The sequence below is a fragment of the Aminobacter niigataensis genome, from assembly GCF_014200015.1.
GTDB classification, from domain to species: Bacteria; Pseudomonadota; Alphaproteobacteria; order Rhizobiales; family Rhizobiaceae; genus Aminobacter; species Aminobacter niigataensis.
In genome coordinates this window covers 335142-449739 of record NZ_JACHOT010000003.1, presented here as the reverse complement: position 1 = coordinate 449739, position 114598 = coordinate 335142, and the positions used below count along the sequence as shown (strand labels likewise).

98 protein-coding genes (1 of these 98 running past the window's edge) are annotated in these 114598 nt (G+C 64.3%); 54 read left to right on the top strand and 44 right to left on the bottom strand.

Annotation, left to right across the window (positions count from 1 at the left end):
• The 12 genes from GGQ99_RS15130 to GGQ99_RS15075 form a co-directional block, all read left to right on the top strand.
• Window positions 1-470, top strand: partial view of an ABC transporter permease gene (locus GGQ99_RS15130; protein WP_183263189.1) — the end only. Its footprint begins 490 nt before the window's first position; only the last 470 of its 960 coding nucleotides appear in the window; its start codon lies beyond the left edge, outside the window; it ends in the stop codon at window positions 468-470.
• On the top strand, window positions 467-1477 hold the full coding sequence (locus GGQ99_RS15125) for an ABC transporter ATP-binding protein (protein ID WP_108605888.1): 1011 nt from the start codon (window positions 467-469) through the stop codon (window positions 1475-1477). Before GGQ99_RS15130 ends, GGQ99_RS15125 begins: the two co-directional genes overlap by 4 nt.
• Window positions 1477-2469: an ABC transporter ATP-binding protein gene (locus GGQ99_RS15120; RefSeq protein ID WP_183263161.1), complete on the top strand. Its 993-nt coding sequence runs from the start codon at window positions 1477-1479 to the stop codon at window positions 2467-2469. Before GGQ99_RS15125 ends, GGQ99_RS15120 begins: the two co-directional genes overlap by 1 nt.
• The gene (locus GGQ99_RS15115; RefSeq protein WP_183263160.1) at window positions 2466-3542 is read left to right on the top strand and encodes a four-carbon acid sugar kinase family protein; all 1077 of its coding nucleotides are present in this window, start codon (window positions 2466-2468) and stop codon (window positions 3540-3542) included. The genes GGQ99_RS15120 and GGQ99_RS15115 overlap by 4 nt, the downstream gene beginning before the upstream one ends.
• Complete coding sequence (locus GGQ99_RS15110; RefSeq protein ID WP_108605885.1) at window positions 3539-4327, top strand: FadR/GntR family transcriptional regulator; 789 nt, start codon at window positions 3539-3541, stop codon at window positions 4325-4327. The genes GGQ99_RS15115 and GGQ99_RS15110 overlap by 4 nt, the downstream gene beginning before the upstream one ends.
• A 50-nt stretch (window positions 4328-4377) precedes the next feature.
• Window positions 4378-5340 (top strand): hydroxyacid dehydrogenase, encoded by a 963-nt coding sequence (locus GGQ99_RS15105; protein WP_183263159.1) that lies wholly within the window; start codon window positions 4378-4380, stop codon window positions 5338-5340.
• A gap of 2 nt (window positions 5341-5342) precedes the next feature.
• Window positions 5343-6389 (top strand): Ldh family oxidoreductase, encoded by a 1047-nt coding sequence (locus GGQ99_RS15100; RefSeq protein WP_183263158.1) that lies wholly within the window; start codon window positions 5343-5345, stop codon window positions 6387-6389.
• A gap of 216 nt (window positions 6390-6605) precedes the next feature.
• The gene (locus GGQ99_RS15095) at window positions 6606-19475 is read left to right on the top strand and encodes a DUF5801 repeats-in-toxin domain-containing protein (protein ID WP_183263157.1); all 12870 of its coding nucleotides are present in this window, start codon (window positions 6606-6608) and stop codon (window positions 19473-19475) included.
• Window positions 19476-19485: 10 nt separating this feature from the next.
• Window positions 19486-19893: a hypothetical protein gene (locus tag GGQ99_RS15090; protein WP_159091539.1), complete on the top strand. Its 408-nt coding sequence runs from the start codon at window positions 19486-19488 to the stop codon at window positions 19891-19893.
• A gap of 82 nt (window positions 19894-19975) precedes the next feature.
• On the top strand, window positions 19976-20350 hold the full coding sequence (locus GGQ99_RS15085) for a hypothetical protein (RefSeq protein ID WP_108605880.1): 375 nt from the start codon (window positions 19976-19978) through the stop codon (window positions 20348-20350).
• A gap of 25 nt (window positions 20351-20375) precedes the next feature.
• Entirely contained in the window at window positions 20376-21161 is a 786-nt protein-coding gene (locus GGQ99_RS15080) for a lytic transglycosylase domain-containing protein (protein WP_343061735.1), read from the top strand.
• A gap of 120 nt (window positions 21162-21281) precedes the next feature.
• Window positions 21282-22490: an ABC transporter substrate-binding protein gene (locus tag GGQ99_RS15075; protein ID WP_183263156.1), complete on the top strand. Its 1209-nt coding sequence runs from the start codon at window positions 21282-21284 to the stop codon at window positions 22488-22490.
• An 81-nt stretch (window positions 22491-22571) separates the two neighbouring features.
• Here GGQ99_RS15075 and GGQ99_RS15070 read toward each other — a convergent pair whose 3' ends face one another.
• Together GGQ99_RS15070 and alr are read right to left on the bottom strand one after the other, a co-directional pair.
• The gene (locus GGQ99_RS15070; protein WP_183263155.1) at window positions 22572-23825 is read right to left on the bottom strand and encodes a D-amino acid dehydrogenase; all 1254 of its coding nucleotides are present in this window, start codon (window positions 23823-23825) and stop codon (window positions 22572-22574) included.
• Window positions 23826-23840: 15 nt separating this feature from the next.
• Complete coding sequence (alr, locus tag GGQ99_RS15065; protein ID WP_183263154.1) at window positions 23841-24974, bottom strand: alanine racemase; 1134 nt, start codon at window positions 24972-24974, stop codon at window positions 23841-23843.
• Window positions 24975-25104: 130 nt separating this feature from the next.
• On the opposite strand from alr, the gene GGQ99_RS15060 reads away from it, so the two are divergent.
• The gene (locus GGQ99_RS15060) at window positions 25105-25569 is read left to right on the top strand and encodes an Lrp/AsnC family transcriptional regulator (RefSeq protein ID WP_108605877.1); all 465 of its coding nucleotides are present in this window, start codon (window positions 25105-25107) and stop codon (window positions 25567-25569) included.
• Between the two features lie 42 nt (window positions 25570-25611).
• Here the strand turns inward: GGQ99_RS15060 and GGQ99_RS15055 are convergent, their stop codons facing one another.
• From GGQ99_RS15055 to GGQ99_RS15045, 3 genes are all read right to left on the bottom strand, one after another.
• Window positions 25612-27045, bottom strand: coding sequence for an NAD-dependent succinate-semialdehyde dehydrogenase (locus tag GGQ99_RS15055; RefSeq protein ID WP_183263153.1), 1434 nt, complete (start codon window positions 27043-27045; stop codon window positions 25612-25614).
• Between the two features lie 82 nt (window positions 27046-27127).
• Complete coding sequence (locus GGQ99_RS15050; protein WP_183263152.1) at window positions 27128-28249, bottom strand: NAD(P)/FAD-dependent oxidoreductase; 1122 nt, start codon at window positions 28247-28249, stop codon at window positions 27128-27130.
• A 1-nt stretch (window position 28250) separates the two neighbouring features.
• Complete coding sequence (locus GGQ99_RS15045; RefSeq protein WP_183263151.1) at window positions 28251-28937, bottom strand: GntR family transcriptional regulator; 687 nt, start codon at window positions 28935-28937, stop codon at window positions 28251-28253.
• A gap of 192 nt (window positions 28938-29129) precedes the next feature.
• On the opposite strand from GGQ99_RS15045, the gene GGQ99_RS15040 reads away from it, so the two are divergent.
• Entirely contained in the window at window positions 29130-30500 is a 1371-nt protein-coding gene (locus tag GGQ99_RS15040; protein ID WP_183263150.1) for an aspartate aminotransferase family protein, read from the top strand.
• A gap of 104 nt (window positions 30501-30604) precedes the next feature.
• On the opposite strand, the gene GGQ99_RS15035 is transcribed toward GGQ99_RS15040, so the two are convergent.
• Together GGQ99_RS15035 and pcaQ are read right to left on the bottom strand one after the other, a co-directional pair.
• The gene (locus GGQ99_RS15035; protein WP_115729846.1) at window positions 30605-31357 is read right to left on the bottom strand and encodes an SDR family NAD(P)-dependent oxidoreductase; all 753 of its coding nucleotides are present in this window, start codon (window positions 31355-31357) and stop codon (window positions 30605-30607) included.
• A gap of 68 nt (window positions 31358-31425) precedes the next feature.
• Window positions 31426-32343, bottom strand: coding sequence for a pca operon transcription factor PcaQ (gene pcaQ, locus GGQ99_RS15030; protein ID WP_108605872.1), 918 nt, complete (start codon window positions 32341-32343; stop codon window positions 31426-31428).
• Window positions 32344-32437: 94 nt separating this feature from the next.
• Between pcaQ and pcaD the strand changes: the two genes are divergently transcribed.
• From pcaD to GGQ99_RS14975, 11 genes are all read left to right on the top strand, one after another.
• On the top strand, window positions 32438-33235 hold the full coding sequence (gene pcaD / locus GGQ99_RS15025) for a 3-oxoadipate enol-lactonase (RefSeq protein ID WP_183263149.1): 798 nt from the start codon (window positions 32438-32440) through the stop codon (window positions 33233-33235).
• Between the two features lie 7 nt (window positions 33236-33242).
• A complete protein-coding gene (gene pcaC / locus GGQ99_RS15020; RefSeq protein ID WP_183263148.1) occupies window positions 33243-33641 on the top strand; it encodes a 4-carboxymuconolactone decarboxylase in 399 nt (132 codons plus the stop codon).
• Window positions 33638-34393 (top strand): protocatechuate 3,4-dioxygenase subunit beta, encoded by a 756-nt coding sequence (gene pcaH, locus GGQ99_RS15015; protein WP_183263147.1) that lies wholly within the window; start codon window positions 33638-33640, stop codon window positions 34391-34393. The genes pcaC and pcaH overlap by 4 nt, the downstream gene beginning before the upstream one ends.
• The gene (pcaG, locus tag GGQ99_RS15010; protein ID WP_108605868.1) at window positions 34393-35007 is read left to right on the top strand and encodes a protocatechuate 3,4-dioxygenase subunit alpha; all 615 of its coding nucleotides are present in this window, start codon (window positions 34393-34395) and stop codon (window positions 35005-35007) included. Before pcaH ends, pcaG begins: the two co-directional genes overlap by 1 nt.
• Window positions 35008-35011: 4 nt before the next feature.
• The gene (locus GGQ99_RS15005) at window positions 35012-36076 is read left to right on the top strand and encodes a 3-carboxy-cis,cis-muconate cycloisomerase (protein WP_183263146.1); all 1065 of its coding nucleotides are present in this window, start codon (window positions 35012-35014) and stop codon (window positions 36074-36076) included.
• Between the two features lie 89 nt (window positions 36077-36165).
• A complete protein-coding gene (gene pobA / locus GGQ99_RS15000) occupies window positions 36166-37338 on the top strand; it encodes a 4-hydroxybenzoate 3-monooxygenase (RefSeq protein ID WP_183263145.1) in 1173 nt (390 codons plus the stop codon).
• A gap of 151 nt (window positions 37339-37489) precedes the next feature.
• On the top strand, window positions 37490-38662 hold the full coding sequence (locus GGQ99_RS14995; RefSeq protein WP_183263144.1) for an ABC transporter substrate-binding protein: 1173 nt from the start codon (window positions 37490-37492) through the stop codon (window positions 38660-38662).
• 63 nt (window positions 38663-38725) lie between these two features.
• A complete protein-coding gene (locus GGQ99_RS14990; protein WP_108609594.1) occupies window positions 38726-39589 on the top strand; it encodes a branched-chain amino acid ABC transporter permease in 864 nt (287 codons plus the stop codon).
• Window positions 39590-40600, top strand: coding sequence for a branched-chain amino acid ABC transporter permease (locus GGQ99_RS14985; RefSeq protein ID WP_183263143.1), 1011 nt, complete (start codon window positions 39590-39592; stop codon window positions 40598-40600).
• Window positions 40597-41361: an ABC transporter ATP-binding protein gene (locus GGQ99_RS14980; protein WP_183263142.1), complete on the top strand. Its 765-nt coding sequence runs from the start codon at window positions 40597-40599 to the stop codon at window positions 41359-41361. Before GGQ99_RS14985 ends, GGQ99_RS14980 begins: the two co-directional genes overlap by 4 nt.
• Window positions 41342-42058: an ABC transporter ATP-binding protein gene (locus tag GGQ99_RS14975; RefSeq protein WP_183263141.1), complete on the top strand. Its 717-nt coding sequence runs from the start codon at window positions 41342-41344 to the stop codon at window positions 42056-42058. Before GGQ99_RS14980 ends, GGQ99_RS14975 begins: the two co-directional genes overlap by 20 nt.
• 18 nt (window positions 42059-42076) lie before the next feature.
• On the opposite strand, the gene GGQ99_RS14970 is transcribed toward GGQ99_RS14975, so the two are convergent.
• The 3 genes from GGQ99_RS14970 to GGQ99_RS14960 are packed head-to-tail and all read right to left on the bottom strand — an operon-like array spanning window position 42077 to window position 47353.
• Entirely contained in the window at window positions 42077-45160 is a 3084-nt protein-coding gene (locus tag GGQ99_RS14970; protein ID WP_183263140.1) for an efflux RND transporter permease subunit, read from the bottom strand.
• Window position 45161: 1 nt separating this feature from the next.
• Complete coding sequence (locus tag GGQ99_RS14965) at window positions 45162-46226, bottom strand: efflux RND transporter periplasmic adaptor subunit (protein ID WP_183263139.1); 1065 nt, start codon at window positions 46224-46226, stop codon at window positions 45162-45164.
• On the bottom strand, window positions 46223-47353 hold the full coding sequence (locus GGQ99_RS14960) for an efflux RND transporter periplasmic adaptor subunit (protein WP_425486808.1): 1131 nt from the start codon (window positions 47351-47353) through the stop codon (window positions 46223-46225). Before GGQ99_RS14960 ends, GGQ99_RS14965 begins: the two co-directional genes overlap by 4 nt.
• A gap of 255 nt (window positions 47354-47608) precedes the next feature.
• On the opposite strand from GGQ99_RS14960, the gene GGQ99_RS14955 reads away from it, so the two are divergent.
• From GGQ99_RS14955 to tauC, 4 genes are all read left to right on the top strand, one after another.
• Window positions 47609-47854 (top strand): DUF982 domain-containing protein, encoded by a 246-nt coding sequence (locus GGQ99_RS14955; RefSeq protein WP_183263137.1) that lies wholly within the window; start codon window positions 47609-47611, stop codon window positions 47852-47854.
• A 185-nt stretch (window positions 47855-48039) separates the two neighbouring features.
• Window positions 48040-49053: a taurine ABC transporter substrate-binding protein gene (tauA, locus tag GGQ99_RS14950; RefSeq protein ID WP_183263136.1), complete on the top strand. Its 1014-nt coding sequence runs from the start codon at window positions 48040-48042 to the stop codon at window positions 49051-49053.
• Between the two features lie 90 nt (window positions 49054-49143).
• Window positions 49144-49917 (top strand): taurine ABC transporter ATP-binding protein, encoded by a 774-nt coding sequence (locus GGQ99_RS14945; protein ID WP_183263135.1) that lies wholly within the window; start codon window positions 49144-49146, stop codon window positions 49915-49917.
• A complete protein-coding gene (gene tauC, locus GGQ99_RS14940; RefSeq protein ID WP_210307886.1) occupies window positions 49914-50771 on the top strand; it encodes a taurine ABC transporter permease TauC in 858 nt (285 codons plus the stop codon). Before GGQ99_RS14945 ends, tauC begins: the two co-directional genes overlap by 4 nt.
• Here tauC and GGQ99_RS14935 read toward each other — a convergent pair.
• A complete protein-coding gene (locus GGQ99_RS14935; RefSeq protein WP_246389598.1) occupies window positions 50689-51654 on the bottom strand; it encodes an EamA family transporter in 966 nt (321 codons plus the stop codon). The genes tauC and GGQ99_RS14935 overlap by 83 nt on opposite strands.
• A gap of 88 nt (window positions 51655-51742) precedes the next feature.
• Between GGQ99_RS14935 and GGQ99_RS14930 the strand changes: the two genes are divergently transcribed.
• Window positions 51743-52231 (top strand): MarR family winged helix-turn-helix transcriptional regulator, encoded by a 489-nt coding sequence (locus GGQ99_RS14930; protein WP_183263134.1) that lies wholly within the window; start codon window positions 51743-51745, stop codon window positions 52229-52231.
• A 230-nt stretch (window positions 52232-52461) separates the two neighbouring features.
• On the opposite strand, the gene GGQ99_RS14925 is transcribed toward GGQ99_RS14930, so the two are convergent.
• The 5 genes from GGQ99_RS14925 to GGQ99_RS14900 all read right to left on the bottom strand — a co-directional run bounded on the left by GGQ99_RS14925 (window position 52462) and on the right by GGQ99_RS14900 (window position 59237).
• On the bottom strand, window positions 52462-53628 hold the full coding sequence (locus GGQ99_RS14925; protein ID WP_183263133.1) for a trans-sulfuration enzyme family protein: 1167 nt from the start codon (window positions 53626-53628) through the stop codon (window positions 52462-52464).
• The gene (locus GGQ99_RS14920; RefSeq protein ID WP_183263132.1) at window positions 53625-55013 is read right to left on the bottom strand and encodes a pyridoxal-phosphate dependent enzyme; all 1389 of its coding nucleotides are present in this window, start codon (window positions 55011-55013) and stop codon (window positions 53625-53627) included. Before GGQ99_RS14920 ends, GGQ99_RS14925 begins: the two co-directional genes overlap by 4 nt.
• 646 nt (window positions 55014-55659) lie before the next feature.
• Window positions 55660-56127, bottom strand: a complete 468-nt coding sequence (locus GGQ99_RS14910) for a hypothetical protein (protein ID WP_183263131.1) — start codon at window positions 56125-56127, stop codon at window positions 55660-55662.
• A 249-nt stretch (window positions 56128-56376) separates the two neighbouring features.
• Window positions 56377-58218: a dihydroxy-acid dehydratase gene (gene ilvD / locus GGQ99_RS14905; protein ID WP_108605853.1), complete on the bottom strand. Its 1842-nt coding sequence runs from the start codon at window positions 58216-58218 to the stop codon at window positions 56377-56379.
• Window positions 58219-58358: 140 nt separating this feature from the next.
• Window positions 58359-59237: a MurR/RpiR family transcriptional regulator gene (locus GGQ99_RS14900; protein ID WP_183263130.1), complete on the bottom strand. Its 879-nt coding sequence runs from the start codon at window positions 59235-59237 to the stop codon at window positions 58359-58361.
• A 140-nt stretch (window positions 59238-59377) separates the two neighbouring features.
• Here GGQ99_RS14900 and GGQ99_RS14895 point away from each other — a divergent pair, with 140 nt between their 5' ends.
• A complete protein-coding gene (locus tag GGQ99_RS14895) occupies window positions 59378-60487 on the top strand; it encodes a Gfo/Idh/MocA family oxidoreductase (protein ID WP_183263129.1) in 1110 nt (369 codons plus the stop codon).
• An 80-nt stretch (window positions 60488-60567) separates the two neighbouring features.
• Here the strand turns inward: GGQ99_RS14895 and GGQ99_RS14890 are convergent, their stop codons facing one another.
• Complete coding sequence (locus GGQ99_RS14890) at window positions 60568-61296, bottom strand: hypothetical protein (protein WP_183263128.1); 729 nt, start codon at window positions 61294-61296, stop codon at window positions 60568-60570.
• Window positions 61297-61575: 279 nt separating this feature from the next.
• On the opposite strand from GGQ99_RS14890, the gene GGQ99_RS14885 reads away from it, so the two are divergent.
• The 6 genes from GGQ99_RS14885 (at window position 61576) to GGQ99_RS14860 (ending at window position 67697) form a co-directional block, all read left to right on the top strand.
• Entirely contained in the window at window positions 61576-61788 is a 213-nt protein-coding gene (locus GGQ99_RS14885) for a hypothetical protein (protein WP_108605849.1), read from the top strand.
• 151 nt (window positions 61789-61939) lie between these two features.
• The gene (locus tag GGQ99_RS14880; protein ID WP_108605848.1) at window positions 61940-62149 is read left to right on the top strand and encodes a hypothetical protein; all 210 of its coding nucleotides are present in this window, start codon (window positions 61940-61942) and stop codon (window positions 62147-62149) included.
• Between the two features lie 179 nt (window positions 62150-62328).
• Window positions 62329-62973 (top strand): outer membrane protein, encoded by a 645-nt coding sequence (locus GGQ99_RS14875; protein ID WP_183263127.1) that lies wholly within the window; start codon window positions 62329-62331, stop codon window positions 62971-62973.
• Between the two features lie 160 nt (window positions 62974-63133).
• Window positions 63134-65593 carry an ATP-dependent helicase HrpB gene (gene hrpB / locus GGQ99_RS14870; protein ID WP_183263126.1) on the top strand — a complete coding sequence of 820 codons (2460 nt, stop codon included), beginning with the start codon at window positions 63134-63136 and terminating at the stop codon, window positions 65591-65593.
• 104 nt (window positions 65594-65697) lie between these two features.
• Window positions 65698-67023 (top strand): ActS/PrrB/RegB family redox-sensitive histidine kinase, encoded by a 1326-nt coding sequence (locus GGQ99_RS14865; RefSeq protein WP_183263125.1) that lies wholly within the window; start codon window positions 65698-65700, stop codon window positions 67021-67023.
• A 113-nt stretch (window positions 67024-67136) separates the two neighbouring features.
• Window positions 67137-67697, top strand: coding sequence for an ActR/PrrA/RegA family redox response regulator transcription factor (locus tag GGQ99_RS14860; RefSeq protein WP_108605845.1), 561 nt, complete (start codon window positions 67137-67139; stop codon window positions 67695-67697).
• 90 nt (window positions 67698-67787) lie between these two features.
• Here GGQ99_RS14860 and GGQ99_RS14855 read toward each other — a convergent pair whose 3' ends face one another.
• Window positions 67788-68288: an MmcB family DNA repair protein gene (locus GGQ99_RS14855; RefSeq protein ID WP_183263124.1), complete on the bottom strand. Its 501-nt coding sequence runs from the start codon at window positions 68286-68288 to the stop codon at window positions 67788-67790.
• Window positions 68289-68584: 296 nt separating this feature from the next.
• Between GGQ99_RS14855 and GGQ99_RS14850 the strand changes: the two genes are divergently transcribed.
• Window positions 68585-69205 (top strand): L,D-transpeptidase, encoded by a 621-nt coding sequence (locus GGQ99_RS14850; protein WP_108605843.1) that lies wholly within the window; start codon window positions 68585-68587, stop codon window positions 69203-69205.
• A 232-nt stretch (window positions 69206-69437) separates the two neighbouring features.
• Here GGQ99_RS14850 and GGQ99_RS14845 read toward each other — a convergent pair whose 3' ends face one another.
• The 5 genes from GGQ99_RS14845 to GGQ99_RS14825 all read right to left on the bottom strand — a co-directional run bounded on the left by GGQ99_RS14845 (window position 69438) and on the right by GGQ99_RS14825 (window position 76361).
• Complete coding sequence (locus tag GGQ99_RS14845) at window positions 69438-70013, bottom strand: NifU family protein (RefSeq protein ID WP_108605842.1); 576 nt, start codon at window positions 70011-70013, stop codon at window positions 69438-69440.
• A 121-nt stretch (window positions 70014-70134) separates the two neighbouring features.
• Window positions 70135-70626, bottom strand: coding sequence for a universal stress protein (locus GGQ99_RS14840; RefSeq protein ID WP_108605841.1), 492 nt, complete (start codon window positions 70624-70626; stop codon window positions 70135-70137).
• Window positions 70627-70707: 81 nt separating this feature from the next.
• Window positions 70708-71778, bottom strand: coding sequence for a tryptophan--tRNA ligase (trpS, locus tag GGQ99_RS14835; RefSeq protein WP_183263123.1), 1071 nt, complete (start codon window positions 71776-71778; stop codon window positions 70708-70710).
• A gap of 142 nt (window positions 71779-71920) precedes the next feature.
• Window positions 71921-73519 carry a murein biosynthesis integral membrane protein MurJ gene (gene murJ / locus GGQ99_RS14830; RefSeq protein WP_183263122.1) on the bottom strand — a complete coding sequence of 533 codons (1599 nt, stop codon included), beginning with the start codon at window positions 73517-73519 and terminating at the stop codon, window positions 71921-71923.
• Between the two features lie 46 nt (window positions 73520-73565).
• Window positions 73566-76361 carry a [protein-PII] uridylyltransferase gene (locus tag GGQ99_RS14825; RefSeq protein WP_183263121.1) on the bottom strand — a complete coding sequence of 932 codons (2796 nt, stop codon included), beginning with the start codon at window positions 76359-76361 and terminating at the stop codon, window positions 73566-73568.
• 303 nt (window positions 76362-76664) lie between these two features.
• Between GGQ99_RS14825 and GGQ99_RS14820 the strand changes: the two genes are divergently transcribed.
• The 3 genes from GGQ99_RS14820 to GGQ99_RS14810 all read left to right on the top strand — a co-directional run bounded on the left by GGQ99_RS14820 (window position 76665) and on the right by GGQ99_RS14810 (window position 80502).
• A complete protein-coding gene (locus tag GGQ99_RS14820) occupies window positions 76665-79160 on the top strand; it encodes a heavy metal translocating P-type ATPase (RefSeq protein ID WP_183263120.1) in 2496 nt (831 codons plus the stop codon).
• Between the two features lie 28 nt (window positions 79161-79188).
• Window positions 79189-79581 (top strand): CopM family metallochaperone, encoded by a 393-nt coding sequence (gene copM, locus GGQ99_RS14815; protein ID WP_183263119.1) that lies wholly within the window; start codon window positions 79189-79191, stop codon window positions 79579-79581.
• An 81-nt stretch (window positions 79582-79662) separates the two neighbouring features.
• Window positions 79663-80502, top strand: a complete 840-nt coding sequence (locus GGQ99_RS14810) for an aldo/keto reductase (RefSeq protein WP_183263118.1) — start codon at window positions 79663-79665, stop codon at window positions 80500-80502.
• A gap of 6 nt (window positions 80503-80508) precedes the next feature.
• Here the strand turns inward: GGQ99_RS14810 and GGQ99_RS14805 are convergent, their stop codons facing one another.
• Both GGQ99_RS14805 and GGQ99_RS14800 read right to left on the bottom strand, forming a co-directional pair.
• A complete protein-coding gene (locus GGQ99_RS14805) occupies window positions 80509-80814 on the bottom strand; it encodes a hypothetical protein (protein ID WP_183263117.1) in 306 nt (101 codons plus the stop codon).
• A gap of 71 nt (window positions 80815-80885) precedes the next feature.
• Window positions 80886-83354 carry an EAL domain-containing protein gene (locus tag GGQ99_RS14800; RefSeq protein WP_343061734.1) on the bottom strand — a complete coding sequence of 823 codons (2469 nt, stop codon included), beginning with the start codon at window positions 83352-83354 and terminating at the stop codon, window positions 80886-80888.
• Window positions 83355-83685: 331 nt separating this feature from the next.
• Here GGQ99_RS14800 and GGQ99_RS14795 point away from each other — a divergent pair, with 331 nt between their 5' ends.
• The gene (locus tag GGQ99_RS14795; protein ID WP_183263115.1) at window positions 83686-84285 is read left to right on the top strand and encodes a YdeI/OmpD-associated family protein; all 600 of its coding nucleotides are present in this window, start codon (window positions 83686-83688) and stop codon (window positions 84283-84285) included.
• Between the two features lie 42 nt (window positions 84286-84327).
• Here the strand turns inward: GGQ99_RS14795 and GGQ99_RS14790 are convergent, their stop codons facing one another.
• Together GGQ99_RS14790 and GGQ99_RS14785 are read right to left on the bottom strand one after the other, a co-directional pair.
• Complete coding sequence (locus GGQ99_RS14790) at window positions 84328-84627, bottom strand: DUF6958 family protein (protein ID WP_183263114.1); 300 nt, start codon at window positions 84625-84627, stop codon at window positions 84328-84330.
• Window positions 84611-85150 carry a GFA family protein gene (locus GGQ99_RS14785; protein ID WP_183263186.1) on the bottom strand — a complete coding sequence of 180 codons (540 nt, stop codon included), beginning with the start codon at window positions 85148-85150 and terminating at the stop codon, window positions 84611-84613. Before GGQ99_RS14785 ends, GGQ99_RS14790 begins: the two co-directional genes overlap by 17 nt.
• 132 nt (window positions 85151-85282) lie before the next feature.
• Here GGQ99_RS14785 and GGQ99_RS14780 point away from each other — a divergent pair, with 132 nt between their 5' ends.
• Window positions 85283-85909, top strand: coding sequence for a TetR/AcrR family transcriptional regulator (locus GGQ99_RS14780; RefSeq protein ID WP_183263113.1), 627 nt, complete (start codon window positions 85283-85285; stop codon window positions 85907-85909).
• Window positions 85910-85956: 47 nt separating this feature from the next.
• Here the strand turns inward: GGQ99_RS14780 and GGQ99_RS14775 are convergent, their stop codons facing one another.
• On the bottom strand, window positions 85957-86742 hold the full coding sequence (locus GGQ99_RS14775; protein ID WP_406873933.1) for an alpha/beta hydrolase family protein: 786 nt from the start codon (window positions 86740-86742) through the stop codon (window positions 85957-85959).
• Between the two features lie 425 nt (window positions 86743-87167).
• Here GGQ99_RS14775 and GGQ99_RS14770 point away from each other — a divergent pair, with 425 nt between their 5' ends.
• On the top strand, window positions 87168-88184 hold the full coding sequence (locus GGQ99_RS14770) for a helix-turn-helix domain-containing protein (RefSeq protein WP_343061737.1): 1017 nt from the start codon (window positions 87168-87170) through the stop codon (window positions 88182-88184).
• A 27-nt stretch (window positions 88185-88211) separates the two neighbouring features.
• On the opposite strand, the gene GGQ99_RS14765 is transcribed toward GGQ99_RS14770, so the two are convergent.
• The 4 genes from GGQ99_RS14765 to GGQ99_RS14750 form a co-directional block, all read right to left on the bottom strand.
• The gene (locus GGQ99_RS14765) at window positions 88212-89336 is read right to left on the bottom strand and encodes an epoxide hydrolase family protein (RefSeq protein WP_183263110.1); all 1125 of its coding nucleotides are present in this window, start codon (window positions 89334-89336) and stop codon (window positions 88212-88214) included.
• Window positions 89337-89472: 136 nt separating this feature from the next.
• Window positions 89473-90138, bottom strand: a complete 666-nt coding sequence (locus GGQ99_RS14760) for a helix-turn-helix transcriptional regulator (protein ID WP_183263109.1) — start codon at window positions 90136-90138, stop codon at window positions 89473-89475.
• Window positions 90139-90218: 80 nt separating this feature from the next.
• Window positions 90219-91205, bottom strand: a complete 987-nt coding sequence (locus tag GGQ99_RS14755) for a methyltransferase (protein ID WP_183263108.1) — start codon at window positions 91203-91205, stop codon at window positions 90219-90221.
• Window positions 91206-91288: 83 nt separating this feature from the next.
• The gene (locus GGQ99_RS14750) at window positions 91289-91444 is read right to left on the bottom strand and encodes a hypothetical protein (protein ID WP_183263107.1); all 156 of its coding nucleotides are present in this window, start codon (window positions 91442-91444) and stop codon (window positions 91289-91291) included.
• 214 nt (window positions 91445-91658) lie between these two features.
• Between GGQ99_RS14750 and GGQ99_RS14745 the strand changes: the two genes are divergently transcribed.
• Both GGQ99_RS14745 and GGQ99_RS14740 read left to right on the top strand, forming a co-directional pair.
• On the top strand, window positions 91659-92012 hold the full coding sequence (locus tag GGQ99_RS14745; RefSeq protein WP_183263106.1) for an ArsR/SmtB family transcription factor: 354 nt from the start codon (window positions 91659-91661) through the stop codon (window positions 92010-92012).
• On the top strand, window positions 91987-92475 hold the full coding sequence (locus GGQ99_RS14740) for an SRPBCC family protein (protein ID WP_183263105.1): 489 nt from the start codon (window positions 91987-91989) through the stop codon (window positions 92473-92475). Before GGQ99_RS14745 ends, GGQ99_RS14740 begins: the two co-directional genes overlap by 26 nt.
• A 22-nt stretch (window positions 92476-92497) precedes the next feature.
• On the opposite strand, the gene GGQ99_RS14735 is transcribed toward GGQ99_RS14740, so the two are convergent.
• The 4 genes from GGQ99_RS14735 to mutS form a co-directional block, all read right to left on the bottom strand.
• Entirely contained in the window at window positions 92498-92659 is a 162-nt protein-coding gene (locus tag GGQ99_RS14735; protein WP_183263104.1) for a hypothetical protein, read from the bottom strand.
• 41 nt (window positions 92660-92700) lie between these two features.
• Complete coding sequence (locus GGQ99_RS14730; protein WP_183263103.1) at window positions 92701-93693, bottom strand: hypothetical protein; 993 nt, start codon at window positions 93691-93693, stop codon at window positions 92701-92703.
• On the bottom strand, window positions 93680-96169 hold the full coding sequence (locus GGQ99_RS14725; protein ID WP_183263102.1) for a hypothetical protein: 2490 nt from the start codon (window positions 96167-96169) through the stop codon (window positions 93680-93682). Before GGQ99_RS14725 ends, GGQ99_RS14730 begins: the two co-directional genes overlap by 14 nt.
• Window positions 96170-96503: 334 nt before the next feature.
• Window positions 96504-99230, bottom strand: a complete 2727-nt coding sequence (gene mutS, locus GGQ99_RS14720; protein WP_425486815.1) for a DNA mismatch repair protein MutS — start codon at window positions 99228-99230, stop codon at window positions 96504-96506.
• A 141-nt stretch (window positions 99231-99371) separates the two neighbouring features.
• Here mutS and GGQ99_RS14715 point away from each other — a divergent pair, with 141 nt between their 5' ends.
• Window positions 99372-101660: an NADP-dependent malic enzyme gene (locus GGQ99_RS14715; RefSeq protein ID WP_183263100.1), complete on the top strand. Its 2289-nt coding sequence runs from the start codon at window positions 99372-99374 to the stop codon at window positions 101658-101660.
• A gap of 267 nt (window positions 101661-101927) precedes the next feature.
• Here the strand turns inward: GGQ99_RS14715 and GGQ99_RS14710 are convergent, their stop codons facing one another.
• From GGQ99_RS14710 to GGQ99_RS14695, 4 genes are all read right to left on the bottom strand, one after another.
• On the bottom strand, window positions 101928-102464 hold the full coding sequence (locus tag GGQ99_RS14710; protein WP_108605817.1) for an ATP-binding protein: 537 nt from the start codon (window positions 102462-102464) through the stop codon (window positions 101928-101930).
• The gene (locus tag GGQ99_RS14705) at window positions 102461-103996 is read right to left on the bottom strand and encodes a PIN domain-containing protein (protein ID WP_108605816.1); all 1536 of its coding nucleotides are present in this window, start codon (window positions 103994-103996) and stop codon (window positions 102461-102463) included. Before GGQ99_RS14705 ends, GGQ99_RS14710 begins: the two co-directional genes overlap by 4 nt.
• Window positions 103971-104759: a helix-turn-helix domain-containing protein gene (locus GGQ99_RS14700; RefSeq protein ID WP_108605815.1), complete on the bottom strand. Its 789-nt coding sequence runs from the start codon at window positions 104757-104759 to the stop codon at window positions 103971-103973. The genes GGQ99_RS14705 and GGQ99_RS14700 overlap by 26 nt, the downstream gene beginning before the upstream one ends.
• Before the next feature lie 754 nt (window positions 104760-105513).
• Window positions 105514-106506 carry an adenosine kinase gene (locus GGQ99_RS14695; RefSeq protein ID WP_183263099.1) on the bottom strand — a complete coding sequence of 331 codons (993 nt, stop codon included), beginning with the start codon at window positions 106504-106506 and terminating at the stop codon, window positions 105514-105516.
• 170 nt (window positions 106507-106676) lie between these two features.
• Here GGQ99_RS14695 and GGQ99_RS14690 point away from each other — a divergent pair, with 170 nt between their 5' ends.
• Complete coding sequence (locus tag GGQ99_RS14690; protein ID WP_183263098.1) at window positions 106677-107399, top strand: sulfate transporter family protein; 723 nt, start codon at window positions 106677-106679, stop codon at window positions 107397-107399.
• Window positions 107400-107451: 52 nt separating this feature from the next.
• On the opposite strand, the gene GGQ99_RS14685 is transcribed toward GGQ99_RS14690, so the two are convergent.
• The 3 genes from GGQ99_RS14685 to dut form a co-directional block, all read right to left on the bottom strand.
• Complete coding sequence (locus tag GGQ99_RS14685; protein WP_183263097.1) at window positions 107452-108258, bottom strand: isocitrate lyase/PEP mutase family protein; 807 nt, start codon at window positions 108256-108258, stop codon at window positions 107452-107454.
• 68 nt (window positions 108259-108326) lie between these two features.
• Window positions 108327-108983 carry an HAD family hydrolase gene (locus GGQ99_RS14680; protein WP_183263096.1) on the bottom strand — a complete coding sequence of 219 codons (657 nt, stop codon included), beginning with the start codon at window positions 108981-108983 and terminating at the stop codon, window positions 108327-108329.
• Complete coding sequence (gene dut, locus GGQ99_RS14675) at window positions 108980-109459, bottom strand: dUTP diphosphatase (protein WP_183263095.1); 480 nt, start codon at window positions 109457-109459, stop codon at window positions 108980-108982. The genes GGQ99_RS14680 and dut overlap by 4 nt, the downstream gene beginning before the upstream one ends.
• 250 nt (window positions 109460-109709) lie before the next feature.
• Here dut and GGQ99_RS14670 point away from each other — a divergent pair, with 250 nt between their 5' ends.
• From GGQ99_RS14670 to GGQ99_RS14650, 5 genes are all read left to right on the top strand, one after another.
• On the top strand, window positions 109710-110504 hold the full coding sequence (locus GGQ99_RS14670) for a class II glutamine amidotransferase (protein ID WP_183263094.1): 795 nt from the start codon (window positions 109710-109712) through the stop codon (window positions 110502-110504).
• An 87-nt stretch (window positions 110505-110591) separates the two neighbouring features.
• On the top strand, window positions 110592-111371 hold the full coding sequence (locus GGQ99_RS14665) for a helix-turn-helix domain-containing protein (protein WP_183263093.1): 780 nt from the start codon (window positions 110592-110594) through the stop codon (window positions 111369-111371).
• Window positions 111372-111486: 115 nt separating this feature from the next.
• Window positions 111487-111882, top strand: a complete 396-nt coding sequence (locus GGQ99_RS14660) for a VOC family protein (RefSeq protein WP_108605807.1) — start codon at window positions 111487-111489, stop codon at window positions 111880-111882.
• 42 nt (window positions 111883-111924) lie between these two features.
• Window positions 111925-112335, top strand: coding sequence for a VOC family protein (locus GGQ99_RS14655; protein ID WP_183263092.1), 411 nt, complete (start codon window positions 111925-111927; stop codon window positions 112333-112335).
• The gene (locus tag GGQ99_RS14650; protein WP_183263091.1) at window positions 112325-112681 is read left to right on the top strand and encodes a DUF1801 domain-containing protein; all 357 of its coding nucleotides are present in this window, start codon (window positions 112325-112327) and stop codon (window positions 112679-112681) included. Before GGQ99_RS14655 ends, GGQ99_RS14650 begins: the two co-directional genes overlap by 11 nt.
• A 53-nt stretch (window positions 112682-112734) precedes the next feature.
• Here the strand turns inward: GGQ99_RS14650 and GGQ99_RS14645 are convergent, their stop codons facing one another.
• The gene (locus tag GGQ99_RS14645) at window positions 112735-113124 is read right to left on the bottom strand and encodes an SRPBCC domain-containing protein (protein WP_183263090.1); all 390 of its coding nucleotides are present in this window, start codon (window positions 113122-113124) and stop codon (window positions 112735-112737) included.
• 249 nt (window positions 113125-113373) lie between these two features.
• On the opposite strand from GGQ99_RS14645, the gene GGQ99_RS14640 reads away from it, so the two are divergent.
• Window positions 113374-114480 carry a DNA alkylation repair protein gene (locus tag GGQ99_RS14640; RefSeq protein ID WP_183263089.1) on the top strand — a complete coding sequence of 369 codons (1107 nt, stop codon included), beginning with the start codon at window positions 113374-113376 and terminating at the stop codon, window positions 114478-114480.
• The last annotated feature ends 118 nt before the right edge of the window (window positions 114481-114598 follow it).

Sequence of the window (114598 nt, the reverse complement as noted above, 5' to 3'; positions counted from 1 at the left end):
ACCAGGCGACGCTCAACCCGTTCTACCGCGAGACCATCTGGGTCGATTTCCTGCTGGTGTTCGGCTCGATGGCCCTGATCAGCTGGCCGCCCTATGCCCGCCTCGTCCGTGCCCAGGTACTGTCGATCCGCGGCCGGCCCTATGTCACGGCGGCGCGCGCGCTTGGCCTGACCAACCGCCTGATCCTGATACGCTACATCGTTCCCAACGCCATCGGCCCGCTGATCGTCTCGGTCAGCGCCGGCCTCGGAACGGCGATGGTTCTGGAAAGCGCATTCTCCTTCCTCGGCGTCGGCGTCAATCCACCCACGCCCAGCTGGGGCAACATGATTTCCGACGGCCTGCGCGTCTGGCAGCACTATCCGCATCTGCTCGCCGCACCCGCAGCCGTGCTCGGCCTCGCCACCGTCGCCTTCTCCTTCCTCGGCGACGGCCTCAATGACGCTCTCAACCCGAGGGGCAGCAAATGACCGCTCCCGCAGACAACAAGCCGCTGCTCGACGTGCGCGGCCTCACCATCGAGATCGAAACCCGCCGTGGCCCGGCCATCATCGTCGACGGCATCAATTTGACCGTCGGCAAGGGCGAGACCGTCGGCGTCGTCGGCGAGTCCGGCTGCGGCAAGAGCCTGACCATGCTCTCCCTGGTGCGGCTGCTACCCAACAAGATCAAGGTCAAGGGCGGCACCGCCGAGTTCGCCGGCCGCGATCTCCTCAAGATGTCGAAGTCGGAGCTGCGCCAGGTGCGCGGTGGCAAGATCGGCTTTGTCTTCCAGGATCCGATGACCTCGCTCAACCCGGTGATGCGCATCGGCGACCAGCTCTGCGAGCCGCTCATCTATCATCGCAACATGAGCAAGGCCGACGCCCGCAAGCGCGCCATTGAATTGCTGAGACTGGTCGGTATCCCAGGCCCCGAGCAGCGCATCACCGCCTATCCGCACGAACTGTCCGGCGGTATGCGCCAGCGCGTGATGATCGCCATGGGCCTTGCCTGCGATCCGGAACTTTTGATCGCCGACGAGCCGACGACCGCACTCGACGTCACCATCCAGGCACAGATCGTTGACCTGGTGAAGGACCTGCGCAAGAAGCTCAACATGTCGGTGGTGTGGATCACCCACGACCTCGCGCTGATCGCCGGCCTCGTCGACCGCGTCGCCGTGCTTTATGCCGGAACCGTGGTCGAGGACGCGCCGGTCGGCGAACTCTTCGCGCGCCCGACCCATCCCTACACACGCGGCTTGCTCGCCTCGATCCCGAAACTCTCCGACGAGCAGGCGAGCCGCCTGTCGTCGATCGGCGGCACGCCGCCCGAGCCGGGCCGTCGCCCCAAGGGCTGCCCATTCGCGCCGCGATGCGCCCTGGCAGAAAGCGTCTGTCATGAGAGCGTGCCGGTGCTCGAGTCGGTCGCAGGCACCAGCGGCCACCGCGTCGCCTGCTTTGTCGCCCAGCGCCAGATGAAGGAGGCCGCGTGATGGCTGCCGAACCGCTGATCAAGGTCGAGAACCTCGTCAAGCATTTCGTCGTCCGCCTCGGCGCCTTCGGCGAGCGCGGCGCCACCGTGCACGCAGTCGACGACGTCAACTTCGACATCTTCGCCGGCGAAACGCTTTCCTTGGTCGGCGAATCCGGCTGTGGCAAGTCGACCACCGGCTTCACCTTGCTTAACCTGCAGAAGGCCACATCAGGTAAAGTCATCTTCCAGGGCGAGAACATCGTCTCGCTCGACGAGAAGCGCATGCGGCCCTATCGCCGCGAACTGCAGATCGTCTTCCAGGACCCCTATTCGACACTCAACCCGCGCATGACAATCGGCGAAGTCGTCGGTGAGCCGATCCTGTTCCACAAGCTCGCCACCAAGGCCGAATTGCCGGAAAAGGTGACACGTCTGCTGGCCGATGTCGGGCTGCCCGCACGCTTTGCCTCGCGCTATCCGCATGAGCTGTCCGGCGGCCAGCGCCAGCGCGTGGCGATTGCCCGCGCGCTCGCCTGCCAGCCGAAATTCATCGTCTGTGACGAGGCGATTTCGGCCCTCGACGTCTCGGTCCAGGCGCAGATCATCAACCTTTTGCTCGACCTGCAGGAAAAATACGGGCTGACCTATCTGTTCATCGCCCACGACCTTGCTGTCGTGCGCCATATCAGCGACCGCGTCGGGGTCATGTATCTCGGCCGTCTTGCGGAACTCGCGACGCGCGAACAGCTCTTTTCCAACCCGCTCCACCCATACACCAGGGCGCTGCTTTCGGCAGTGCCGGAGGCCGACCCGGAACTCGAAAAGACGCGTCAGCGGCAGATCCTCGTCGGCGACGTGCCGAGCCCGCTGGCGCCGCCGGCCGGCTGCCGCTTCCACACGCGCTGCCCGATCGCCATGGACAAGTGCCGCGCGGTGGTTCCCGAATGGCGCGAGGTTGTTCCCGGCCACCACGTCGCCTGCCATGCCGTCGAAGTGGGGGCGGCGGGATGACGCTGATGCTCGCCATCGTCGCCGACGACCTGACCGGAGCGCTCGACACGTCGGCGCCCTTCGTTGCGTCGGGCCTCGAGGTGGCGGTGGCGATGATACCGGAGGCGACCGCCAAGGCGCTTGCCAGCGAGCCTGACATCTTTGCCGTCAGCACCGCCTCGCGGGCGCTGTCGGCCGACGTCGCCTCGGCCCGGGTACGCGACATGGCCAAGCGGTTGATGCCGCATGCCCCTGGTATCGTGATGAAGAAGATCGACTCGCGCCTGAAGGGCAATGTCGGCGCGGAAGCCGACGCGCTGGCCGAAGCATCGGGTCGCAACGCGCTGGTGGTGGCACCTGCGGTTCCAGACCAGGATCGCACGACGCGCGATGGCGCCGTCGTCGGCCGCGGCGTCGAAACGCCTCTGCCGATCCTGCCGGCATTTGCCGGCTCCACCAGACGCGTTTCCGTCCGCAATGCGGCGACAGACGCCGAACTCGACCGGGTGGTTGCCGAGACCGATTGGAGCGACGCCGTTGCCGTTGGGGCGAGGGGGCTGGGCCTCGCCTTCGCCCGCCGTCTCCACGCCAACTTCAGGCCCACCGCCGCGCCGACAAGCGATCGGAACGTGCTGTTTGCCTTCGGCTCGCGCGATCCCATCACCGACCAGCAAGTGGCCCGACTGCTTCAGGACAACCCCGATTCCGGCGTCGCGGACGCCCTCGATGGCCTCTTCGCGCTTCCCTATGACACGATCTTGCCAATGGTCGTGCGCTGCACCGGCGAGATGGTCGAGGAGCCGGGTCGCATCGCCGCCCGTTTCGCCGAGCAGGTCGCCGACGCCGTCGAGCGCCTTCGCCCGTCGACGCTGGTCATGGGCGGCGGCGATACGGCGCTGGCCATACTTGGCGCGCTTGGCGCCGACGTGCTATTTCCGCAAGGCGAGGTGGCGCCGGGCCTGCCCTGGTTCACCATCGCGACACGCCATGGCGAGGGGCTGCGCTGTGTCGTAAAATCCGGTGGATTCGGGACGGTCGCGGTTCTTTCCGATCTCTTGCGACCGCCGAGCCGGGAACAGGCGGAACACACATGACGACCGAATTGCAGCAGGACGGAACAGAGCCGGACGCGACCGAGGCAGGCGAAAAGCCGGGCAACGGTAGCGCCAAGGGGGCCTCCAAGGCACCCAAGCTGGTCGACAAGGTGTTCGACCAGCTGCAGGAGCGCATCGTCTCGGGCGAATTTCCGTCGGGCTCCAAGCTTCCGGGCGAGCATGATCTGGCGACGCTGCTTGGCGTTTCCCGGCCGGTGGTGCGCGATGCGCTTGGCCGCCTGCGCGACGTCGGCCTCGTCTATTCCCGCCAGGGCTCGGGCACCTATGTCCGCGTCTTCGACACCCAGAAGACCAACCTCGGCTTCTCCCCGGTCAAGACCATCGCCGACATCCAGCGCTGCTACGAGTTCCGCCTGACCATCGAGCCCGAGGCCGCTTATTTCGCAGCACTTCGCCACGACGACGCCGCGATGCAGAAGATGCGCGCAGCGCTTTCCGAGCTGCGCGACGCGACGCGCGACCAGACCCACCGCTCCGATGTCGATTTCCTGTTTCATCGTTCGGTGGCGGAAGCCGCCAACAATCACTATTACACCGCTTGCCTCGACGCCCTGCGCCAGCACATCGCCGTCGGCATGAACCTGCACGGCCTGTCCCTGATGGGACCGCTGACCAAGCTCGAACAGGTCTATGACGAGCATCGCGGCATCTGCGATGCCATCGCCGCAGGCGAGGCGGAGCTGGCGCGCGACCGCATGCGCGAGCATCTCGAAGGCTCGCGCAACCGCCTGTTCGAGAACAAGGTGCTCGACCTCTCGCGTTGACCCCGGTCGACTGAACTTCAGCCGCGTTTGCGGCACGACAGGAAAGAACGATGACAACGACGATCGTTACGGTCGGCGGCCGCATGGCTGCCGAGGGCCTTGCCATGCTCGAAAATGCCGGGGTCGAGTGCATCTCGACCGAGGCTTATCCCCGGAAATCCGAGGTGCTGGAGCTGATCGAACGGCACCAGCCTGCGGCGCTGGTGATACGGCTGGTCGAGATGGTCGATGCCGACATGCTCGCCGCATCGCGCAATCTGAAAATCGTCGCCAAGCATGGCGTCGGCACCAATGACATCGACGTCGCGGCGGCAAAGGTGCTTGGCATCCCTGTCATCATGGCGACAGGCGCCAACGCCCACTCGGTCGCGGAGCACGCCCTCGGGCTGATCCTGGCGCTGGCCAAGGATTTCCTGCGCCAGGACAGCCATATCCGCAACGGCCTGTGGGACAAGAAGCTCTATGCCGGGCGCGAGCTGCGTGGCCAGAAGATCGGTCTCGTCGGCTTTGGCCTGATCGGCCAGATACTCGCCCGCATGGCCGCTCCGATCGGCATGCAGGTTTCGGCCTACGATCCGTTTGCGCCGGATGAGGCCTTTGCGGATGGCGTCAGCCGCACGACCTCGCTCGACGCCCTGCTTGGCGAAAGTGACGTCGTCAGCCTGCACTGTCCGTTGACCGACGCCACGCGCGGACTGATCGGCGCGCGCGAGATCGCGCTGATGAAACCCACGGCCTACCTCGTCAACACCGCGCGCGGCGAGGTCGTCGACGAGCCGGCCCTTATCGCTGCACTCCAAGGCGGCCGCATCGCCGGCGCCGGGCTCGACAGCTTCGCCGAGGAGCCGCCGGTCAAGAGCCCGCTGTGGCAGTTGCCCAACCTCATTCTGACGCCGCATGTCGCCGGCGTCACCGAAGATGCGCGCCGGGCCGTCTCGATCATGACCGCCGGCAACGTGCTTGCCTTCCTTCGTGGCGAGCAGCTCGCCAAGAACCTCCATGCAAGGGTTTGACCATGGCCTCCGATGACAGGCGCCACGACGTCGATACGCTGACCGATCTCGCCTTTGCCCTCTTCAAGGCAGCGGGCCTCGAGCCTGGCAAGGCCCATGCGGTGGCCGAGATCCTGGTCGAGGCCGACCTGATGGGCCACACGACGCACGGGCTGGCGCTCGCCCCTTGGTATCTCGAAAGCATCCGCAACGGCGTCATGACCAGATCAGGCGCGCCCCGGGTGATTTCCGACCGCGGCGCCTGCGTTGCCTGGGACGGACTGCGCCTGCCCGGCGCCTGGCTGACGGCCACCGCCATGGACCTCGCCGTCGAGCGTGCTGCCACCTATGGCACCGTCACCGTGACCATTGGCAACAGCCATCATATCGGCTGCCTCGCCGCCTATCTCACCCGCGCCACCGATCGCGGCTATGTGGCTCTGCTCGCAAGCTCCAGCCCTTCGGGCGCCTCGGTTGCCCCCTTCGGCGGCACGCGCGGCGTTTTCACGCCCAATCCCATCGCCGCCGGCATCCCCACCGACGGCGACCCGATCCTGATCGACGTCAGCGCCTCCATCACCACCAACAACATGAGCTCGCGACTGATCGCCGAGGGCAGGAAATTCGATCACCAGTGGCTGCTCGACCGCGACGGCAATCCGACCGACGATCCTAATGTGTTGAACGACGGCGGCACCATCCTGCCCGCCGGCGGCCTCGACCACGGCCAGAAGGGCTACGCGCTGGCGATCCTGGTCGAAGCCCTCACCCAGGGGCTCGCCGGCTTCGGCCGCGCCGACAAGCCGGAAGGCACCAATGCCTCGGTGTTCCTGCAGGTCATCGACCCCAGCGCCTTTGCCGGCGAGGCGGCCTTCGTGCATCAGACCGGATGGCTGGCCGATGCCTGCCGCGACAACCCGCCCCGGCCAGGCGTCGGGCGCGTTCGTTTGCCGGGCGAAAGTGCCGTCAGCCGCAAGCGCCAGGCACTGGTCCAGGGTGTCGCACTTCATCAAGGCGTATTCGACAAACTGCGTGCCGAGGCTGCCCGGCTCGGCGTCGATTTCATCTAGTTCGGGCGCTGCCGGGTGCCCGGCGCCGCAACCGTTCGTTGATCAATTGAGTCTTCGGATGCTAAAATTTTACATACTGTGGTATGCACCGCCAGTTTACCAAAAGAAAAAAAGAGAAAAGATCACATATCAAGATATATATTAGTGGATCGCATTAGGTTGCAATGACGATTGGCGCCTTGTTCTGTCGAGCCAATTAGGCAGGGGGATATGGCGATGGCGACCAGTATTGAGTTTGAGAACGTCTCGGGTGCACTCGAAGGTGCTTCGGCAGCAGGCACGGTCCAGTTGGCGCAGGCCGAAGGCGTCTCGCTACTGCAGCCGGCAGCTCAAGCCGATCCCGTTCCCGTCGACGCAGGTTCCGGCCAGCCGGTCCAGGCCCAGCCGAGCGCAGCCGCTCCGGCGCAGGCCGAATATGTCGCTGACGCTTCCAATGTCGTGCACCTGCCGGCCAGCGTCTCGATCGACAACATCAAGGTCGACGGCGACAACCTTGTTCTCGAACAGGCCGACGGCAGCGTCATCGTCATCAAGGACGCCGCTGCCAACGTTCCGACCTTCCTGATCGGCGATGTCGAAGTTCCGCGCGTCGCGCTGATTGCGGCGCTCGAAGCCGGCGGCATCAACGTCGCCTTCGGCGCCGATGGCTCGATTTCGGCTGCTGGTGGCTCGGCCTCGAGCTCGGGCGGCAACTTCGAACTGCCTGCCGGCGGCATCGGCGACGGTTTCGACCTGTCGGCCCTTCTGCCGCCGACCGCGCTGGCCTTCCCCGAATACGATGGCCGCGAACTGACCCTCGGCGAGAACGCTGATCCGGAATTCGCCGGCTTCTCGGTTCGTCTCTCGGAAGAGGGACTCGGGGGCGGAATCCAGGATGATCTGGGTGATCCGGACGACAAGTCCAACAGCGCCAGCTACTCGGGCTTCTTCGGCGCGACCGATCCCAACGGCGATGCGCTGACCTACAGCCTCGGCCTGCCCACTACGCCCGGCCTCACCTCCGGCGGCCAGCCGATTACCTGGGAACTCGTCGGCCCCAACCTGCTGGTCGGCAAGATCGATGGCGGCGAAGGTCCGGAGATCATCCGCCTGGAGATCACCAATCCCGGCACCGGTGCGTTCCAGGTCACGATCATGGGGCCGATCGACCACCCCGTGAACAGCGTGGAGGATGTCATCGGTTTCGACGTGCCGGTGACCGTCAAGGACCCCAACGGCGGTTCGGCGACGGCCAATGTCACGATCGAGGTTGAGGACGACAGCCCGGAAATCAGCCTGGCTGATGCCGGCGAGCCGGAGCTTGTCGTCGACGAATCTAACTTCGCCGACGACGCAACGACGTCGTTTGCGTCGAGCTTTGTCACGGCATTTGGCGCCGACGGCGCAGGAACGGTCACCTACGCCTTGAGTGTGGTTGCTGGCGAGTCCGGTCTCCTGGATACCGCTACCGGCGAGCAGGTTCTGCTCAGCATGAACAACGGCGTCGTCGAGGGCAGGACCGCTGTCGGCAATGCCCTGGTGTTTACCGTCAAGGTTGACGCTAACGGCAACGTCACGCTCGACCAGTCCCGCGCAGTCAAGCATGCCGATCAGGACAATCATGACGACAGCCAGAGCCTCCTCGACAATCTGGTCAAGCTGACCGCGACCATCACCGACGGAGACGGAGACTCCAAGTCCGCCTCGCTGGATATCGGTGCGAACCTTGTGTTTAGGGACGACGGTCCCAGCGTGTCCGAGAACAAGGTTGTGCTTCTCGACGACGACGCGCTGGGCGGCAATCCCAGCGGTACCGGCGACGACGCCGACAGCGCCAACGTCTCCGACAATCTCGGCCTCGATTTCGGTGCCGACGGCGGCTCGGTCGCGTGGCTGATGACGGGTTTCCCGACGGGCTTCGAGTACAAGCCGGGCGCCGACGGTGCGCTGGAGGTCTACCAGAACGGCACCAAGGTGCTCACCGTCACGCTGGACAGCGCCACCGGCGCTTATACCGTGACCCAGAATGCGCCGATCAAGCACGCGACGGGCGATAACGAAAACAACCAGTTCTTCACCTTGACCTATCAGGTCACCGACAATGACGGCGACACCGCCAACGGCACGCTGCAGATCAATGTCGATGACGACACGCCTACGATCGTCAGCAACGGCGATGGGGCCGTGCTCACGGTCGACGAGTCCACCCTCGGCACCAATGCAACCGGGTCCTTTGCCGGCAATTTTGTTACGTCTCACGGCGCTGATGGTCCCGGATCCGTCACTTACGCCCTGAGCGTGGTCGCCGGCAATTCCGGCCTCGTCGACACCGCAACCGGACAGCAGGTCGTGCTGAGCATGAACAACGGCACGGTCGAGGGCAAGACCGCCGGTGGCCTCCTCGTGTTTACCGTCAAGGTCGACCCAAGCGGCACGGTTACGCTCGACCAGGTCCGCGCCGTCAGGCACGAAAATCCAGACAATAACGACGACTCCCGCAGCCTGACCGAAGATCTGGTCAAGCTGACCGCCACAGTCTCCGACGCCGACGGCGACAGCCAGTCGGCGACCCTGAACATCGGCGACAATCTGGTGTTCAAGGACGACGGCCCGTCGATCGAGCCGGGCAATGCGTCCGTCAAGGTTGACGAAGACGACATCTGGACTGCGCTTTCGCACGGTACATCGCCCGACGGCGACACCGAGTGGTTTACGGGCGCAGCAAAGGCGTCGGAATCGGTCGCAGGCTTGGTCAACTTCGGTGCCGATGGCGCCGCTGCCGGCGGTGGATTCGGGTTCACCGCGACGGCGGTCGACCAGATGGAAGCGCTTGGACTGCAGTCCAAGGGTTCGCCTTTGAGCTATGCCGTGGTCGGCAACACGCTTGTCGCCTTCGTCGACAACGTCAATGGCCCGGACCGCCCGGTCTTCACGATGACGCTCGACGGCGATGGCGACTTCACCTTCCGCCTGGTCGACCAGCTCGATCATGTTGCGCCGGCGTCCGGTGCCAATCAGAATGAGGACTTGCAGACCGACGGCGCGCCGATCTCGTCGATCGACTTCGGCTCGGTCATCCAGGCCACGGACCGGGACGGCGATTCCGTCACCTTGGCCGGCAAGGTCAACGTGTCAGTTGTCGACGACATCCCGCAGGTCCACATCAAGGCGACCGGCGCCGCGGTGACGCATGATGAAACGGCAGGTCTCCAGGGCGATGACATCGATGATGCGGACATTGCCGCCCAGTTCGCGTCGCTCGACCAGCCGGCGGCCCTTGGCTACGCACACCAGAGCGACGTGGTCAGATATGGCGCCGACCTTCTTGCGCCGGGTGCCGATGAGCCGATCACGATGTCGATCGCGCTTGCCCTCAACGGCCAGGTTAACGGCACGGGTGGCCTTGCTTCCAACCTGCAGACAACCTCCGGCAGCCAGATATCGCTCTACCTCGTGGACGGTTTGATCGTCGGCCGCGTGGACAATGCCGACGGCTCGGCGAATCCGAACGGCCAGATCGCCTTCGCGGTCGCCCTCGATCAGGACGGTGGCGTCAGCATCGCCCAATACCTGCCGCTGCAGCATCCGAAGCCGGGCAATGGCTTGAACGATTCGCACGACGAGCCGGTCAATCTAGGCAACCTTGTCAAAGTCGTTCTCACAGCGAGCGACAACGACGGCGATGCGGTCGAGAGGTCGGTCGTCATCGGCAACAAGATCGTGTTCGAGGACGACGGCCCCAAGATCACCGCGCCGGTCGCGAGTGCTGGCGTGGTTCACGACGAAACGCCTGGCAACGATCTCGACGCCAACGACACCGGCACGATTTCGCCGCTGAACGTTCTCAACCCCGGCAGCGACCCGCACGTTAACAACGGCGTCGGCCCCATTGGCGTCGCCCAGTCGCAGGGCGCCATCGTCACGGCAAACGTCGACTATGGTGCGGATGGCGCCGGCGGGCTGACCTACGCGCTCAACATCGGGTCCGCGAGCACGACCCTGCTCACCACCGAAGGTCGGGCGATCCAGCTGTTCAGCGAAGGGGGCATCATCGTCGGCCGCTTCGACGCTGCCGGTGGCCAGATCGACCAGGGCGACCCTGCGGCATTCGCAGTCGGCATCGACCCGGTGACCGGCGTGGTCACGCTTGTCCAGTATGTCTCGCTGCAGCATCCGAACCAGGGCGCCAGCCATGACGAGGAACTGTCGCTCGCAGCCAACAACATCAGGGTCGTCCTCACGGCCAAGGATGGCGACGGCGACACCACCAGCGCCACCGTCAATGTCGGCAACGTCATCAAGTTCCAGGATGACGGCCCGAAGCTGACCGTGACTGCGCCGCAGTCGGTTGCCAACGGCCTGTTTATAGATGGCTTCACAGGCAACAACGGCGCCTGGGGCACGGGCAGCGGCACCGCCGCCACGGGTCAGGCGGCCGGGTGGAAGATCGAAGCCTCCGAGACCGGAGGTGCGGGCACTGTGGTGCTGGAGAAGGTCGCCGATGGTTATCTCGGCGCCGACAGCCCGACCAACAGCGTCATGGTCGATCTCGAGGCCTCGCCGGGCAACATCCAGATCTCGCAGACCATCTCAGGCCTGACGACCGGCGAGAGCTATGGCCTGTCCTTCGAGATCGGCGCCGCAAACGGCACGGCTGCCGGCAGCGCCCAGCTCGAGGTGATCTGGAACGGCCAGGTTGTCGGCGTCTACCAGCCGACCCCGGGTCCGATGCAGACCATCGTCATCAACGTTCCGGCCATCGGCGGCAACAACGATACGCTCGAGTTCCGCGAAGTGGGCACGTCCGGCGACAACACCGGTACCTACCTCGCCAACGTCAAGTTGAACGACATCATCGTCATCGACGAGACCGCGACCATCGACCCTGCCTCGGACGAAGTGGCCGCAACCTTGGCCATTGAAAATCTGTTCGATGACGTCAACGCCGGCACCGATCTCGACATGTCGGTGCAGTATGCCCAAGGCACCGGCTCTATCGTCAATGCCGACATTGCCTTCGGCGCCGATGGTCCGGCTGCCAACAACTCTCGGGTCTTCGCACTTGAACTTGCCAACGACAATGGCGTGAATTCCGGCCTGGAGACCACCGAAGGCAAGCCGATCTTCCTCTACAAGGACGCCAGCGGCCGGGTCATCGGTGTCTACGACGCCGACGGCAACGGCGTCACCAGCACCGACAAGGTCGCCTTCGCGCTGCATGTCGATGCTGGCACGGGCGTCATCACGATCGCCCAGTATGTGTCGTTGCATCATCCCGACACCAACAGCCACGACGAAGGCATCACGCTTGCTGCCAACACGGTTTCGGTGAGCGTCACCGCGACCGACGGCGATGGCGACACCGCGACGGGCAGCGCCGACATTTCCGGCCGCGTCCTGTTTGAGGACGACGGTCCGAAGGTGACCTCCGTCGTTCCGACGGTGCCCGCGCTTGGCGAGGAGCTGATCCAGAATGGCAGCTTCGAAACTGGCCACGAGAACATCCTCGGCAACCAGGACTGGGAGATCTTCCACTCGCTTGACGGCTGGACGTCCGACGGCAACGTGCCGTTCGAGGTCCAGACGGGTGGTGCCGGCGGGGTAACCACGCCGTACGGCAATGCGCTGGTCGAGCTCGACTCCGACACGGTCGGCAATTCGTCCAACGGCAACGTCGGTGACATCAACGCCACCTCGTCCACGAACGCCACGATCCAGCAGACGATTGCTGGCACGGAGGCCGGCCAGACCTACCAACTCACCTTCGCCTATTCGCCGCGTGGCGGCGATGGCGCCGGTTCCAGCGGCATGCAGGTCTGGTTCGAAGGCAAGCTCGTCTACGAGATCCCGGCCAACAACAATGTTGCCCCCGGTCTGCAGCAGATCACGATCAACGTGACCGCCACCGGCCCCAACGCCGTGCTCGCCTTCAAGGGCACCGGCAGCGAAAACCAGCATGGCGCCCTGCTCGACAATGTCAGCCTGAAGGCGGTCTACACCACCACCATAGATGACGAGAATGTGCCGGGCGGTGCCACGGGCATTGCGGGCGGCCCCGGCGATGACGGCGCGGGCAATGTCGCGACCGGCAAGATCAATTTCGATGCCGGCAGCGACGGGCTCAAGTCGATCGTTGCAGAAGGCATTGACGGCCTCAAGGCGATCCATGTCGCCAATGGCATCGGGACGCAGTACGACGTTGCCCAGAATTGGGCGCAGAACGGTGCGGATGCTGGCGGCACGCTCACCGGCACGATCGACGTCAACGGTACCAGTGTCACCGTCTACACCCTGACCATCGACGCCTCCGGCAACTACACCTTGACCATGCTTCAGCCGCTGGTGCACTCGGTTACGGACAACCCTGACACGAGCGAGCAGGAGACCTCCTTCGAGGACAATCGTGCGCTCGACTTCGGCTTCACAATTACCGACGGCGACGGCGACACCGCGACGGGCAATATCGTCGTCAACGTCGACGACGACAGCCCTGAATTCGTCGATGGCGGCATCGAGGACGGCGCGGTTTCGGCCCTGAATGCGGCTGTCACCGGCGACCTGAACCTTGCCTTCGGCGAAGACGGCCAGCACGCCACGAACGGGCTGCGCATCACCGGTTGGCCCGAGCTCGAGGGCATCACCACCAGCCTCTCCCCCGATGGCAAGACCCTGACAGCCACGATTGGCGGCCAGAACGGCCCAACGCTCTATACGCTTCAGCTCAATGGCGACGGCACCTACACCTTCAACCAGGTGAATTCGCTGCCTGGCGGCGGCAACACGCTGCCGGAAGTCTCCGTTTCGGGTGGCTTTGGGCCGACCGCGACCAGGGACTACGAAGGCTTCACCCTCAAGGGCCTCGACGGCGGCCTGCTCAATGGCTCTGCAGACGGCATTGGCATTGGCAACAATGGCATGAATCCCGGCGAGAAGTTTGCCGTCGTTTATGATGTCGAGATGACGTCGGCCAAGCTTGGTGTCAACCATTTTGGCAATGGAACGGCTCGCCTCGACTGGGTCGCCAAAGATCAAGACGGCAACGTTGTCGCGAGCGGCAGTAGTTTGAACATCAGTTCGGACGGCTTCGTCACGATTCCGCCTGTCCTTGATCCGGGCTTGAAGTTCTTCAGCCTTGAATTCGAGACCGTCGCAGTCGAGGGCAATAGCCCGAAATTCAAGCTCATCAGCGTCGGTGGCGAAACGCACGCCGATGCACTCATCGACAAGTTGAATTTCGAGGTCACCGGCAAGGATGGCGACGGCGACACGGTGTCGGATGCCTTCGACATCAAGCTTGGCGGGTCGAAGCCTCAGGCAGGAAATGTCTGGGCTGCGGTCGATGAAGACGGCTTGCCAGGCGCCAATAACGCCCCTGGTTCAGTCGGAGATATCGACGCGAATGTGGGAGAAGTGGACCCGGGTGATCCGAGCGAGGCGATCTTCCTTGGCAAGCTTGAGGGCAGCGGCGGCGATGGCGCGCTGGTGTTCAGCTTTGCCGACCTGGATACCAAGTATGGTACAGTTGGTCAGGAGCAGGTCATTTATAGCTGGGATGACACGTCGAAGACGCTGACTGCTACTGGACCGCGCGGTGAACTGTTCACCATTCAGATCACCGACACGGCGACCGGCGCCTACAAGCTGACGCTGCTCGACAACGTCCTGCACGCCGCCGGCGGCGACGAAGCAAACGCCTTTACAGCGCTCGACTACACCGTGGGTGACTCCGACGCCAACACGTCGACCACCGACACCGACACCGGCACGTTGACGATCAAATTCAACGACGATGTTCCGACGGCTGCGGCTGATGTGCGTGCGATGGTTGAAGGTGCGGCCTCGGTCGCGGGGAGTGCGGTACTTGGCCAAGCTGGCGGAGACGTTGCCGACCCGCTCGGCGCTGACGGTGCGTCGATTGCCGGTCCGGTGACGGGTGTTGCGGCTGGCAACCAGACGGCTTCTGGCAACATCGCCAATGCCAATGTCGGCGGAGCTGGCGTAGCCGGCGCCTACGGCACGCTGGTGATGGGCGCTGACGGCGTCTACACCTACACGCCCGATTACACCAAGGCGGCGTTCGCGACATTGGCTCCTGGGCAGTTCCTGCAGGACGTTTTCACCTACGAGGTCACCGATGACGACGGCGACGTGTCGGTGACGACGCTGACGATTCAGGTGAACGCGGATGCGCATGTGCCGGTGATCACCGGAGATACTGGGACCGTCTATGAAGACGGTCTCGTCGGCGGCACGCAGGCTTCTACGGCCCGCGAGACGGATGCGACGGGCACCTTCACCGTCACTGCGAATGGCGAAGCCTTCACGCTGACGGTTGGCGGTGCGACGGGAACGACGGTAACGTCGGCGGTTATCGAGGCTGCTGCCGCTGCCAACAACTTCAGCGGCATCGCTCCAGTCAACACGGGCGAGGGCTCGCTGACGATCACCGGCTACAATGCCGCCACTGGGGTGGTGAGCTACAGCTATGCGCTGACGTCGCCGCAGACTCACACGGGTCAGGGTGCGGGCGCCCCGGTGACCGACACGATCCCGATCTCTGTGACGGACGCCACCGGCGACACAGTGACCGGCGAGATCAACATGTCCATCGTCGACGACGTGCCTATGGTGACGATCGGCGGCGACGACAATGGCAGCCCGACTTCGAGCACGGTCGACGAAGGGACGTCAGTCGGCGGCAATTGGACCATGCAGCCCGGTGCTGATGGCGTGGTGCCTGACAAGCTGACGATCAGCTACGATGACGGGACATCCCATACGGTCCAGGTCAGCTACGGACAGTCTATCGACACTGCCTATGGCAAGTTGTCGCTGCAGGCGCCGGTGAATGGCGTGGGTACGTGGACGTTCCTCGCCAACCAGGTGACCGGCAGCAAGGATGTGACCTTCACCATCAAGGTGGTCGATGGCGACGGGGATACGGATTCCGATGCGCACACCATCTCGGTCATAGACGTCAACAAGCCGCTGGTGATCAATCCTGACGGACTCTCCGGCGTCGTCGAGGAAGAGCATGGTCTGTCGGGCGGCATCGACGATTTTGCTGCTTTGGTCCCGGGACTTGACCTCGATGAGCCAGGAAACCTTGGCAATACGACCAATGTCGCTGGCGGCAACTTCAGCAGCCTCATTACCGGCGGCGACGAAGGAACCCTGACCTTCGCGTTCCAGGAGTTCGCGAACAATCCTGCGGTGCAAACCGTATCCAACGGTGCACTGAAGTCGGGCGGCGCGCCGGTGTTGTTTGCAATTGATGGCAACGGTGACCTCGTCGGCTACGTCAACAAAGGCGGCCTCGCCGGTTATGAAGCCGTCACCGACAGCAAGATCTTCACCATTACGCTCAATCCGACGTCAGGTGAGTACACCTTCACGCTCAACGGTCCCGTGGATCATCCGGTCCATGCGCCGTCCACCGAGGACGCGATAACAATCAACCTGAATGGTTATGTGACGGTCACCGACAGCGGCGGTCCGGCGGGCGATACCAAGGTACCGCTCAACGCCTCCATCGCCGTGATCGACGACGTACTGGTGGCGCAGAACGACACGGGCGCGCTCAACATCGTTATCGATCAGCTGGGTGTGCAGAACATCGTCGCCAGCTGGACCACAAGCGTGCTTACCAATGGCGGCGAGCCCACCCAGATCGACAGGGATGGTGATGTCGCGATCGATGAAATCCGCTGGGGCGGCACGGGCAGCAACGCCACCGACTCCGGCTACGGCTTTGTCGATGCGCCGCAGGCCAACCTCAACAATCTGGTCACCAACAATACCTTCTCGCTGGGCACGTTTACGCACTTCAACAATCCTATCGATGGTTCGACCCTGAGCACGACCAAGCTCAGCGTGTCGTTTACGGCGATCGTAAACGGTCAGCCAGTCAATGTCGGGCCGATCGTTGTCAGCTTCACTCATGACGAGACGCCGAACGACGGAAACGACAATCCAAATGACGGTGTCGATTCACGCGACGTCATCAAGATTACGTCGACGACGAGTACGGTGATAATCGCTGGTCAAAACTACACGCTCGACGTACTCGGCCTCGTCAAGGGATCGGGCAGTCCTGTCACTGAGATATTCACGAATGAAGGCGCCAGCAATCCGTTCGAGCTCATGGTTCGTTTCGTGTCGTCGAATTCGTCGGCCCTCACGACCAACGGCGCTGTACTGGCCAATGACGACGCTGGTGCTGATGGCGGCTTGACGGTTGTTGGACTCCAGGGAACGAACTCGGACACCGACCCAGCAGGCGGCGGCTTCGTGGTGAACGGCACCTACGGCAAGCTGGTCATGCAAGCTGGCGGCACATACGTATATTCGCTTACCGCCGACGGTAACGACGTTCCCCCCGGTTATGTGGAAAAGTTCAACTACACGGTTCGCGATGGCGACGGCGACACGTCGACCGCCAATCTTGACATCACGCTCAGCAAGACGGTGACGGATGTCAATCTGGCTCCGGATTTACAGCCCAACAGTCCGGCCGAGATCGCCTACGATGCCAGCGGTGCAGCGGTTAAGCTTCTTGCTGCCGGCACTGTCACCGATGCCGACAATCCAACCAACTTCGCCGGCGGCAAGATTACTGCCCAGATCACGTCGGGCATGGTTGCCGGCGATGGCCTGACCTTCTTCGTCGGCGGGCCGGTGTCGGAGTCGGCCGGCAACGTGATGATTGGCGGAACTGCCGTCGGCACCATCACTGGCTATGGTACGGCGAACGTGACGATCACGCTCAATAGCAGCGCGACCGATCCGCTGGCGGAGACGATCCTCCAGAACCTGTCATTCTCGTCGTCTTCGGCAAATCCGACTGCAGCCGATCGCACCGTCAAGATCACCTTCGATGACGGCGGCAACACCGGCATCGGCGGCGCCAAGCAGGATTCGGTCGATGTGACTGTCAATGTCGTTCCGCCGAACGCTGCTCCCGTTCTTGCGCTCAACGACTTTGGCCCAGGCGCGGCAGTCGAGGATTTCTCGTCCACCGGCTATGCTGGCGGATCGGGCTGGAAGGGCAGTTGGAGCGAAACTAACGATGGCGGCCTAGCATCTGAAGGCGATATCAGGATTGTGGCGGATAAGGGTGACAACAGGCTTTGGCTGACCGACGGGGATGACTCCGGCTCGGGTGGAACCGACTACATCGCGCGCAGTGTGGACCTTACGGGTGCCCAGTCGGCTACGCTGACATTCGACTACCGCCGCGTATCGCTCGATAACTCCAGCGACACCGTTCAGGTTCAGATCTCGACGAATGGCGGCAGTTTCCAGACGATCCATACGTTCGCACCGGGAACGGATGCGGACTACAAGTCCATCACATTTGATATTTCGTCCTACATGTCTGCCAACACAACCATCCGCTTGGTTGCAGACAACGACCTGGAAGAAGACGGTGAGGGTGTCTATTTCGACAACATCCGCGTCGACTATCAAGGGTTCCTGTCGTCCACCAACAACAGTACCGAATACACCGAGAACGGTGCACCAATCTCCATCGCAGCGGCCGGCCCGACTATTGCCGACGGCGACGACAGCTATATGGAGTCGGCCAGGATCGTACTTACCAACGCCAAGGCTGGTGATGTCATGGGCTGGAGCGGCATGCCTTCCGGCATCGCGGCCGCAGTCGATACCTCGGTTGCCGGCCAGATCACCGTGACGCTAAGCGGGCACGCCTCGCTGTCCGCCTATCAGGCGGCAATCAAGGCGGTCACGTTCCATAGCACGTCGGAGAATCCGTCCACCGAACCGCGCGAGATAGAAGTGACGGTGAATGACGGTCAGGCCGACAGCAACGTGGCGACGACGACAATCAGCGTGACTGCGGTTGCCGATGTTGCCAATGCGGTCAACGACGTCGTCCTGACAAATATCACCGACTATTCGGCGATCCATATTCCCAACGCGGCGTTGCTCTACAACGATGCGCCGGGAAACAACCCGCTGAGCGTTTCGTCGGTACAAAGCCCGGTCGGTGGCACGATCGTCAACGGGGCGGTCTTCGATCCGACCAATCCAGTGGCAATTGGCTTTTCGGCCAACTTCAGCGCAAATGGTTCCGACCTGGGAGGGTTTGTTTATTCTGACCAGGTCTTCGGCGGTACCGGAAATGATGCGAGCGGTGTCCGTGCCTCAACCGGCAATGGAAATGCGGGTGCTCTGCACATTGATCTCGGAGGAGGGACAAACGACAATCGCACGAATATGAACGGTGCATTCAGCAGGACGTTCAATCTCGTCCAGGCTGCCACCATCGTGCTGACCTTCGACTATCGTCTCCAGTTGAGCGGCCAGACCGACAACAACGACGACGCGCGCGTCCTTGCCCGGATCGACGGCACGGCCCTGGGCGTGGGCGGCATCATTCACGAGTTGGAAGGGGATAACGGGTCAACGGCCGGTGACACAGGCTGGCAGACATTCACCGCCACCATCAATCTGTCTGCCGGCAGCCATACGTTGGATCTCGGCGGCTTGATGACGTCAAAGAACAACGCCAACGAATTCGCTGACATCGATTTCGACAATGTCGTGATCAGCGGTACAGCTTCTCCATTCGCCTCGGGCTCGTTCACCTACACCGCGACCGACGGGGCCACGCCGGACACGGCATCGGTGACGGTTACCGGAGTGTCCGGTTCGACCATCACCGGCACGAACAGCGGAGAAATCCTGATCGGTGGCGATGGCGACGACATCTTGGTCGCGCTGGGTGGCAACGACGTACTCATTGGCGGGAAGGGGCTCAACACGCTGACCGGTGGCGATGGCGCCGATCTGTTTGTGATCGAACACCTCGACGCGCCCGACCTGATCACCGACTACGATGCTTCCGAGGGCGACAAGATCGACCTGTCGGCGCTGCTGGATAGCAATTTCGGACCGAACAGCAATGTTGCCGAATATGTCAGGGTTGTCGGTTCCGGATCGAACGCCGACCTGCAGGTCGACGTTGACGGCGGCGGCAACAACTTCGTGACCGTCGCGACGCTTCAGAACTATGATCCGGCGAGCAGTTCAATTAGGGTGCTGTTCGACGGTGAGGAGCATACACCTCCTGTGGTTCCTTGATTGAGTAGCAATGGTCAGATCGATTACTCCACGACTCAATCAGGACTCCGCCGATCTTCCGGCGGAGTCGAACCCGTTGCAGGCCGCTGTACACCTGGCGGTCGATTTGGGGTTGGCATCGCCTTGGGTTGCGGATGGGTCAGATTTGTTGCCCGACAGCGGCCCAACCCTCGCGCCGGCTCCGGTGCCGGCAACCGATCATGCAGCGCTCGGCGAGATCTTCGCCGACGCCCTGTTCGGCGAAGTCATCGAGATCTCCGACCTGATCCCGCATCTGCTGGCGCCCGCGGCCGATCTTGCGGGTTCGGCGCCGGTCGACGTTGTTGTTGCCGAGATGGCCGGGGACACCGCCGTCGCCATGGTGCCGTTCACCATCCTTTTTGAGGAAGATGGCTCGTCCGGGCACGGCACGCTTTGAGGTTTTGAATACGCCTGGTCTTTTCCGGGCGGGGACGTGAATGGGTGACAGCCGGCAACGCCGGCAGGAGAGGGGACTTCTCATGGCTTTCAACTGGAAGATTCGGTCGGCCTTTGCCGGCCTTTGCCTGGCAGCCTTCGCCGGCCAGGCGGCGGCAGCCGACCTGATCGACATGCCCACGGTCAGCTATTGCAGCATGGCCGGCACGTCCAGCCTCGCGCTGAACGAGAATGTCGGCGAGCTCCGCACTGAGGTCGTGCGCTTGATGGACGAAGCGGTTGCGGCGGCGAACAGCTCGCAGTGGATCGATTCCAAGCGCCCGGTCTTCGTCTGGGCCTCCGAAGCCAAGGTCGCCTGCGGCAAGGCCTACGGCTATCTCAAGACCAACTACCGCGACGAAGACTACCTCAACAAATGCGAGTGCTTCCACAGCCGCATGGTCGAGTACATGAACTAGCCGGGCAGAGGGTACGAGTTCTCCTGTGGCCTTCGCCGTGGCGATGCCGCCCGATGGGCCCCGGCCCAGCGCGATGGGACGGCGCTTCGCTGCCGCGGCTCTTGGCTGCCTGGCCTTGGCGGCGACCGCGGCTTCCGCCGCCGTTCCCGAGTTCAGGCTGCCGCAGGCCGATCATGTCGCGGCGCCGGCGCAATGCGCCGATCCGGGCGCCGATGCCGGCAGGGAAGCCTTCCGTGCATTTGCCGCCTGCGAAGCCACGGCCAGGGACCTGCCGGCCGAGTTCGCCCTTGCGGTAATGGAGATCGAGAGCTTTTTCGATCCCGAGGCGCGCGGCGGCGACGGCGAGATAGGGCTGATGCAGGTGATGCCGGCCACCGCCCGGCTGATGGGTTTTCGCGGCACGCTCGCCGAGCTGGCCGACCCGCGCACTAACATCGCCCTTGGCGTGCGCTACCTCGCCGCCGCGTTCCGGCTTGGCGGCGGCGACCTCTGCACGACTGTCATGAAATACCGCGCAGGCCATGCCGAGACGCGGTTTTCCGCGCTTTCGGTGCGCTATTGCCTGAGGGCGCGGGCGATCCTGCAACGCGATGGGCACACGGTGACCGGTACGGTGCCCGAGGCGACGTTCGGTTTCGCAGCCGTGGCCGGCCTTGGCGAAGTCACGGCCACCGGGTCGGCGGCACCCAAGGGCGTCTGCGTCAGGCGCTCCTTCGTACCGGGGCCGCGCTACATGCGCTGCGCCGAATACCGGCCGGCGGCTCAGGCGCGTCACATCCGCAGCTTGCGCGCCAAGCTGTTTGGCGGCTAGTTCTGCATGCGGGGGTGCCTTGCTGCGCCACGTGTCCCATTGGGCGCGCGGACGCTGCGGCGCCTTGAATCTGCGCACGGGGCCCTGCCGAAAATCGGGGTCATGCGCCAGGGAGGAATGATGACGGTATCCCGACAGCGCTTCTTGCGGCATGCCGCATTGCTGGCTCTCGCCTTGACGCTGCCGCTCGGTCTTAGCGCCTGCCAGTCTGGCACCGGCAGCGAGGACGTGCTGGGCACCGCTGCCGACGGCAGTGCCGCGTCCGCGCCTGCAGCTGCCGCGAAGGCAGGCCCGGCCAAGGCCGGAGAAACGCTGGGCAAGGGGCCGGTCAAGGTGGCGATGCTCTTGCCCCTCTCCGCCGGTGGAGCCGCCGGCGACCGCGGCCGCAAGATGCGCGACGCGGCAGCGCTGGCCATGGCCGACCTCGGCAACGATCTCATCACGCTCAATGTCGAGGACACCGGCGGCAATGACGGCCGGGCGCGCACGCTGACCACGGGTGCGTTGGCCTCGGGCGCCAAGCTGGTCATCGGCCCTTCCGAACAAGGCGCCGTGCGGCAACTGGCGGCGATCTCGGGTGCCAACCGGCCGCTGGTGCTGGCCCTTGCCGACAATTATGCCGGTGCGCCCGGTGTCTATTCGGTCAGGCTCAACGAAGCCGACAGTGCCGCCGCCGGCGCTGCCGCCATCGCCGCCAAGGGTCCGCGCAAGTTCGTGCTGTTCATGGCCGAGGGCGAGGCCGGCAAGGCGGTCGAAAAGCGCGTCGCCAACAGCCTCTCGATCTACGGCGCCTCGCTTGCCGTGGCGCTGCCTTTCGGCCCGGGCGGTTCGGAAAAGGCGGTGGCCGACATGATGGCGCTGGTCAGCGATCCGCAGGCGGTCGTCATCGCCAGTGGCGGCGCCAACCCGGCGCCGCTGGTCTCGGCGCTGAAGGCCAGGGGCGTGCTCGGCAAGAACGTCACGCTGGTCGGCTCCAATCGCTGGCTCGAGCACGGCATCGACGATCCGGTCTTGCAGGGCGCCTACATCGCCACGCTCGACAGCGCCGAGATTGGGCCGATCGCCGAGCGTTTCCGCAAGACCTACAACTACGAGCCCGACGTCAATGTCGCCTATGGCTACGACACGGTGGCGCTTGCCGCCGGCATCGCCAGTGCCATGGGGCCGAAGGGCTTCACCAGGAAGGTGATCGAAAACCCCACCGGCTTTCGCGGCTCGACCGGCGTCTTCCGCTTCCGCCAGGATGGTGCGGGCGAACGCGCCATGCCGTTCTTCCGCATCGACAAGGGCAAGCTCACGCAGATCGAAAAATCGACCTCGGGCTTCTAGGGCACACACGGCTCGCTGTTGCTGCGGCAACGAAAAAGGCGCTGGAGCGATCTCCAACGCCTTTTTTCGTAGTTACCGTGCTCAGGCGTAGCGCGACAGCGCCAGGTCCGAGACGTCGATGTCGGGGCGGGTGCCGCCGATCATGTCGGCCAGCACGCGGCCAGAGCCGCAGGCCATCGTCCAGCCCAGGGTGCCGTGCCCGGTGTTGAGGTAGAAATTGTCGAACCGGGTGCGGCCGATAACCGGAGTGCCATCCGGCGTCATCGGCCTGAGCCCGCTCCAGAAAGTGGCGCGGCTCTGGTCGGCAGCGCCGCCGAACAGGTCCTCGACCGAGAACTGCAGCGTCGCCTTGCGCGATGGCGACAGGTCGGTGTTGAAGCCGGCGATCTCGGCCATGCCGCCGACGCGGATGCGGTCGCCCAGGCGGGTGATGGCGATCTTGTAGGTGTCGTCCATGATGGTCGACACCGGCGCCTTGCTTTCGTCGACGATCGGCACGGTGATCGAGTAGCCCTTGACCGGGTAGACAGGCACCCTGAGCCCGAGCGGCTTGACGAAGGACGGCGTGAAGCTGCCCAGCGCCCCGACGAACGTGTCGGCCTCGAACTCGCCTTCGGAGGTGCGGACGGCAACGATGCGATTGCCTTCATGGCGGAGGCCTTCGAGCTTCACGCCGTAGCGGAACTCGACGCCGAGCCCTTCGGCGAGCTTCGCCAGCTCGTTGGTGAACTTGAAGCAGTCGCCGGTCTCGTCATTGGGCAGGCGCAGGCCGCCGGCGATCTTTTCGCGCACCGGCGCCAGGCCCGGCTCGGCGCCGACGCAGCCGGTGGCGTCGAGCACTTCATAAGGCACGCCGTCGCTCTGCAGCACCTCGATGTCTTTGGCCATGCCGTCGAGCTGCTTCTGGTAGCGGAACAGCTGCAGCGTGCCTTGCGTCCGATGGTCGTACTGGATGCCGGTGTCGTCGCGCAGGTTGATCAGGCAGTCGCGGCTGTATTCGGCGAGACGCACCATGCGGCTCTTGTTGAGCGCGTAGCGGGCCGAGGTGCAGTTGCGCAGCATCGCCGTCACCCAGCGCCAGGTCGACACATCGAGCATCGGCTGGATGATCAACGGCGCGTGCTTCATGAACAGCCACTTTATCGCCTTCTGCGGAATGCCGGGGGCGGCCCAGGGCGAGGCATAGCCGGGCGAAATCTCGCCGGCATTGGCGAAGCTGGTCTCCAGCGCCGGGCCCGGCTGGCGGTCCAGCACGGTGACCTTGTGGCCGGCTTTGGCCAGGTAGTAGGCGGAGGTGACGCCGATGACGCCGGCGCCGAGGATGACTATGCGCATGATTGCCCCTGTGAGTTAGCGCGCTGCCGGGCTGAGGTAGCGGCGCTCGTAGCGCCGGCCCAGGCTGGTCAGGATTTCGTAGGAAATGGTGCCGGCGTTCGCCGCGATCATTTCGAGCGTCTGATGCGGGCCGATCAGCTCGACCATGTCGCCGATCTTCAGCGTGCCGGGCTCCAGTGCGGTGATGTCGAGGATGATGCTGTCCATCGACACGCGCCCGACGATGGGCAGGCGCACGCCGCCGAACCAGGCAGCGCCCGTGTTGCTGAGATGGCGCGGCAGGCCATCGGCATAGCCGGCGGCGATAGTGGCAAGTCGCATCTCCGACTTGGCGACGAAGCTCGCGCCATAGCCGATTTCTGAGCCGGCCGGCACGGTGCGGGTCTGCACCACGCCGACCTCGAGCCGCACGACCTGATGCATCGGGTTTTCGGCTCCGGCCAGCGGCGCGCCGCCATAAAGCGCGATGCCAGGACGGGCGAGGTCGCCGCGATAGTCCTCGCCAAGGAAGATGCCGGCCGAATTGGCAAAGGACAGTTTTGCGTCGGGAAAGCGGCTGCGGACGGCGCCCATTCGCGCCAGCTGGCGGGCGTTGGCGGCGTGCGCCGGCTCGTCGCCGCAGGCGAGATGGCTCATGATGATGTCGACATGGATGCTGCCCAACCGCTCGGGCTCTGCCAGCAGGGCGTCGACCTCGGCGGGTTCCAGCCCTAGCCGTGACATGCCGGTGTCGACCTGGAGGGCTGCAGCAAGCACCGTGTTCCGCGCCTTGGCGGTCGCCGACCAGTTGGCGACCTGTTCCAGCGAGTTCAGCACGGGAACGACGCCGAGATCGGCGCAGTCGCCTTCGCTGCCGGGCATCAGGCCGTTCAGCACCAGGATGCGCGCGTCGGAAGCGAGATACGGCTTCAGCCTGACGGCTTCGATGAAATGCGCGACGAAGAAGTCGCGGCAGCCGGCCTCGTAGAGCGCCGGCGCGACATGGGCGACACCCAGGCCATAGGCATCGGCCTTGACGACGGCGGCGGCCTTCGCCGGTGCCGTTTGCCGGCAAAGAAAGTCGTAGTTGGAGACCAGCGCCTTCAGGTCGATGGTCAGGACCCCGCAGGCCGCACGGCTCTCGATGTCGCTACGCACGCTCATGGTCATGTCCGGGGTCTGTCCTCGCCTAGTCAAGACAATACCGCAACAATCGTCGAAAATCTTGCCAATGTGACGCAGCTTGTGCGAACAAGACGAGATTGCTGCAATTATTCTCGCCTGTTTGGGAGGAAATGCGATGCCGTCCCTGGATGCCATCGACCGCAACATCATCCGCGCCCTGCGTGCAAATGCGCGCATCAGCAATGCCAGGCTGGCGGAAGAGGTTGGCCTGTCGCCGTCCGCCTGTCTCAGGCGCGTGCAACTGCTGGAACAGGAAGGCGTGATCCGCGGCTACACCGCGATCATCGGCAATGCTGCCGCCGACGAGGGCATCGCCGTCATCGTCCAGATCACGCTTGAGCGGCAGACCGAGGACTATTTCAATCGCTTCGAGCTTGCGGTGCGGCGCTACCCCGAGATCAAGGAGTGCTACCTGATGACGGGCGACTCCGACTATTTCCTGCGCGTCGAGGTGGCCAGTGCCGGCGACTTCGAACGCGTGCACAAGGAAATCCTGTCGGCGTTGCCGGGGCTCGCCCGCATCCACTCCAGCTTTTCGATCCGCAACATCCTGCAGTCGAAACGGCCGAAGGCGTCGTAAGAAAACCCGGCGCCGCTTGCGACGCCGGGTTTGTTGTCAGTCTCAGACGGCTACCTGGGTCAGGAACTTGGTGACCAGGTAGGCCTCCAGCGCCTCCGAGCCGCCTTCCGAGCCGTAGCCGCTGTCCTTGATGCCGCCGAACGGCGTTTCGGGCAGGGCGAGGCCGAGATGGTTGATGGTCAGCATGCCGGTTTCGATCTCGGAGCCGAGGTCCGTCACCGTCTTGTTCGACTTGGTGAAGGCATAGGCCGCAAGCCCGTAGGGCAGGCGGTTGGCTTCGGCGACGACATCCTCGAACGTCTTGAACGGCATCACCAGCGCCACGGGGCCGAACGGTTCCTCGTTCATGATGCGCATGTCGGGGCGGACGGCCGAAAGCACGGTCGGCTCGAAATAGGAGCCCTTGTTTCCGATGCGCTTGCCGCCGGTCTCGATCCTGGCGCCGTCGCTGACCGCTTCGTTGATCAGCTTCTCGACCGCCTCGAGGCGGCGTTCGTTGACCAGCGGGCCCATGCGGGTGCCTTCGGCCAGGCCATCGCCGACCTTCACCGCGCGCACATGCTCGACGAACTTGCCGAGGAAGCGGTCATGCGAGCCTTCCTGGATCAGGAAGCGCGTCGGCGACACGCAGACCTGGCCGGCGTTGCGGAACTTCGAGCCCGCCAGGATCGCCGCTGCCGCGTCGATGTCGGCATCGTCGAACACCATCGCCGGGGCATGGCCGCCCAGTTCCATCGTCGCCCGCTTCATATGCGTGCCGGCAAGGGCTGCGAGATGCTTGCCGACCGGCACCGAGCCGGTGAACGACACCTTGCGGATGATCGGATGCGGCACGAGGTAGCTCGAGATCTCCGGCGGATTGCCGTAGACGAGGTTGAGGACGCCGTCGGGCAGGCCGGCGTCCTTGAACACGTCGGCCAGGCATGCCGGCGACGCCGGCGTCTCTTCCGGCGGCTTGACGATGATCGAACAGCCGGTGGCGAGTGCCGCGCCGATCTTGCGCACCGCCTGCGACACCGGGAAGTTCCACGGCGTGAACGCCGCCACCGGGCCCACCGGCTCCTTGACGACGAGCTGCTGGACACCGGGCGCGCGAGCCGGGATGACGCGGCCATAGGTGCGGCGGCCCTCTTCGGCGAACCAGTCGAACAGGTCGGCCGACGACAGGATTTCCATCCTGGCTTCGCCGATGGGCTTGCCCTGTTCCTGCGTCATCAGCGTGGCGATCTGGTCGACACGCTCGCGCATCAGTTCGGCGGCGCGGCGCAGCACCTTGGCGCGGTCGAACGGCGAGACCTTGCGCCACGCCTTGAAGCCGCGTTCGGCAGCAGCAAGCGCCCGGTCGAGGTCGCCCTTGCCGGCCGAAGCCACCTTGCCGATCACCTCGTTGGTAGCGGGATTGTAGACGTCGATGGTGTTGCCGCCTTCAGCGGCCGTCCATTTGCCGTCGATGAACAGTTTAACGTCAGGGTACATTGCGTGTCCTTGCTGGTCGTTCGTGAGGGGCGGGCTCAGGCTTGCGTCGACGCTGGCCTAAACGCGTAATCGGGTGGTTGCGCTAGACATAGGGTGGCATAATTCTTTGTGCCACCAGTTCGGCGATCGCCAATGACGAGGTCAGCCCCGGGCTTTCGATGCCGAACAGGTTGACGAGGTTCTTGACCCCATGGGTCTCGGGACCCTGGATGACGAAATCGGACGCCGGCTCGCCCGGCCCCGAGAGCTTGGGGCGGATGCCGCTATAGGTCGGGCTCAGGCTGCCGTCGGCCAGGTCCGGCCAGTACCGTCGGATCTCGCCATAGAAATGGTCGGCGCGGCGCGGGTCGACCGCATAATCTTTCGTATCGATCCACTCGACGTCGGGGCCGAAGCGCATGCCGCCATTGAGGTCGAGCGTCAGGTGCACGCCGAGCCCGCCCGGCTCGGGCACCGGGTAGATCAGTCGGGAGAAGGCCGGCTTTCCGGTAACCGAAAAATAGCTGCCGCGCGCCAGCTTGAGTTCCGGCACGAATTGCGGGTCGAGCCCTTCGAGCGAGGCCGCCAGGCTGTTGGCGCCGAGCCCGGCGGCATTGACGAAGTGCCGCGCCGCGATCTCGAAGCCGTTGCCGGTCGTGGCGTCGCGCGTTTGCAGCACGAACCGGTCCGCCTCGATCCGCCCCGACACGATTTCGGTGTTGAGGCTGAGATAGGCGCCATGTTCCTCGGCATCGCCGAGCAGCGACAGCATCAGCGCATGGCTGTCGACGATGCCTGTCGAGGGCGACAGCACCGCTGCCACGCAATTCAGCGAAGGTTCCAGCGCCTGCGCTTCGGCATCACTCAGCATGACCAGGTCGTCGACGCCGCAGGCCCGTGCCTTGTCGATGATCCCGGCAAGCGTCGCCTCCTGCCCGGGCAGCGTCGCAGCTATCAGCTTGCCGCAGCGTTTGTGCGGAATGTTGCGCTCGGCGGCATAGGCATAGAGCCTGTCGCGGCCGGCGACGCACAGCTTCGCCTTCAGGCTGCCTTGCGGATAGTAGATGCCGGCGTGGATCACCTCGGAGTTGCGCGAGCTGGTCTCGGTGCCGATGGCATTCGCCGCCTCGACAATGATCGTCTCCATGCCGCGGCGCGCCAGCTCGCGGGCAACAGCCAGGCCGATGACGCCGGCGCCGGCGACGATGCAGTCGACGCTGTCCATGTCAGGCAGCGTCCCCGGCCGGTTTCAGCGCGCTCAGTTGCTCGATGATGACCGAGCTTGCGCCCCTGATGTCGTCGACGATGGCGCGTTCGGCCCTGTCGGCATCGCGAGCTTCGATGGCGGCGAGGATGACATGGTGTTGGTCGATCATGGCCCGGCCGCCATGCTGGTAGGACGCCGCGATCATCGGCCCCATCTGCAGCCACAGCCGGCCCAGTATGCCGCGCAGCACCGTCATGTTGGCGATCTGGGCAAGGGCGAAATGAAAGGTCTGGTTGAGTTCGAGCGCGCCGGCCCAGTCCTCGTCCGCGATCGCCTGTTCATTGCGGTCGATGAGATCGCGCAGCCGCGCCATGTCCCTGGCCTCGGCCTTCAGCGCCGCCTCGCGGGCGGCCAGCCCTTCGAGATTCATCCTGATCTGGCGTATCTCGAGATAGCGCCCCAGTGTCATCACTGGCACGCGCACCTCGCGCGCCGATTTCTGCACCAGCGCCTCGTCCTGGATCAGTCTGAGGATCGCGTCGCGCACCGGTGTCACGCTGGTGCCGAGGGACTGCGCGAGATCGCGGATGGTCAGCCGCGCGTCAGGCGCGAAGCGTCCCTTGATCAGCGCGTCCGACAGCTGGCCGTAGACGATCTCGCCGAGATTGTCGTGTTCCACCGCCCGCAAGCCGAAACTCTCGTTCATCGATCCTTGATCCTGTCGACCTGTCTTGGCCTGCCTGCGGGCGCGTGCTGGCCCTTGACAGTCTGCGGTCGGAAAAACATGATGCATCAAACAGCAAAACACGGATTTTGCAAGTGCGGTCGCAGCTAGGCCGGATCGTTCTTGCATGCGGATCGCCGCCGGTGCGGCTCAGGACCGAACAAAGGAACCGTCATGGACACCCAGCCCAATTCGCCCGAGGCGCGCGACAAGAAATACCACATGCACGCCTACACCAATGCCCGCCGGCATCAGGAAGTCGGTCCGCTGATCATCGAAAAGGGTGACGGCATTTATGTCGAGGACATCTCGGGCAAGCGCTATATCGAAGCGATGTCCGGCCTGTGGAGTGTCGGCGTCGGCTTCTCCGAGCAGCGTCTGGTCGATGCCGCAACCAGGCAGATGTCCAAGCTGCCCTTCTACCACAACTTCACCCACAAGGGGCATTCGCCGCTGGTCGACCTCTCAGAGAAGCTGGTCAATATGGCGCCGGTGCCGATGAGCAAGGCGTTCTTCACCAATTCCGGATCCGAGGCCAATGACACGGCCATGAAGATGATCTGGTTCCGCTCGAATGCGCTCGGCCAGCCCCAGCGCAAGAAGATCATTAGCCGCAAGCGTGCCTATCATGGCGTCACCATCGCCTCGGCCAGCCTCACCGGCCTGCTCAACAACCACCTGTCCTTCGACCTGCCGATCGCCAATGTGCTGCATACCTCCTCGCCGCACCACTGGCGCGAAGCGCTGCCCGGCGAAACCGAACAGCAGTTCTCGACGCGCCTGGCCGATGATCTCGAAAAGCTGATCCTCGCCGAAGGCCCCGAGACCATCGCTGCCTTCTTCGGCGAGCCGGTCATGGGTGCTGGCGGCGTCGTCGTGCCGCCGGCCGGCTACTGGGAGAAGATCCAGGCCGTTCTGCAGAAATACGACATCCTGCTCGTTGCCGACGAGGTCATCTGCGGCTTCGGCCGTACGGGCAACATGTTCGGCACCGAGACTTATGCGATGAAGCCGGACATCATGGTCATGTCCAAGCAGATCTCGTCGTCTTACCTGCCGATCTCGGCGATGCTGATCAACGACAAGGTGTTCGAGCCGCTGGCCGACGAGAGCAACCGCATCGGCACCTTTGGCCACGGCTTCACCGCCGGCGGCCACCCGGTGGCGGCAGCCGTGGCACTCGAAAACATCGCCATCATCGAGGAGCGCAATCTTGTCGCCAACGCCCGCGAGGTCGGCGCCCACATGCAGAAGCGCCTGGCACGCATAGCCTCGCACGACCTCGTCGGCGAGGTGCGCGGCATCGCCCTCATTGGCGCCATGGAACTCGTTGCCGACAAGGCGACCAAGGCTCCCTGGGGCGCTGCCGGCGCGCTCGGCGGCCTGGTCAACGGCATTTTGCAGCAGAACGGCGTCATCTCCCGCAACATGGGCGACGCGCTGGCCTTCTGCCCGCCGCTGATCATCAACGACAAGCAGGTCGACGACATCTTCGACGCGGTCGAAAAGTCGCTCGACGAGGCGGCGAAACAGGTCAAGGCCTGACCGACGGTACCTCTGCCATCAGAAAAAAGCCCGCCAAATGGCGGGCTTTTTCGTTTGGCGATGGCGCCTTCCCTTCTCCCACAAGGGGAGAAGGACGAATCGCTTCACACGTGCTGGCCGCCGTTGATGTGGATCTCGGAGCCGGTGACGTAGGATGCCTGGCCCGAGCACAGGAAGTAGATGATGTCGGCGACTTCCGATGTCAGGCCGAGGCGCCGCATCGGGATCGTCTCGACGATCTTCTCCGTGCCCGGCGACAGGATCGCAGTGTCGATTTCGCCGGGCGCGATCGCATTGACGCGGATGCCGTGCGGGCCGAAGTCGGCGGCCATTTCGCGCGTCAGCGCGCCGAGGGCCGCCTTCGATGTTGCATAGGCGGTGCCGGCAAAGGGGTGGACGCGTGTTCCGGCGATCGAGGTCACGTTGACCACCGAACCCTTGGCAGCGGCCAGTTCCTTGAACAGGCCGCGCGCCAGCATGATCGGCGCCAGGAAATTGACCTGGAACACGTCGCGCCAGACATGCATTGGCGTATCGATCGAGTTCATGCGGCCGCCACCCTTGTGCTTGGGCGAGATGCCGGCATTGTTGACCAGCGCGTGCAGCAGGCCGCCTTCCTTTTCCAGCCGTTGGCGGATTTCCGAAACGGCGCTGCCGACGTCGCCCTGGTCGGCAAGGTCGACCTTGATGTGGTCGTCCGGACCGGCGGGCCATGGGCAGTCGTCGGAAAACGCCTGGCGCGAGCAGGTGATGACGCGCCAGCCTTCGCGCGAGAAGCGCTTCACAGTCGCATGGCCGATGCCGCGGCTGGCTCCGGTCAAAACGATCGTCTTTCGCCCTTCGGTCTTCTCGGCCATCGCATCCTCATTTCAAGCTTACAGCGTATGTAGCGAATGCATCTCGCCATTGCGAGGGGGCGCGGCTCTCAGCCGCGCTCGGCGGCGGCTTCGCGGATCGTCTTGAGCAGGATCGAAAATGCCGCCGAAGGCTGCGTGTCGGTGCGCATGGTCAGCCCCACCGGGCCGCGTGTCTCCGTGGTGTCCACCGGCAGCATCTTCAGCGTACCGGCCTTGATCTCGTCGCTGACCACGCCATGCGAGATGATCCAAACGGCATCGCTCTGGCGCACGAAGGCGCGGCCGAACGAGTCCGACACGGTCTCGATCTCGGTCGGGATCGAGGCGACGCCATTGGTGATGAAGAAGCGCTCGACGAAGGGCCGGATGATCGAGCCGCGCGTCGGCATCAGCAGCGGGAACTCGCCCAACCGCTCGAACACGTCGGTGTCGCCCTTGAGCAGCGGATGGCCGGCGCGCACCACGAATACCACCTGCTCGGAATAGAGGTGCTCGAAGAAGAAGCCGGTCATCTTCTCGGGCGCGGCCAGGCGGCCGACCACGAGGTCGAGCTCGCCGAGCCTGAGCTGCTCCAGCAGCACCGCGTTCTCGCCGGTCACGATCTTGATCGTGGCGCCCGTGTCCTCGCCGAGGAAAAGGCTCATCGCCCGCGGCATGATGTGCGCCGAAACGGTCGGCAGCGCGCCGATGCGGATCGGCGGCCCGCCCTCTGCCCGTGCATTGGCGACCGAATCGATGCCCTGGCGCAGCGCGGTGATCGCCATGCCGGCATGCTGCATGAACACTTCGCCCGAGCGCGTGATCTTGATGCCGCGGCCGTCGCGCTCGAACACGCTGACGCCGAGCGCTTCCTCCAGTTCGCGGATCGTCTTGGTCACCGCCGGTTGGCTGACGTTCAGCAGCCCGGCCGCCTTGACCACGCTTTTCTGGCGCGCGACTTCTAGGAATGTCTGGAGGTGGCGGAACCTGACACGGCTTTCGATCATGGGCTTTTCATAACCCAGGAGTTAAGAGAAGGCCACAAAATATCATTTTACCAAACCAAACATCTCATCCACTGTCTTCTAGAGGAGAAATCGAGTGCAATTCACAGACATCGGCGGCGTCACGCTGCACCACCAGCTCATCGGCGGGCCCGCGGACAAGCCGGTCCTGGTATTTGCCAATTCGCTGGGCACCGATTTCCGCATCTGGCGCGACGTTATCGTCCGGCTTGCCGGCGACTTTCCCATCGTCACCTACGACAAGCGCGGCCATGGTCTTTCGGACACGGGGACAGCTCCTTATTCGATGGACGACCATGTCGTTGATCTTGCCGGCCTGCTCGATCATCTCAACGTCAAGAACGCCATCGTTTGTGGCCTGTCGGTCGGCGGGCTGATCGCGCAGGGCCTCTATGCCAGGCGCCCCGATCTCGTCCGTGCGCTCGTCCTCTGCGACACCGCCCACAAGATCGGCACCAACGACAGCTGGAACACGCGCATCGCCGCCGTCGAAAAGGACGGCATCGCCTCGATCGCCGATGGCGTGATGAAGCTGTGGTTCACGCCCGAGTTTCATGAGCAGCGCCAGCCTGACCTCGTTGGCTACCGCAACATGCTGTCGCGCCAGCCGCTCGCCGGCTACACCGGCACCTGTGCCGCCCTGCGCGACGCCGACTACACCGAGGCGGCAAAGGCGATTGCCGTGCCCACGCTTTGCGTCGTCGGCGACCAGGACGGCTCGACGCCGCCTGCACTGGTGCGCTCGATGGCTGATCTCATTCCCGGCTCGCGCTTCAAGATCATCGACGGCGCCGGCCATATCCCTTGCGTCGAAAAGCCGGACGAACTCGTCGCCCTCATCAGGCGCTTCATCGCCCGCCTTCCACTGGAGTGATTTGACAATGAACGCATCGGCGCCAGCCTCGACCAGGTATCGCCAGGGTCTCGCCGTCCGACGCTCGGTACTCGGCGATGCCCATGTCGACCGCGCCGAAACGGCCTCGACCGATTTCGACCGGCCGTTCCAGGAACTGATCACCGAAGCCGCCTGGGGCACGGTCTGGGCGCGCCCGACCTGGAGCAAGCGCGAGCGCTCGATGGTGACGCTGGCATTGCTCGCAGCCCTGGGACATGACGAGGAGGTGGCGATGCATGTGCGCGCCACCGCCAACACCGGGGCATCGCGCGAGGACATCTGCGAAACCTTCCTCCATGTCGCGATCTATGCCGGCGTGCCGGCGGCCAACCGCGCCATCAAGATCGCCAAGCAGGTCTTTGCCGAAATGGATGCGGGCCGATGAGCATTGACCCCAAGCCGAACCGCCAGCCCGAGATCGGCGCCTTCTTCCAGCGCGACCGCTCCTGGCATCCGCCGGCCTACACGCCTGGCTACAAGACCTCGGTCCTGCGTTCTCCGCAGAAGGCGCTGCTGTCGCTCGACACCACCATTTCCGAGATCACCGGCCCGGTCTTCGGCCACGGCATGCTGGGCGAGCTCGACAACGACCTGATCCACAATTTCGCCCAGCCGGGCGAGAGCGCCATCGGCGAGCGCATCATCGTCTATGGCCGCGTGCTCGACGAGCGCGGCAAGGGCGTGCCGGGCGCACTGCTCGAGTTCTGGCAGGCTAATGCCGGCGGGCGCTACCGCCACAAGAAGGAGGGCTACATCGCCGCCCTCGACCCCAATTTCGGCGGCTGCGGCCGCACCATCACCGGCGAAGACGGTTCCTACGCCTTTCGTACGATCAAGCCCGGCCCCTATCCCTGGCCGAACGGCGTCAACGACTGGCGCCCCGCCCACATCCACTTCTCGGTCTTCGGCCATGGCTTCGCCCAGCGGCTGATCACCCAGATGTATTTCGAGGGCGACCCGCTGATCTGGCTCTGCCCGATCGTCAGGACCATCCCCGATAGGGCAGCCGTCGAGACTCTCATCGCGGCACTCGACATGCAGTCGACCATCCCGATGGATGCGCGCGCCTACAAGTTCGACATCGTGCTGCGCGGCCGCCGCTCGTCGGTGTTCGAAAACCGTCTGGAGGGCAACTGATGGTCCAGTCGCTGAACCGGCTTAGGGAAAGCCCCTCGCAGACCGCCGGGCCCTATGTCCATATCGGGCTCACCCCCAATTTCTGCGGCATCGCCGGCGTCTTCGAAAAGGACCTAGGCACGGAAATGGTCAACGACAAGACCAAGGGCGAGCGCATCACCGTGCGCGCCCGCGTGCTCGACGGCACCGGCACGCCCCTCAAGGATGCGCTGATCGAGATCTGGCAGGCCGATGCCGCCGGCCTCTACAACTCTCCGACCGAAATTCGCGGCGCCGCCGATCCCAATTTCACCGGCTGGGGCCGCATGCCGACCGACATGGTCTCGGGCGAATGCCTGTTCGAGACTATCAAGCCGGGCCGCGTGCCCTACAAGCCCGGCCTGCTCATGGCCCCGCACATCACCTTCTGGATCGTTGCCCGCGGCATCAATCTCGGCCTGCAGACACGGATGTATTTTGCCGACGAAGAACAGGCCAATGCCGAGGACCCGGTGCTGGCCCGCATCGAGCATCGCTCGCGTGTGCCGACGCTGATCGCCTCGCGCCAGGACGATGTCTATGTCTTCGACATCCACCTGCAGGGTGACAACGAAACCGTGTTCTTCGACGTCTGAGCACATGACCGTGTCTCCCTTCGATCACCCTTTGCTGTCCGGCCTTCTCGGTGACGAGGAGACTGCGCGCCAGTTCTCCGCCGACGCGGAACTGGCCGCCATGCTTGCCTTCGAGCGCGCACTGGCCGAGGCCGAGGCAGGCGAGGGCGTGATCGGCCGCGAGGCAGCCGATGCGATTGTCGCCGCACTCGCCTCGTTCGAGCCCGACGTTGCGGCTCTCAGGAATGCCGTCGCCCGCGATGGCGTGGTCGTGCCCGAACTGGTACGCCAGTTGCGTTCGGCAGTTGGCGCGCCGCATGGCGACAAGGTCCATTTCGGCGCCACCAGCCAGGATGTCGTCGACACGGCGCTGGTGCTCCGTCTCAAGCCGGTTGTCGAGCGCCTCGATGCGCTGCTCGCCGAGGCGGCCGCAAAGCTGGCGGCGGTGGAGAAGAGATTTGGTGCCCGTCCGCTGATGGGCCGCACGCGCATGCAGGCGGCGATCGAAATCACCGTCGCCGACCGTGTCCGCGCCTGGCGCGAACCGGTCGAACGCAACCGCGCGCGGCTGGCTGCGATCCGCCATGAACTTCTCGTCGTCCAGTTCGGCGGTGCCGCCGGTACGCTGGAAAAGCTTGGCGACAAGGCGCTCGCCGTGCGGAAATCGCTGGCCGAAAAGCTGGGCCTCCACGACGCTCCGCAATGGCACAGCCAGCGCGACCGGTTGGCCGATTTCGCGGGCCTGCTGTCGCTCATCACCGGCAGCCTTGGCAAGTTCGGCCAGGACGTTGCCCTGATGGCGCAGGACGGCTCAGAGATTGCGCTCGCCGGCGGCGGTGGCTCCTCGGCGATGCCGCACAAGCAGAACCCGGTGGCGGCCGAGGTGCTGGTGACGCTGGCCCGTTTCAACGCCACGCAACTGTCGGGCATGCACCACGCTTTGGTGCATGAGCAGGAACGCTCGGGATCGGCTTGGACGCTGGAATGGCTGCTCCTGCCGCAGATGGCCGTGTCGGCGGCGGCGGCGCTCAGGCAGGCGGCGGCACTCGCCGGCCAGATCGAAAGCATAGGTGCGCGGCCGGGCAACTAGCCCGCGGCACCCGTCAACAAAACGCCTGACACTTGGCGTGCCGAAGGCCCGCAGCTCGATGGCAGGCGGTGCGGGTAGAAGGAAAAAAGATGCGTACTCAGGTGGTCATCATCGGTTCCGGCCCGTCCGGGCTCCTGCTCGGGCAACTGCTCGCCAATAGCGGCATCGACAACGTCATCCTCGAGCGCGTCGATCGCGACTATGTGCTCGGTCGCGTCCGTGCCGGCGTGCTGGAACAGGGCATGGTCGACCTACTCGACGAAGCTGGCGCCGGCGCGCGCATGCATGCCGAAGGCCTGCCGCATGAGGGTATCTCGCTCGCCTTCGACAACCGGCTGCATCGCATCGACCTTGCCCAACTCACCGGCGGCAAGCGCGTCACGGTCTACGGCCAGACCGAGGTGACGCACGACCTGATGGACAAGCGCGAGGCGGCGGGACTGGCCGCGATATACGATGCCAAGAACGTGCTGCCGCAGGGGTTCGACAGCGACACGCCCTTCGTCACTTACGAGAAAGATGGCGCTACCCACCGCATCGATTGCGATTTCATCGCCGGCTGCGACGGCTTCCATGGCATCAGCCGCAAATCGGTGCCCGAAGGCGCCATCAGGACCTATGAGCGTGCATACCCGTTCGGCTGGCTCGGCATCCTGGCCGAGGTGCCGCCGGCCGACCACGAGCTGATCTACGCCAACCATCCCAGGGGCTTTGCGCTCTGTTCGATGCGCTCGACCCACCGCAGCCGCTACTATGTCCAGTGCCCGCTCGATGATCACGTCGAGGACTGGAGCGACGAGCGCTTCTGGGACGAGCTGCGCCGGCGCCTGCCACCCGAGGCTGCGGCGCGCGTCGTCACCGGCCCGTCCTTCGAGAAGTCGATCGCGCCGCTGCGCTCCTTCGTCGCCGAGCCGATGCGCTTCGGCCGTATGTTCCTCGTTGGCGACGCCGCCCACATCGTGCCGCCCACCGGCGCCAAGGGTCTCAACCTCGCCGCCAGCGACGTGCGTTACCTGTACTGGGGCCTGCGCGAATTCTATCAGGACAGGTCGCAGGCAGGCATCGACGCCTATTCGGCCCGCGCCCTGTCGCGCGTCTGGAAGGCGGTGCGGTTCTCCTGGTGGATGACCACCATGCTGCACCGTTTCCCCGACACCGACGACTTCGGCCAGCGCATCCAGGAGGCCGAACTCGACTATCTCGTCCACTCGCAGGCGGCATCCGCCTCGCTCGCCGAAAACTATGTCGGGCTGCCTTATTGATCCAAGGGAATCGCGCCAGTCACATATCTTTCAGGTTATGGATTGCGCGATTCTTTTCATTTTACATTACCGTTTCGAACATGACACTTGGCTACGGACATACCGAGACCGGCGCGCGCGACAGTGCCGGCTCGTCCAGATGGAGGAAAAATTGAAGAAGTCTGTTTTGGCCGCCCTGGCGGTACTTGCGCTTTCCGGCACCGCCTTCGCCGACACCATCAAGGTCGGCGTCGTCGGTCCGTTCTCCGGCCCGTTCGCCATCCAGGGCAAGAACTTCAAGGCCGGCATCGACGCCTGGATCGCGCTCAACGGCGCCAAGGTCGGCGACGACGACATCGAGATCGTCTACCGCGACCTGCCGGCTGCCGACCCGGCCCAGTCCAAGGCGCTGGCCCAGGAACTGGTCGTCAAGGAAGGTGTGCAGTATCTCGCAGGCTTCTATTTCACCCCTGACGCGATGGCGGTCACCCCGCTGCTCGAGCAGGCCAACGTGCCGCTGGTCGTCATGAACGCCGCCACCTCGGCGATCGTCACCAAGAGCCCGCTGGTCGTGCGCACCTCCTTCACCACCTGGCAGACCTCGGCGCCGATGGCCAAGGTCGCCAAGGAGCGAGGCGTCAAGAAGGTCATCACCGTGGTCTCCGACTACGGCCCGGGTGTCGATTCCGAGAACGCCTTCAAGACCACCTTCACCGCTGAAGGCGGCGAGGTTGTCGATTCCGTCCGCATGCCGCTGTCGACCAACGACTTCAGCCCGATCATGCAGCGCGTCAAGGATTCCGGCGCCGATGCGGTCTTCGCCTTCCTGCCGTCGGGCCCGACCACGCTCGGCTTCGTCAAGGCCTACAATGACAACGGCCTTGCCAAGGCAGGCGTGCAGTTCCTCGCACCCGGCGACCTGACGCAGGAGTCCGATCTGCCGGCGCTCGGCGAAGCCGCATCCGGATTGCTCACCACCTTCCACTACGCCGTCTCGCATGACTCGGCCGAGAACAAGAAGTTCGTCGAGGCCGCGCACAAGGCTATCGGCAATCCGGCCGAACTGTCCTTCCCCTCGGTCGGTGCCTATGACGGCATGCACGTCATCTACAAGATGATCGAGGCCACCGGCGGCGAGCAGGACGCCCAGAAGGCGGTCGACGCCGTCAAGGGCCTTGCCTGGGAAAGCCCGCGCGGACCGGTCTCCATCGATCCCGACAGCCGTCACATGACGCAGAACATCTATCTGCGCGAGGTCGCCAAGGCCGAGGACGGCACCTTCTACAACAAGGAAATCGCGACCTTCGAAAAGCAGGGCGACCCCGGCCTTGCGGCTCTGAAGTAACAGCGTTACGCCAACGACAGGGCCCGGATGCCTGACGCGTCCGGGCCGCTGCTGGATCAATCGATGCAAACCGTTCTCAGCGTTGGGATCGACGCCCTTGCCTATGGCATGGTGCTGTTCGTCATCTCGATAGGACTTTCGGTGACCATGGGCCTGATGCGCGTGGTCAACCTCGCCCATGGCGCATTCGCCATGATCGGCGGCTACATCGCTTCTTACGCCACCCAGACGCTCGGCTTCGGCTACGGCGTCGCCATCCTCGCCGCGGTGGTCGGCACCATTATCATCGCCATCCCGGTCGAGCGGTTCCTCTACCGCCGCATCTATGGCGCGCCCGAGCTTACCCAGGTGCTGATGACCATCGGCATCACCTTCTGCGTCATCGGCATCGCCAACTACGTCTTCGGCCCGACGCTGAAGACCATTCCTTTGCCCGAGACGCTGCGCGGTCCGGTCGATCTCGGCTTCCGCTCGATTGCCGCTCACAAGCTGTTCGCCATCGCCTGCGGCGTCGCCGTTGCCGGCGCGCTCTGGTACCTGATCGAAAGGACGTCCTTCGGCGTCAAGCTGCGCGCCTCGGTCGACAATGCCGCCATGGCTGCATCGCTGGGCGTGCGTACACGGATCGTCTATGCCGTCAGCTTCGCGGTTGCCGTCGGCCTCGCCGCCTTCGGTGGCATTGTCGGCGCCGAGCTACTTCCGATCGAGCCCTATTACGCGCTGCGCTACATGGTGACCTTCCTCGTCGTCGTGTCTGTCGGTGGTGCGGGCTCCATTCCCGGCGCGCTGCTTGCCTGCCTGCTGCTCGGCGCCATCGACACCACCGGCCGCTATCTCCTGCCGGAATATGGCGAGTTCTTCTTCTACCTCGCCGTCATCGCCATCGTCTGCGTCTTCCCGCGCGGCCTTTTGGGCAGGAGAAGCTAGATGGCTGCCATCGAAACCACCTCCGCCGCCAAGCCTGAGGCCGCCGCTCGCCCGAACTGGCTCAAGCGCGATCTCCTCGGCCTCGCAGTCATCCTGGCCGTGGCCGCCATCGGCTACTTCCTGTTCCCCAACAATCTGGCGCTGCTGACGCGTATCCTGGGTGTTGCACTGCTGGTGCTGTCGATCGATCTCGTCACCGGTTTCTGCGGTGTCGCCACGCTCGGCCATGCCGCACTCTTCGGCGCTGGTGCCTATGCCTCGGGCATCGCCGCGGTGCATTTCGGCATCACCGATCCGCTGCTGATGGTCGTGGTTGGTGCCATTGGTGGCGCTGTTGCCGGCATCGTCTCAGGCGCGGTCATCCTGCGCGGTCATGGGCTGGCGCAACTGGTACTGTCGATCGCCGTCGTCCACCTGTTCCACGAGGCTGCCAACAAGGCCTCCGTGTATACCGGTGGTAGCGACGGCCTGTCGGGCATTTCGCCCGACCCGATCTTCGGTATCTTCGCCTTCGACCTCTGGGGCCGCACGGCCTACGGCTTCGCCGTCGCGCTGGTGGTCATCGCCTTCATCGTGCTGCGGCTGATCACCCGTTCGCCCTTCGGCATGCTTTGCCGCGGCATCAAGGAAGACCCGATCCGCATCCGCGCCATGGGCGCATCGGTCCAGGGCACGCTGCTCAAGATGTATGTCATCTCGGGCGCGGTGGCGGGCACAGGCGGCGCGCTCAACGCCATCTCCACCCAGGTCGTCGGCCTCGACTCGCTCAGCTTCACGCTCTCCGCCGAAGCGCTGGTGATGCTCGTGCTTGGCGGCACCGGCTCGCTCTATGGCGCGCTGATCGGCACTGTCAGCTTCATGTGGTTCGAGGATTTCGTCTCGGCGGCCAATCCGTTCCACTGGCTCACCATCGTCGGTGCGCTTCTGATCGCCGTGGTGCTGTTCGCGCCGCGTGGGCTCTATGGCACGGCGCTCACGCTTGCCGATCGCTTCAGGGGGAACGGCAAATGAGCCCGGTCTTCCAGGTCCAGAACCTCAACAAGGCGTTCGGCGGACTGGCCGTCACGCAGGACGTGTCGATCACCATGAACCCCGGCGACCGCGTGGCCCTGATCGGCCCCAACGGCGCCGGCAAGACCACCTTCGTCAATCTCGTCACCGGCCATCTCGATCCCGATTCCGGCAAGGTTCTGCTCGGCGGCAACGATGTCACCTCACTGGGGCCGACGCCGCGTGTCCGCCAGGGCCTCGTCCGCTCGTTCCAGGTCACGCGCCTGTTTCCCGACATGACGCCGGAAGAACACCTGGCGCTCGCCGTGATGCAGCGCACCGGCCGCACCGGCGCGATCTTCGGCCACTACCAGGCCAAGGCGGACGTCATGGCCGAGGTCGCCGAACTGCTGCGCACGCTCGGCCTCGATCACATCGCCACCCGCAAGGTCGCCGAGATCGCCTATGGCCAGCAGCGCCTGCTCGAGATCGCGCTCGCCCTGGCGCTCAAGCCTAAGGTGCTGCTGCTCGATGAGCCGGCCGCCGGCGTGCCTCAGAGCGACACGCCGCGCATCGAGGCCGCCCTTGCCGGCCTGCCGTCCGACCTCGCCGTGCTGATGATCGAGCACGACATGGATCTCGTTTTTCGCTTCGCCAGGCGTGTCATCGTGCTCGCCGCCGGCGCCATCATCTTCGACGGTTCGCCGCAGGACGTCACCAGGGACGCCCGTGTGCGTGAAGCCTATCTCGGAAGCTACGCCAATGACCGCAGCGCCGCTTGAAGTCGCCGATCTGAGCGCCGGCTACGGCCCGACGCGCGTGCTGGAGAATGTCTCCTTCTCCGTGCCGGCGGGGGCGCGGCTTGCCGTGCTCGGCCGCAACGGCATGGGCAAGACGACGTTGCTCGCCACCATCGCCGGCCAGACCAGGCGCTATGGCGGTTCGATCCGCCTCGGCGGCACCGATCTCAGTAGCCAGGAAAGCTCGGCGCGTGCCCGCAGCGGTCTCGGCTACGTGCCGCAGGCGCGCTGCATCTTTCCCTCGCTCACCGTCGAGGAAAACCTCTTCGTCGGGCTCAAGGGTCGCGACCGCTCGGCGATCGAGGAAGCCTACCAGATGTTCCCGCGCCTCAAGGAGCGTCGCAGGAACCTCGGCTCCCAGCTTTCCGGCGGCGAACAGCAGATGTTGTCCACTGCCCGCACCATCCTCGGCAAGCCGACCGTGCTGTTGCTCGACGAACCTCTGGAGGGCCTGGCGCCCGTCATCTGCGAAGAGCTGATGGTGGCGTTCTCGCAACTGGCCTCGGGCGGCGAGATGACCGTCGTGCTGGTCGAGCAGCGCATTCAGAGCGCGCTTGATTTCGCCGACCGCGCCATCATCCTCGAGCGCGGCCGCATCGCCTGGTCGGGCACGCCTGCGGAGCTGTCCGCCCAGCCCGAAGTGGTGGAAAAGCTGCTCGGCGTTGGCGGCCTGCACTGAGCCGCCGAAAAACGCTCGCTACCCGACAGCTGCCTCGGCAGCCTCGGTCGTCGGTGTCGCCTCGCTCGGCTCCTTGATCCTGAACCAGGCGACATAGAGCGCGGGCAGGAACAGCAGCGTGATCGCGGTGCCGGCCAGGATGCCGCCCATCATCGCATAGGCCATCGGCGCCCAGAAAACCTCGCGCGCGATCGGGATCAGCGCCAGACTGGCTGCGGCAGCGGTCAGCGCAATCGGCCGCATGCGGTGCTCCGAGGCTTCGATCACGGCGTGCCATTTGTCTGTGCCTGTGGCGATCAGCTCCTCGATCTGCACGATCAGGATCACCGAGTTGCGGATCAGGATGCCGACCAGCGCCAGCACCCCGAGCAGCGCCACGAAGCCGAGCGGCTGTCCGGTCGGCACCAGCGCCGCCACCACGCCGATCAGCCCCAGCGGCGCCACAGCGACCACCAGGAACAACCGCTGGAAGCTTTGCAGCTGGATCATCAGCACCGTCGCCATAATGAACAGCATCAGCGGCACGACGGCAATGATCGGACCCTGGCTGTTCACGCTTTCCTCGACCGAGCCGCCGGTCACTACCGCGTAGCCTGCCGGCAGCTTGGCGGCGAAAGCCTCGACCGCGGGCTTGAGCTCTGCAACCACGGTGTCGGGCAAGGTGTCGCCGACCATGCCGGCCTTGACGGTGATGGTGGGCATCCGGCTGCGCCGCCAGATCGTCGGTTGTTCCAGTTCGTAGCGGAAATCGGCGACCGTCGCGAGTGGGATCGCCTCGCCGTTGCCGGTTGGGATCTGCAGGTTGCGCAGCGTCTCGATCGAGCCGCGCTCGACGTCCTGGGCCCGCACCACCACGTTGATCAGGTAGGTCGCGTCGCGCACCTGGGTGATCGCCACGCCGCCGACCACGCTGTTCATCGCGCTGGCGATATCTTCGGAGGTGATGCCGAGCTGGCGCGCCTTGTCCTGCAGCACCTCGACCTTGAGCACGCGCGACGGCTCGTTCCAGTCGAAGCTCGGCGCCTGAATCTTCGGATTGGCGGAGATGATGCCGGCCAGCTGCTGCGACAGGGTCCGTACCGTCTGCACGTCGGGACCGCTGACGCGATATTGCACCGGCCGGCCCACCGGGGGCCCGAGTTCCAGCGTCTTGACGAAGGCGTCGGTGCCGACGAACTGTTCCCGCAGGATCTTCTCGATCGCCGGCTGCACCCGATGCCGCGCTTCCAGATCCTTGGTGACGATGACCGTCTGGCCGAAATAGGGATTGGCCGGCTGCACGTCGTAGGCCAGCACGAAGCGCACCGCGCCCTGGCCGATATACGAGCTCCAGTGGTCGATATCGGCGTTGCCCTTCAGCGCGATCTCCTCGAAATGCTCGATCTCGGCGCGCGTCTCTGCGATCGAGCTGTTGTGCGGCAGGTTCCAGTCGACGATCAGTTCGGGCCGGTCGGAGGGCGGGAAGAACTGCTGCTGCACGAAGGTCAGCCCGACGACCGACAACGCGAACAGCACGACGGTGGCGATGATGGTGAACCAGTGGCGGCGCACGGCCCAATTGAGGATGCGGGAGAAGCCAGCGGCAACGCGGCCCGGCCGCTCGTCGTGCTTCTTCATCGTTGCCGGCAGGAGCGTGACGCCGAGCAGCGGCGCAAACAGCACCGCCACGATCCATGACAAGAGCAGCGACACCGCGATGACGACGAACAGCGTGTAGGTGTATTCGCCGGCCTGGCTGCTGTTCAGCCCGATCGGCACGAAACCGGCGACGGTGACCAGCGTGCCGGTCAGCATCGGAAACGCCGTCGAGGTGTAGACGTAGGTCGCCGCTTTCCTCAGCGAGTCGCCGACCTCCAGCCGCGCTACCATCATCTCCACCGCAATCATCGCATCGTCGACAAGAAGTCCCAGCGCGATGATCAGCGCGCCGAGCGAGATGCGCTGCAGCGAGATGCCCAGATAGGCCATGACCAGGAAGGTGATCGCCAGCACCAGCGGGATCGACAGCGCGACAACGAAGCCGGCGCGCATGCCCAGGCTGATGAAGGAAACGGCGAGCACGATCGCGACGGCCTCGAACAGCGCCCGCGTGAAGCCGGAGACGGCATGCTCGACAATGGCCGGCTGGTCGGCAACCTGGTGCACGCCGACGCCGATCGGCAGTTCGCCCGTCACCTCATGCATCAGCTCCTTCAGCGCTTCGCCGAATTCCAGCAGGTTGGCGTTGGGCTTCATGCCTATCGCCAGCCCGATCGCCGGCTCGCCATTGACCCGGAACAGCGCGGTCGGCGGATCGACATAGCCGCGGCTGATGGTGGCGACGTCGCTCAGCCGGAAGAAGCGGTCGTTGACCCTGAGGTTGATTGCCCTCAGGCTTTCCTCCGAGGTGAACTGGCCGCCGACGCGCACCGCAATGCGTTCCGACCCGGCCTGGATGACGCCCGACGGCGCAATCGCGTTCTGCGATTGCAGGCTGGCGATGACCGCCTGCTGGTTGAGGCCGAGCGCCGCGATCTGGCGTGTCGAGAATTCGAGATAGATGACCTCGTCCTGGGCGCCGATCAGCTCCACCTTGCCGGCATTCGGAATGGTCAGGATGCGGGTGCGCACCGTCTCGACATGGTCGCGCAGCTGGCGCATCGACAGCCCGTCCGATGTGAAGGCATAGACGTTGCCGAACACGTCGCCGAAGCGGTCGTTGAAGAACGGCCCCTGCACCCCTTGCGGGAAGTTGGGCCTCAGGTCGCCCACCATGTTGCGGACCTGAACCCAGGTCGGGGCGACGTCGCGCGCCTTGGTCGTCGGCTTGAGGTTGACGAAGATGATCGTCTGGCCGGCGGTGGTCACGCTGCGGCTGAAGTCGAGGCTTTCCAGCTCCTCGAGCTTCTTCTCGATCCGGTCGGTCACCTGCCTGGTCGTCTCGTCGACCGAGGCGCCCGGCCAGTTGGCCTGGATCAGCATGGTCTTGATGGTGAAGCTCGGGTCTTCCTCGCGGCCGAGGTTGAGATAGGCGAACACCCCGGCGATCGTGAAGATCAGCATGAAATACCAGACCATCGAGCGGTGGCTCAGTGCCCAGTCGGAAAGATTGAAACCCTTCACGCTACGCCCCCTCTGGAATGCGGACCTTCTGGCCTTCTGCGAGGCTGTTCACCCCGGCAGTCACCACCCGCGTCCCCGCCGTCAAGCCGTCCACGGTGAAGCTGGCGCCATCCTTTGCCTTGACCTCGATATCCTGCAGGCTGACCGTCGACGCAGCCTGGTCGACGACCCAGACGAAACTCTTGCCATCCTTCTCCAGAAGCGCCGACAGCGGCAGGTCGATCGCCTCGTCGGCCTTCAATACCGGCACGGCCGTCACCGTCGAACCCAGCCGGAAGGCGGTCGGCGGGTCGGTCAGCGCCAGCCGCACCCGCCGGGTCCGTGTCGACGCATCGGCCTGCGGCGCGATCTCGCGGACATGCGCCTTGGTGCGCAGCGACAGCGCCGATTGCAGCGACACTTCGAATTCGACGCCTTCCTTCAGTTCGCTCGCCATCTGGTCGGGAACGTCCACCACCGCCTCGCGGGCGTCGGAGCGCGCCACGGTCACCACCATCTGTCCGGGCGAAACGGTCTGGCCGACTTCGGCGCCGGTAGCGGTGACGATGCCGTCGAAATCGGAGAACAGCCGGGCATAGCCGAGTTGTTCCTGTGCCTTGGCAAGGGCAGCGCGCGCCCTTTCGACGTTGGCAGCAGCCGAATCAAGTGCCTGCTTGGCGGAATCGTAGACTGCCTGCGAGGTGTTGGATTCCTGGAGCAGGGTGCGCTGGCGTTCTTCGCTCGCCGAGGCGTTGGCGAACTGCGCCTCGGCGGTCGACAGGTCGGCGCGTGCCGACTGCATGGAAAGCTCCAGCGCCAGCGGGTCGATGGCCGCGAGCGTTGTGCCCTTGGCGACCTGGTCGCCGACGCCGACGTCGCGCGCCACCAGCCGCCCGAGCAGGCGGAAGGCGAGGTCTGCGGAAAATTCCGGCTGGATGGTGCCGGCGAAACCCTGCACCGTCCGTGCATGCGGTTCGACGACGATGGACAGCACCGGGCGGATCACCTCGGGAGGCGGGGTCTGTTCCTGGCTGCAGCCGGCCAGTGCCAGCACGGCCATCAGGCCGATCGGCGCGAGTGATCTCATGGTGCCACCTCCACCACCTGGCCGGGGCTCAGCAATTGGCCGCCTTGCGCGACGACGGTTTGCCCCGCCTCCAGTCCCTTCGACACGACCACGACGCCGGAAGCGAATGACAGCACCTCGATCGGCACCATCGCCACCGCCTTGCTGCCGGGGTCGACGGTCCACACGGCCGGCCGGCCATTCTCCGACATCAGCGCCTGCCACGGCAGCACGATGGCCTGTTGTGGCTTGGCGGTGATCGTGCCTGTAATCGCCGCGCCGAGCGGCATCTGTGCCGGCGTGTCGGGCACCGCCACCTTGACGCGGATCGAGCCGGAGGCCGGGTCGACGGCGGGCGAGACCTCGCGCACTTCGCCTGTCGCCTCGATCTTCGGGTCGGAGATCAATGATATCCTGACCACCGGCGCCACCGGGGTCCGGGCAACCATGGCCTCGTCGACGTTGAACACCGCGTCGCGGTCGCCGTCCTCGGCAACGGTGAACACCGTCTGTGCCGCCTGCACCACCTGGCCGACCTCGATCGTCCGTGCCGTCACCACGCCGGACGCACTGGCCTTCAATTCGGTATAGCCCAGCCTGTCCTTGGCATTGGCAAGCTGGCTCTGCGCGGCTTCGACCCCGTTTCGCGCCACGCGCAGGGACTGTTCGGCGAGGTCATATTCGCGCCGCGTCGTGAAGCCCTGGGCCAGCAGGGTCTTCTGGCGGTCGAAGGCGGCTGAGGCCTGCCGCAGCTGCGCGTCAGCAGAATCGAGGCTGGCTTGCGCCGCGCGCACGTCGGACTGCTGCTCCTGCGGATCGAGCCTGGCCAGCACCTCGCCCTTCTCGACGCGTTGGCCGACATCGACCGTGCGTTCCGAGACGCGCCCGCCGACCTGGAACGACAGGCTGTTGAGCGTGCGGGCGGCAATCACGCCGGTCAGCGACGTCGCCGGGGCGAAGTCGGACAGCTTCACCTCAATCGCGCGGACCACCACCGGCAGCCGTTCGGCCGCCTCCTGCTTCTGGCAGGCGGCCAGCGGCAATGAAAGGCAAAGGGCAAGCAAGGCGAGCGAGGATGTCGAATTGGCGCGGGCAGGCGTTCTGCCATGAGTGCCTGACGGGTTCGGGTTCGCGGAAGTCATGTACATCCCCCAAAATCGCTTCGCCTCAGGCTACGACGGAGAATTCCATCCGGCAACGGCTAGCCGAATTTCTTGTCAGGCCGGTGACGGGTGTTTTGGATCACGGTTTGCGGAGGGTAACACGGGTGTGATGTTTGCCGGATTTGGACACGGAACCCGAGCGATTCCGGTGCGTTGAAAGGGGTTGCAGAGCATCGGACCCGAAGTGGGGAGCCGGTTTGGGGAGATCGGATGCTCAAGGAATGGACGTCGGAGGCCCTTATGGATCGCATGCTCTTTGACAGTCCGGTTTCGATTCGCATCGGACCGGAAAGCACCCAACGCGAGGTCACGACCGTCAAGGGTGCCTACGAGGCGCTGGTTGATTGGCCGCACGCCAAGCGCAGCGGCCCGCTCTACCGCGAGGCGGTCGAGACGGTCTCGGCGGCGCTCGCCGGCACCCGCTCGCACAAGGCGGCGCGGCAGGCACTCGTCGCTGCTGCCGAGGAGATCGGCATCCTGGTCTGACCCACTTGCCATGTTTCCGGCGCCGCCCGTTCGCCGCACGGCGAACGGCACCGCCCCTGTATGCCGCAAAGACGGGCAGGACATTTCCTCGCCGGCCGGGTTTTGCAGTATAAATTAACTCTACAGAGTTTGTAGATTTTATCATTCTGAATGGGCATCGTCATTCAACCCCGAGGGGGAAGCCCATGTCAGATTTCACGCGCCGTGCCTTGCTCGCCACCGTTGCCGCTCTGTCTATTGCGCCGTCCGTCGGCTCTCTCCATGCCGAGGACCTCAAGATCACCATCGCCTACCAGACAGTGGTCGAGCCCTCGAAAGTGCCGCAAGCCGATGGCGCCTATGAGGCTGCCACCAAGGCCAGCATCGACTGGCGCAAGTTCGATTCCGGCGCCGATGTCATTGCCGCCATCGCATCCGGCGCGGTCGACATCGGCTATGTCGGCTCGAGCCCGCTGGCCGCTGCCGCCAGCCGCCAGCTGCCGATCGAGACCATCTTTGTCGTCGGCCTGATCGGCGAATCCGAAGCACTCGTCGCCCGCGACGGTGCAGGCATCGAGAAGGCCGCCGATCTCGCCGGCAGGAAGGTCGCCGTGCCCTTCGTCTCGACCACGCACTACAGCCTGCTTGCCGCCCTCAAACACGAGGGCGTCGATCCCAAGTCGGTCGAAATCCTCAATCTGCGCCCGCCGGAAATCGCCGCCGCCTGGCAGCGCGGCGACATCGACGCGGCTTACGTCTGGGATCCGGCGCTCGGCCAGATCAAGACCTCGGGCAAGGTCGTGCTCGACTCGGCGAAGGTCGCCGAATGGGGCGCGCCGACCTTCGACGCCTGGATCGTCCGCGCCGACTTCGCCGAGAAGAACCCGGCCGCCGTGCGCGACTTCGTCAAGGTGACCGGTGCGGCCTATGCCGAATTCCTCGCCAAGCCGGAAGCCTGGGATAAGGGCTCGCCGCAGGCCGAGAAGATCGCCCGCCTGACCGGTGCCAAGGTCGAGGAAGTGTCGGCTCTGCTCAAGGGCTACGTCTTCCCGACGCTGGAAGAACAGGCCTCGGTCAAGTTCCTCGGCGGCGACACGGTCAAGGCGGTCGCGGCGACCTCGGCTTTCCTCAAGGAGCAGGGCAAGATCGACGCCGTTCAGCCTGACTATTCGAAATACGTGACGTCGAAATACGTCACCGAGGCGCTCGCCTCCAACTGAGGCGCCAGCCGGCCCGCGTCCTCCCGCGTGGGCACAGACCCCGGCCGGCTCCTCCCGGCCGGGGCATCCCCTTTTCCAGGAGACCCAACGATGTCGACGCTTACGCTCAGCAACATCGCCGTGCGCTATTCCGGGCAGCCTCGGCCGGCGGTCGAGGGTGCATCGCTCTCCGTCGGCCAGGGCGAGTTCGTCGTGCTCACCGGACGTTCCGGCTGCGGCAAGTCGACCTTGCTTAACGCCGCCGCGGGCCTGGTTGTGCCCGAGCACGGCGAGGTCTCGGTCGACGGCCGGCCGATCGAGGGGCCAGGGGCCGACCGCGCCGTCGTCTTCCAGAGCGACGCGCTGTTTCCCTGGTTCTCGGCGCGCGACAACGTCGCTTTCGCGCTGAGAGTGCGCGGCATCGGTGAGCGGCAGCGCCACGCCCTCGCCAACGAACTGCTCAGGCGCGTCCGGCTCGACGGCCTCGGCGACAAGCCGGTTTGGGAGATGTCGGGCGGCATGCGCCAGCGCGTCGGCCTTGCCCGCGCGCTCGCCGCCGAGCCCGACTTCCTGCTGATGGACGAGCCGCTCGGCGCGCTTGATGCGCTGACGCGCGAGCGCATGCAGACGCTGCTGCTCGACATCTGGGCGCCGGGCAATCTCGGCGTGCTGATGGTCACGCACGGCATCGAGGAAGCGCTGCTGCTCGGCACCCGCGTCGTCGTCATGGCGCCTGATCCCGGCCGCATTGCGCTGAGCTTCGAGGCCGGCTTCAGCCGGCGCTATGCCGCCGGCGAGCCCGTCCGCTCGATCAAGGCCGATCCGGCCTTCACCACAGCCCGGGCCGAGCTTGCCGACGCGATTTTCGAGGGAGAGCCGGCATGACCCTGCTGCAGGCCGAACGCGGCCGGCGCGACCTGGCCGAACCTGAACGCGCGACGGTGCTCTGGCCGCGCAGCGATACACCCCGCCGCGAGCTGTCGTCGCGCACCATCAGCGCCATCACCATCCTGGCAGCCCTCCTGGCATGGACTCTTGTTACCAGGCTCGGGCTGGTCGCGCCGTTGTTCCTGCCGCCGCCGCAGGATGTGTTGGCCAAGTTCTGGACGGTGGCCTCCCAGGGGTTCATCGACGCGACGCTTGCCCAGCATCTGCTCGCTTCGCTGGGGCGCGTCTTGGCAGCACTGGTGGCGGCAACGTTAGTCGGCATTCCGATCGGGCTCGCCATCGGCGCGAGCCGCGTCGGCCGCGGCATCTTCGATCCCGTGCTCGAGTTCCTTCGGCCGATCCCGCCGCTCGCCTACCTGCCGCTGATCATCATCTGGTTCGGCATCGGCGAGTCCGCCAAGGTGCTGGTCATCGCTATTGCCATGGTGGCGCCGATTGCGCTGTCCACCGCCTCGGGCGTACGCAACGTCCAGCAGGATCGTCTCAGTGCGGCCCGCTCGCTCGGCGCGACGCGCCGGCAGGTCATCCGCTTCGTCGTGCTGCCCAGCGCGTTGCCGTCGATCCTCACCGGCCTGCGCATCGCGCTCGGCGCCGGCTGGACCACGCTGGTCGCCGCCGAACTGGTGGCGGCAACGCGCGGCCTCGGCTTCATGATCCAGTCGGCGGCGCAGTTCCTTGTCACCGACGTCGTCGTCATGGGCATCCTGGTCATCGCAGCGGTGGCCTTCGTGCTCGAACTTGGCCTGCGCTTTGTGGAGCGCAGGCTGGTGCCCTGGGCCGGGCGCGACTGACCGTCAGGCGGTGGCGAGTTTGGTCCGGGGCGGGCTTGGCCTGCTGGGCGCGCTGGCTGAGCCAGACGCTGCCGAGCACGACGATCATGCCGAGGATCTGCGCTGCGCTCAACGACTGGCCGAGCACCGACCAGCCGAGCATCACGGCGGTCATCGGGCTGAGGAAGCCGAGCGGCGACACCACTGACGGTTCCAGCTTGGCGATACCGCGGAACCACAGGATGTAGGTCAAGGCCGCACCGATCAGGCCGAGCCAGGCGAGGCCGAGCAGGTTGGCGGTCGTCAGCGGTGGCAGCGAAGGCTCCTGCAACAGCGCTATTGGTAGAAGCAACAGGCCGCCTGCCGTCAGCTGCCATGCGGTGAAGGTCAGCGGTGTGACAGGCGGCTGCCAGCGCCGGCTGAGCACGGTGCCAGCCGCCATCGACACGGCGCCGGCAAGTCCTGCCGCGATGCCGATCGGATCGAGCGCCGCATTCGGCGTCAGGATCAGCAGCGCCACGCCGGCCATGCCGGCAATGGCAGCGATGATCGCCAGCGGGCGGATCGGCGAGCCGAGCAGGGTGCGGGCGAGCAGGATGACAATCAGCGGCTGGATCGCGCCGACCGTTGCCGCCACGCCGCCGGGCAGGCGATAGGCGGCGACGAACAGCAGCCACCAGAAAACAGAGAAGTTGAGCGCGCCGAGCACCAGCACGCGCGCCCACCAGATGCCCTGTGGCAGCTGGCGCACCAGGAGCAACAACAGGAGACCCGCGGGCAGCGCGCGCAGCATCGCCACCGTCAGCGGATAGCCTGCCGGAAGGAACTCGGTCGTCACGATATAGGTGCTGCCCCAGATGGCGGGGGCGATGGCCGTCAGCAGCAGGTCGGAGTTGCGGGACATGGGTGGTTTATCTCCACATCAATAATCTTGACGTCAAGATAATATAAGTTCTCTTGACGTCAAGAGATTTTTTCCCGAAAGCTTGGCCATGGATCGCGTCGACGACATTCTTGCCCAGTGGAACCGCGAACGGCCCGACCTCGACGTCGCGCCCATGGGGCTGATCGGCCGCCTCAACCGGGTCTCCCAGCACCTCGGCCGCGAGATGGAAAAGACCTTCGCCGCCCACGGACTGAACTATGCCAGCTTCGACGTGCTGGCGACGCTGCGCCGCTCCGGCGCGCCCTATGCGCTGTCGCCGGGCGATCTCTCCGCAACGATGATGATCACCTCCGGCACCATGACCAACCGCGTCGACCAGCTGGAAAAGGCAGGGCTGGTCGAGCGCCGGCTCAACCCCGACGATCGCCGCAGCTTCATTGTCTCGCTGACTGAAAAGGGTTTCGCCACCATCGACGCGGCCGTCACCGACCACGTGGCGACGCAGTCGCGCATCGTCGAAATGCTTGCCCCCGAGGAGCGCGCCGTGCTCGGGGCACTGCTCAGCAAGTTTTTGGTGGGTTTCGAGAGCGCCTGAGGTCGGCTACGGCCAGTTTGAAGCTACCCCCACCCCTAACCCCTCCCCACAAGGGGGAGGGGACCAGGTTTGCCGCCGTCGGAGCGATCTCCTGCCGTCCGAGCCAGGAATTAGGTCGGCGCTTTGTTCGATGTGTCAAAGATCTGGTGGCTGCGGTGCCGCAGAATCCCCCTCCCCCTTGTGGGGAGGGTAAGGGGTGGGGGTACTTGCCGCCCAAGCGCCTTGCTGGCTCACCCCGCCAGCGCCTGCTCCAGGTCGGCGATCAGGTCGTCGCCGTCCTCGATGCCGGCCGACAGCCGCACCAGCGAATCCGAGATGCCGATCTCGGCGCGCTTTTCCGCCGGGATCGAGCCATGCGTCATCAGCGCCGGGTGCTCGATCAGGCTCTCCACCCCGCCGAGGCTTTCGGCCAGCGTGAACAGCTGGGTGCGTTCGAGGAAGCGCTTGGTGCCGGCGAGATCGCGGTCGAGTTCGGCCGTGATCATGCCGCCGAAATGAAACATCTGCGCCTTGGCGATGGCGTGCTGTGGGTGGCTTTCGAGACCGGGATAGATCACCCGGGGCACGTCCTTGCGACCCTCCAGCCAGCGAGCGATCTTGGCCCCGTTCTGCGAATGGCGCTCCATGCGCAGCGCCAGCGTCTTGATGCCGCGCAGGGCGAGGAAGCTGTCGAACGGCCCCGAGATCGCGCCGATGGCGTTCTGCAGGAACTTCAGCTGGTCGCGCAGGTCCTTGTTGTCGCCCACCACCACGCAGCCGCCGACCATGTCGGAATGGCCGTTGAGATATTTGGTCGTCGAGTGCACGACGATGTCGATGCCGAGCTCCAGCGGCCGCTGCAGATAGGGGCTGCAGAAGGTGTTGTCGGCGACCGAAAGCACGCCCTTGCGCTTGGCGAGAGCCGCCACACCTTCGAGGTCGACGACGCGCAGCAGCGGGTTGGTCGGTGTCTCGACCCACAGCATCTTGGTTTCCGGCCGGATCGCGGCCTCGACGGCGGCAAGGTCGGTGAAGTCGACGAACGTCACTTGCAGCCCGGCCGAGCGTTTGCGCACCCGTTCCAGCAGCCGGAACGTGCCGCCATAGATGTCGTCGGTGGCGACGATATGCGCGCCGCTATCCAGCAGTTCGAACACCGTGCCGATCGCCGCCAGCCCGGAGGCGAAAGCGAAGCCGGCGGAGCCGCTTTCAAGGTCGGCGATCGCTCGCTCGAAGGCAAAACGCGTCGGGTTCTGGCTGCGGGCGTACTCAAAACCCTTGTGCACGCCCGGGCTCTGCTGGCCGTAGGTCGACGTCGCGTAGATCGGCACCATGACGGCACCGGTCGTCGGGTCGTGGCTCTGGCCGCCATGGATGGTGCGCGTCGAAAATGCCAGCCGGTTCTTCTGTGTCGTCATTTTGTCCGCCTGAGGTGGTTGATGAGGTCGACCCGGGTGATCAGCCCGACGAATTCTTCGCCGTCGAACACGATCGCCACTTCGTTGCGGTCGAAGATCGGCAGCAGTGCATCGAGCGTCTGGTTGGCCTGCAGCGTGTGCAGGTCCTTCGCCATGGCGGTCGAGACGGGCGCGTTGAAACGGTTCCAGCGGCTGTCATAGGGACCATCGACCTTGGACAGGATGTCGCCCTCGTCGATGATGCCGACGAGCTTGCCGTCCTCCAGCACCGGCAGCTGAGACACGTCCCCGCGCCGCATCCGGCCATAGGCGGTGAGCAAATTGTCCTCGGGTCCGACGAACACCGTGCCGCCTTCGCGATGCGAGCGCGCCACGAGGTCGCTCAGGTCGCCATGCTGCTCCTTCTCGGCCAGCCCCTGTTCGGCCAGCCAGAAGTCGTCGAACACCTTGGAGAGATACTTGTTGCCGCTGTCGCAGACGAAGGTCACCACTCGCTTCGGCGTCCTCTGCTCGCGGCAGTAGCGCAGTGCTGCCGACAGCAGCGTGCCCGACGACGAGCCGGCCAGGATGCCTTCCTTGGCGAGCAGGTCGCGCACCGCCAGCATGCTTGCCTTGTCGTTGACCGAATAGGCCTTCTTCACCAGCGACAGGTCGGCATTCGGCGGCACGAAGTCCTCGCCGATGCCTTCGACGGTCCAGCTGCCAGCCTCTTCCATCTTGCCGGTCTTGATCAGCGGCGCCAGCACCGAGCCGACAGGATCGGCCAGCACCATCTCGGTCTTGGGCGACACCTTGGCGAAGAACCGGCCGAGCCCGGTCAGCGTGCCGCCGGAGCCGACGCCGACCACCACCGCGTCCACGTCGCCTTCGAGCTGGTCCCAGATCTCGGGTCCGGTCGTCGTCTCATGCGCCTCGGGGTTGGCCGGATTGGCGAACTGGTTGACGTAGAACGAGCCGGGAATCTCGGCGGCGATCTTCTCGGCCATGTCCTGGTAATATTCGGCATGTCCTTTGCCCACGTCCGAGCGCGTCAGCCGGACCTCGGCGCCGAGCGCGCGCAGGTGCTGGATCTTCTCGCGCGACATCTTGTCGGGCACCACGAGGATGATCCGGTAGCCCTTGGGGATGCCGACTTGCGCCAGCCCCAGCCCGGTATTGCCGGCGGTCGCCTCGACGATGGTGCCGCCGCGCTTCAGCTTGCCCTCGCGCTCGGCCGCCGCGATCATCGACAGCGCGATGCGGTCCTTGATCGAGCCGCCGGGGTTCTGGCTTTCGAGCTTGATGAACAGCCGGCAGGGCCCGGTGTCGAATTGCGTCAGCTCGACGACCGGCGTGTTGCCGATCAACTCGAGCACGGACCTGAAGGGCGGGTGCAGGCGGCTCATGGCGGCGTCTCCCTCGGCAGGGTGCTGAACATATCGCATCTCAGCCGGTCGGGACATCCGCCGGATCTGGCCGCATTTACCGGCGCAGGCCCCTGCGAACAAAGGCAAGCGATTTCGTTTCCGGGCGATGCTTGAGAAGGAAATTCCGCGACGCCAGGCGAAGTTCCCATTCGCAGGCAAAGTGAGTTCAGTGTCACGCGTTGTTGACTCTCCACCTAGTGGAGCACCTACAAGGGGTCGTCATGGACGACAGGATATACACAATCGGCGAGTGCAGGGCGTTGGGACCGAACTGCCGGACGAGTTCAAGCAGGGTGACGTCTAGCTGAAGCGCGTTACCCTCGGCACGTCGCACAACGAGTGGACGCCGGTGCCCGCGACGGTTGAAACGTGGCCACTGTCCGCCACCGTCAAACGGCTGCACCAGCGCTACTAGGGCGGCGTCCTGATCTTCGAGACCGGAGACATAGTGACGTTCGCACGTCCGCAGTAGAGCCGCAGTTGACCGACACGCCCGTAATCGACGGCGCCGAGCGCGTCACCACCAACCTGACGCCGATCCCGCCCACCGGAACTGTCATGGCGTGGAAGGCTTGGTGTGCTGCGTAGTTAGACGACGATGCAGTAGCTGATCAATCTTGAACGGCTACTTCCCAACGCGTTCACGCATGACAACGCCGTCGCAGCCAGGCTTTGGGTTCCTGAGGCACTTATCAATGAAGTCCTTGTCGCCCTTACTAAGATCCGCTGTGGCGAGGTTTTTGAATTTTACAACGATTACGTTACCCCGGTAGCCCTCGGCGACAAGCGTGTTGTCTGCTGATGCGCCAAGTATGCCACCCGAGACCGGGACATTGGCGACATTGAGGGCCAACTTGTTTGTGTTGGTGCCTTTTGAGTTGACGTTAAACGTGACCGTCACTTCGTCTACAAGCAGGCCAAACTTGTCTCTATTCGCAGTTCTGGTTCTTACGTCGTTGAGGCTGTCCGCGACGTCATTCAACGCCGCATTCAGCGTGATGGCTTGTGGATCTGCAACGTCTTTTGGTGTGTAGGCGCAAGCTGAAAGGATGAGCGGCGCAAGAATAGGCGCCGCGTAGACGCCGTACTTCATTTCCCCCTCCTGTGGCGATAACTTGGTTTGATCGCCTTGCGGATCAAATCACTACATTCCATTGGAGTCGAGAGGCCTGCGATGCCCAACGCCTATCACCTCGCGAGCGGCTAGAGCAGTTTGTTGCAGACCTCACGCCTATGCTGCGCGTCGCCTTCATGGAAGCGATGCTTAAGAAGGAAAATAGCCGCCACCAAAACGAAAAAGGGCCCGCGATGCGGGCCCTTTGCTTGATACTGCTTTCAGGACTTACTCGAAGTCGCCGAGGTCGCGCACGGCGCCGCGGTCGGCCGAGGTGGCGAAGGCGGCATAGGCCTTCAGCGCCTTGGTCACCTTGCGCTTGCGCAGTTCAACTGGCTTCCAGCCCTTGGCGTCCTGCTCGGCACGGCGTGTGGCCAGCTCGGCCTCGTCGACGCGCAGGCTGATGGTGCGGTTGGGGATGTCGATGTCGATGATGTCGCCCTCGCGCACCAGCCCGATCGTGCCGCCATTTGCCGCCTCAGGCGAGACGTGGCCGATCGACAGGCCCGAGGTGCCGCCCGAGAAGCGGCCGTCGGTCAGCAGCGCACAGGCTTTGCCCAGGCCCTTCGACTTGAGGTAGCTCGTCGGGTAGAGCATCTCCTGCATGCCGGGGCCGCCCTTCGGGCCTTCGTAGCGGATCACCACCACGTCGCCGGCCTTGACCTCGTTGGCGAGGATCGCCTTGACGGAAGCGTCCTGGCTCTCGAACACCCGTGCCGGGCCGGAGAATTTCAGGATCGACTCGTCGACGCCGGCGGTCTTCACCACGCAGCCGTCGCGCGCGATGTTGCCCTTGAGTATGGCCAGGCCGCCGTCCTTGGAGAAGGCATGTTCGGCCGAGCGGATGACGCCCTTTTCCCGGTCGAGGTCGAGGTCGTCCCAGCGCCGATCCTGGCTGAAGGCCGTCTGCGTCGGCACGCCGCCGGGAGCAGCGAGGTAGAAGTCGCGCACTGCCTGGCTCTTGGTCCGCGAGGTGTCCCAATGGTCGATGGCTTCGCCGATCGTTGCGGTGTGCACCGTCGGCAGGTCGCGGTTGAGCAGGCCGGCCTTGTCGAGCTGGCCGAGGATGGCAAAAATACCGCCGGCGCGGTGGACGTCTTCCATGTGCACGTCGGCCTTGGCCGGAGCCACCTTGCACAGCACCGGCACCTTGCGCGACAGCGCGTCGATGTCGTCCTGGTCGAAGTCGATCTCGCCTTCATGTGCCGTGGCCAGGATGTGCAGCACGGTGTTGGTCGACCCGCCCATGGCGATGTCTAGCGCCATGGCGTTTTCGAACGCGCCTTTCGAGGCAATATTGCGCGGCAAAACGCTTTCGTCGTCCTGCTCGTAATAACGCTGTGCGAGGTCGACGATCAGGTGGCCGGCTTCGACGAACAGGCGCTTGCGGTCGGCATGCGTCGCCAGCGTCGAGCCGTTGCCGGGCAGCGACAGGCCAAGCGCTTCGGTCAGGCAGTTCATCGAATTGGCGGTGAACATGCCCGAGCACGAGCCGCAGGTCGGGCATGCCGAGCGCTCGATGATCTTGACGTCCTCGTCCGAAACCTTGTCGTCGGCGGCCGCGACCATGGCGTCGACCAAGTCGAGCGCGACGTTCTTGCCACCGAGCACCACCTTGCCGGCTTCCATCGGGCCGCCGGAAACGAACACCGCCGGGATGTTGAGGCGCATGGCGGCCATCAGCATGCCGGGCGTGATCTTGTCGCAATTGGAGATGCAGACCATGGCGTCGGCGCAATGCGCGTTGACCATGTATTCGACGCTGTCGGCGATGATCTCGCGGCTCGGCAGCGAGTAGAGCATGCCGTCATGGCCCATGGCGATGCCGTCGTCGACGGCGATGGTGTTGAACTCCTTGGCCACGCCGCCGGCCGCCTCGATCTCGCGGGCGACGAGCTGGCCGAGGTCCTTGAGGTGGACGTGGCCCGGCACGAACTGGGTGAAGGAGTTGACCACGGCGATGATCGGCTTGCCGAAATCGGTGTCCTTCATGCCGGTGGCGCGCCATAGGCCACGCGCGCCCGCCATGTTGCGGCCGTGGGTGGTGGTGCGCGAACGATAAGCAGGCATGGGGGCTCTCTCATACAATAGATGGCTAACAGTGGGATTGAGCCACTATCGCCCCTGCGTCAACTATTTTCCACCTCAAGGGCATTCTGGCATGCCGACAGCGGGAAGCTGCCATGCGTCCAGCGCACCACGGCGGTGGTTCAACCCTTCGAATTGGCTGATTTCTTGCCTTTGCGGCCGCGCCTGAGCTCGGCCACGCCGACGGTCAGTCCCATCGCCAGAGCCATGGTCGCGGCCAGCGAGCGGAAGCCGCCGAAATCGGCCTCCGCCACCTCGAACCAGACCTTGGCGAACTGCGCCAGCGGCGAGAACGCGCTGTCGGTGATGGCGATGACGGGCACGTTGTTCGCCGAAAGTATCCGTGCCTCCTCCACCGTCGCCGAGGCGTAGGGTGAGAAGCTGATGGCGATCACCGCATCCCTGGAATTGGCAAACGAGATGATTTCGGGGCTCAGGCCCGAGGCGGATTCGATCAGCTGGCTGCGCACGCCGAGCTTGCCGAGCGCATAGGCGATGTAGCTGGCGACGGGGTAGGAGCGGCGGCGGGCGAGGATGTAGATGGTCTCGGCGCCGTTCAGCAGGTCGATGGCGCGGTCCAGCGTCTCGTCATCGAGATTGCGCGACATCACGTCGATCGATTTGCTCGCCGCGGCCAGGAAGCCGTCGACGATGCGGCGGTTGCTGGTGCCGTCGTCGGCCTCGCCGCGCACCACGGTCAGCCGCTCTTCATAGGAGGTCGTCCGCTCCCTCAATCGTTCGCGGAACACCTGCTGCAGGCTGGTGAATCCGTCATAGCCGAGATGCTGGGCGAAGCGGATCAGCGTCGAGGGCTGCACCCCGGCCGAATTCGCGATGCTGGCGGCGGTGCCGAAGGCGATCTCGTCGGGATTGTCGAGCGCATAGGCGGCCACCTGGGCGATGCGCTTGGGCAGGCCTTCGCGGCGGTCGAGGATCAGCGCCCTCAGCGCCTCGAAATCGCGCGGCAGTGCCTCCGAAACCGTGTCCGCCATGTCGTCCATTCCGCCTCCGCCTATTCCACCATAGCGCCGCCGCCACGGGCTGTCCAAATAAAATGAACCGTATGTTCCATTTTCGCCAAAATTCGACTATTCAATCCGTCAACGGCAAATGCCCATTCTATAAACCGGGAGAGCGTGAAGTGACAGGTGTAGGTCTTATCGGAACCGGCTTCATGGGCAAGTGCCATGCGCTGGCATGGAATTCGGTGCGCACGGTGTTCGGCGACGTGGAGAAGGTCAGGCTCGTCCATCTCGGCGAGGCCAATGCCGGCCTCGCCGCGATCCGCGCCACCGAGCTCGGTTTCGAGAAATCCTCGGGTGACTGGCGCGCTGTCGTCGCCGATCCCGAGGTCGAGATCGTCTCGCTGACCACGCCAAACCAGTTCCATCCCGAGATGGCCATCGCCATCCTCGAAGCCGGCAAGCACCTGTGGTGCGAAAAGCCGATGGCGCCGACGCTCGCCGAGGCCGAAGCCATGGCCGCCGCCGCCCGCAAGTCGGGCAAGACAGCGGTACTCGGCTACAACTACATCCAGAGCCCGGCCATCCGCCACATCCGCCAACTGCTCGGCGAGAAGGTCATCGGCGAGGTCAACCATCTCCGCGTCGAGATGGACGAGGACTTCATGGCCGATCCCGACGCTCCGTTCTTCTGGAAGCACGAGGCGACATCAGGCTACGGCGCGCTCGACGACTTTGCCGTCCATCCGCTGTCGTTGATTTCGGCACTCTTCGGCCGGGTCGAGCGCGTCATGTGCGACATGGCAAAACCCTATCCGGATCGGCAGGTAACGGGCGGCGGCCGCCGCGCGGTCGAGACCTACGACATCGCCTCGAGCCTGATCCATCTCGACAACGGCGTCTCCGGAACGCTTTTGGTCAACCGCTCGGCCTGGGGCCGCAAGGGCCGCATCCAGGTCCAGATCTTCGGCTCCAGGGGCTCGATCGTCTTCGACCAGGAGCGCTTCAACGAGATCCAGCTCTACGTCACCTCGGACCGTGCGACCGAGCAGGGTTATCGCACCATCCTCGCCGCCCCCGTCCACGAGCCCTACGGCAAGTTCATCCCCGCCCCCGGGCACGGCCTAGGCTTCAACGATCTCAAGACCATCGAATGCCGCGAACTCCTCGCCCGTATCGCCGGCCAGCCGGCGCGCGTTATCGACTTCGACGAGGGCCTGGAGATCGAGCGCACAGTGCATGCGATGGCGCAGTCGTTTGCCGAGCAGAAGTGGGTGAAGGTGAGGTAGAAAGACTCCAGCTTGGGTTCCTCGCCCCCACGCAGTGGGGGAGAGGTGTCACAGCAAAGCCGTGACGGAGAGGGGGCGCTTCAATGCGTCCCACTTGGCCGAATGTGTCGGGTGGACACCTCCCACCCCTGCTGTGCCACATAAAACGCCAGCAATATCGCCGCGTTGAGTTCGAGCACTTCCTCGACGGCGGCAAGCACGCGCGACGATGCAGCGATGTCGATGACCTGCGCCAACCCGATGAAGCTGACATGCAGGAAAAGCAGGGCGTGGCCCGAGAGCCATGTCGTCGCTCCGCCCATGTTGCGCGCGATCTGGCGCAGGGCGAACAACGAGAGCCCCACTGATACCGCGAGCATCAGCACGACCAGCAGCCAGGCGAGGTTGTGGCTGACCTGCTGCAACAGCCGGAACGCCAGGATCAACAGGTCGTGGAAACCGTCGAGATGCCCGCCGCCATAGAGCGTCAAGGGCTGGAACCCGAACAGCCGCGAGCCGAAGCTGGTTTCATCAAGAAGTTCGGCGAGGGCAATCAGGCCCGCCAGCACCAGCGGCACGCGCGGTCCCCGCAGCGCCGTTGGGGCACCCGCTCCGAGCACGGCTGCCCCGAGGAAAAGCACGGTGCCCATCTCGATGATGCCGTCCTCCTGCAGCAGCAGCGAGCGGATTCCGGGCGCAATGATCGCCGCGAGCGCCGAGGCGACGGTGACTGCGCCGACGAGCGCCAGCGCACAGGCCAGGAAGCGGAAATGGTCACGCCGTGGTCCCATGGCGACGTTGCCAACTGCTGGATGCATCATCTGCGCCACGGACCCTCTCCTGTCGCAAAACTGTCAGGGATCCGTCACATATTGTCCGTTTCGGGCAATGAAAGGGCCGCCGGATCACACTTGGCTAACGATTGTGACGCTTCGCGGTCGGCATTCACCGCGTCGCTCCTGGCAACCCGGTCCACCGTTCCCTGGACTTCGCTGGCAGGCGAGCTCGCTACAATTTTAATCTTATCCTGTTGTTAATACTTATCTTTCCTTCACCAGCGCCAGTCACACCGGTTCATGCCCGATCATTCATGATTCGCGAGGAGGCGCATGATGGACAAGCGTTACGAACTGGTCCTGGACCCGTCCGATCTCTGGACCGTCTGGGACACCATGACCGAGGAGCCCGCCATGCTCGGCTTTGCTCCGCTCATCGGCCTGACCAAGTCCGAGGCGTCGATCGCCTGCGCTCTGCTGAGCGACATCGATCAGAAAAACACGGCGGAAAAGACCAGGGAACGCCGTGGAAAGAGCGCGGCCTGAGCCCGGGATCGCAGCTGAAAGCAGCCCGCACCCAGGTGCGCAGGCCGCGAGACGAGCCAGCGGGCCTCGCACGCGATATTGCCTGATCCCCACATCCGCTGATATTGCGGCCGGGCCGCCTGCGCGGCGCAGATGGCCCGGAACGAACCTGATGACCAAGCTCCCCGACCTGCCGGTTTCGGCCGTCCTGCCGCAACTTGCCGAGGCCCTGGCGTCCGGCAATAGCGCCGTGCTTGTCGCCCCGCCCGGCGCCGGCAAGACCACGCTGGTGCCGCTGGCGCTTCTCGACGCTGCGCAGACGAGGGACGCGCAAAATTCTGCCACGGACCCCTCTGTCACCGTCAAGGATGCGTCACGTTAAGCTTCATTCCGGCAAAGGAACGGTCGCGATGAGCACTGCCTTGGCGACCGAATGTGACAGGAAGCTCCATTCAATTGCTGCAGGTACAATCTGAGCTGTACTACTTGTTGACACCTAAGATCGCGGCTGTATCCAGTCCAACCAGACAGATTCGACTTGCTGTCGTCTGAGGGGGAACCATGAAACGTCTTGCCGTTGCCTCGGCTTCCATGGTCGTGGCTGCCGGGTCGGCTTTTGCGCAGGACGCAAGGCAGGCCGCTGTCGACTGGTCTGGCGCCTATGTCGGCGCCTTTGCTGGTGGCGCCAATGGCGATGCGACTTATGCCAACGTTCCCGTTGGCGTTCCCGACATGGGAGCTATCGATGGCGGCCTTGCCGGCCTGAAAGCCGGCTATCGCTACCAGTACGGCGTGGCGGTCATGGGTGTGTCGGTGGACGGAGCCCTGGGCAACGTCAAGGGCATAGTGGGCAGCTTCAATCACGCCCGGTTCAACGTGGACTGGCTGGCAACAGCCAACGCCCAGTTCGGCCTGGCGTTTGGCCGTGCACTGGTCTACGGCACTGCCGGCGGGGCGCTGGTCGGCATCCAGCACGACTACGACTCCTTTGCGTCCATCGACGTCTCCTACCCCCGGCGCACGCACTCCGGCTATGCCGTCGGCGGCGGCGCGGAATATGCGTTTGCGGAAAAGGCCTCGATCAGCTTCGAGGTCCGTCATTTCGTCCTTGAGGCGCAAACCTTTCCGCAGGTGCTCAATGTGACGGGGCACACTGTCGACGCCGATTTCACGACAGGCACTATCGGCCTGAACGTCAGGTTCTAGATGCCCGCTGGCTTCGGCTGGTGCAACTGGCCTGATGCCAGCTCATCCCCGCGCGGCCTGCGCGCCAAAATTGGCCGGGATGCCGTTGTTGCGTGATCCCCGCATCCGCTGATATTGCGGCCGGGCCGCCTGCGCGGCGGATGGCCCGGAACGACTGCTGATGACCAAGCTCCCCGACCTGCCTGTAACGGCGGTCCTGCCGCAACTTGCCGCGGCCCTGTCTGCAGGCAACAACGCCGTGCTTGTCGCCCCGCCCGGCGCCGGCAAGACCACGCTGGTGCCCCTGGCGCTGCTCGATGCCGCCTGGCGGGGCGACGGCAGGATCATCCTGCTCGAGCCGCGCCGGCTCGCTGCCCGCGCCGCCGCCCGCCGCATGGCCTCGCTGCTCGACGAGGAGCCAGGCGGTATCGTCGGCTATGCCATGCGCATGGAAAGCAAAGTCGGCCCGAAGACGAAGATACTTGTCGTCACAGAGGGCGTGCTTGCCCGCATGATCCTCGACGATCCCGAACTGCCCGGTGTGTCGGCCGTCTTGTTCGACGAGTTCCACGAGCGCTCGCTCGACGGCGATTTCGGCCTCGCGCTGGCGCTCGACGTGCAGGGCGCGCTACGCCCCGACCTCCGGCTCATCGTTATGTCGGCGACGCTCGACGGCGCCCGCGTTTCAAGATTGCTCGACGGCGCCGAAATCATCGAGAGCCAGGGCCGCAGCTATCCGGTGGACATCCGCTACGACGAGCGTCCGGCAGGCACAGCCATCGAGGACGCCATGGCCAAGGCCATCCGGGACGCATTGGCAGACGAGCCGGGCAGCGTGCTCGCTTTCCTGCCCGGCCAGCGCGAGATCGAGCGCACCGCCGAGCGCCTAGATGGCCGCGTAGCTGCCGATGTCGACATCGTGCCGCTCTATGGCATGCTCGACGGCAAGGCACAGGACGCAGCGATCAGGCCGGCGCCCGCCGGTCGCCGCAAGGTCGTGCTCGCCACCGCCATTGCCGAGACCTCGATCACGATCGACGGCGTCCGCGTCGTCATCGATTCCGGCCTGTCGCGTCTGCCCAGATACGAGCCGGCGAGCGGGCTGACCCGGCTCGAGACCGTGCGCGCCTCGCGCGCCGCCGCCGACCAGCGCGCCGGCCGCGCCGGCCGCACCAGTCCCGGCATCGCCATTCGCCTCTGGCGCGCCGAGCAGACGGCAGCACTTCCGGCATTTTCGCCGCCCGAAATCCTCGAGGCCGACCTGTCCGGTTTCCTGCTCGATTGCGCTGCCTTTGGCGTCGCCGATCCGACCACGCTTTCTTTCCTCGACGCTCCACCGGCACCGGCGCTGGCCGAGGCGAGGGCGCTTCTGACCGAACTCGACGCCATCGACACTGACGGCCGCCTGACTGCATCAGGCCAGGCGATGCGCAGGCTGGCGCTGCCCGTCCGCCTCGCCCACATGGTCGCCGAAGCCGCGCGCCAAGGTGCCGGGTCGGAGGCCGCGCAGCTCGCCGTGCTGATGACCGAGCGCGGTCTCGGCGGCGACAGTGCCGACCTCGAACGCCGGCTGCAGCGTTTCCGCAACGAGCGCTCGCCCCGCGCCAACGCTGCCCGGCAACTGGCCGAGCGGTTGGCGCGGCAGGCTGGCAACGGTGCGCAGCCGTCAGGTGCACCCACCCCCGGCGCGCTTCTTCTCCTCGCCTGGCCTGACCGCGTCGCCAAAGCGCGTGGCGAGCGCGGCCGCTTTGTGCTCGCCAACGGCAGCGGTGCCGCCGTCGATGCCGCCGATCCGCTCGCCGGCGAACAGTATCTCGTCGTCGCCGATCTCCAGGGCAAGGCGCAGAACGCTCGCATCTCGTCCGCCGCCGCGGTTTCCGAGGCCGACATCCGCACCGTCCTTGCTTCACATCTGGAACGCAAAACCCAGTCCGCCTTCGACAAGGACAAGCGCTCGGTACGCGTGCGCGAAACCGTCCGCCTCGGCGCCGTCACCCTGTCCGAACGCATGCTGCCGGCGCCCAGGGGCGAAGAGGCCGATCGCGCCATTCTCGAAGCGCTCCGCGCCCACGGCCTCGACCTGCTCGACTGGGGCAAGGAGGTCGAGACGCTGCGCCAGCGCCTCACCTGGCTGCATCGCGGCCTCGGCGATCCCTGGCCCGACATGTCGGACGAAGCCCTGCTTGCCCGCCTCGAGGATTGGCTGCTGCCCTACCTGCGCGGCGAGGCGACCTTTGCCCGCATCGGCGCGGGCGTCCTGCACGATGGCCTGATGTCGCTCGTCCCGCACGACCTCCAGCGCAAGATCGCCTCGCTTGCCCCGACGCATTTCACAGCACCGTCCGGCAGCCATGTGCCGATCCGCTACGATGGCGAATGGCCGGTGCTGGCCGTGCGCGTGCAGGAGCTGTTCGGCATGGACAAGCATCCCTCGATCGCTGGCGGCACAGTGCCGCTCACCCTGGAACTGTTGTCGCCGGCCCATCGCCCGATCCAGACGACGCGCGACCTGCCCGGCTTCTGGCGCGGCTCCTGGGCCGATGTCCGCTCCGACATGCGCGGCCGCTACCCCCGGCATGTCTGGCCGGACAACCCGCTGGAGGCGCAGGCCACCGCCCGCGCCAAGCCGCGCGGCACGTGATGCCGACCCGAACCGAAGGTTTGCGGAGCCGTTGATACTGGTTTTCAGAAAAGACCGTGCACGGGCACTTGGCGCGGGCGCGCCTTGCAGCGCATATAGCTGGCATGAACTCGCTGACCCGCACCCCCGACCTCCAGCACAGCCACCGGCTGCGGCTCAACACGCTGATCCGCCTGCGCTGGCTGGCGATCGTCGGCCAGAGCTTCACCGTCGTGGTGGTCGCCTACTGGCTGGAGTTCCCCCTGCCGGTCAGCCTGTGTTTCGCGCTCATCGCCAGCTCCGCCTGGCTCAACCTGTTCCTCGCCTTCCGCTATCCGGCCACCCAGCGCCTCAACCCCTTCGCCGCCTTCGCAATCCTCACCTTCGACAGCTTGCAACTCGCCGGCCTGCTGTTCATCACCGGCGGCCTCACCAACCCGTTCTCGCTGTTGATGACGGTGCCCGTCGTCATCTCGGCGACGTCGCTGCCGCTGCGGCTGACCGCCATGCTGGCGGTGCTGGTCATCATCATGGTCAGCCTGCTTGCCTTCTTCCACCTGCCGTTGCCTTGGTACGAGGGCATCGTGCTGGCGATGCCGTTCATCTACACATCGGGCATCTGGATCGCGGTGTGCTGCTCGATTGCCTTCACCGCCATGTATGCCTTCCGCGTCGCCGACGAGGCCCGCCTGCTCGCCAACGCGCTCGCCGCCACCGAGTTGGTGCTGCAGCGCGAGCAGCATCTGTCGGCGCTCGACGGCCTCGCAGCCGCCGCCGCCCATGAGCTTGGCACGCCGCTCGCCACCATCACGCTGGTCGCCAAGGAGATGGAGCGCGCGCTCGGCAAGGATCCGAAATATGGCGAGGACGTCACCTTGTTGCGCAGCCAGAGCGAGCGCTGCCGCGAGATCCTCAAGCGCCTCACCAGCCTGTCCTCCGAGGGCGAGGAGCATCTCGCCCGCCTGCCGCTGACGTCGCTGGTCGAGGAGGTCATCGCCCCGCATCGCGACTTCGGCATCTCCATCAAGCTCGATCCCGGTGAGCGCATCGGGCCCGAGCCGGTCGGCCACCGCAACCCGGGTGTCATCTACGGTCTCGGCAACCTCGTCGAAAACGCCGTTGACTTCGCCCGCAGCCGCGTCACGGTGCGCTGGCGCTGGGACAGCGACGTCGTCGCCTTCAGCATCCTCGACGACGGCCCGGGTTTTCCTGCCGACATCATCGATCGCATCGGCGAGCCCTATATGTCGACCCGCCAGGGCGCCGAGCCGGGCGGCGGTCTCGGCCTCGGCCTGTTCATCGCCAAGACCCTGCTCGAGCGTTCCGGCGCCGACATCAGTTTCAGCAATTCGAACGGACCGGGAGAGGGGGCGGTTGTCGAGATCTCCTGGCCGCGCGCCATCTTCCTCAATCCCGCCCCTGCCGGCACGACGATGTTCGACACCGCATGAGGTCTTGAACGGGGTGTTCACCGCCCCGGCATTGGACATCGCGGCTTTGCACCTATATCTGCTTGAAAAACGATAAGAACGACTGGGATCAACGACAAAAAGGATCAAAGGCGATGACCACCCAGGACATTGCGGCCGCATTGCCGGGCGAAGACCATTCACTGCTGCTCGTCGATGACGACAAGCCCTTCCTGACACGCCTGGCCCGCGCCATGGAAAGCCGCGGCTTTACCGTCGATACCGCCGAAAGCGTCGAGGAAGCGGTCGCCAAGGTCCGCGCCAATCCACCGGCCTATGCCGTGGTCGACATGCGCCTCGGCGACGGCAACGGCCTTGATGTCGTCTCGGCCATCCGCGAGCGCCGCGAAGACACCCGCACCGTCATCCTGACCGGCTATGGCAACATCGCCACCGCTGTCACCGCGGTGAAGCTCGGTGCCATCGACTATCTCTCCAAGCCTGCCGACGCCGACGACGTCTATGCCGCGCTGACCAACGCCTCTGGCGAGCGTGCAGCCCCGCCGGAAAATCCGATGTCGGCCGACCGCGTCCGCTGGGAGCACATCCAGCGCGTCTACGAGATGTGCGAGCGCAACGTCTCCGAAACCGCACGCCGGCTCAACATGCACCGCCGCACCCTTCAGCGCATCCTCGCCAAGCGGGCGCCGAGATAAAGCGAATAGTGAGTAGCGAATAGTGGGCGGCGCTTGATCCTCGGGCGCCGTTTCTCGTTCTGCTATTCCCTATTCCCTATTCCCTATTCCCTACTCGCTCTCCCCCTCCAGCGCCGGCACCGAAACCCCGGCCAGTTCCGCTGCCAGCAGCCGGGCCGCGCCGGCGCGGGCGATGCGCAGCATGAGGGCTTTGCGCGTCGCCGCCGCGATCCGGTGCTCCGGGGCCTCGCGCATGATCTCGGCGCCATAGCCGTCGGAGAGGATGAAGCCACATTCCTCGGGGAAAATCCCGGCCGGCACCTCCGGATGCGTGGCGAAAAAGAAGCGGTCCGAATGCAGCCGGTATTCCGGCCATTTGCGGTCGACGCGGAAGTCCTCGATCGACGACTTGATCTCGATGATCCAGATGTCGCCCTGGCGCGTCAGCGCCACAAGGTCGGCGCGTCGCCCGGTCGCCAGCGACAGTTCGGGCAGCACATGCGCGCCCATCTGCATCAGCAGGCGCTGTACGCCGCGGCGCACCAGCATGGCTCGCTCGGACTGGCGGCCATCGACGAGAGGGTTGGAAGCGACAGGTGAAATGATCGGCATGGACCAATCATTGCATCATTTGTTCACGTTTTGAACCCGTCTGCTGGATTATTCCAGACCGTTTTCCGCCATCCGGCTCCGCGCGAACGCAAAATCCGCCATTGCCCCCTATCGTTGAATCTGTTGGCTTTTCCCGCGATGCGTGTTGCCGAAATGCCATAACCCGGACGTTACGTTAACGAGAGCGCGGCTTTGCTGGCCTCCGCCTCTTGGCAAGCAAAATGCCCGACCGGTAAGAATGGTGGCAAAAATGAGGCCGAATCGGCCCGGACACCGCTCTTGCTTGGGAACCCCACATGCGATTGAAGTCTCTTGCTATTGTCGCCGCCCTGGCGCTGACCACCGCACTCGCGGGCTGTTCGACCGACGGCGTCTCGCGCATGTTCTCCAACGACTATGGTGGCCGCGTCGACGCCGGTTACCAGCTGCCGACCATCCCGATCAGCAAGGTTCCGCGCCAGTTCCATCGCCAGATCGTGCGCTACGAAACCAATGAGAAGCCCGGCACCGTCGTCGTCGATACCGGCCAGAAGTTCCTCTACCTCGTCCAGCCCGATGGCAAGGCGATGCGCTACGGCATCGGCGTCGGCCGCGAGGGTTTCGAGTGGCAGGGCACCGCCCGCATCGCGGTGAAGCGCGAATGGCCGGTGTGGACGCCGCCGCCCGCAATGATCAAGCGCCAGCCCGAGCTCGCCAAGTGGTCGGGCGGCATGCCCGGCGGTCCGAAGAACGCGCTCGGCGCCCGGGCGCTCTACCTCTTCAACAAGGGTGGCGATTCCGGCTACCGCCTGCATGGCACGCCGGAATGGAACTCCATCGGCAAGGCCATGTCGTCGGGCTGCATCCGCCTGATGAACCAGGACATCATCGACCTCTACAATCGCGTCGAAGTCGGCGCCAAGGTCATCGTCCAATAACTGCGAACCGTCCAGGCAACACGGACGTCGCAAACGAAAAACCGGGCGCTTTGGCCCGGTTTTTTGTTTGAGCTGTCACTTGTGGACGGCGAGGGTCTTTCGAGAACTCGCTCCGGCGAGGCATATGGCGTGGATTTCGAGAACAGGAGCGCAGCGGACGTTCAGGTCCGTGAGCACCGGAAGCGCAGAAAGCCGCGTCAGATGGCCGTCGGAGTAGAGTTCGCGAAGATCCTCAGGAGATCTGTTCGACCTGCTGTACCTCAGGCACGAAGTGGCGAAGCAGGTTCTGGATGCCGTGCTTCAGCGTTGCCGTCGAAGACGGGCAGCCGGCGCAGGCGCCCTTCATGTGCAGGAACACGGTGCCGTTCTCGTAGCCGCGGAAGGTGATGTCGCCGCCGTCCTGGGCCACCGCCGGGCGCACGCGCGTGTCGAGCAGTTCCTTGATCGTCACTACGATCTCGGCGTCGGCCTGATCGAAGAATTCGTTCTGGTCGTCATGATGGCCGCCGCCGCCTGCGGCCTGGCCGGCCATCACGGGAGCGCCCGACATGAAGTGTTCCATGATCGAGCCGAGGATCGCCGGCTTTAGGTGCTGCCAGTCGGGGCCGTCCTTGCTGACGGTGATGAAATCGTAGCCGAAGAACACGCCGGTCACGCCCGGAATGTCGAACAGCCGGCCGGCAAGCGGCGAAGCCGCACGCGCGCTGTCGGCATCGCGGAAATCGGCCGTGCCTTCGAGCAGCACTTCCTTGCCCGGCAGGAACTTCAGCGTCGCCGGATTGGGGGTCGCTTCGGTCTGGATGAACATGGACGTGTCTCCGTGCCCGCGCGCGCGGGATTGTCAGTTTGGAATAGTTCTAATTAGGCTCAAGACGGCCGACATTCAAGCCGCTGGCGCGCCTCCGCGCCAATATGTTGCGCCCGACCTATTAGGCCAGGCTGTCGATGTCCTCGTCGGACAGGTTCTGCGGCACCACCGTCACCGGGATCGGGAAGGCCGCACCCTTGCCGGCGATCGAGGCGACAAGCGGCCCGGGGCCTTCCTTGCCGGCGCCTGCTGCCAGCACCAGGATAGCGATATCCTGGTCGTCTTCAATCAGCTTGTGGATCTCGTCGGCCGGCCGGCCCTCGCGCACCACCAGTTCGGGCTCGATCCCCAGCGTCTCGCGGACCCGCCCGGCTTGCGAATCGAGGGCGGCATTGGCTGCTGCGGTCGCCTCCTCGCGCATGATCTTCTCGACTCCCAGCCAGTGCTGGAAGTCGTCGGGCTCGATGACATAGAGCAGCACGAGGACGCCGTTCGTGCTCCGGGCCCGCTTGGAGGCATAGGCGACTGCGCGCTCGCATTCCGGCGTATCGTCGATGATAGCCAGGAACTTGCGCCGGTGGCCGGCTTCCTTGCTGAGGCGTTTGGAGACCATGTGCTACCCTGATGCGAGGTTTCGGTTGGCAATCTGCCACCGGCGCCGGCCGCCCGCAAGCAGCCGGCGACGATGTCGTATTCAGTCGCCCAGCAGGCCGATGATGTTGCGAACGTCCTTCATCGTCTTTTCGGCGATGACGCGGGCGCGGTCGCCGCCGTCACGCAGCACGGCGTCGATATGGCCGGGATCGGCCATCAGGCGGCGCATCTCGCCGGCGATCGGCGCCAGCTTCTCGACAGCGAGGTCGGCCAGCGCCGGCTTGAACACCGAGAACTGCTGGCCCGAAAACTGGCGCAGCACCTCTTCCTTGGTCATGTCGGCAAGGCCGGCATAGATGCCGACGAGGTTTTCCGCCTCGGGGCGTTCCTTGAGGCCTTCGAGCTCGCTCGGCAGCGGTGCCGGATCGGTCTTGGCCTTGCGGATCTTCTTCGAGATCGTATCGGCATCGTCGGTCAGGTTGATGCGCGACAGGTCGGAAGGGTCCGACTTCGACATCTTCTTCGAACCGTCGCGCAGGCTCATGATGCGCGCCGCCGGCCCGCCGATGATCGGCTCGGTGATCGGGAAATAGCCGTTCACCGTCTCTTCGCCCACCTGCATCTCGACGCCGATGCCAAGGTCGGCGATGCGGCTGGAGAAATCGTTGTTGAACTTCTGGGCGATGTCGCGCGTCAGCTCCAGATGCTGCTTCTGGTCGTCGCCGACCGGCACGTGGGTGGCGCGGTAGACGAGGATGTCGGCGGCCATCAGGCTCGGATAGGCGAGCAGGCCCAGCGAGGCGTTCTCGCGGTCCTTGCCGGCCTTGTCCTTGAACTGCGTCATCCGGTTCATCCAGCCGATGCGCGCCACGCAATTGAAGATCCAGGCAAGCTCTGCATGTTGCAGCACCCGCGCCTGGTTGAAGACGATATGCTTCTTGGGATCGATGCCCGAAGCCAGGAATGCGGCTGTGATCGAGCGCGTCTGGCCCTCTAGGTCGTCATGGACGAGCTGGGCCGTCAGCGAATGCAGGTCGACGACGCAATAGATGCACTCGTTGGTTTCCTGCAGGGCGACGAACTTGCGGATGGCGCCGAGGTAGTTGCCGAGATGGAGATTGCCGGTCGGCTGGACGCCGGAGAAGATGAGCGGTTTGAAGGCGGCGGTCATGATTGATCCCGTGGCTTGTGGAGGGCCGTTTCGCGCGCGGCGAAATTCGAGTGGCGCTTATGAACGAGCCGGAAGCGTCGATCAAGTCTCGACTGGTCTGGCACTATTGTCGCCGCGCTGTAGTACAGCGTCCATGCTGCGGTCAGTCGGGGTCGATGGCGGCAGGGGCTGCGTTGGCGCGATTGCGCCGGATGTTGCGCCTGATCATGCCGATATCCGCTCCGCCGATGCCGAAGGCGACGCCGAAATAGACGACCATCGCACCCGCCACCAGCACGGCGAGCGCCGCCGCCTGCGTGTAGAAGGGCGCCGCGGAGCCAAGCCACTGCTCGGCTTCGCCAGCGGCGAACCACAGTCCGGCCGCCATGATCGCCGAGGCGATGACGAGACGGGGGATGCGCTTCAGCAGTGCAGCATCTCGGTCCCAGTGGCCGCGCCAGATCAGGGTCCCCAGCAGCATCGCCGCATTGGCCCAGCCTGCCGCGGCAGCGGCCGCAGCAATGCCGGGTGCGCCCCAGGACGGAAACAGTGTCAGCGCCACCGAGATGTTGATCGCCACCGAAATGGCGGCGAAATACATCGGCGTCCGCGTGTCCTCGCGGGCAAAGAAGCCGGGCGTAAATGCCTTGATCAGCACGAAGGCCGGCAGGCCGAGGCCGAAGATGGCGAGGATCGCCGCCACCACCGGCGTGCTGTTGGTTGCGGCAAACGCGCCGCGCTCGTAGAGCACGCGCACGATCGGCTCCGAGATGACGAGCAGCGCTGCCGCCGCCGGCAGTGTCAGGAACAGCGTGAACTCGACCGAGCGGTTCTGCAGGTTGGCCGCCTCGATCAGGTTGCCCGACTTCAGCGCCCGCGACAATTCCGGCAGGAGAACGATGGCGACAGCCACGCCGACCACGCCGAGCGGCAGCTGGTAGACCCGGTCGGCAAGGTTGAGCGACGACACGGCACTGTCCTGTCCGGAGGCGATCGCCGTGCCGATCAGTGTGTTGATCTGGGTGATGCCGCCGGTGATCGCCGCCGGCAAGGCAAGCCACAACAGCCGCTTGACGTTGGGCGTCAGCTTCGGCCTGCGAAAGCCTATGGCGATGCCGGCGTGGCGCACCGCGATCCAGACGATGCCAAGTTGCACCAGGCCCGCCGCCAGCACGCCCCAGGCCAGCGCATAGCCCACCGTCAGCCCGTCATGACCGCGATACCAGGCATTGGCCAGCACGCCGACTAGGATGATGTTGAGGAACACCGGGGCGACGGCCGCAGCGAAGTAGCGTCTGAGCGAGTTCAGCATGCCGCTCATCATCGCCGCCAGCGACATGCAGATGAGATAAGGGAACATGATGGTGGCCAGCGCCACCGTCAGGTCGAACTTCTCCGGGTTGTCGGCGAAACCGGGCGCCACGACGAAGCGCACGATCAGCGGCATCGCCAGTTCCATGGCGATCGTCAGCGCCAGAAGTGCTGTGAACAGCACGCCGAACACCTCTTCGGAAAATCGCTTCGCACCCTCGACGCCGTTGGCTTCGATTTCCTTGGCAAACAGCGGCACGAAGGCGGCGTTGAATGCGCCCTCGGCAAACAGCCGGCGGAACGTGTTGGGAAACTGGAACGCGGCATAGAAGGCATCGGCTACCGGGCCGGTGCCGAGTGCTGCCGCCATCAGCATCTCGCGGGCAAAGCCCAGCGCCCGGCTCATCAGCGTGCCCGAGGCGACCGTCGCGAATTTCTTGATCAGTGACATGGGGCGCGACGATGCCTTGCGGATTTGGGCGGGATAATGGCTGCGCTCATTCCGCCGCCGCTTTGGCCTTGGCGCGATCGGCGTTCGGCCCTTCGAGCGTGGCGATCAGGCGGGCGCGGATGTTTTCGAGCCGTGTCGGGTTGTCGATCTTCTGGCCGGTCAGGTCGGTGACGTAGAAGGTGTCGATCACCTTTTCGCCGAAGGTGGTGATGTGCGCCGAGGCGATGTCGAGCGACAGGTCCGACAGCGCGCCTGTGATCTCCGACAGAAAGCCGGGGCGGTCGAGGCCTACCACTTCGACCACCGAGAAGCGGTTCGAAAGCGTGTTGCGGATTTCGGCGCGCGGCTGGATGCGGAATGTCTTTTGGCCGCGCTTGGGCTTGGCCCGCTTGGCGATCATCTCCGGCAGCCAGGACCGGCCCGAAAGCACGTCCTCGATCAGCTGGCCGACGCGCTCGGCGCGGCGGCGTTCGTCCTCGTCGCGGTCGAATTCGCGGGAAATCAGGATGATGTCCAGCGCCCGTCCGTCGGAGGTGGTGAAGATCTGCGCATCGACGATGTTGCCGCCGGCGGCGGCACAGGCGCCGGCAATCACCGACAGCAGGCGCGGGTGGTCCTGCGCCAGGATGGTGATTTCGGTGACGGCCTCGAACTCGTGCGTCCGCACCATCGTCGACAGCTGCTTGCCGGCCGCGTCGGCCCCGCGAATGAACTCGGCATGGCGCTTCTGGTCGTCGAGATCGACGGTCAGCAGGTAGTTCTCGTAATGCAGCTTGGCGTATTTCTTGCGGGCCTTCTCCGGCCAGTCGCCAAGTGCGGCGGCCAGCGTCTCGCGGGCGGCTGCCGTGCGCTCGGCCCGCGACAGCTCGGAAAAGCCACCGGTCAGCAAAAGCTCCGTTTCGAAGTACAGCGTGCGTAGCAGCTGGCCCTTCCAGCCGTTCCACACGCCGGGACCGACGCCGCGGATGTCGCACACGGTCAGGATCAGCAGCAGCTTCAGCCGCTCCACCGACTGCACCACGTCGGCGAAGTCGTCGATGGTCTTGCGGTCGTTGAGGTCGCGTGTCTGCGCCGTCATCGACATGACGAGATGGTTTTCCACCAGCCAGGCCACCGTCTCGGTGTCGGCGGGCGACAGCCCCATATGCGGGCCGATGCGGCGGGCGATCTTGCCGCCGGCTTCCGAATGGTCTTCCGGCCGGCCCTTGGCGATGTCGTGCAGCAGCACCGCCACATACAGCGCCTCGCGCTGTTTCTTGAGGCCGGGGATCAGCGTGTGCGACAGCGGGTGGATCTTCTCGCCGTCGCCATGCTCGATCTCGGACAGCACGCCGATGCAGCGCAACAGGTGCTCGTCGACCGTATAGTGGTGGTACATCGAGAACTGCATCATCGCGACGATCCTGCCGAAGTCGGGGATCAGCCGCCCGAGCAGTCCCGCCTCGTTCATGCGCCTGAGGTTGAGCTCGGGATTGCGGTCCGAGGTCAGGATATCGAGGAAGTAGCGGTTGGCCTCCTCGTTGCGGCGCAGCCCCTTGTCCACCAGCCCCAGCGAGCGGGTCAGCAGCTTCAGCGCGTTGGGATGCAGCTCCAGCCCGTGCCGGTCGGCGAACCAGAAGAAGCGCAGCATGTTGACCGGGTCGCGCCGGAACACCTGGTCGTCGGCGACGTTGATGCGCTGGTTGTCGATGATGAAGTCGCTGGTGCCGGCGAGCTTGCGCCGGCGCCGCGAAAAGCCCTGCAGCAGTCCGTGGAAACCGGGCGCGTCCTTGGCCTGCTCCTCCTCCAGCGCCGCACAGAAGATACGGGTCAGGTCGCCCACTTCCTTGGCCACCAGGAAGTAGTCCTTCATGAAGCGCTCGACGGCCGACAGCCCTGGCTGCACCGTATAGCCCAGCCGCTCGGCGATCTCGCGCTGGATGTCGAAATGCAGCCGTTCTTCCGGCTTGCCGGTCAGGAAATGCATGTGGCAGCGCACCGCCCAGAGGAAATCCTCCGCCTCGACGAACTGGCCGTATTCCCCTTGCGTGAACACGCCCTTGTTGATCAGTTCGGCGCCGGTGCGCACGCGGTAATAATATTTGGCGATCCAGAACAGCGTGTGCAGGTCGCGCAGCCCGCCCTTGCCGTCCTTGATGTTCGGTTCCACCAGATAGCGGCTCTCGCCCGATTTGGCATGGCGGGTGTCGCGCTCGGCAAGCTTTGCCTGCACGTATTCGGGCCCGGTGTCCTTCACCAGCTCCTTGTCGAAGCGCTCGATCAGCTCGTCGCAGAGCTTGCGTTCGCCCCACACGAAGCGGGCTTCCAGGATCGCCGTGCGGATGGTGATGTCGCTGCGCGAAAGCCTCAGGCACTCGTCGATGTTGCGGGTGGCGTGGCCGACTTTCAGCCCCATGTCCCACAGCATGTAGAGCATGTACTCGACGATCTGCTCGCCCCACGGTGTCTGCTTGTAGGGCAGCAGGAACAACAGGTCGATGTCGGAGCCCGGGGCGAGGGTGCCGCGGCCATAGCCGCCGACGGCGACCACCGCCATGCGCTCGGCCCGCGACGGGTTCTTGGCGCGGTAGACGTGGGTGACGGCGAAGTCGTAGAGGACGCGGATCACCTCGTCCATCAGGTGCGAGATGCGGATGGCGCAGGCGGTGCCGCCCTCGTCCTCCATCAGCATGTCCTCGGCGATCTTCTTGCCGGCGGCGACGCGCTCCTTGAACATCGCCAGCGCCGTTGCCCTGATTCCCGGGTCTGCCCCGTTGCCGTCCTCGCCGGTCAGCGCGCTCAGGTCGCGGCGCAAGGCGTCCGCGTCGATCAGAAGCTCCAGGTTGAGCGGAATGTCTGTCATGTGCCTCGGCTGGCCTTGCCCTTGAGGCCGCGTCTATAGCGCGATTTTTCCGCCATGGGTATGGCCGGGCGCTGTTGCAGTTCACGCTGATATAGGTTCGCCGGGGCGTCGACCAGGAGCAGTAGCACATCCCTGCCTGAGGCGTGGCCGGTCCTGTGCCCGCCCCACGAGGGCGAGGGAACGATTGCACCGGTGCTGCCGCTAGGCGGGAAGTACTTCGAAGACTATCCCCGGCGGGGTGTTGACCTTCCCCGTGCTGGAACCTTTAGGATCGCTGCCACGAGGAATGCGGAACCAGTACAGATGAACGACAAGCACGACCATCGCGGCCACGATCATGCGGCCAACAGCAAGGCCCCGGCCGAAGGCGAAACCGTGGTGCGCGATCCGGTCTGTGGCATGACCGTCGATCCGGCCGCCGGCAAGCCGACGCTCGAGCATGGCGGCCACCGCTACCATTTCTGCAGCGATTCCTGCCGCAACAAGTTCCAGGCGGCGCCCGACAAGTATGTCAGTGCCAAGGACCCCGTCTGCGGCATGGACGTCGCCCGCGACACCGCCAGGAACTTCGTCAAGCACGAGGGATCAGGCTACTATTTCTGCTCGTCCACCTGCGAAGGCAAGTTCACCGCCGAGCCGGCAAAGTACCTCTCCGGCAAGCCCGCGGCGGAGCCGATGCCCAAGGACACGCAATACACCTGCCCGATGCACCCCGAGATCATCCGGGACAAGCCCGGCTCATGCCCGATCTGCGGTATGGCGCTCGAGCCGATGATGCCGAGCGCCGACGACGGCCCTAACCCTGAACTGGTCGATTTCACCCGCCGCTTCTGGGTCAGCGCGGTCCTTTCCATCCCGCTCCTGGTCATCGCCATGGGGCCGATGGTCGGCCTGCCGGTGCGCGACTGGATCGGCGAGCCGTTGGCCGCCTGGCTCGAGCTCATACTGGCAACGCCCGTCGTGCTCTGGGCGGCACTGCCCTTCTTCCATCGTGGCTTGGATTCGTTCCGCAACCGCAGCCCCAACATGTGGACGCTGATCACGCTTGGCGTCGGCGCGGCCTATCTCTATTCGGTCGTCGCCACGCTGTTCCCCGACCTGTTCCCGCATCAGTTCCGCGGCCATGGCGGCGCGGTGCCGGTCTATTTCGAAGCGGCCGCAGTCATCGTCGCACTCGTCTTCCTCGGCCAGGTGCTGGAGCTCAGGGCCCGCGAGCGCACCGGCTCGGCCATCCGTGCTTTGCTCGACCTTGCGCCCAAGACCGCTCGCCGCATCGCCGAGGACGGCTCGGAAAGCGAAGTGCCGCTTGACGAGGTGGTCAGCGGCGACCGTCTGCGCATCCGGCCGGGCGATGCCGTTCCGGTGGACGGCATCGTGCTTGAAGGCCGTTCGTCGGTCGACGAATCGATGATCACGGGCGAGCCGGTCCCGGTCGAAAAGGTCGAGGGCGAAAGGGTGACTGGCGGCACGCTCAACAAGAACGGCTCGCTGATCATGCGCGCCGACAAGGTCGGCAGCGAGACGGTGCTGTCGCAGATCGTCGACATGGTCGCCAAGGCCCAGCGCAGCCGCGCGCCCATTCAGGGCCTCGCCGACCGCGTCTCTTTCTATTTCGTGCCCACGGTGGTGCTGATCGCCATCGTTGCCTTCGTCGTCTGGGCAATCTTCGGGCCCGAGCCCAGCATGGTCTTCGCCTTCGTCTCGGCCGTCTCGGTGCTCATCATCGCCTGTCCCTGCGCGCTTGGCCTTGCCACGCCGATGTCGGTCATGACGGCCACCGGCCGCGGCGCCCAGGCAGGCGTGCTCATCAAGGACGCCGAGGCGCTGGAGCGCTTCTCCAAGGTGAGCACGCTCATCGTCGATAAGACCGGCACGCTGACCGAAGGCCGGCCGCAGTTGACCGACGTGGTTGCTGCCGAGGGCATTGCCGACGACGAGTTGCTGTCGCTTGCCGCCGGCCTTGAAAAGGGCTCCGAGCACCCGCTCGCCGAAGCCATCGTCGAGGGTGCGGCCAAGCGTGGCGTCACCGTGCCCGACGCCCAGGACTTCGACTCCGTCACCGGCAAGGGTGTCACCGGGACCGTCTCCGGCCGCAAGGTCGCGCTCGGCAATGCCGCGATGATGGTCGATCTCGGTCTCGACACTGCAGAACTTGCGGCGCGCGCCGACGCCCTACGCGGCGAGGGCAAGACGGCGATGTTCGTCGCCGTCGACGGCAAGGCGGCGGGCATCGTCGCCGTCGCCGATCCGATCAAGGCCTCGGCCGCCGAAGCGATCCGCACCCTGCATGATCTAGGCCTGCGCATTATCATGGCGACCGGCGACAACGAGCGCACCGCCAAGGCGGTCGCCCAGAAGCTGGGCATCGACGAGGTCCGTGCCGACATGCTGCCCGAGAGCAAGAAGGCGCTGGTCGACGAGTTGCGCGCCAAGGGGCAGGGCGTCGCCATGGCTGGCGACGGCGTCAACGACGCGCCCGCCCTTGCCGCCGCAGATGTCGGCATCGCCATGGGCACCGGCGCCGACGTCGCCATGGAAAGTGCCGGCATCACCCTGGTCAAGGGCGATCTCGGCGGCATCGTCCGCGCCCGCAAGCTCGCCCAGGGCACCATCCGCAACATCAAGGAGAACCTGTTCTTCGCCTTCATCTACAACGTCCTGGGTGTTCCGGTGGCTGCGGGCGTCCTATATCCGGTCCTCGGCACGCTCCTGTCGCCGATGATTGCCGCCGCCGCGATGAGCCTGTCGTCGGTGTCGGTCATTGCCAATGCGCTGCGGCTCAGGGCCATCAAGCTTTGAACCCCGGCCACGAAAAAGGATCTTCCGGATGAACCTGATGAAAAAGATCGTGCTGGCCCTGATGGCCGCGGGCATGCTCGTTGCCGTCGTGCTCGAAACCGCCTCGGCGCAGACCGATCACGGCGGTCACGCCATGGGCATGACCGCTCCCGCCACCGACAGCGCCTCGGCGCAGGCCTACAAGGCGGCGATGGACAAGATGCACCAGGCCATGTCGGCGCTCGAATATTCCGGCGACGCCGACGTTGACTTCGCTCGCGGCATGATCCCGCATCACCAGGCCGCCATCGACATGGCCAAGGTCGTGCTCGAGCACGGCAAGAACCCCGAAATGCGCAAGCTCGCCGAAGAGGTCGTCGCCGCCCAGGAGGCCGAAATCAAGCAGATGGAAGCCTGGCTCGCCGCCAATCCGGCCAAGTAAGGGGAAAACTGCTGCAGCGTCATTGCGGTAGCCAACGGCAAATGGCGCTGTAAGCTGGCGGAAACCGCTGAGGAGACCGCCATGCCATCCACAACCGCGACGTTGCCTTCCGGCGAAGCCGTGCCGGTGCTCGGCCAGGGCACCTGGATGATGGGCGAGGATCGCGGCCGTGCCGCCGACGAGGTGGCAGCGCTGCGGCTCGGGCTCGATCTCGGCGTCACCTTGATCGACACCGCCGAGATGTATGGCAACGGCGGCGCCGAAAAGGTGGTCGGCGAAGCCATCGCCGGCCGCCGAGACGAGGTCTTCCTCGTCTCCAAGGTGCTGCCGTCCAATGCTTCCCGCAACGGCGTCGTCAGGGCTTGCGAGGCGAGCCTCAAGCGCATGCGCACCGATCGCATCGACCTCTATCTGCTGCACTGGCGTGGTGGCGTGCCCTTGGCGGAAACCATTGCCGTGTTCGAGGAGTTGCGCCGCTCGGGCAAGATCCGCCACTGGGGCGTCTCGAATTTCGACGCCGACGACATGGAAGAGATGGAGCGCCTGCCGGCAGGCAAGAACGCCCAGGCCAATCAGGTGCTCTACAATCTCGGCCGGCGCGGCATCGAATTCGACCTGGCACCCTGGTGCCGCGACCATGGTGTGCCGATCATGGCCTATTCACCGGTCGAGCAGGGCGCTCTGGCCGACGATGCGGGGCTTCAGGCCATCGCCGCCCGCCACGACGCAACCGCAGCGCAGCTGGCGCTCGCCTGGGTCATGGCCCGGCCCGGCGTCGTCGCCATCCCCAAGGCCACCCGGCTCGAACATGTCAGGCAGAACGCCGCCGCGCGTGACATTCGTCTCACCCCGCAGGATCTTGCCGAGCTGGACAAGCTCTTCCCGCCGCCGGCGCGCAAGCGACCGCTGGAGATGATCTGATCCCGATCAGCCCGCCTTGACCGTGCATATGCCGTTGGCGCCGCCCTTGCCGGTGTAGGAAACGCTTGGCGACCCGTCGGGATTGATGCTCAGAGAGATCGTCACTCCGTGGCCGGTGGCCTCGAAGTAGTTGTCGTTGAACTTCTTCAGCTTGGCTTCCGTGCCGTTGATGTAGATCAGCCCGCCTTCGTCGGCATGCACCTCGATGTTGCCGGGGCAGGTGGCGTTGACGAGCGGTATGTTGGCGCTGGCTACTGTGGCCATGGCCGAAGCGGCAGCAAGAAATACGACAGTGGCGAGTGGCTTGTTCATCTGCATGTCCCCTTAGTGGCGCTGTGCTGCCCGCTACTGTCGCTCCGCGCAATTCATCGCGCAAGCCGGGGTCAGCTCGCTAGCGGCAGGCCCGGGGTTGCGCCGCTTGCGGTGCCGAGGCGTCGCCGCTTGCCTGTCGCAAATCCGTCATCGAATGGCTGTGGCCGGGCGATGCCATAGCCCTGCGCATAGTCGACGCCGATGTCGCGCAGCGCGATGGCGATGTCGTCGTTCTCGACGAACTCGGCGATCGTGCGTTTGCCCGTCACCTCGCCGATGTGCTGGATCATCTCCACCATGGCGCGGTCGATGCGGTCGACGAGCATGTCCTTCACGAAGCCGCCGTCGATCTTGAGATAGTCGACCGGCAGCGCCTTCAGGTAGCTGAACGACGACATGCCCGAGCCGAAATCGTCGAGCGAGAAGCGGCAGCCATGCGCCTGCAGTGACTTGATGAAGCGCGCGGCGCTGTCGAGGTCGGCGATGGCGCTCGTCTCGGTGATCTCGAAGCAGATCGTCGACGGCGCCACGCCGCTGCGCACGAACTGCTCCAGCACGTAGCTGACGAAGCTGTCGTCGCCGAAGCTGGCGCCGGACAGGTTGATGGCGCAGATGGCGATCGGGTTGTCGGGCTGCGTCCGCTTGTGCACGGCCAGCCGCTCGAAGGCCGAGCGAACCATCCAGCGGTCGATCAGCGGCATCAGCCCGTAGCGTTCGGCCGCCGGGATGAAGGCCCCCGGCGGGATCATGTTGTTGTCGGCGTCGGCCAGGCGGATCAGGAGCTCGATATGCGCGCCCGTCGTCTCGTCCGCCTGCAGCGGCACGATCTCCTGCGCGTAGATGCGGAAGCGGTTCTGTTCCAGCGCCTCGCGTAGTCGCTGCACCCAGGCCATTTCGCCCAGGCGATGCTCCAGTTCGAGGTCGCCGATCTGCTGCAGCTGGATGCGGTTGCGGCCCTTGTCCTTGGCCATGTAGCAGGCGATGTCGACGCTGCGCAGCGTCTCCTCCAGCGTCATGCTGGCATCCGACAGGCCGACGACGCCGATGCTGACGCTGGTGCTGAAAGCGCGCCCGGCCCAGACGAAATGCAGTTCTTCCACCGCCTTGCGCAGCCGCTCGCCCGTGCCGGCTGCCAGTTCGGCAGGACAGTTCTCCATCAGCACGCCGAACTCGTCGCCGCCCAGTCGCGCCAGCAGGTCGCCGGAGCGCAGGTTCTGCCGCAGCGCGGTCGATACCTTGCGCAGCAATTCGTCGCCGGCGGCATGCCCGCAAGTGTCGTTGACGATCTTGAACTGGTCGAGGTCGAGATACATCAGCGCATGTGTCGACGGGCGCTTTGCCAGGCCTTCGAGCGAGGCGCTCAGCCGCGTTTCGAATTCGAAGCGATTGGCGAGCGAGGTTAGCGTGTCGTGCCTGGCCTGCCAGGACAGCTGCGCCAGGAATTCCTGCTCCTTGGTCCGGTCGTGGAAGACCAGCACCGCGCCCACCACCCGCTGCTCGACATAGAGCGGGGCGCCGACCAGCGAAATCGCGACGCTCGACAGGTCGGGCCGCACCAGTTGCTGCGGCACGCCGCTGCCGTCGATGGCTTCGCCGGAGAGCACCCGCGCCATGAAGCTGCGATCTTCCTTGTCCGCCTCTTCGTTCATCAGGCGAAACAGCTGGTCGAGCGGTTTGCCCCTGGCATCCGTGCCGCGCCAGTCGAGCAGCCTTTCCGCGGCCTCGTTCATGTAGTCGAGCCTGCCTTCCGCGTCGGTGGCCACCACCGCCTGGCCGATCGAGGCCAGCGTGATCTGCGCCCGTTCGCGCTCCGCATTCAGGGCGTCTTCGAAGGCCTGGCGCTGTTGCAGCAGGTTTCCCGTCCGCCGCATGGCGAGCAGGATCAATAGGGCGGCGGTGATCACGTTGACGCTGAGCAAAAGGGTGGTGATGGCGCGGGATCCACGCCCGAGCGATTGCGAAAATGCATCCGCCAGCGGTGCCGTTTCCCCGTTGAGGCTCTGGATCTTGCGGCTCCACTCGGCACGCATTTCCGGCGACGCGCGGTTGCTCGAGATGTCCTGATGCATCGCTTCGCCAAGTGCTGCGACCTCGAGGATCTTGGGATCGGCGTCGATCCAGCGTTGCACGGCGTTGGACAGGTAGCTCACGTCCCTGAAATTGCGAAACAGCCAGATCATGCCGGGAATGTCTTCGGGATGGTTGCCGGCGCGCAGGAAGCTGTCGAAGGCCGCGTCATAGTCCGGCACCGGCTGCGCCATGGCCAACCTGGCTTCGCGGTCGGCCAGCGGCACGGCAATCGCCTGCTGGAACCGGTCGTGGAACCGCGCATCGCCGGTGTTGGCATACATGGCGAGGCTGTAGATGGCGTCCCTCTGGCCCTTCGACCAGGCACTTTCGCCGGCAACATAGGCGCGCACTGCCGAGAGCGTGTAGAGGCTGGCACCGGCGATGATGGCTTGCACCAGTACCACGGCTATGAACGGCCACAGCAGCGCGAACAGCCGGAATCTGGATTTGATGTCGCGTAGCCTCGTCACATGCCCCAACGAAACGAACTCGCTCTCGCCTGTAGTTGTTGTCGCGTCCCCAGCGCGAATATTTTGCAAAACGTATATCGGCGGGCTTTAAGAATTCCCTTCACGGCAAGGTTCCAGGTACATTCGAGTACATTGACGTAACGGCAAATGTTTCCAGTATGGGCGCGCCTTGGTTCCGTTGCAGGTCGCAGGATAGTGCCTGTACCGCTGGCCGGCCGTCGGGATAGGCTGTGCAACGTCATGTGTTCGAGGGGAATATGCAGGACCGGACTTTCCTTTGCCCGTTGCAAGCTTGCCCGGTCGCGGCGCTGACCAGGGCACAGCCACTCTGATGGCGCCCGTCATCGTCGACCCGGACAAGATCCGCGAGTTCAAGGATGCCGCGAGCTTCTACAGCTGGCTCGCCGGGCACCACGACAAGCAGGACGAAGTCTGGATCAGGGTCCACAAGGTGAGTTCCGGTTTGCCCTCCATCACTCCCAAGGAGGCCATAGACGTCGTGCTGTGCTGGGGCTGGATCGACGGCGTGCGCAAGGGCCTCGACGACACGAGCTTCCTGCAGCGTTATTCGCCGCGCGGCAGGAAAGGCACCTGGAGCCAGATCAACGTCGACAATGTCGCCCGCCTGATTTCAGAGGGCAGGATGACTGAGCATGGCCTCAGGCCTGTCGACGCGGCAAAGGCCGACGGGCGCTGGGACCGCGCCTACAAGTCCGGCAAGGACATGAAGATCCCCGACGATCTCCAGGCCGCCATCGACTCCGAGCCGCTGGCAAGGGCAATGCTCGGCAAGCTCAGCGAGCAAAACCGCTTCGCGCTCGCTTTCCGCACTCACAACATGAAGACCGAGGCCGGCCGCAGGAAGAAGATCGAGGCCTTCGTCGAGATGCTCAAGCGCGGCGAGACGATCTACCCGCAACGGATGAAGTAGGGCTGTCCGGCACGTGGGCCTTGGCTGTCGGCGGCTCTGGGTTTATGCCCGATACAGCCGTAGCGGCTTGGTCGCCTCGCGGCTGACCACGCCCCGCGCCTCGAGGTCCAGCTGGGCCGCCTTCAGCCACCAGCCGGCCTTGTCGCCACCGGGGAACAGCGCCTCCGGCAGCAGCGGCAGCACGCCCGCCTTGGCCTCGGCCACCGTCAGGCCCGGCGCCTCGGCCGGCAGCACGGAAAGCAGCGCATCGCGCATCGCCGTGTATTTGGCCTTGTCGACGCGCACGACATGATCAGGCGAGATCACGTTCCTGATTTCGATCTTCTCAGCTGCCTTGGACATCGAGCTCGCCTTTCACGTAGTCGATATTGGGGCTGCGGAAGCCCATCGCCACCCAGGCCGATAGCAGCCGCCACATGAAGCGGCCGGAATGCTTGGCATAGCTCGGCAGGCTGTCCGTAAACTCGACTCCGGCCCTGCGGTCGGCGGTCATCGTGCGCATTTCTACAGGCGGCTGGTCTTCGGGGCGAAACCGCTTTCTGTAGACGGACAGCCAGTGCCCGCCCTTGAACTCGAGAAACATCGGCGAATTGCAGCATTTGGCCACCACGCGCCGAGTCGGTGCCGTCTGGCTCAGCCGATGTTCGCGCAGCAGCTCCGCACCGTGCACGCAGCGCATCCGGTCCTTGCGGTAGAGCGCGAAATTCGTGCCGCCGTCGCTCTCCAGCACCGGCTCGCCCCCCGGGAGAGCCTCGAAGATCCCGCCTGCCTTCTGGCAGCTCGAGCAATGGCAGGCCGCGCCGACGATCGGGTCGCCGCTCGCTTCGAACGCCACCTGTCCGCATCTGCAGGCGACTCGTCGCATCTCCTTCCCGACACCAGCCATGTCATCACCTCGTCCTTCGATCTCAAATTAGACTGTACCGTCTAGTTTGATTTGTCAATCGGATCGGCCTATCCTGCTGTCGGGACTGCCAACATCAGGGAAGGGCTATCCATGAGCGGTGCGAAAAGTCGCCAGCAACGAACGCGCGACGCCATCGTCTCGGCGGCAGCCGTGCTGTTCCTGAAGAACGGCTTCCTCGGCACCAGCATGGACGAGATCGCGGCGACGGCCGACGTCTCCAAGCAGACGGTCTATGCCCATTTCCAGAGCAAGGAAGCGCTGTTCCTCGATGTGGTCAGGGGCATGACCGGCCTTGCCGGCGACGAGCACCAAAAGCAGGTCGCCGAGCCGCTGGACGACCGTCCCATCGCCGAATACCTGCTCGAATACGCTGAACTCCAGCTGACCATCGTCATGACGCCCAAGCTGATGCAGCTGCGGCGCCTGGTCATCGGCGAAGCCGGGCGCTTTCCCGAACTCGGCAAGGCGCTGCACGCGCTTGGGCCCCAGCGCTCGATCGACCGCCTGTCGCGTGCATTCGAGGGCTATCGCCGGCTCGGCCAGATGCAGGCCGACGACCCCCCGGCCGCGGCCGGCTTCTTCAACTGGCTCATCATGGGCGGTCCGGTCAACGATGCCATGCTGTTGGGCGACGGCGCCATCCTGTCGCCCGAGGCCTGCCGCAGTCATGCAAAGGAAGCCGTCCGCATCTTCCTCGCGGCGTACGGGCCGCGCTAGGTGCGCACGCCGCATGGCACCGGCCTATGGCCGGCACCGGGCAGGGCTCATTGCCCGGGAGCCATCAGGTCGCGCACCAACCTGTCCTTCACCAGCGCGATCATCTCGGCATGCAGTTCGCCGCGTGGCCTTGTGGCCTCGTCGGAACAGATCGGATCGATCTCGCCCACCGACTTCAGCAGATCGGCGGCACCTTCCTTGCATTCCGGCAGGAAGCTGAAATGCGTGGCGCCGGCCACCGTCGCATAGCTGCCCCTCGGCGTCAGCTTCGCCAGCCGGTCGGAGATGACAGCCAGGGGAATGGTCTCTGCATTGCCGAGATTGATGAAGTGCATCGGGATCGCGATCTCCGTCAGGCTCTGCGCGTCATAGGCCTGCGCCAGCCCGGGATCGGCCAGCACAGCCGTCTTGATGCGGTGGTCGAGGTTCGACTGCTCGAAGCGCGTCCGGTCGATGCTGCGCAGGTCGAGCCTGTCGACCGTCACCCGCGCTTCGTCGACGTAGCCGACGCCGCCGGCAAACCAGGCGCAGTCCCATTTCTTGTAGCCGTCGCAATAGCTGGCATAGGCCTCGAGATCGGCGCGTGCGCCGGCAAGCTCCATCGCCGCGGCGCCGCCGAGCGAAAAGCCGACCACGCCGATCCTGTCGGCGTCGATGACGCTGTTCCAGGCTGGGTCCCTGGTCATCGCGTCGATGACGGCCGAAAGGTCGCCCGTGCGCTGCCACAGCTTCGGGGTGTCGGCCGGCGTCGAGAAACCGCTGGTCGTGCCCGGATGGTTGGGACCGGCAACGACGAAGCCCGCCTTGGCCAGCTCGGTGGCGAGCCAGCCCATGGCCTGCACGCGGCTGCCCGAGCCGTGCGACAGCAGCACCAGCGGATGGCGCCCCGGCACCGGCGGCGCGTCGAGCGCGGCCGGCGCGCCCATGAAAACCCTGTTGTCGCCCAGGGTCGTCGGCGTGCCGCCGGCGCCGGCCGGATACCAGACGGTAACGGCAAGGTCGCGGCCGGGCTGGACCACGGTCACCTCGCGCACGCCGGCCTCAGAGGCAAGGCAGGCGGAAACGAAGCCGATGAGGGCCGGAATTGTGGTGAGTAGCTGGAGCATGACGAACCTCGCTCTTGTTGCGAAAGAAGACGAGCCAGCAATGGCGAAATCGGGCATCCTGATCGTCCTCGATCGCGATTCAGGTCGTGCTCGATCGCGATGCAGGCCATGATCGGTCGTCTTCTCCTCTGGTGGGATTCGCCTTGATCTTCGTGCCCCTGTCCTTCGTCGCCGCGCTTTTGCTGGTCATCCTGCTCGTCGCGGCGCTGCGCGCCCGGGAAACCACCGGCGGCAACACGGCATTCCTCGTCCTCGTCGCCCTCTGCGCCCTGCAGTCGGTCGTCGTCGGCCTGCGCTGGGGCTACCATGTCGAGGCGGCGCGTTATGTCCTGCCGATCCTGGCAGCCAGCCTGCCGCCGTTGGTGCTCTTCAGTTTCCGCACCTTGCTCCAGCGCGACGATGTCCGGAGCGGCCCTATGCGCTGGCTCCACGCCTCGCCGCCGCTGGTCATGACCGCCCTGGTGCTGTTCGTGCCAGCCCTCATCGACGTCGCGCTGATCGTGATCTTCGTCGGCTATGCGCTCGCCGTGCTGAACCTGGGACGCAGCGGTCCCGACGCCCTGGTCGAGGCACGCCTCGACAGCGCGGTCGCCGCCCACCGCGCGCTGGTCATCGCCGCCGCAGCGCTCTGCCTGTCGGCCCTGTTCGACCTCGGCGTGCTGCTCGCCTTCGAATGGTCGATGGGGGCGAACGCCGAGATCATCGCCAGCAACGCCAACATTCTCGGCCTGTTCTTCATCGGCCTGACCGCCTTCGTCGCCTCGCGCGCCCATCCCTCGGCGCCGACCCAGCCCAGCCCGCCCGAGCCGTTGCCCTCCGAGCAGGACCGCGAAATCCTCGACCAGGTCCAGCGCCTGCTCGTCGGCCAGAAGCTCTATCGCGACGACAACCTCACTCTGTCGCGGCTGGCCCGGCGCGCGGGCGCCCCGGCGCGGCAGATCTCGGGCGCCGTCAACCGTCTCGCCGGCAAGAACGTCTCGCAATACATCAACGACATCAGGATCTCTGAGGCCTGCCGCCTGCTCCGCGACACCGACATGTCCGTCACTGCGGCCATGCTCGACGCCGGCTTCCAGACCAAGTCCAACTTCAACCGCGAGTTCCGGCGCGTCACCACGCTCAGCCCGGCCTCCTGGCGCGAACGGAACCGGCCCCAGGCTGCAGCCTGAGGCCGGACGATCTCCAGCGCATCTTTCTCAGCCCCGCAGCCCGGCAAAGAACGCCGCGACCTCGCCCGCCCAGACCTCCGGCACTTCCATCGCCGCGAAATGGCCGCCGCTGGCAAGCTCGGTCCAGCACACGATGGTGTTGCCTTCCTCGCCGTAGCGGCGGATGGCGACCTCGTCGCGCGCGAACACGGCAACGCCGGTCGGCACGCCCGAATTCGGCTTCGGCGACCACGCTTCGGGATCATGCGCGTTTTCATAGTAAAGCCGGATCGACGAGGCCGCGGTGCCGGTGAACCAGTAGACCAGCACATTGGTCAGGAAGGTGTCCTGCTCGACCGCGTCGGGGCTGTCGCCGAAGCCGGCAAACATGTCGCCCAGCCATGAGATGAGGCCGGCCGGCGAGTCCGTGATGCCATAGGCGAGCGTTTGCGGCCGGCTCGACTGCAGCGCGTTGAAGCCGAAGCGCTCGGCCATGAACTGCTGCAGGCGCTGCAAGCGGCTCTTCTCGGCATCGCTGAACGAGGCGATCTCGCTTGGATCGATCGGGCCGAGTGGAATGAAGCCCATCGTCGCCGCATTGACATGGACGCCGATGACACGATCCGGCGCCGTGCGTCCGATGGCAGGCGCAATGATCGCACCCGCATCGCCGCCCTGCACGCCGAAGCGCCGGTAGCCGAGACGGGACATGAGCTCGAGCATGGCATTGGCGATGCGGCCGTCGTTCCAGCCCGCTTCGCGCGTCGGGCCGGAGAAGCCGAAGCCGGGCAGCGACGGGATGACGAGATCGAAGCCGGCCGCGGTCAGCGGCCCGATCGCGCCGAGGAACTCGACGAATGAGCTCGGCCAGCCATGCAGCAGGAGCAGCGGCACCGCATCGGCAACTCGCGACTTCACATGCAGGAAATGGATGGTCTGGCCGTCGATCTCGGTGACGAACTGCGGGTGGCTGTTGATTGCCGCCTCCTCGGCGCGCCAGTCGAAGCCGTTCCTGAGCCGCTCGATCGCGCGGGTGACGAAGCTGGATGCCATGCCGTAGCTCCAGCCCGCGCCGGCAATCTCGTTGGCAAGCCGCGTGTTGGCGAGCCGCGCTTTGAGTTCAGTCAGCTCGGACTCAGGGATGGCGATCTTGAAGGGGGTGATGTCAGACATTGCCGCGTGTCCACCTTGGTTTCGTGCGCGGTCCTGTTCGAACATCGTTCCGATTTCAGGGGGCGTGCACGGGGTTGAAAGTGCATGTGCTTTCTACCCGGCGGCAGGGCCTCGGGATTGAAGATTTCCGACAGTTTCAGCTGCGCGCGGCCTGCCCGGGAGTGACGCCCATGATCGCCTTGACCGAGCGGATCATGTGCGGCTGGTCGGCATAGCCGAGCGCAAAGGCGACGTCGGCCGCCGGCCGCCCCTGCTGCAAAAGCGCCAGCGCCTTCTGGGCGCGCTCGATCTGGGTGAAGGTCTTGTAGGTGACGCCTGTCGTTTTCAAAAAGTGCCGCTGCAGGGTCCGCTCCGACATTGCCATGGGATGCCCCGAGACGATCGACGCGACGACCCGGTTGTCCTCGATGATGCAGTTGCGCACCAGCTTGCGCACGAAGCTATCGACGGTATCGAACGTCGGGATCTCCAGCACGTCGGCCCCGAGCCGGAAGCGGTCCTTGCCGATCAGGGGCAGCACCACCCCCTGGTCGCGCATAAGCTCGCCCGGCATCAGCGGCATGAAGCTGCTCGGCTTGAAGGCAATCGCCAGGATCTCGTCGCCGGCGGCATAGTCGTGGGTGACGGCAGCGGTGGTCAGCCCGGTGCGCAGGACGGTGGTCGTGTCGGCATTCCTGAAAATGACCACGTCCCAGCAACCGTCCGGCTGCATCCGCATCGAGCCGCCGGTGGCAAACCTGGTCCGCGTCACCGCCTCGACATGCGGCGACGACCACCCCTCCAGTGTCACGACCTCATGCATCTCAGCCGCCAGTCCGCCCGCAAGCGTAGTGTCGCCGGAGTTGGAGGGGGATGCAATGGCACTCAGGTAGGAGGCCGCGATCAGCCAGGCAGGCGCCCGCGAAACAACGTGGTGCCGTCCGTCAGGCGCGATCGCGAGATATCCCGCAATCCGGCCTCGGTCATCCACGCGCGATACTGGCCTTCAGTGTACGCCTCGCCGTGCCGGTAGAGGTTCAGGAAGGTGAGATTCAGAAAGACACCCTCGGGCGGGCCAAGGCGGTCGTCATCGACGACACCCCACCCCGCAATTGCGATCTCGCCTCCGGGTGCGAGGCAGCGCGCCGCGTTCAGGATCGAACGGCGCGCCTGCTCCGGCGGCAGCACCTGGACGACGGCCTTCAGGATCGCCAGATCGTGCCGGCCGATCGATGGCGCGACAGTGATGTCGCCCTCTTCGACGACGACGTCGTCGGCGCCGTATTCAGACAGGATGGCCGGCGCGACGGCTGCGACCGTCGGCAGTTCCATCAGCGTCGCCGCAATCTGCGGCCGCTGCTCGCGCAGGCCGACGAGGATGGTCCCCGGCCCCCCGCCGATGTCGATCACCGAACCGACCGCCTCAAGGTCGATCGCCTGGGCCAGCTGTCGGCCGAAAATCACCCCGCCCGGTGCGAGCATGCGGCTGAAGGCCGCCGCGGATTCAGTCCCCGCTTCGGAAAAGTCGTGCAGCGCGGCCGGCCGGTTCTGTCGCAGCGAATCCGCGGTCAAGAGGTCAGCACCCCAGAGCTCGCGCAGCAGCGCATGATCGCCGCCGCGATAGGTCGGCTTGGACGCGTCGAGGAAGGCCGACGCTTCGGCTCCGTTGCGAAACTGGCCATCCTCGACGTCGAGCAGACCGATGCTGGCGAGCGCGTAGAGCAGCCGCGACAGGCGGTCGGGCGCGACGCCGAGCACGGCCCCGAGGCTGTGTGCCGTCGCCGCGCCGCCACCAAGCCGGGTGAAGATGCCAAGCTCCAGCCCGGCGCGAAGCGCCAAGGCGGGGGGCACAGCCGCGATCAGCTTGTCGATCCGCTCGGAATCCACCATGCCACGTCCCCTTCCGCGATCCAGGCCCGACTTTGAAGCAGTTCGCAAGATCGGAAGCAACCGGGCAGGCAAGTACGGCCGCGCTACTTCTCTCGCTTTTCGATCTTCAGGTTTGGCAGGTCGGGTCGCCTGGATTTCACTCCGGCCTCCTTCAAGGCCGTGTATCCCACCTTTTTGAGGAGCTTTTCTGTCTTGGCGCGCTCCTTGTCGAGGGCGCTCTCACCTTTGACCTTGGGCATCCGTCCTCCATTTGGTTCGTTCGCCAGCAAACAGGATTACCAGCGCGCGCGATGTCAGCATTGAGGCCGCGGCAGCGATGACGTCAATGACCGAAATCAGGCGCGTTGCCGAACTGGCCTGGAGCTGCCGGTCCGAAGGCGGCCTGTCAGTGCATACTAAGGCAAGTGCCTTAATGTTCTTGACAGGCTCCGCCGACCTGCGTTACTAAGGCATATGCCTTACCATTCTACCCCCCTCGACCTCGCCTTTCACGCGCTCAGCGACCCGACCCGCCGCGCGGTGGTGTCGCGGCTGGCCCAGGGCGAGGTGCCGGTCAGCGCCCTGGCCGAGCCTTTCGACATGGCGCTGCCCTCCTTCGCCCAGCATCTCAAGGTGCTGGAGCAATGCGGGCTGATCGTCAGCGAAAAGCGCGGGCGCAGCCGCTGGTGCAAGCTGGTGCCGGCGCGCTTCGACGAGGCGGCGGACTGGATGGAAGCGGAGCGCCGGCGCTGGGCCGAGCGGCTGGATCGGCTGGAAGTCTATTTGGACAAGAATGAAGAGGATGAAGCACATGACAAACCTGCTTGAGACCTGGTCGCTCGATCGCGAAATCGTCCTGACCAAGCTGCTCAACCACCCGCGCGACAAGGTATTTGCCGCCTGGATGGACCCCAAGGCGCTGGCGCAATGGTACGGCCCCGCCGGCCTCAGCATCGAAAGCCACGAGGCCGACATCCGCGAGGGCGGGGTCTGGCGCTTCGACATGGTGGGCGTGTTCGAGGGCAAGCAGCAGCGCTTCCCCAACCTCATGCGCTTTGTCGAGATCGTGCCGAACGAGCGCATCGTCATGGACTACGGCACGCCCGACCCAAACGACCCCGACCGTTTCCGCGTTACGGTGACCTTCGACGAGCAGAGCGACGGCAAGACGGTGCTGACCATGCGCCAACTCCACCCCAGCGCCAAGCGGCGTCAGGTGGTCATCGGCTTCGGCGCGGTCGAATACGGGCTGCAGACAATGGACGGCCTCGCCGCCTGGCTGGACGGCTGAGCCCTTGTGGGGGCGGCGGTGATCATACCGATGCACGGGTTATCGTATCACCATTCCTGAAGATAACCACGTCCCAGCAGCCATCAGGCTGCATCCGCATGCCGCCGCCACTGGCAACCCTGGTCCGCGTCACCGCCTCGACAAGCGGCGACGACCAGCCCTCCAGTGTCACGAGCTCATGCATCTCAGCCGCCAGTCTCCCCGCAGGCCAACTGCACCGGCCATTCAGCGCTTCAAGCAATAGTCGATGATTTCGGTGAAGCCCGCTTCTTCTCGGGTCAGCCTTGCTTCGAGTTCGTTTAGGTGTGCGACGCTGGGCAGCTTATCTGTTCCAGATATTTCTACGGCAAATTTGCCGCTGTAGCCCTTGCCAACCCTTGAGAGCTCGGCACTGAGCTGGCTCAGAATGTCGTCTCTTAGCACAAGTTGGCTGCGTCGGAACCGGATCAGCCGGTGACAATCGAAAAAGTCGGAGCGCTTGGAAGAGTCGTACTTTCTGCCGTTCCAACCGGTGGCTCGTGTGGAACGGTACAGAGCACGCTCTTGCGTATCTCGCCAAGCGCTGAAGTCAAAATGGTTAGTTGGGCTCGGGTTCTCGTGCGTGACCTGTGGTTGGAAGCTAGCTACTCCAAACTGGTGCTTATCTATGACAGTCAAGGTTCTGTTCTGTCGAGAAAGCATGCGCTTGATTGCTTTGGGTGTCAAAAAGCACATCACTTTGGTTGAATCCAGGATGCGTACTTCTCTGGGAATTTCTTCATCGTCTCGATCCCAGTGTCTTTCAGTGCGCATTGGAACCCACTGAAAATACGTTCCAAAGAGATGCGCAACACCACTTGGGCCGAACGAAGCTATGTGTATGTCATTCCCCTCTGCGTCATCCTTCAGGAAATAGTAAGCAGCACCGAATCGGACAAGCGATTGGGCGATGTCCTCTACCCACTCACGAACTGTTTCATCGACAGGATGGGGTCCGTATCTGGTTTCGACGTTTGAGAACAACCGCGCCGAAATTTCTTCGTTACTCGAAGTGACATCAAACAGCCTTCCACTATGCCGGTTAGCATAGTTGAAGATACCGGCGAAATCTTCTTCAAACATTCGCCGATTAAAATCCTGTCCGTCTATTTCGCGTTTGAGGAATAGCCGGTCGAGAGGCCCAAGATGGGCGTCATCAAAGCGATGATAATGTAAAGGTTCTGCCTTAAATATTTTCATGGCGAACGTTTTCGCGTTCCTCGCGCAGCTGACGAGAAAGACTGACAATCTGATGATCTATTTTCATGCCAGTGGTTTTGAGGCCCGGCAAAACATGCTTTGCGAAAAAGAGATGAGACGCATCAGAATGCGAATTTAAGAACGCTCTCACGATCTTGTTCGGGTGCTGCCCGCCTCGCTTCATCCCCATTCGGTCCCCAAACCCGTCCTGTCGCGCGCGATGTTCGAACGCCATTTTCCAGTTGATCCGAATCATTCCACGCGGTGACGCACTCAAACTGAAGCTGTTCGGGTTGGAGAGCAGTACCATTCTTTTAAGGTATTGTTGCTTGTCCGTAGCGTGTTCGACCCAAGCATCGAACTTGGCTAGAGCACCCTCCGACAGTTTTTCGTTGTCAAAGTATGCTCCATAAAGGATGGCAAAGCCCAGTACGGACGCCAAGTCATTAATGGCCGTCGAGATGAGATGCAGTCGGAACTCGCCATTGATGTCGAGCGCAGGGTTCGAAAATTTTGAGTCAGCTGCCAGTACTGCAAGAGACATGAACGTCGGGAGTACCTTTTCCAGCTTGTTGTCATCATTTTGCGACAGCGCATTTATGCATGCCTCAGCCAGCTCAAAGTAAATCTGCCCAAAGTGATCCGGCAACTCCTCATTGTGTTCTGATCCGAATATGTGTGCGACCGTCGCTCCGCTGCCGAGCATTGCAAGTACTTCGTCCTTTGCCGTTTCGATTCGCTTGGACAGCTCAGCGGCGTCGATAGTTGGCAGAACGTATTGTGCTTCCGTGTAGCGCGCGAATTCACGATACCTCTCGAAGAGCTCTGCCAGTTGACCGAACCACTGTGGAAGTTTCCAATGGCTATGTAAGCTTGCAAGGAGGACTTGCGTTGCGGCCTCAGGCATTCTCAGCTTCGTCAATGTGGTCGCGAATTCTGGAACCATTTTTTGGTGGAAGTTGCACACTTCCGGCAGGATCTTAGCGTAGTGCTGCAACACCTTCTGGACCGCCAATTGTTGGACGTACTTCGGTCTGGATAGACGATGGCCCTCGATTTCTTGTTCAAACGTAATGCGTTCAACGATAAACGCGAGTTCGACTTGCAGAAACGCGGGAAGGTTGCGTAGTGGTTTTTCGCTCCAATCGTCCGCATGAAAGAAGTGTTTCAGCTCTTTCTCGAAAGTCAGCATTCGACGAAGAGTTTCTAGGCATAAATTACTTCCCAGCGCAGCCCATGCGTCAGCTATGCCAATCCTTGTCACTGCTGATTCACTGTCCGTCAAAGCGTCTTCTGTTGCCAAAGTTTGCTCAATGATTTTCTTAAATCTCGTGAGCTCCCGCATGCCGAGGTCGAACTGAAATTGTACCGCATACACTGAGGCTCGGGCCGAAAAGCGATGCAGGAGTTTTAGTGCAAGTTTGAAGTCTCCGACACGAAACGCGAGCTCAATGTGACCTGCAAGCCTGTCGACGATCTCGTTTTCGAGCCACTGGTGGTCAGTTTTTTGCTCAACCAGCATTTGCTGGCTGCTTGTTTGCAGCGCCATGGACGTTGCAGCGTCTCCAGCAAAGAACCATTGTTTGTGTCTGCTGCGTCTCGGGAACCAGTAGCTTTCTCGGTCAATTTCGTGTTTTCGTTGAATGTAGTGCAGAAGCAAATAAGTATAGTCGGAGGTCAACGCAGGCAAATTGTCGTGCAAGCTCTCCTTTTTGGCCATAATCCGTTCATCAATGTACGAGAGCTGTTCAAGAGCATTTTGCGCAGCTTTCGAATGATGGTTGGCTAACGAAATGGAGCTTTTGTGGTTCGCTGCTCCTTCGATGTGGCGCACAATGTTGGGGAGTATCTCGCTACGAACTAGCACATTGAGATCAAAGAAATTGAAAAGTCTCTGGCCCAACGGAAACAAGGCTAGAGCACTTAACAGCGTCAAAATTGCTCCGGCGACATGTACAAACAGCCCTGGTTCCAATCCAAATGAGGGCAAAGTCGTCGCTGCCAAACAGAACATCGCTGCAAGCACCAAAACCCGAGAATAGACGCTGCCCACCTGCTCATCGGTAAGCATGTGGATGATGTCGCGGCGAAGTCTGGTGTAGCCGGCACTCAAAATGATGCCAATCGTCGCAAAGTAGATCGAGAAAATTGCAGTGAGCAGCTGAGCGTACAGCCGGAGCTGGTCAATATTGAATTTTTTGTCGTCTGCGCTGAGCGGTGCAAGCCAAGGCTGACTGTCTCTTACATAATCTTCTATGGAAGTAAGCGCTGCCAACCCCAAAGTGACCCAGAACAGGCTCTTCAGGCCGACCCATGCGAAAGAGCCAAAGATGCGAGCGTTTGCCTTTGCTTTGGTGACTGAGATGCTCTTCTTATAGGCACTACGCTCGAATACAAACTCGATCTTTCCAAGCCTCGCTCGGAACTTCCAGAACCAGGGCTTTGAACCCAACCAGATTTTCAGCCGATCGATCAAAGTGCGCGCACTCTCATTACTCCTCGCAAATCAAGTAATTGCATCTGAATACATTTACCAGATTTACCGAACCAGGAACTCCCTCCCGGCTTTGCGGACCCTAGGCGGCCGCTTGGCACGTAGATCACAACTCTTCCACGTACTCTTCTGTTGCGCGGGGCCAACTGCCAAGGTCGGCATTCCGCTCTCGCACCAGTGATGAGCGTCACCTTCAGATAGCGGAGTTGGGGCGCTTAGCGGCCATTCGATTGCAATTGTAAACTCGCCTATGACCGCGGAAACTCAAGCAGTTCACACTCTTGCATCAGGCCTTGCTGGCGAGCTTTTCCGCTGCCTACCTCCCCGCCAGCCCCTTCAGCCGATACAGCGCGTCCAGTGCCTCGCGCGGGGTCATTTCGTCGGGGCTCAGCCCCTCCAGCGCCTTGCTGAGCGCGTCGTTGGCGACGGGTTTGGCCGCCTCGCGTTTCACCGCGACGGAAAACAGCGGCAGGTCGTCGACGAGCCGGTTGGCTTTCCCTGAGGTTTCGCCTTCTTCGAGCTGGTGCAGCACCTCCTTGGCGCGCGCCACCACAGCATCCGGCAGGCCGGCGAGGCGGGCGACCTGCACGCCGTAGGAGCGGTCGGCTGCACCCTTGCCGACCTCGTGCAGGAACACCACTTCGCCTTCCCACTCCTTGACCCGCATCGTCACGTTGTGCAGGCGTTCGAGCTTGCCCGACAGCGCTGTCAGCTCGTGGAAATGGGTGGCGAAGACGGCGCGGCAGCGGTTCTTCTCGTGCAGGTATTCGACCGCCGCCCAGGCGATCGACAGGCCGTCGAAGGTCGCCGTTCCGCGGCCGATCTCGTCGAGGATCACCAGCGACCGTTCGCTCGCCTGGTTGAGGATGGCGGCGGTCTCCACCATCTCGACCATGAAGGTCGAGCGCCCCCGCGCCAGGTCGTCGGAAGCGCCAACGCGGGAGAACAGCCGGTCGACGACGCCGACATGGGCGCTCTCAGCCGGCACGAACGAACCCATCTGGGCGAGGATGGCGATCAGCGCGTTCTGGCGCAGGAAGGTCGACTTGCCGCCCATGTTCGGACCGGTCAGAAGCCAGATCGCGCCGTTGCGGCCATTCCGTGCCGGCGACAGGTCGCAGTCATTGGCGACGAAGGGTGCTGAAGCCGTCCGCCTGAGCGACTGTTCGACGACCGGATGGCGCCCGCCCGTCACCTCGAAGGCAAGGCTGAGGTCGACCTGTGGCCGGCACCAGGCTTCGGCCCCGGCCAGCACCGCGAGCGCTGCCGAAACGTCGAGCACCGACAGCGCGTCCGCACCTGCGCGGATCGCCTGGGCGTGGTTCACCGCTTCGCCCACCAGCGCGTCGAAGGCGGCGAGCTCGATGGTCAGCGCCCGGTCGGCGGCATTGGCGATCTTGGTTTCCAGTCCGGCGAGTTCTGTCGTGGTGAAGCGCATTGCGCTCGCCATCGTCTGGCGGTGGATGAAGCGCGCCTTGGCCTCGTCGGTGCCGTTGAGCACCGCCTGGTGGTTGGCCGTCACCTCGATGTAGTAGCCGAGCACGTTGTTGTGGCGGATCTTGAGCGAGCGGATGCCCGTCTCCTCGATCAGGTCGCGCTCCATGCCGGCGATCACCCGCCGCGACTGGTCGCGCAGCGCCCGCATCTCGTCGAGCTCGCCATGGTAGCTCGCACGAACGAAGCCACCGTCGCGCTTGAGCAGCGGCAGTTCTTCGCCCAGCGCCGCATCGATATGTCTGGCAAAGTCGGCCGGCAGCGCCGCGATCGCCGCCATCGCCTTGCGCAACTCCTCCGGCAGCGGTGCTTCGCCGAACAGCCCGGCAATGGTGCGGGCGGCGGCAAATCCCGCGCGCAGCGCGCCGAGATCGCGCGGCCCGCCGCGGTTGAGCGCCAGCCGCGACAGCGCCCGCGGCATGTCGGCGACGCCCTTGAGGCTGAGCCTGAGCGCCTCGGTCAGCCTGGTCTCGCCCATGAAGAACGACACCGCGTCGAGCCGCGCTGTGATCGCGTTCGGATCGGTCAGCGGCGACATCAGCCGGTCGGCCAGCAGCCGCGCACCGCCGCCCGTCACCGTGCGGTCGACCGCCCGGAACAGCGAGCCGTCGCGGCCGCCCGAAAGCGTGCGCAGCAATTCGAGATTGGCGCGTGTCGCCGGGTCGATGAACAGCGTCGAGCCTTCCTGCTCGCGCTCGGGGTGCGACAGCGGCGGCCGCTCGGCCTTCTGGGTCTTTTCGACATAGGCGATCGCGCCCGAGATCGCCGACAGCTCGGCGCGGGAGAACGCGCCAAAACTGTCCGGCGTCGCCACCTCGTAGAAGCGCGCGATGCGCTGCGGCGCCGAGGTGGAATCGAACAGGCTCGGCGGCTGCGGGCTGGCGATCCGGCCGACCAGGTCGAACACCGGCTTGAGCTCCTCGTCGTGGAACGCAGGCTCGGCGACGATCAGCTCGCGCGGGTCGATGCGGAAGATGTCGGCGGCGAGCCGCTCCGGCGTCGTCTCGGCCACCCGGAACACGCCGGTCGAGATCTCGATCCAGGCGAGTGCCAATGCCGCTTCGCCGGCCCCTTTCACCCGCCCCAGCGCCATCAGGAAATTCGATTCCTGCGGCGCCAGCAGCTTGTCCTCGGTGATGGTGCCGGGCGTGACGAGGCGCACCACGTCGCGCTTGACCACCGATTTCGAGCCGCGCTTCTTGGCTTCGGCCGGGTCCTCGATCTGCTCGCACACCGCGACTCGGTAGCCGAGGCCGATCAGCTTCTGCAGGTAGTCGTCCGCCGCATGGATCGGCACCCCGCACATCGGGATGTCCTGCCCCTGGTGTTTTCCGCGTTTGGTGAGAACGATACCCAATGCCCGCGACGCCTTCTCGGCGTCGTCGAAGAACAGCTCGTAGAAGTCGCCCATGCGGTAGAACAGCAGCGAATCCGGGTTCGCCGCCTTGATCTCGATGAACTGCTCCATCATCGGCGTCGGCGCGGCATGCACCGGGGCGTCGGCCCGGGCTTGCCCCCCGGCTTCCCCAAAGTCAGCTTCCGCGTTGATGGTCGGTCGGTCGTTCACGCCAGGGCCTGCGAAAAAATGAAATCCACCCCTCTGCTTGGCGGTTTACAGCGCCGATGTGTAGCCTTAATCCGGAACGCTCCACAAAAAGAATATTTCAAAGGGACAGGGACGCTTCTCATCATGGCCGCCAACAAGAAAACCGACAACACCGGCCCCTCCGTCAGCGCCGAAGAAGCGCTCGAATTCCATGCCATGGGCCGGCCCGGCAAGCTCGAGGTCGTGCCGACCAAGCCGATGGCCACCCAGCGTGACCTCAGCCTCGCCTATTCGCCCGGCGTCGCCGTTCCGGTGAAGGCCATCGCCGAGGACCCCTCCCGCGCCTTCGACTACACCACCCGCGGCAACATGGTCGCCGTCATCTCCAACGGCACCGCCATCCTCGGCCTCGGCAATCTCGGTGCGCTTGCCTCCAAGCCGGTCATGGAAGGCAAGGCGGTGCTGTTCAAGCGCTTCGCCGACGTAGATTCCATCGACCTCGAGGTCGACACCGAGGATGCCGAAGAATTCATCAACTGCGTCCGTTTCCTCGGCCCGTCCTTCGGCGGCATCAACCTCGAGGACATCAAGGCGCCCGAGTGCTTCATCATCGAGCAGCGCCTGCGCGAGCTGATGGACATTCCCGTCTTCCATGACGACCAGCACGGCACCGCCATCATCGCCGCCGCCGGCCTGATCAACGCGCTGGAGATCACCGGCCGCGACATGAAGACCACGCGCCTGGTCTGCAACGGCGCCGGCTCCGCTGGCATTGCCTGCATCGAGCTCATCAAGGCGATGGGCTTCGCGCCCGAGAACGTCATCTTGTGCGACACCAAGGGCGTGGTCTACCAGGGCCGCACCGAAGGCATGAACCAGTGGAAGTCGGCCCATGCGACCAAGACCGAGCGCCGCAGCCTGGCCGATGCCATGGATGGCGCCGACGTCTTCTTCGGCCTCTCCGCCAAGGGCGCGCTGACCCCGGCCATGGTCCAGTCCATGGCCAAGAACCCGATCATCTTCGCCATGGCCAATCCCGATCCGGAGATCACGCCCGAGGAGGTCGCCGAGATCCGCACCGACGCCATCATGGCCACCGGCCGTTCGGACTACCCGAACCAGGTCAACAACGTGCTCGGCTTCCCCTACATCTTCCGCGGCGCGCTAGACGTGCGGGCCACCACAATCGACGACAACATGAAGGTCGCCGCAGCCAACGCCCTGGCCGAACTCGCCCGCCAGGACGTGCCCGACGACGTCGCTGCCGCCTACCAGGGCAACCGGCCGAAATTCGGCCCCAACTACATCATCCCGGTGCCGTTCGACCCGCGCCTGATCTCGGCCATCCCGGTCGCCGTCGCCAAGGCGGCCATGGAATCGGGCGTCGCGCGCAGGCCGATCCTCGATCTCGCCAAATATGCCGACGAGCTTTCCGCCCGCCGCGACCCGATCGCCTCCACGCTCCAGCGCATCTACGACCGCGTCCGGCGCCAACCCAAGCGCGTCGTCTTCGCCGAGGGCGAGGAGGAGCAGGTGATGCGGGCGGCCGTCTCCTACGTCAACCAGAAGCTCGGCACCGCCATCCTGCTCGGCCGCGACGACGTCATCAAGGAAAACGCGAGGCAAGCTGGCATCGACCTCAACAAGCCGGGCCTTGAGATCATCAATGCGCGCCTGTCGCGCCGCAACGCCATCTATGCAGACTTCCTCTACGAGCGCCTGCAGCGCAAGGGCTACCTGCTGCGCGACTGCCAGCGGCTGATCAACAACGACCGCAACCACTTCGCCGCCTGCATGGTGGCGCTCGGCGATGCCGACGGCGTCGTCACCGGCGTCACCCGCAACTACTCGACCGTGCTCGAGGACGTCCGCCGCGTCATCGACGCCAAGCCCGGCCACCGCGTCATCGGCGTGTCGATCGTGCTCGCCCGCGGCCGCACCGTCATCGTCGCCGACACCGCCGTCCACGACATGCCCAACGCCGAGCAGATCGCCGACATCGCCGAGGAAGCGGCCCACTTCGCCCGCCGCATGGGCTACGAGCCGCGCGTGGCCATGCTTGCCTACTCGACCTTCGGCCACCCCGCCGGCGAGCGCTCCGAGCGTGTCCAGGAGGCGGTCAAGATCCTCGACAAGCGCCGCGTCGATTTCGAATATGACGGCGAAATGGCGGCCGACGTCGCCCTCAACCACCGCCTGATGCAGCAGCAATACCCCTTCTGCCGCCTCTCCGGTGCTGCCAACGTGCTGGTCATGCCGGCGTTCCACTCGGCGGCCATCTCGACCAAGATGCTGCAGGAACTCGGCGGCTCCACCGTCATCGGCCCGCTTCTCGTCGGCCTCAACAAGCCGGTCCAGATCGTCCCGCTCAACGCCAAGGACTCCGACATCGTCAACATGGCGGCGATTGCGGCGTACAACGCGGGGACTTGAGAGGGCGGTTCGCGAAGCGAACGAAAAGCCCCAAAATGGGCTTTTCGAGCGCCTCAAGGCCCGGAGCCGTAGCGAAGGGCATAGCGCTGCCGCCTTCCTTGCGCCGCTAGCCGAATGGGCGAAGGCGCCGAAGCTGCTGATCTCCCTCCTTGTGGGGGAGATGCCCGGCAGGGCAGAGGGGGGTGCGAAGGATCGCGAGGCTCCGGTTTTCCGTAGCGCGGCGTTGTGGGTGTAGCTAAGTTGCTCCCAGCAAAAGTAATTCATTGATCATTGAAGAGCTGCGATTAAGCCCTGTACATTGTCGGAAATTACCAAAGGAATTCGAAGTTCCAAAGCCGCACGTCGAGCGGCCACTAGAGAATAATCCTGTTGTTGACGGAGTTCGTCGATTGAACGCATTGGCCGCTTCCGCTGAGAATCTGATTGCCGTCGTTGCCAGATCCTTTCTGGCTCTTCAGTGAGCACAACAATCCGCGATGCACCGATCAGTCGAAACACCCTCGGCTCTACCTTTACCAGGCCAGCTGGCGTATCAATGATGGCATGTCCGTCTAATACAACTAGCCCGCTGTCCGGCACCGCGCGATGAAATCCGTCAATCAGCAAGGTTTGGTTGTCGTCAATGTTGGCCTCCCTCAAAGTGTCGTGGTCTACAAATTTTTGCTGCCGCAGCTCGTGTTCAGCTTTGATTAGCGTGCTAGCTTGTAAGTGTGTGAACGTAAGAGACTTTTGAGCGCGCGCTAGCGCCGACGATTTCCCAACGCCGGAAATGCCTACAACCGCTACTATTCGGCGATTTTTCATGGGGTGAAGCCAAGATCGATACGCTCTAACAATATGCCAAGCTTCTCGGAAGAAATTTGGTAAATTGATTGGGGCGGATGTCCTCCAATTATCTGCATAGATTTGAGCTGTTTCAAATCGATGATCGGTTCGATGTAGGCTGCCAGAGTGTAGTTTATTACCTTAACGGGTGAGCTACTGGACGCTTGCCAATTTTCTAGGTCTTGCTCGCTATAAACTGACCGCCCACCTGTCATTTGCAGCAAGTCTCTTGTCGAGTACGCGAGTTTCACATCTTCCAAAATTCCGAGAGCGGACATGGCCTGGGATGGAGGCGATTGCGACTTACCTTTGTAAAAGAACAGAAGCGAACCGGGCCTACCGAGATTGGAAGGGGCCCGGCATAGATAGACTTTCCGGATGGTATTGCCGGGGCGGCGGGGCCCATTGCCGCGGCCTTGTCGGTCGAAGAGATCGAGTTGAGGTTGTTGCCGAAGGTCGGGGTAAAGTACGTCGTGGTAACTCTCCTTGATGGGAATGCCAAACGCAGTCGTATCTGGTGTTAAGATGAAACGTGGATAGTTTAAGCGGTGCCACTCGAATGCGCTTGCAACCTCGCTAGAGCCCGATGACGATGACGAAAATCGCTTTTCATAAATGCGCTCGGTGTCCGGCTTGGTGTGGGTATGCTTGAAACCAAAATACTCAAGAAGGTCTATTAGGGATGTTTGTCCTTCATAGGTTGTTATGTAGATAAGATCATACTTGTTGCGCTGAGCGAACCAGAACGCCTTCTTTAAAAGAAGCTCGCCGATTTTGACGCCTCGCTTTTCAGGGCGAACTTTAAACGTACAGATTTTAAGGATTTTGTTGAGTTTTTGCGTTGCGTCCGTGTCTGCACTCGTCTCGTCTTTGCGGACAAGAAGGCCGGCGATTCCATCGTCTTCTACTATCCAGCAGGGGCGCCGATGCTTTACGCACTTGTCTCTCCACCAGCTGTCGAAGCCGTCATAGTCCTCACGTAGGCTATCAAAGATGGTGTCTGCCAAGGGGATGGAATGAGCTTGGACCTCTTCGACAAAGCGGACTGGGGCTTCGACCGGCTCGAACGTTGTTCGAAGCAGTTGAACTGCGTCAGCTACATAGAGAACCCGGCGTCCGATTTCGGCCGAATGACGCCTTGCACGGTCATGCAATCCCCTGTCTTGCGTGACTAGAAAATCTGCGGCCCCGATGAGTAGTGCATGCAACAGCGTTGCATCTACAACATCGTTCGGCCTGGCTAGTCGTCCGAACGCGGCTTCTAGGTCTGTGGGAGTTATCCCGCGAACCTTAGACAGTTTTTGAAACTTACTCAGCTTGCTGAGCGAAATCCGGCGTCTTTCTAGGTTGCTATCTCGTCCGATGTCATCGCGAGCCGCTTCGTGGACGAAGATGTCGACCTTGTGTTTTGCCGCGAGGTTTGTGAGCGCCGAAAAAGCAGGCTCTACGGTTCGATTGTCTTCTAGGTAAATTATGACGTTCGTATCAATTAGATATGTTTGTGTGCTCATTTTGGAGCGCCATTTGAAGGTTAGGCTTCGCGTATAAAAAGGATTGTGGAGCCTTAAACCCAAATCGCTCCTTTAGCTCAATGAGATTAAGTGGGTGGGAAAACCGCCGCACGTTGGAAATATTTAATGCGTAACCTTCAGAAAGTCCACCAAAGTAAGCATCAAAGTCCAGCTTACGGATAGATGCCGACTTGCCATGTCGCCGCCAAAGCGTAGCAAGTGGAAGCCGCTCAACATCGGTAATCTCAGCTGCGCCGACCAAAGCGCGAACGGGCGACGTCGAATAGATGTACGCGGTCGCACCTTGTCCTACCGACAATGGAAACCGCCTTCGCAATTCGACGGTTTTGACGCCTTCAAGGATTTTGTCTGAGTATGCAGGTTTAATACTAAGGATTACATCTCGGCGGAGAGGGCGGTCATCACCGAAGATTGGCAGAAGGTACTGGTCGTCGTTGTCGATACGGGCGCCGGTTATCTGCTGGAGTGCTTCTGCAGCGAAGCCGATATCCGAAGGAAAGGCCGCATCAATCCTCAGGCGCGCTCCGAGCGCCTCTACATACCTTTGTAGCGAAGAAATCTGGACGTCGCCACGCTGTTCGATCTTCGAGATGGCGGCCTGGCCTACGCTTAGGCGCTCCGCCATTTGCAGCTGCGTCAGCCCCACAGCCTGCCTTAGTGCCTTCAGTGAGAGCCCGACAACACGGCCCGCGTCTCCATCGCCAATGCGGACTGCTTCAACGATTTTTCGGTCAGGTTGCATGCGCTATGTCGACTTTGTTAGAATCAGATGACGGGACAACTATTCCTCGCAGGGAATAATTTGGCTTGCAAGGGCAGCGCTCTATGTTGCGGCCTTTGAAACCCAAGATAGCGGCCAGCCTCCTGTCACCATCTGTCAGCAATCCGCGTGGAGAAACCACCCTTGTTTTTCCACACCCCCTCCACCTCCCGTACAATCCCCCGCAGTTCCTCCCGCGGGAACGCCGGTCGCGACGGTGACATGCGGGGAGGAGCCGGCGCCTCCGGCATTGGGCTGACGTAGCCTGTTGCCCGGGGAGGTTCCGTCCAAGGGTTCCCCTCCGGGTAATACGGCCCGGGTGCGCTGGACGATGCGCTAGTGGGGCAGGGGCGAAAATGCCCGTGCTTCGAGAAGCGGAACGGGCGGAGACAGAAATCGCCGGCGGGGCGCGGGTTCGCGCCACTTACTTACATTCGGCAGGCACGGCCCCGCGCCTCGCTTCCCGGATTTTTCATCAGCAATGGCCAGACCGGAAACGGGGCGTGGCGATGGAGAGGTGTGCGGGCCAGCCCCCCTCTGTCCTGCCGGACATCTCCCCCTCAAGGGGGGAGATCGGCAGTGGCGGGCGGCGCGGCTGGTCTACAAAGGTGGCAGGCAGCAAGAGCGTTGATGATTGGCGAAGGTCGAGGCGACGGCTGATCTCCCCTCTTGAGGGGGAGATGTCCGGCAGGACAGAGGGGGGTGGGAAGGAATGGGAGGGTCGAGTTTGGAAGCCCTACAGCAACCCCGCCTGCTCGGCCTCGCGCTTCAGATTCTGCCGGGGCCGCGGGCCGATCTGCTGGATCACCAGGCCGGCGGCCAGCGAGCCGAGGTCGCCGCAATCCTTGAGCGAACGCCCTTGCGTGTAGCCGAACAGGAAACCGGCGGCATAGAGGTCGCCGGCACCGGTGGTGTCGACCAGCTCACGGATTTCGGTCGCCTGGATCACCACCGTCTCGTCGCCGCGCACGATGACCGAGCCCTTCTCCGAGCGGGTAACGGCGGCGATCTTGCAGTCCTTGCGGATCTGCGCCAGCGCTTCGTCGAAGGACGAGGTCTCGTACAGCGACTTGATCTCGTGGCTGTTGGCAAAGACGATGTCGACGGTGCCCGAGCGCATCAGCTCGAGGAACTCGGCGCGGTAGCGGTCGACGCAGAACGAATCCGACAGCGTCATCGACACTTCGCGGCCGGCGGCATGCGCGTGCGCCGCGGTCATGCGGATCGCTTCCTTGGCCAGCGGCGGGTCCCACAGATAGCCTTCGAAATAGGTGACCTTGGCCCCGCTCGCCTTGTCGGCTTCGACGTCGTCGGGCCCGAGCTCGACGCAGGCGCCGAGATAGGTGTTCATCGAGCGCTCGCCGTCGGGCGTGACGAAGATCATCGACCGCGCCGTCGGCGGGGTGCCGTCGAGTGGTTTTGTGTCGAAGGCGACGCCCTGGGCGTGGATGTCGTGGGTGAAGATGTCGCCGAGATGGTCGCGGCTGACCTTGCCGAAATAGGCCGAGCGGCCGCCGAAGCTGGCGATGCCGGCAGCCGTGTTGCCGGCCGAGCCGCCCGAGGCCTCGATCGCCGGGCCCATGCGCGAATACAGCAGTTCGGCGCGCTCGGCGTCGATCAGGTTCATCGCGCCCTTGATGATGCCGTTGTCGGTGAGAAAGGCCTCGTCGCATTGCGCGATGATGTCGACGATGGCGTTGCCGATGCACAGCACGTCATATTGGCTCATCAGGGTCTCCGCGGCGCTCTCGCCGTTGCTCGCGCCGACGGGTCGGCAAAACGGATTGCGTTTAGCGGCTTGCGGCCCATTTGCCTACCCGGCAATTTGGCTGGCCTGCGCTTGAGGCCGGCCGTGCGGCACCTTATCTCAGGCCGGAAACAGGGAGCGACCACAAAGACATGATCCTCGACGCCGCCCGCACTGCTGCCAGCCAGCTCTTTACCGCCGAGTTCCGCTCGGTGTTCCTCAAGACGCTGGGGCTGACGATCCTCGCGCTGGCAGCGCTCTGGTTTGGCATCCGCGAGGTCTTCGACTGGCTCGCCTGGCCCTGGATCGAGGCACTGCTGCCCGGCCTGCCGGCCTGGACCGGCTGGCTCGGCCTGATCGCCGCCATCGTTGCCGGCATAGGCCTCGCGTTCGGGCTGGCGCTGCTGATCGCGCCGGTCACGGCCATCGTCGCCGGCCTGTTCCTCGACGACGTCGCCGAGGTGGTCGAAAAGACCAGCTATCCCGGTGACCGCCCCGGACAGCCCGTGCCCGCTTTGCGCTCGCTGGTTCTGGCGATCAAGTTTTTCGGCATCGTCATCCTGGGCAATCTGCTGGCGCTGTTTCTGATGTTCATCCCCATCGTCAACATCGGCGCCTTCTTCCTGGTCAACGGCTATTTGCTCGGCCGCGAGTTCTTCGAATTCGCCGCCATGCGCTTCCGCCCGGAGCAGGAGGCCAAGGATCTGCGCCGCCGCAACGCCGGTAAGGTGTTCATGGCAGGCCTGGTCATCGCCGCCTTCCTCGCCGTGCCGATCCTCAACCTTCTGACGCCGCTCTTCGCCGCGGCGATGATGGTGCACCTGCACAAGGCCGTGTCGGCGGCGGAGATCAAGTTTGCGGGCGCCAGAGCATGATCCCGAAAAGTGGCGACCGGTTTTCGGACAAGATCATGCTCAAGACAAATCTTCAGCCGTCGCGGCCGAACATCGCCTGCAGCTTGCCGTAGGCGATGCCGTCGCGGGCGAATTCGAACGTGCCTTGGCCCAGCATCTCGCGCGACGCCCGCTCCATCATGCCGAAGGCGTAGCTCGTGAGCTTGGAGCCGAGCGAGATCCGCTTCGCCCCCGCCTCGGCCAGCACCGCGACCGAAAAGCCCGGCACGGCCAGCACGTTGACCGGCTTGGTGACCGCGCTGCACAGCGTCCGGATCATCTCGATGTCGGTAATGCCAGGCGCATAGAGCACGTCGGCCCCGGCCTTCTCGAAAGCCTGCAGCCGCTTGATGGTGTCGTCGAGGTCGGGCCGATCCCAGAGGAAGTTCTCCGACCGCGCCGTCAGCACGAAGTCGTGCTTCAGGGCGCGGGCCGCTTCGGCAGCGGCGGTGACGCGCTCCACCGCATGCGAGAACTCGTAGATCGGCTTGTCGGCCTCGCCGGTGTGGTCCTCGAGCGAACAGCCGGCAAGGCCTGCGGCCTCCGCCGCGAAGATCGTCTCGCCGGCACTTTCGGGGCTGTCGCCCTTGCCCTTTTCGAGATCAGCCGACACCGGCAGGCCGGTGGCGTGGGCCATGTCGCGGCAGTGGTGGATCATCGCCTCGAAGCCGACGCCGCCGTCGGGCAGGCCGCGCGAGAAGGCGAAGCCGGCGCTCGTCGTCGCCAGCGCCTCGAAGCCGAAGGATGCGAGCAGCTTGGCGGTGCCGATATCCCAGGGGTTGGGGATGATGAAGGCGCCCGGCGCCTCGTGAAATTTCCGGAAGACCGCGCCCTTGTCCATTGCCTCGCCCTCAAGCTCAACCAATGGCGCAATACTAGCCCGGAGCGCGGAGCCTCACAAATCCTGTTTCAGCCGATCGGGATCAGTCCCGCCAGCTTGCGCATGTCGTCGAACAGCACGGCACCGGTGGCCGCAAGGCCCTCGCGGTCCGAGTGCGGGTCGGCGTGGTAGGCGAACACCCGCATGCCGGCAGCACGCCCCGCCTGGGCGCCGGCGACGCTGTCCTCGATGACGATGCAGTCGGAAGGCTGAAAGCCCATCGCGCCGGCGGCGTGCAGGAAGAGGTCGGGAAACGGCTTGCCGCGCTCGACCATGGTGGCCGAGAACAGCACGTCGCGGAAATAAGGCAGCAGCCCGGTCTGGCCGAGCGTCATGTGCATCTTGGCGACACGCGCCGAAGACGCCACGCAATAGGCGATGCCGGCGGTCTGGACGGCGGAGACGAAGGTCTCGATGTGCGGGATCGCCTGCACGCCCGTCTCGAACAGCTCAGGCAGTTCGCGATACCAGCGCTCGACGAAATCGGGTCCGAGGATGGCGCCGGTCGCCTCGACCTCTTTCTGCACCGACACCAGGCTACGGCCGACGAACTGGCGGCGGCAGTCCTCGTAGGTCACGGGATAGCCGGCTTCGGTCAGCCACGACGACAGCCGCCGGTTGGCCAGCGGCTCGGTGTCGACGAGCACGCCGTCGCAGTCGAAGATGACGAGCTTGGGTTTGCTCATGCCGTGCCGGTCGAGCCGAAGCCACCGGCGCCGCGCGTAGTCTCGTTGGCGAGGTCGCGTTCCTCGATCGCAACGCGGGTTACCGAAGCGATCACCATCTGGGCGATGCGCATGCCGCGCTCGACATAGAAGTCCTCGTCGCCATGGTTGATCAGCAGCACCTTGACCTCGCCGCGATAGTCGCTGTCGATGGTGCCGGGCGTGTTGAGGCAGGTGATGCCGTGCTTGAAGGCGAGGCCGGAGCGCGGACGCACCTGGCCTTCGAAGCCTTCGGGGATCTCGAAGATCAGGCCGGTCGGCACCAGCGCGCGCTTGCCCGGCAGGATCAGCAGCGGCCGGTCCTCCGGCACAGCGGCGCGCAGGTCCATGCCGGCGGAACCGTCGGTTTCGTAGACCGGCAGGGCCAGGTCGCCGGCGTGCGGCAAGCGGACGATCCCGATGACGGGGGCGGAAGAGTTTTCGGCGACGGATTTCATGGCGGCGATCCTATGGGACGGTGCTTGGGGAACGTCAATCCCGATCTCCGCATGGCTTGCTTGCAACGACGGGGCTGTGTGGTTTTTGCATGACGGTCCGATGTGAACCCTTTGCCATAGCCGCGACACAAACGGATGGCGAAGCTCGGCTGGGTGCGCGTCCGAGCATTTACGATTTGTTATCCATGTTGGCCGAGTCTGGGCGCGGTCCTGCGTCCTTATTGCGGGCTGAATTTGAGGTCGAAGAGCCATGTGCCGGTGGGCCGCCTATCTCGGTGAAGAGGTCTTTCTCGAAGACATCGTTTCCGCGCCCTGCCATTCGCTGATCGCGCAGAGCCATTGCGCCCAGGAAGCGAAGTCGGCGACCAATGGCGACGGCTTCGGGCTGGCCTGGTATGGCGACCGGCCCGAACCCGGACTTTACCGCGACATCCTGCCGGCATGGTCGGACCCCAATCTCAAGAGCCTGTGCCGGCAGATCAAGTCGAGTTTGTTCCTGGCGCATGTGCGCGCAGCGACAGGCGGCGGCACCAGCCGGGCCAATTGCCACCCCTTCGTCTCGGGCCGCTGGAGCTTCATGCACAACGGCCAGATCTCGGGCTTCGAGCGCATCCGCCGCCGGCTCGAGGCCGCCGTTTGCGACACGCTCTACGACCAGCGCCAGGGCACGACCGATTCCGAGCTGTTCTTCCTGCTGATGCTGGAGGAGGGGCTGGATGCCGACCCGCAAGTTGCGGTGGCGCGGGCCGCGCGGCGCGTGATCGAGGCATCGGAGGCTGTGGGCATGGCCGCGTCGTTCAAGCTGACGGCGGCCTTCAGCGACGGCGAGAACCTTTTTGCCGTCCGCTATGCCACCGACGCGCAGGCGCCGACGCTCTACACGCGCGAGGGCGCCACCGGACGCTGCATCGTCTCGGAGCCCTTCGATCGCGAAGGCGAGAGCTGGCAGGCCGTGCCGCCATCGAGCTTCGTCACCATGACGCGGCAGGGCATGACGGTCTGCCCCTTCGAACCGGCAGTGGCGCAACTGGCAATGGCCGGCTGAAATCTGCTAGCTGCCAGCGATGCATTGGCCGGCTGAGGCGGCCATCACCCAAGTGTTCTTGACCAACTGGATCGAGCGGCCCGAGAAATGACCCTGTCGGCCCGCTACACCGAACTGAGCCGGCTTGCCGACCTCGGCGAAGAGGTCGAGGCAGTGTGGACCTCCGTCAGCGATCGCGCCGGAAGCTACCGTGTCTTGCCGGATGGTCGTTGCGACATCATTCTCAGATTCGATGCCAAGCAAAGGCCGATCGTTGAGATGGCCGTAGTCGTCACCGGTCCGACAACGCGTTTTTACGATGTGCCGATCGAACCCGGCATGGGCTTTGTCGGCATCCGCCTTCGACCGGGCTGTTTCGAGACCGTTCTCGGCTTCGAGCCGGCGGAACTGACGAACGCCAATCTGATTGGCCCCGACGCACTTGCGGCATGCCCCGATCTGAAATCGCTCTGCCTGCCTGCTCGCGACCAGAACGAGCTCGTTGAGCGCCTCACAGGTTTTCTCCGGCGTCGCGCCGCCGACAGTCGCTTGAAGCCGGCGCCGCTGAGCCGCGGCGTGATTAGCGCCATTCACGCCTCCGGAGGCCGCCTGCGCATAAGTGACGTCGCCGATATGCATGCCATCTCGGAACGGACAGTGCAGCGCGTCGTCTTCAAGGCAACGGGGCTTGCGCCGAAGACCTTTGCCGCAATCCTGCGGTTCCACCGCGCCTTGCGGCTGCTTCGGGATCACCGTCTGAGCCCGGCAAGCGCCGCGCTGGAGGCGGGCTTTTCGGATCAGGCGCATATGAGCCGCGTGTTCCGTCGCATGGGAGGCTTCTCGCCGGCGCGACTTCCCGATGTCACCCTCGTCAGTTTGGGCGACTGATGTCCGATTTGTTCAAGATCGCATTGGAGCCCGGTGTATGATTGGCCACTAGGCGCGGCTCGTCCAAGCCTGTGCCCTGGTCCCTGTTAACGGGCCCTTGTCCGGAGATGTTTCGATGGCTGCACGCCTTGGCTACACGATCCTTTACGTTGCCGATGTCGAGGCGACCGTCTCGTTTTACGAAGCTGCCTTTGGCCTGCCGCGCAAGTTCATCCATGAGAGCAATCTCTACGCCGAAATGGACACGGGCCAGACAACCCTCTCCTTCGCCGGCGAGGCCATGGCGGAGATGAATGGCCTGGCCATTCGCGCCAACCGCAAGAACGACGTGGCGGCAGGGTTCGAACTGGCGCTGATCTTTCACGATCCCCAGGAAGCCTATCTCAACGCGGTTGCCGCCGGCGCCACGCCGGTCAAGCCACCGGAAAACAAGCCGTGGGGGCAGATTGTTGGTTATGTCCGCGATCTCAATGGTTGCCTCGTCGAGATTGCCTCGGCCATGCCGGACTGACCCTCCCGCACAACCAATCGACACCTTAGAAGAGGCCGACGGATGCGTCCGACAACTGCATCTCCGTGCATCACGACGAAACGCGTCGCCGAGACGCGCGAATTTTACATCAGGCATTTCGGCGCGCGCCCCGCTTTCGATTGCGGATGGTTTGTCAGCCTTGAATTTGGAGAAGGCCTTTCACTGCAGTTCATGGAGCCGCAGGGGGACCAGCCCTTATGCAATACGGCGGGGCTGACCTACAATTTCTGCGTTGAAGACGTCGATGACGCGCATCGGCTGATGACGGAGGCCGGGCTCGTGCCTGTCATGCCAATCGAGGACCATTCTTGGGGTGATCGTGGCTTCGCGATCGAGGATCCCAATGGCATCGCGCTCTACATCTACTCCAATCGGGAGCCATCTGCCGAGTTCAGGCAATTTTACGCGCCACGAGTTGCCCATGAACGGTAGTCGCATCCAGGCGTTCCTCGACGATCTGCGCGACCGTCACGCAGACCACTGCGCGATCGTGTCGCGGCTGCGCGAGATCGTGCGGCAGTCCGCTCCGTCCATCGCCGAGGAGATCAAGTACGGCGGCATCCTGTTTTCGTCGCGGGCGGCGTTTTGCGGTGTCTTCCCATATGCCGGTCACGTCACGCTGGAATTCAGCGCAGGTGCGTCCTTGCCGGATAGGCACCGTCTGCTCCAGGGGCAAGGCAAGCTGCGGCGCCACATCAAGCTCTTTGCGGTTCCGGATATTCAGGACCGGCATGTGGCGGAGTATGTCGAACTGGCGCGCCAGGCTGCGGATGCGTGATGGCGCTTGCACCATCGGTCGGTGGACCTGAGCGACGCCACTCTGGCTGTCATTCAATGATGCGTCAGTGCCTTGTTCATCGGCTCCCAGTACATCTTTTGCCAGCCTTCATCGAGCATTGCGTGCGTCGACCTGGGATAGCCATTCTGGTCGAAAACAAGCCTGGTTCCCGTGCCGTCGGCCTGCAGCTCGAAGCGCACGATCGAAAAGATGCCTTCGGGCCACGCCCGCGAACGCCATGTCTGGACGATGCGGCGGTTGGGCACGAGCTCGATGTTGCGGGCCTCGATGTCGCCACCGAAGATCGACACCTCGCCGCCCTCATGCGTCGAGATATGGGCCGATCGCCCGCCCGTCATCGCCTGGAACCGGGCGGAGTTGAGAAGCAGGTCGTAGATGTCCTTTGGCGTGCCCTTGAGATGCACTTCCTGGTGAATGGTCATGGCGACCTCCCTGATTGTCGAGGAAGCGGCGTCCTGTTCATCGACCATCCAAGAATATTTTCCGCCTGTCGGGCACAACCGTCAACGGCAACATGCGGTCTCGACGCAGCGGCCTTTCAAAATCTCCTGACAGACCCTTGGCAGGAGATTGTTTGCAGTTTCGCGGTTCGGTTCGTATTTGCGCAGAGCCCGTGCGTCCGGACGGACGCACAAGGGTCGGCGCGGGGGCGCTGAACAGGGACGAAACCGATGATGGAAGACCAGACGCAAGCCGCCCCGGCGCTCAAGGAGATTTTCGATCGGGACCGGCTTCGCCATATCGCTGACGAAACGGCCTCCATCTCGCCTGCTTTCGATGCGGAAAAATTCCTTTCCCTGGCGACCGAGAACCTCGATGAACTCGGTATCATGCAGCGTTTGCGCCAGACGGCAACGAGCTTGCATGGCAGCCTGCCCGGCGGCTTCGAGCACGCGATCGAAGTGCTGCACGAACTGGCGCCGCGCATCCAGCATGGCTTCGCCTCGATCGTGCTTTCCGAATATGTCGCACTGTACGGCAAGGGCCACTTCGATCTGTCGATGCAGGCGCTGAGCTCCTTCACCCGCTTCGGTTCGGCCGAGTTCGCCATCCGTCATTTCCTGGCCAAGGATTTCGACAGGACGCTTGAGGTGATGCATGGCTGGGCGCTCGACGACAACGAGCATGTGCGACGCCTGGCCAGCGAGGGTTCGCGCCCGCGGCTGCCGTGGTCGTTCCAGCTCAAGCAACTGATCAAGGATCCGTCGCCGACGGCGCCGATCCTCGAGGCGCTCAGGAGCGACCCGAGCCTCTATGTGCGCAAGTCGGTGGCCAACCACCTCAACGACATTTCCAAGGATCACCCCGACAAGGTCATCGACCGCGTCTCAGGCTGGGACATGGACGACAGGAACACTGCCTGGATCGTCAAGCATGCGCTGCGCACGATGATCAAGAAGGGTGACGCGCGGGCGCTTGGCGCGATCGGTACGACGGGCAAGCCGATGGTGCGTGTCGACACCTTTGCGATCCAGCCGGCTGCCATCCTGCTCGGCGGCCGCATCACGCTCAAGGCCAGCATCGCCTCGACCGCCGAGACGGTCCAGCAGCTGGTGGTCGACTATGCCGTCCACTACGTCAAGAAAAGCGGCGGCAGCTCGAAGAAGGTGTTCAAGCTCAAGGAAATCAACCTGGCGCCGGGCGGCCAGAAGGAGCTTTCGATCAGCCAGGCGGTGCGCGACTTCACCACGCGCAAGCATTATCCCGGCCACCATCTGATAGAACTGATCGTCAATGGCGAGACGGTGGCCGAGGGTGGGTTTGAGTTGAGGGGCTGACCTGCGCTAGGCGCGACGCCTACGCCTCCCTCCCCCATGAGGGGGAGGACATCGACGCATCGTTCCAATTCCTCGACAGGCGCGGCATCGGCTGTTAGAAGCCCGCCATCACAAGGAA

Coding starts and splice junctions, on each gene's coding strand:
- GGQ99_RS14730 (WP_183263103.1), bottom strand. CDS start 93,693: ATGAAAATATTTAAGGCAGAACCTTTACATTATCATCGCTTTGATGAC.
- GGQ99_RS14935 (WP_246389598.1), bottom strand. CDS start 51,654: ATGTCCCGCAACTCCGACCTGCTGCTGACGGCCATCGCCCCCGCCATC.
- GGQ99_RS14925 (WP_183263133.1), bottom strand. CDS start 53,628: ATGACGACACAGAAGAACCGGCTGGCATTTTCGACGCGCACCATCCAT.
- GGQ99_RS15040 (WP_183263150.1), top strand. CDS start 29,130: ATGGACACCCAGCCCAATTCGCCCGAGGCGCGCGACAAGAAATACCAC.
- GGQ99_RS15070 (WP_183263155.1), bottom strand. CDS start 23,825: ATGCGCATAGTCATCCTCGGCGCCGGCGTCATCGGCGTCACCTCCGCC.
- GGQ99_RS14735 (WP_183263104.1), bottom strand. CDS start 92,659: ATGCATGAGCTCGTGACACTGGAGGGCTGGTCGTCGCCGCTTGTCGAG.
- GGQ99_RS14710 (WP_108605817.1), bottom strand. CDS start 102,464: ATGAAAAATCGCCGAATAGTAGCGGTTGTAGGCATTTCCGGCGTTGGG.
- GGQ99_RS14910 (WP_183263131.1), bottom strand. CDS start 56,127: ATGAAGTACGGCGTCTACGCGGCGCCTATTCTTGCGCCGCTCATCCTT.
- GGQ99_RS14885 (WP_108605849.1), top strand. CDS start 61,576: ATGATGGACAAGCGTTACGAACTGGTCCTGGACCCGTCCGATCTCTGG.
- GGQ99_RS14670 (WP_183263094.1), top strand. CDS start 109,710: ATGTGCCGGTGGGCCGCCTATCTCGGTGAAGAGGTCTTTCTCGAAGAC.
- pcaC (WP_183263148.1), top strand. CDS start 33,243: ATGAACGCATCGGCGCCAGCCTCGACCAGGTATCGCCAGGGTCTCGCC.
- GGQ99_RS14900 (WP_183263130.1), bottom strand. CDS start 59,237: ATGGACGACATGGCGGACACGGTTTCGGAGGCACTGCCGCGCGATTTC.
- pcaH (WP_183263147.1), top strand. CDS start 33,638: ATGAGCATTGACCCCAAGCCGAACCGCCAGCCCGAGATCGGCGCCTTC.
- GGQ99_RS14840 (WP_108605841.1), bottom strand. CDS start 70,626: ATGGTCTCCAAACGCCTCAGCAAGGAAGCCGGCCACCGGCGCAAGTTC.
- GGQ99_RS14705 (WP_108605816.1), bottom strand. CDS start 103,996: ATGAGCACACAAACATATCTAATTGATACGAACGTCATAATTTACCTA.
- GGQ99_RS14785 (WP_183263186.1), bottom strand. CDS start 85,150: ATGCGACGAGTCGCCTGCAGATGCGGACAGGTGGCGTTCGAAGCGAGC.
- GGQ99_RS14655 (WP_183263092.1), top strand. CDS start 111,925: ATGCGTCCGACAACTGCATCTCCGTGCATCACGACGAAACGCGTCGCC.
- hrpB (WP_183263126.1), top strand. CDS start 63,134: ATGACCAAGCTCCCCGACCTGCCTGTAACGGCGGTCCTGCCGCAACTT.
- GGQ99_RS15125 (WP_108605888.1), top strand. CDS start 467: ATGACCGCTCCCGCAGACAACAAGCCGCTGCTCGACGTGCGCGGCCTC.
- GGQ99_RS14795 (WP_183263115.1), top strand. CDS start 83,686: ATGGCGCCCGTCATCGTCGACCCGGACAAGATCCGCGAGTTCAAGGAT.
- GGQ99_RS14975 (WP_183263141.1), top strand. CDS start 41,342: ATGACCGCAGCGCCGCTTGAAGTCGCCGATCTGAGCGCCGGCTACGGC.
- GGQ99_RS15055 (WP_183263153.1), bottom strand. CDS start 27,045: ATGTACCCTGACGTTAAACTGTTCATCGACGGCAAATGGACGGCCGCT.
- GGQ99_RS14750 (WP_183263107.1), bottom strand. CDS start 91,444: ATGCCCAAGGTCAAAGGTGAGAGCGCCCTCGACAAGGAGCGCGCCAAG.
- GGQ99_RS14955 (WP_183263137.1), top strand. CDS start 47,609: ATGGATCGCATGCTCTTTGACAGTCCGGTTTCGATTCGCATCGGACCG.
- GGQ99_RS14645 (WP_183263090.1), bottom strand. CDS start 113,124: ATGACCATTCACCAGGAAGTGCATCTCAAGGGCACGCCAAAGGACATC.
- pcaG (WP_108605868.1), top strand. CDS start 34,393: ATGGTCCAGTCGCTGAACCGGCTTAGGGAAAGCCCCTCGCAGACCGCC.
- GGQ99_RS14765 (WP_183263110.1), bottom strand. CDS start 89,336: ATGTCTGACATCACCCCCTTCAAGATCGCCATCCCTGAGTCCGAGCTG.
- GGQ99_RS14865 (WP_183263125.1), top strand. CDS start 65,698: ATGAACTCGCTGACCCGCACCCCCGACCTCCAGCACAGCCACCGGCTG.
- GGQ99_RS15110 (WP_108605885.1), top strand. CDS start 3,539: ATGACGACCGAATTGCAGCAGGACGGAACAGAGCCGGACGCGACCGAG.
- GGQ99_RS14980 (WP_183263142.1), top strand. CDS start 40,597: ATGAGCCCGGTCTTCCAGGTCCAGAACCTCAACAAGGCGTTCGGCGGA.
- GGQ99_RS15100 (WP_183263158.1), top strand. CDS start 5,343: ATGGCCTCCGATGACAGGCGCCACGACGTCGATACGCTGACCGATCTC.
- GGQ99_RS14665 (WP_183263093.1), top strand. CDS start 110,592: ATGACCCTGTCGGCCCGCTACACCGAACTGAGCCGGCTTGCCGACCTC.
- GGQ99_RS14860 (WP_108605845.1), top strand. CDS start 67,137: ATGACCACCCAGGACATTGCGGCCGCATTGCCGGGCGAAGACCATTCA.
- murJ (WP_183263122.1), bottom strand. CDS start 73,519: ATGTCACTGATCAAGAAATTCGCGACGGTCGCCTCGGGCACGCTGATG.
- alr (WP_183263154.1), bottom strand. CDS start 24,974: ATGACCATGAGCGTGCGTAGCGACATCGAGAGCCGTGCGGCCTGCGGG.
- GGQ99_RS14850 (WP_108605843.1), top strand. CDS start 68,585: ATGCGATTGAAGTCTCTTGCTATTGTCGCCGCCCTGGCGCTGACCACC.
- GGQ99_RS14760 (WP_183263109.1), bottom strand. CDS start 90,138: ATGCATGAGGTCGTGACACTGGAGGGGTGGTCGTCGCCGCATGTCGAG.
- GGQ99_RS15095 (WP_183263157.1), top strand. CDS start 6,606: ATGGCGACCAGTATTGAGTTTGAGAACGTCTCGGGTGCACTCGAAGGT.
- GGQ99_RS14775 (WP_406873933.1), bottom strand. CDS start 86,742: ATGGGCTGGCTCGCCACCGAGCTGGCCAAGGCGGGCTTCGTCGTTGCC.
- GGQ99_RS14960 (WP_425486808.1), bottom strand. CDS start 47,353: ATGTACATGACTTCCGCGAACCCGAACCCGTCAGGCACTCATGGCAGA.
- GGQ99_RS14695 (WP_183263099.1), bottom strand. CDS start 106,506: ATGAGCCAATATGACGTGCTGTGCATCGGCAACGCCATCGTCGACATC.
- GGQ99_RS15060 (WP_108605877.1), top strand. CDS start 25,105: ATGCCGTCCCTGGATGCCATCGACCGCAACATCATCCGCGCCCTGCGT.
- GGQ99_RS14715 (WP_183263100.1), top strand. CDS start 99,372: ATGGCCGCCAACAAGAAAACCGACAACACCGGCCCCTCCGTCAGCGCC.
- GGQ99_RS15105 (WP_183263159.1), top strand. CDS start 4,378: ATGACAACGACGATCGTTACGGTCGGCGGCCGCATGGCTGCCGAGGGC.
- GGQ99_RS15035 (WP_115729846.1), bottom strand. CDS start 31,357: ATGGCCGAGAAGACCGAAGGGCGAAAGACGATCGTTTTGACCGGAGCC.
- tauC (WP_210307886.1), top strand. CDS start 49,914: ATGACCCTGCTGCAGGCCGAACGCGGCCGGCGCGACCTGGCCGAACCT.
- GGQ99_RS14965 (WP_183263139.1), bottom strand. CDS start 46,226: ATGAGATCACTCGCGCCGATCGGCCTGATGGCCGTGCTGGCACTGGCC.
- GGQ99_RS14880 (WP_108605848.1), top strand. CDS start 61,940: ATGACCAAGCTCCCCGACCTGCCGGTTTCGGCCGTCCTGCCGCAACTT.
- GGQ99_RS15045 (WP_183263151.1), bottom strand. CDS start 28,937: ATGAACGAGAGTTTCGGCTTGCGGGCGGTGGAACACGACAATCTCGGC.
- GGQ99_RS14875 (WP_183263127.1), top strand. CDS start 62,329: ATGAAACGTCTTGCCGTTGCCTCGGCTTCCATGGTCGTGGCTGCCGGG.
- GGQ99_RS14685 (WP_183263097.1), bottom strand. CDS start 108,258: ATGGACAAGGGCGCGGTCTTCCGGAAATTTCACGAGGCGCCGGGCGCC.
- GGQ99_RS14640 (WP_183263089.1), top strand. CDS start 113,374: ATGATGGAAGACCAGACGCAAGCCGCCCCGGCGCTCAAGGAGATTTTC.
- GGQ99_RS14810 (WP_183263118.1), top strand. CDS start 79,663: ATGCCATCCACAACCGCGACGTTGCCTTCCGGCGAAGCCGTGCCGGTG.
- GGQ99_RS14945 (WP_183263135.1), top strand. CDS start 49,144: ATGTCGACGCTTACGCTCAGCAACATCGCCGTGCGCTATTCCGGGCAG.
- GGQ99_RS14745 (WP_183263106.1), top strand. CDS start 91,659: ATGCCTTACCATTCTACCCCCCTCGACCTCGCCTTTCACGCGCTCAGC.
- GGQ99_RS14985 (WP_183263143.1), top strand. CDS start 39,590: ATGGCTGCCATCGAAACCACCTCCGCCGCCAAGCCTGAGGCCGCCGCT.
- GGQ99_RS14790 (WP_183263114.1), bottom strand. CDS start 84,627: ATGTCCAAGGCAGCTGAGAAGATCGAAATCAGGAACGTGATCTCGCCT.
- GGQ99_RS15120 (WP_183263161.1), top strand. CDS start 1,477: ATGGCTGCCGAACCGCTGATCAAGGTCGAGAACCTCGTCAAGCATTTC.
- GGQ99_RS14680 (WP_183263096.1), bottom strand. CDS start 108,983: ATGAGCAAACCCAAGCTCGTCATCTTCGACTGCGACGGCGTGCTCGTC.
- GGQ99_RS15090 (WP_159091539.1), top strand. CDS start 19,486: ATGGTCAGATCGATTACTCCACGACTCAATCAGGACTCCGCCGATCTT.
- GGQ99_RS14780 (WP_183263113.1), top strand. CDS start 85,283: ATGAGCGGTGCGAAAAGTCGCCAGCAACGAACGCGCGACGCCATCGTC.
- GGQ99_RS14650 (WP_183263091.1), top strand. CDS start 112,325: ATGAACGGTAGTCGCATCCAGGCGTTCCTCGACGATCTGCGCGACCGT.
- pcaQ (WP_108605872.1), bottom strand. CDS start 32,343: ATGATCGAAAGCCGTGTCAGGTTCCGCCACCTCCAGACATTCCTAGAA.
- GGQ99_RS14855 (WP_183263124.1), bottom strand. CDS start 68,288: ATGCCGATCATTTCACCTGTCGCTTCCAACCCTCTCGTCGATGGCCGC.
- GGQ99_RS14825 (WP_183263121.1), bottom strand. CDS start 76,361: ATGACAGACATTCCGCTCAACCTGGAGCTTCTGATCGACGCGGACGCC.
- pobA (WP_183263145.1), top strand. CDS start 36,166: ATGCGTACTCAGGTGGTCATCATCGGTTCCGGCCCGTCCGGGCTCCTG.
- GGQ99_RS14820 (WP_183263120.1), top strand. CDS start 76,665: ATGAACGACAAGCACGACCATCGCGGCCACGATCATGCGGCCAACAGC.
- GGQ99_RS15085 (WP_108605880.1), top strand. CDS start 19,976: ATGGCTTTCAACTGGAAGATTCGGTCGGCCTTTGCCGGCCTTTGCCTG.
- GGQ99_RS15075 (WP_183263156.1), top strand. CDS start 21,282: ATGACGGTATCCCGACAGCGCTTCTTGCGGCATGCCGCATTGCTGGCT.
- GGQ99_RS14740 (WP_183263105.1), top strand. CDS start 91,987: ATGAAGCACATGACAAACCTGCTTGAGACCTGGTCGCTCGATCGCGAA.
- tauA (WP_183263136.1), top strand. CDS start 48,040: ATGTCAGATTTCACGCGCCGTGCCTTGCTCGCCACCGTTGCCGCTCTG.
- GGQ99_RS14805 (WP_183263117.1), bottom strand. CDS start 80,814: ATGAACAAGCCACTCGCCACTGTCGTATTTCTTGCTGCCGCTTCGGCC.
- trpS (WP_183263123.1), bottom strand. CDS start 71,778: ATGACCGCCGCCTTCAAACCGCTCATCTTCTCCGGCGTCCAGCCGACC.
- GGQ99_RS14700 (WP_108605815.1), bottom strand. CDS start 104,759: ATGCAACCTGACCGAAAAATCGTTGAAGCAGTCCGCATTGGCGATGGA.
- GGQ99_RS15005 (WP_183263146.1), top strand. CDS start 35,012: ATGACCGTGTCTCCCTTCGATCACCCTTTGCTGTCCGGCCTTCTCGGT.
- GGQ99_RS15050 (WP_183263152.1), bottom strand. CDS start 28,249: ATGGACAGCGTCGACTGCATCGTCGCCGGCGCCGGCGTCATCGGCCTG.
- GGQ99_RS14755 (WP_183263108.1), bottom strand. CDS start 91,205: ATGGTGGATTCCGAGCGGATCGACAAGCTGATCGCGGCTGTGCCCCCC.
- GGQ99_RS14930 (WP_183263134.1), top strand. CDS start 51,743: ATGGATCGCGTCGACGACATTCTTGCCCAGTGGAACCGCGAACGGCCC.
- GGQ99_RS14920 (WP_183263132.1), bottom strand. CDS start 55,013: ATGAGCCGCCTGCACCCGCCCTTCAGGTCCGTGCTCGAGTTGATCGGC.
- copM (WP_183263119.1), top strand. CDS start 79,189: ATGAACCTGATGAAAAAGATCGTGCTGGCCCTGATGGCCGCGGGCATG.
- ilvD (WP_108605853.1), bottom strand. CDS start 58,218: ATGCCTGCTTATCGTTCGCGCACCACCACCCACGGCCGCAACATGGCG.
- GGQ99_RS14845 (WP_108605842.1), bottom strand. CDS start 70,013: ATGTTCATCCAGACCGAAGCGACCCCCAATCCGGCGACGCTGAAGTTC.
- GGQ99_RS14690 (WP_183263098.1), top strand. CDS start 106,677: ATGATCCTCGACGCCGCCCGCACTGCTGCCAGCCAGCTCTTTACCGCC.
- GGQ99_RS14990 (WP_108609594.1), top strand. CDS start 38,726: ATGCAAACCGTTCTCAGCGTTGGGATCGACGCCCTTGCCTATGGCATG.
- dut (WP_183263095.1), bottom strand. CDS start 109,459: ATGAAATCCGTCGCCGAAAACTCTTCCGCCCCCGTCATCGGGATCGTC.
- GGQ99_RS14660 (WP_108605807.1), top strand. CDS start 111,487: ATGGCTGCACGCCTTGGCTACACGATCCTTTACGTTGCCGATGTCGAG.
- GGQ99_RS15115 (WP_183263160.1), top strand. CDS start 2,466: ATGACGCTGATGCTCGCCATCGTCGCCGACGACCTGACCGGAGCGCTC.